Annotated in this window: 85 protein-coding genes and 1 other RNA gene (2 of these 86 running past the window's edge); 33 read left to right on the forward strand and 53 right to left on the reverse strand. The window is 46.3% G+C overall.

Annotation, left to right across the window (positions count from 1 at the left end; genetic code table 11):
• From Q4Q52_RS06545 to Q4Q52_RS06565, 5 genes are all read right to left on the reverse strand, one after another.
• A protein-coding gene (locus tag Q4Q52_RS06545; protein ID WP_311990143.1) for a M1 family metallopeptidase crosses the window boundary here: on the reverse strand, positions 1 to 307 show its beginning. The gene continues 1,565 nt to the left of window position 1, outside the view; only the first 307 of its 1,872 coding nucleotides appear in the window; it begins with the start codon at positions 305 to 307; its stop codon lies off the left edge, out of view.
• A gap of 750 nt (positions 308 to 1,057) precedes the next feature.
• Positions 1,058 to 2,029, reverse strand: coding sequence for a PstS family phosphate ABC transporter substrate-binding protein (locus Q4Q52_RS06550; protein WP_220590777.1), 972 nt, complete (start codon positions 2,027 to 2,029; stop codon positions 1,058 to 1,060).
• 227 nt (positions 2,030 to 2,256) lie between these two features.
• The gene (phoR, locus tag Q4Q52_RS06555; protein WP_311897885.1) at positions 2,257 to 3,555 is read right to left on the reverse strand and encodes a phosphate regulon sensor histidine kinase PhoR; all 1,299 of its coding nucleotides are present in this window, start codon (positions 3,553 to 3,555) and stop codon (positions 2,257 to 2,259) included.
• An 80-nt stretch (positions 3,556 to 3,635) separates the two neighbouring features.
• Positions 3,636 to 4,325, reverse strand: a complete 690-nt coding sequence (gene phoB, locus Q4Q52_RS06560) for a phosphate regulon transcriptional regulator PhoB (protein ID WP_006080904.1) — start codon at positions 4,323 to 4,325, stop codon at positions 3,636 to 3,638.
• 186 nt (positions 4,326 to 4,511) lie between these two features.
• Positions 4,512 to 5,456, reverse strand: coding sequence for a porin (locus Q4Q52_RS06565; protein WP_012088673.1), 945 nt, complete (start codon positions 5,454 to 5,456; stop codon positions 4,512 to 4,514).
• 291 nt (positions 5,457 to 5,747) lie between these two features.
• On the opposite strand from Q4Q52_RS06565, the gene rdgC reads away from it, so the two are divergent.
• Positions 5,748 to 6,662, forward strand: coding sequence for a recombination-associated protein RdgC (gene rdgC / locus Q4Q52_RS06570; protein ID WP_006085165.1), 915 nt, complete (start codon positions 5,748 to 5,750; stop codon positions 6,660 to 6,662).
• 167 nt (positions 6,663 to 6,829) lie between these two features.
• On the opposite strand, the gene Q4Q52_RS06575 is transcribed toward rdgC, so the two are convergent.
• Positions 6,830 to 8,647, reverse strand: coding sequence for a PDZ domain-containing protein (locus tag Q4Q52_RS06575; protein WP_311990144.1), 1,818 nt, complete (start codon positions 8,645 to 8,647; stop codon positions 6,830 to 6,832).
• A 134-nt stretch (positions 8,648 to 8,781) separates the two neighbouring features.
• Between Q4Q52_RS06575 and Q4Q52_RS06580 the strand changes: the two genes are divergently transcribed.
• The 5 genes from Q4Q52_RS06580 (at position 8,782) to Q4Q52_RS06600 (ending at position 15,407) form a co-directional block, all read left to right on the forward strand.
• Entirely contained in the window at positions 8,782 to 10,944 is a 2,163-nt protein-coding gene (locus Q4Q52_RS06580) for a tetratricopeptide repeat protein (protein ID WP_311990145.1), read from the forward strand.
• Positions 10,945 to 11,095: 151 nt separating this feature from the next.
• On the forward strand, positions 11,096 to 12,652 hold the full coding sequence (locus Q4Q52_RS06585; protein ID WP_311990146.1) for a diguanylate cyclase: 1,557 nt from the start codon (positions 11,096 to 11,098) through the stop codon (positions 12,650 to 12,652).
• A gap of 56 nt (positions 12,653 to 12,708) precedes the next feature.
• Positions 12,709 to 14,064 (forward strand): nucleotide 5'-monophosphate nucleosidase PpnN, encoded by a 1,356-nt coding sequence (gene ppnN / locus Q4Q52_RS06590; protein WP_300480011.1) that lies wholly within the window; start codon positions 12,709 to 12,711, stop codon positions 14,062 to 14,064.
• 21 nt (positions 14,065 to 14,085) lie between these two features.
• Complete coding sequence (gene xni / locus Q4Q52_RS06595; RefSeq protein ID WP_071939126.1) at positions 14,086 to 14,874, forward strand: flap endonuclease Xni; 789 nt, start codon at positions 14,086 to 14,088, stop codon at positions 14,872 to 14,874.
• A 110-nt stretch (positions 14,875 to 14,984) separates the two neighbouring features.
• On the forward strand, positions 14,985 to 15,407 hold the full coding sequence (locus tag Q4Q52_RS06600; RefSeq protein ID WP_311990147.1) for a DUF3192 domain-containing protein: 423 nt from the start codon (positions 14,985 to 14,987) through the stop codon (positions 15,405 to 15,407).
• A 131-nt stretch (positions 15,408 to 15,538) separates the two neighbouring features.
• Here the strand turns inward: Q4Q52_RS06600 and Q4Q52_RS06605 are convergent, their stop codons facing one another.
• The gene (locus Q4Q52_RS06605) at positions 15,539 to 18,373 is read right to left on the reverse strand and encodes a prolyl oligopeptidase family serine peptidase (protein WP_311990148.1); all 2,835 of its coding nucleotides are present in this window, start codon (positions 18,371 to 18,373) and stop codon (positions 15,539 to 15,541) included.
• 254 nt (positions 18,374 to 18,627) lie between these two features.
• Between Q4Q52_RS06605 and Q4Q52_RS06610 the strand changes: the two genes are divergently transcribed.
• A complete protein-coding gene (locus Q4Q52_RS06610) occupies positions 18,628 to 19,635 on the forward strand; it encodes an isocitrate dehydrogenase (RefSeq protein ID WP_006080893.1) in 1,008 nt (335 codons plus the stop codon).
• A 252-nt stretch (positions 19,636 to 19,887) separates the two neighbouring features.
• Here Q4Q52_RS06610 and rlmM read toward each other — a convergent pair whose 3' ends face one another.
• The 4 genes from rlmM to Q4Q52_RS06630 form a co-directional block, all read right to left on the reverse strand.
• Positions 19,888 to 20,973 carry a 23S rRNA (cytidine(2498)-2'-O)-methyltransferase RlmM gene (gene rlmM, locus Q4Q52_RS06615; RefSeq protein ID WP_006085158.1) on the reverse strand — a complete coding sequence of 362 codons (1,086 nt, stop codon included), beginning with the start codon at positions 20,971 to 20,973 and terminating at the stop codon, positions 19,888 to 19,890.
• 178 nt (positions 20,974 to 21,151) lie between these two features.
• On the reverse strand, positions 21,152 to 21,544 hold the full coding sequence (locus Q4Q52_RS06620) for a DUF423 domain-containing protein (protein ID WP_006080891.1): 393 nt from the start codon (positions 21,542 to 21,544) through the stop codon (positions 21,152 to 21,154).
• A gap of 58 nt (positions 21,545 to 21,602) precedes the next feature.
• Positions 21,603 to 22,247: an alpha/beta family hydrolase gene (locus tag Q4Q52_RS06625; protein ID WP_311904993.1), complete on the reverse strand. Its 645-nt coding sequence runs from the start codon at positions 22,245 to 22,247 to the stop codon at positions 21,603 to 21,605.
• The gene (locus tag Q4Q52_RS06630; protein ID WP_006080889.1) at positions 22,228 to 23,139 is read right to left on the reverse strand and encodes a transcriptional regulator GcvA; all 912 of its coding nucleotides are present in this window, start codon (positions 23,137 to 23,139) and stop codon (positions 22,228 to 22,230) included. Before Q4Q52_RS06630 ends, Q4Q52_RS06625 begins: the two co-directional genes overlap by 20 nt.
• Positions 23,140 to 23,350: 211 nt before the next feature.
• Here Q4Q52_RS06630 and Q4Q52_RS06635 point away from each other — a divergent pair, with 211 nt between their 5' ends.
• Positions 23,351 to 23,593 (forward strand): hypothetical protein, encoded by a 243-nt coding sequence (locus Q4Q52_RS06635; RefSeq protein WP_006080888.1) that lies wholly within the window; start codon positions 23,351 to 23,353, stop codon positions 23,591 to 23,593.
• 131 nt (positions 23,594 to 23,724) lie between these two features.
• Here Q4Q52_RS06635 and thiI read toward each other — a convergent pair whose 3' ends face one another.
• From thiI to pomA, 3 genes are all read right to left on the reverse strand, one after another.
• On the reverse strand, positions 23,725 to 25,179 hold the full coding sequence (gene thiI / locus Q4Q52_RS06640) for a tRNA uracil 4-sulfurtransferase ThiI (protein WP_311990149.1): 1,455 nt from the start codon (positions 25,177 to 25,179) through the stop codon (positions 23,725 to 23,727).
• A 158-nt stretch (positions 25,180 to 25,337) separates the two neighbouring features.
• Complete coding sequence (locus tag Q4Q52_RS06645) at positions 25,338 to 26,270, reverse strand: flagellar motor protein MotB (protein WP_311990151.1); 933 nt, start codon at positions 26,268 to 26,270, stop codon at positions 25,338 to 25,340.
• A 3-nt stretch (positions 26,271 to 26,273) separates the two neighbouring features.
• Complete coding sequence (gene pomA, locus Q4Q52_RS06650; protein ID WP_006085155.1) at positions 26,274 to 27,041, reverse strand: flagellar motor protein PomA; 768 nt, start codon at positions 27,039 to 27,041, stop codon at positions 26,274 to 26,276.
• 314 nt (positions 27,042 to 27,355) lie between these two features.
• On the opposite strand from pomA, the gene xseB reads away from it, so the two are divergent.
• From xseB to dxs, 3 genes are read left to right on the forward strand one after another with little or no spacing between them, the layout of a single operon-like run.
• Complete coding sequence (gene xseB, locus Q4Q52_RS06655; RefSeq protein ID WP_006080884.1) at positions 27,356 to 27,595, forward strand: exodeoxyribonuclease VII small subunit; 240 nt, start codon at positions 27,356 to 27,358, stop codon at positions 27,593 to 27,595.
• A 2-nt stretch (positions 27,596 to 27,597) separates the two neighbouring features.
• Positions 27,598 to 28,479: a (2E,6E)-farnesyl diphosphate synthase gene (gene ispA / locus Q4Q52_RS06660; protein ID WP_106651136.1), complete on the forward strand. Its 882-nt coding sequence runs from the start codon at positions 27,598 to 27,600 to the stop codon at positions 28,477 to 28,479.
• Positions 28,480 to 28,500: 21 nt separating this feature from the next.
• Complete coding sequence (dxs, locus tag Q4Q52_RS06665) at positions 28,501 to 30,369, forward strand: 1-deoxy-D-xylulose-5-phosphate synthase (protein ID WP_300477891.1); 1,869 nt, start codon at positions 28,501 to 28,503, stop codon at positions 30,367 to 30,369.
• Positions 30,370 to 30,529: 160 nt separating this feature from the next.
• Here dxs and grpE read toward each other — a convergent pair whose 3' ends face one another.
• The gene (gene grpE / locus Q4Q52_RS06670) at positions 30,530 to 31,150 is read right to left on the reverse strand and encodes a nucleotide exchange factor GrpE (RefSeq protein ID WP_028760692.1); all 621 of its coding nucleotides are present in this window, start codon (positions 31,148 to 31,150) and stop codon (positions 30,530 to 30,532) included.
• A 100-nt stretch (positions 31,151 to 31,250) separates the two neighbouring features.
• Between grpE and nadK the strand changes: the two genes are divergently transcribed.
• The 7 genes from nadK to Q4Q52_RS06705 all read left to right on the forward strand — a co-directional run bounded on the left by nadK (position 31,251) and on the right by Q4Q52_RS06705 (position 42,336).
• The gene (nadK, locus tag Q4Q52_RS06675) at positions 31,251 to 32,129 is read left to right on the forward strand and encodes an NAD(+) kinase (protein WP_311988535.1); all 879 of its coding nucleotides are present in this window, start codon (positions 31,251 to 31,253) and stop codon (positions 32,127 to 32,129) included.
• Between the two features lie 827 nt (positions 32,130 to 32,956).
• The gene (locus Q4Q52_RS06680; RefSeq protein WP_006085150.1) at positions 32,957 to 34,600 is read left to right on the forward strand and encodes an L-lactate permease; all 1,644 of its coding nucleotides are present in this window, start codon (positions 32,957 to 32,959) and stop codon (positions 34,598 to 34,600) included.
• Positions 34,601 to 34,664: 64 nt separating this feature from the next.
• Positions 34,665 to 37,469: an FAD-binding and (Fe-S)-binding domain-containing protein gene (locus Q4Q52_RS06685; protein ID WP_311990153.1), complete on the forward strand. Its 2,805-nt coding sequence runs from the start codon at positions 34,665 to 34,667 to the stop codon at positions 37,467 to 37,469.
• A 301-nt stretch (positions 37,470 to 37,770) separates the two neighbouring features.
• Positions 37,771 to 38,514: a (Fe-S)-binding protein gene (locus Q4Q52_RS06690; protein ID WP_006080877.1), complete on the forward strand. Its 744-nt coding sequence runs from the start codon at positions 37,771 to 37,773 to the stop codon at positions 38,512 to 38,514.
• A 10-nt stretch (positions 38,515 to 38,524) separates the two neighbouring features.
• On the forward strand, positions 38,525 to 39,919 hold the full coding sequence (locus tag Q4Q52_RS06695; protein ID WP_311990154.1) for a lactate utilization protein B: 1,395 nt from the start codon (positions 38,525 to 38,527) through the stop codon (positions 39,917 to 39,919).
• 1 nt (position 39,920) lies between these two features.
• Positions 39,921 to 40,490 carry an LUD domain-containing protein gene (locus tag Q4Q52_RS06700; protein WP_006080875.1) on the forward strand — a complete coding sequence of 190 codons (570 nt, stop codon included), beginning with the start codon at positions 39,921 to 39,923 and terminating at the stop codon, positions 40,488 to 40,490.
• A gap of 667 nt (positions 40,491 to 41,157) precedes the next feature.
• Positions 41,158 to 42,336: an AAA family ATPase gene (locus Q4Q52_RS06705; RefSeq protein WP_311990155.1), complete on the forward strand. Its 1,179-nt coding sequence runs from the start codon at positions 41,158 to 41,160 to the stop codon at positions 42,334 to 42,336.
• 238 nt (positions 42,337 to 42,574) lie between these two features.
• Here Q4Q52_RS06705 and Q4Q52_RS06710 read toward each other — a convergent pair whose 3' ends face one another.
• The 3 genes from Q4Q52_RS06710 to Q4Q52_RS06720 all read right to left on the reverse strand — a co-directional run bounded on the left by Q4Q52_RS06710 (position 42,575) and on the right by Q4Q52_RS06720 (position 46,949).
• Positions 42,575 to 43,240: a hypothetical protein gene (locus tag Q4Q52_RS06710; protein WP_311990156.1), complete on the reverse strand. Its 666-nt coding sequence runs from the start codon at positions 43,238 to 43,240 to the stop codon at positions 42,575 to 42,577.
• 335 nt (positions 43,241 to 43,575) lie between these two features.
• Positions 43,576 to 45,087, reverse strand: a complete 1,512-nt coding sequence (locus Q4Q52_RS06715; protein ID WP_311990157.1) for a hypothetical protein — start codon at positions 45,085 to 45,087, stop codon at positions 43,576 to 43,578.
• Between the two features lie 506 nt (positions 45,088 to 45,593).
• On the reverse strand, positions 45,594 to 46,949 hold the full coding sequence (locus tag Q4Q52_RS06720) for an MATE family efflux transporter (protein ID WP_063882661.1): 1,356 nt from the start codon (positions 46,947 to 46,949) through the stop codon (positions 45,594 to 45,596).
• A 399-nt stretch (positions 46,950 to 47,348) separates the two neighbouring features.
• Between Q4Q52_RS06720 and Q4Q52_RS06725 the strand changes: the two genes are divergently transcribed.
• Positions 47,349 to 48,890 (forward strand): MFS transporter, encoded by a 1,542-nt coding sequence (locus Q4Q52_RS06725; RefSeq protein WP_311990158.1) that lies wholly within the window; start codon positions 47,349 to 47,351, stop codon positions 48,888 to 48,890.
• Between the two features lie 100 nt (positions 48,891 to 48,990).
• Here Q4Q52_RS06725 and Q4Q52_RS06730 read toward each other — a convergent pair whose 3' ends face one another.
• Positions 48,991 to 49,515, reverse strand: coding sequence for a DUF3087 domain-containing protein (locus tag Q4Q52_RS06730; RefSeq protein WP_006085138.1), 525 nt, complete (start codon positions 49,513 to 49,515; stop codon positions 48,991 to 48,993).
• Between the two features lie 400 nt (positions 49,516 to 49,915).
• Here Q4Q52_RS06730 and Q4Q52_RS06735 point away from each other — a divergent pair, with 400 nt between their 5' ends.
• A complete protein-coding gene (locus tag Q4Q52_RS06735) occupies positions 49,916 to 50,677 on the forward strand; it encodes an ABC transporter substrate-binding protein (protein ID WP_259573972.1) in 762 nt (253 codons plus the stop codon).
• A 126-nt stretch (positions 50,678 to 50,803) separates the two neighbouring features.
• Here the strand turns inward: Q4Q52_RS06735 and Q4Q52_RS06740 are convergent, their stop codons facing one another.
• From Q4Q52_RS06740 to malQ, 9 genes are all read right to left on the reverse strand, one after another.
• On the reverse strand, positions 50,804 to 51,910 hold the full coding sequence (locus Q4Q52_RS06740; protein WP_311990159.1) for a GTP-binding protein: 1,107 nt from the start codon (positions 51,908 to 51,910) through the stop codon (positions 50,804 to 50,806).
• Positions 51,911 to 52,127: 217 nt separating this feature from the next.
• Positions 52,128 to 53,546, reverse strand: a complete 1,419-nt coding sequence (locus Q4Q52_RS06745) for a DEAD/DEAH box helicase (protein ID WP_311990160.1) — start codon at positions 53,544 to 53,546, stop codon at positions 52,128 to 52,130.
• 129 nt (positions 53,547 to 53,675) lie between these two features.
• Positions 53,676 to 56,723, reverse strand: a complete 3,048-nt coding sequence (locus tag Q4Q52_RS06750) for an EAL domain-containing protein (protein WP_311990161.1) — start codon at positions 56,721 to 56,723, stop codon at positions 53,676 to 53,678.
• 109 nt (positions 56,724 to 56,832) lie between these two features.
• The gene (locus Q4Q52_RS06755; protein WP_311990162.1) at positions 56,833 to 58,452 is read right to left on the reverse strand and encodes a glycogen/starch synthase; all 1,620 of its coding nucleotides are present in this window, start codon (positions 58,450 to 58,452) and stop codon (positions 56,833 to 56,835) included.
• 103 nt (positions 58,453 to 58,555) lie between these two features.
• A complete protein-coding gene (glgC, locus tag Q4Q52_RS06760; RefSeq protein ID WP_006085131.1) occupies positions 58,556 to 59,818 on the reverse strand; it encodes a glucose-1-phosphate adenylyltransferase in 1,263 nt (420 codons plus the stop codon).
• Positions 59,819 to 60,001: 183 nt separating this feature from the next.
• Entirely contained in the window at positions 60,002 to 62,533 is a 2,532-nt protein-coding gene (locus Q4Q52_RS06765) for a glycogen/starch/alpha-glucan phosphorylase (protein WP_311990163.1), read from the reverse strand.
• Between the two features lie 11 nt (positions 62,534 to 62,544).
• Positions 62,545 to 64,746 carry a glycogen debranching protein GlgX gene (glgX, locus tag Q4Q52_RS06770; RefSeq protein ID WP_311990164.1) on the reverse strand — a complete coding sequence of 734 codons (2,202 nt, stop codon included), beginning with the start codon at positions 64,744 to 64,746 and terminating at the stop codon, positions 62,545 to 62,547.
• Between the two features lies 1 nt (position 64,747).
• Positions 64,748 to 66,979, reverse strand: a complete 2,232-nt coding sequence (glgB, locus tag Q4Q52_RS06775) for a 1,4-alpha-glucan branching protein GlgB (RefSeq protein ID WP_259482074.1) — start codon at positions 66,977 to 66,979, stop codon at positions 64,748 to 64,750.
• A gap of 114 nt (positions 66,980 to 67,093) precedes the next feature.
• Positions 67,094 to 69,520, reverse strand: coding sequence for a 4-alpha-glucanotransferase (gene malQ / locus Q4Q52_RS06780; RefSeq protein WP_311990165.1), 2,427 nt, complete (start codon positions 69,518 to 69,520; stop codon positions 67,094 to 67,096).
• Positions 69,521 to 70,125: 605 nt separating this feature from the next.
• Between malQ and Q4Q52_RS06785 the strand changes: the two genes are divergently transcribed.
• Positions 70,126 to 70,755 carry a peptidylprolyl isomerase gene (locus Q4Q52_RS06785; RefSeq protein ID WP_311990166.1) on the forward strand — a complete coding sequence of 210 codons (630 nt, stop codon included), beginning with the start codon at positions 70,126 to 70,128 and terminating at the stop codon, positions 70,753 to 70,755.
• A 128-nt stretch (positions 70,756 to 70,883) separates the two neighbouring features.
• On the opposite strand, the gene Q4Q52_RS06790 is transcribed toward Q4Q52_RS06785, so the two are convergent.
• The 6 genes from Q4Q52_RS06790 to betI form a co-directional block, all read right to left on the reverse strand.
• Positions 70,884 to 71,360: a MarR family winged helix-turn-helix transcriptional regulator gene (locus tag Q4Q52_RS06790; RefSeq protein ID WP_006080852.1), complete on the reverse strand. Its 477-nt coding sequence runs from the start codon at positions 71,358 to 71,360 to the stop codon at positions 70,884 to 70,886.
• 91 nt (positions 71,361 to 71,451) lie between these two features.
• Positions 71,452 to 72,156 (reverse strand): TorF family putative porin, encoded by a 705-nt coding sequence (locus tag Q4Q52_RS06795; protein WP_311990167.1) that lies wholly within the window; start codon positions 72,154 to 72,156, stop codon positions 71,452 to 71,454.
• Positions 72,157 to 72,170: 14 nt separating this feature from the next.
• The gene (locus tag Q4Q52_RS06800; RefSeq protein ID WP_311990168.1) at positions 72,171 to 73,388 is read right to left on the reverse strand and encodes a BCCT family transporter; all 1,218 of its coding nucleotides are present in this window, start codon (positions 73,386 to 73,388) and stop codon (positions 72,171 to 72,173) included.
• A 389-nt stretch (positions 73,389 to 73,777) separates the two neighbouring features.
• Entirely contained in the window at positions 73,778 to 75,463 is a 1,686-nt protein-coding gene (gene betA / locus Q4Q52_RS06805) for a choline dehydrogenase (RefSeq protein WP_311990169.1), read from the reverse strand.
• A 9-nt stretch (positions 75,464 to 75,472) separates the two neighbouring features.
• A complete protein-coding gene (gene betB, locus Q4Q52_RS06810; RefSeq protein WP_311990170.1) occupies positions 75,473 to 76,936 on the reverse strand; it encodes a betaine-aldehyde dehydrogenase in 1,464 nt (487 codons plus the stop codon).
• Positions 76,927 to 77,532, reverse strand: coding sequence for a transcriptional regulator BetI (gene betI / locus Q4Q52_RS06815; protein ID WP_259523567.1), 606 nt, complete (start codon positions 77,530 to 77,532; stop codon positions 76,927 to 76,929). Before betI ends, betB begins: the two co-directional genes overlap by 10 nt.
• A gap of 613 nt (positions 77,533 to 78,145) precedes the next feature.
• Between betI and yiaY the strand changes: the two genes are divergently transcribed.
• The 3 genes from yiaY to Q4Q52_RS06830 all read left to right on the forward strand — a co-directional run bounded on the left by yiaY (position 78,146) and on the right by Q4Q52_RS06830 (position 80,994).
• Complete coding sequence (gene yiaY, locus Q4Q52_RS06820) at positions 78,146 to 79,294, forward strand: L-threonine dehydrogenase (protein WP_311990171.1); 1,149 nt, start codon at positions 78,146 to 78,148, stop codon at positions 79,292 to 79,294.
• Between the two features lie 838 nt (positions 79,295 to 80,132).
• On the forward strand, positions 80,133 to 80,498 hold the full coding sequence (locus Q4Q52_RS06825) for a hypothetical protein (protein WP_006080845.1): 366 nt from the start codon (positions 80,133 to 80,135) through the stop codon (positions 80,496 to 80,498).
• A 289-nt stretch (positions 80,499 to 80,787) separates the two neighbouring features.
• A complete protein-coding gene (locus Q4Q52_RS06830; RefSeq protein WP_006080844.1) occupies positions 80,788 to 80,994 on the forward strand; it encodes a hypothetical protein in 207 nt (68 codons plus the stop codon).
• 80 nt (positions 80,995 to 81,074) lie between these two features.
• Here the strand turns inward: Q4Q52_RS06830 and Q4Q52_RS06835 are convergent, their stop codons facing one another.
• The 3 genes from Q4Q52_RS06835 to aceB all read right to left on the reverse strand — a co-directional run bounded on the left by Q4Q52_RS06835 (position 81,075) and on the right by aceB (position 85,092).
• Complete coding sequence (locus Q4Q52_RS06835) at positions 81,075 to 81,443, reverse strand: acyl-CoA thioesterase (protein WP_006080843.1); 369 nt, start codon at positions 81,441 to 81,443, stop codon at positions 81,075 to 81,077.
• A gap of 533 nt (positions 81,444 to 81,976) precedes the next feature.
• Positions 81,977 to 83,302 carry an isocitrate lyase gene (aceA, locus tag Q4Q52_RS06840; protein ID WP_107404095.1) on the reverse strand — a complete coding sequence of 442 codons (1,326 nt, stop codon included), beginning with the start codon at positions 83,300 to 83,302 and terminating at the stop codon, positions 81,977 to 81,979.
• A gap of 140 nt (positions 83,303 to 83,442) precedes the next feature.
• Positions 83,443 to 85,092, reverse strand: a complete 1,650-nt coding sequence (gene aceB, locus Q4Q52_RS06845; RefSeq protein ID WP_106651162.1) for a malate synthase A — start codon at positions 85,090 to 85,092, stop codon at positions 83,443 to 83,445.
• 858 nt (positions 85,093 to 85,950) lie between these two features.
• On the opposite strand from aceB, the gene Q4Q52_RS06850 reads away from it, so the two are divergent.
• A complete protein-coding gene (locus Q4Q52_RS06850; protein WP_311990173.1) occupies positions 85,951 to 88,413 on the forward strand; it encodes a TonB-dependent receptor domain-containing protein in 2,463 nt (820 codons plus the stop codon).
• Between the two features lie 128 nt (positions 88,414 to 88,541).
• On the opposite strand, the gene Q4Q52_RS06855 is transcribed toward Q4Q52_RS06850, so the two are convergent.
• The 4 genes from Q4Q52_RS06855 to Q4Q52_RS06870 form a co-directional block, all read right to left on the reverse strand.
• A complete protein-coding gene (locus Q4Q52_RS06855; protein WP_311990174.1) occupies positions 88,542 to 90,311 on the reverse strand; it encodes a monovalent cation:proton antiporter-2 (CPA2) family protein in 1,770 nt (589 codons plus the stop codon).
• 334 nt (positions 90,312 to 90,645) lie between these two features.
• Positions 90,646 to 92,391 carry a GGDEF domain-containing protein gene (locus Q4Q52_RS06860; RefSeq protein WP_311990175.1) on the reverse strand — a complete coding sequence of 582 codons (1,746 nt, stop codon included), beginning with the start codon at positions 92,389 to 92,391 and terminating at the stop codon, positions 90,646 to 90,648.
• 48 nt (positions 92,392 to 92,439) lie between these two features.
• A complete protein-coding gene (locus Q4Q52_RS06865; protein ID WP_063882706.1) occupies positions 92,440 to 92,655 on the reverse strand; it encodes a hypothetical protein in 216 nt (71 codons plus the stop codon).
• Between the two features lie 58 nt (positions 92,656 to 92,713).
• A complete protein-coding gene (locus tag Q4Q52_RS06870) occupies positions 92,714 to 93,505 on the reverse strand; it encodes an SAM-dependent methyltransferase (protein ID WP_311890085.1) in 792 nt (263 codons plus the stop codon).
• A 417-nt stretch (positions 93,506 to 93,922) separates the two neighbouring features.
• Here Q4Q52_RS06870 and Q4Q52_RS06875 point away from each other — a divergent pair, with 417 nt between their 5' ends.
• The gene (locus Q4Q52_RS06875) at positions 93,923 to 94,414 is read left to right on the forward strand and encodes an outer membrane protein assembly factor BamE (RefSeq protein WP_300477951.1); all 492 of its coding nucleotides are present in this window, start codon (positions 93,923 to 93,925) and stop codon (positions 94,412 to 94,414) included.
• A 114-nt stretch (positions 94,415 to 94,528) separates the two neighbouring features.
• On the opposite strand, the gene Q4Q52_RS06880 is transcribed toward Q4Q52_RS06875, so the two are convergent.
• Both Q4Q52_RS06880 and Q4Q52_RS06885 read right to left on the reverse strand, forming a co-directional pair.
• A complete protein-coding gene (locus Q4Q52_RS06880; protein ID WP_259573956.1) occupies positions 94,529 to 94,861 on the reverse strand; it encodes an RnfH family protein in 333 nt (110 codons plus the stop codon).
• On the reverse strand, positions 94,851 to 95,288 hold the full coding sequence (locus tag Q4Q52_RS06885) for a type II toxin-antitoxin system RatA family toxin (RefSeq protein ID WP_028760728.1): 438 nt from the start codon (positions 95,286 to 95,288) through the stop codon (positions 94,851 to 94,853). The genes Q4Q52_RS06880 and Q4Q52_RS06885 overlap by 11 nt, the downstream gene beginning before the upstream one ends.
• A 278-nt stretch (positions 95,289 to 95,566) precedes the next feature.
• Between Q4Q52_RS06885 and smpB the strand changes: the two genes are divergently transcribed.
• Both smpB and ssrA read left to right on the forward strand, forming a co-directional pair.
• Complete coding sequence (gene smpB, locus Q4Q52_RS06890; protein WP_011790147.1) at positions 95,567 to 96,058, forward strand: SsrA-binding protein SmpB; 492 nt, start codon at positions 95,567 to 95,569, stop codon at positions 96,056 to 96,058.
• Between the two features lie 71 nt (positions 96,059 to 96,129).
• Positions 96,130 to 96,485: a transfer-messenger RNA gene (ssrA, locus tag Q4Q52_RS06895) on the forward strand.
• Positions 96,486 to 96,731: 246 nt separating this feature from the next.
• Here ssrA and Q4Q52_RS06900 read toward each other — a convergent pair.
• The 3 genes from Q4Q52_RS06900 to Q4Q52_RS06910 all read right to left on the reverse strand — a co-directional run bounded on the left by Q4Q52_RS06900 (position 96,732) and on the right by Q4Q52_RS06910 (position 101,513).
• Entirely contained in the window at positions 96,732 to 97,244 is a 513-nt protein-coding gene (locus tag Q4Q52_RS06900; protein WP_261271868.1) for a hypothetical protein, read from the reverse strand.
• Positions 97,245 to 97,356: 112 nt separating this feature from the next.
• Positions 97,357 to 98,592: a DEAD/DEAH box helicase gene (locus Q4Q52_RS06905; RefSeq protein ID WP_311990176.1), complete on the reverse strand. Its 1,236-nt coding sequence runs from the start codon at positions 98,590 to 98,592 to the stop codon at positions 97,357 to 97,359.
• 155 nt (positions 98,593 to 98,747) lie between these two features.
• On the reverse strand, positions 98,748 to 101,513 hold the full coding sequence (locus Q4Q52_RS06910; RefSeq protein ID WP_311990177.1) for an EAL domain-containing protein: 2,766 nt from the start codon (positions 101,511 to 101,513) through the stop codon (positions 98,748 to 98,750).
• A gap of 536 nt (positions 101,514 to 102,049) precedes the next feature.
• Here Q4Q52_RS06910 and Q4Q52_RS06915 point away from each other — a divergent pair.
• On the forward strand, positions 102,050 to 104,467 hold the full coding sequence (locus Q4Q52_RS06915; RefSeq protein WP_311990178.1) for an ATP-binding protein: 2,418 nt from the start codon (positions 102,050 to 102,052) through the stop codon (positions 104,465 to 104,467).
• Between the two features lie 71 nt (positions 104,468 to 104,538).
• Here Q4Q52_RS06915 and Q4Q52_RS06920 read toward each other — a convergent pair whose 3' ends face one another.
• On the reverse strand, positions 104,539 to 105,606 hold the full coding sequence (locus tag Q4Q52_RS06920) for an alkene reductase (RefSeq protein ID WP_012588232.1): 1,068 nt from the start codon (positions 105,604 to 105,606) through the stop codon (positions 104,539 to 104,541).
• 133 nt (positions 105,607 to 105,739) lie between these two features.
• Here Q4Q52_RS06920 and Q4Q52_RS06925 point away from each other — a divergent pair, with 133 nt between their 5' ends.
• Entirely contained in the window at positions 105,740 to 106,321 is a 582-nt protein-coding gene (locus Q4Q52_RS06925; RefSeq protein WP_311990179.1) for a TetR/AcrR family transcriptional regulator, read from the forward strand.
• 391 nt (positions 106,322 to 106,712) lie between these two features.
• Here Q4Q52_RS06925 and Q4Q52_RS06930 read toward each other — a convergent pair whose 3' ends face one another.
• Entirely contained in the window at positions 106,713 to 106,937 is a 225-nt protein-coding gene (locus Q4Q52_RS06930) for a TIGR02922 family protein (protein ID WP_006080825.1), read from the reverse strand.
• 333 nt (positions 106,938 to 107,270) lie between these two features.
• Positions 107,271 to 108,839 carry a methyl-accepting chemotaxis protein gene (locus tag Q4Q52_RS06935; RefSeq protein ID WP_311990180.1) on the reverse strand — a complete coding sequence of 523 codons (1,569 nt, stop codon included), beginning with the start codon at positions 108,837 to 108,839 and terminating at the stop codon, positions 107,271 to 107,273.
• A 419-nt stretch (positions 108,840 to 109,258) separates the two neighbouring features.
• On the opposite strand from Q4Q52_RS06935, the gene Q4Q52_RS06940 reads away from it, so the two are divergent.
• Entirely contained in the window at positions 109,259 to 109,981 is a 723-nt protein-coding gene (locus Q4Q52_RS06940; protein ID WP_006085103.1) for a YebC/PmpR family DNA-binding transcriptional regulator, read from the forward strand.
• Positions 109,982 to 110,044: 63 nt separating this feature from the next.
• On the opposite strand, the gene Q4Q52_RS06945 is transcribed toward Q4Q52_RS06940, so the two are convergent.
• Positions 110,045 to 111,721, reverse strand: a complete 1,677-nt coding sequence (locus tag Q4Q52_RS06945) for a carotenoid oxygenase family protein (RefSeq protein WP_311990181.1) — start codon at positions 111,719 to 111,721, stop codon at positions 110,045 to 110,047.
• A gap of 14 nt (positions 111,722 to 111,735) precedes the next feature.
• On the reverse strand, positions 111,736 to 112,230 hold the full coding sequence (locus tag Q4Q52_RS06950; RefSeq protein ID WP_311990182.1) for a DUF2141 domain-containing protein: 495 nt from the start codon (positions 112,228 to 112,230) through the stop codon (positions 111,736 to 111,738).
• A gap of 183 nt (positions 112,231 to 112,413) precedes the next feature.
• On the opposite strand from Q4Q52_RS06950, the gene Q4Q52_RS06955 reads away from it, so the two are divergent.
• Positions 112,414 to 113,577 carry a histidine kinase gene (locus tag Q4Q52_RS06955; RefSeq protein ID WP_311990183.1) on the forward strand — a complete coding sequence of 388 codons (1,164 nt, stop codon included), beginning with the start codon at positions 112,414 to 112,416 and terminating at the stop codon, positions 113,575 to 113,577.
• A 29-nt stretch (positions 113,578 to 113,606) separates the two neighbouring features.
• Positions 113,607 to 114,257 (forward strand): response regulator transcription factor, encoded by a 651-nt coding sequence (locus Q4Q52_RS06960; protein WP_311990184.1) that lies wholly within the window; start codon positions 113,607 to 113,609, stop codon positions 114,255 to 114,257.
• A gap of 93 nt (positions 114,258 to 114,350) precedes the next feature.
• On the opposite strand, the gene hpf is transcribed toward Q4Q52_RS06960, so the two are convergent.
• Both hpf and Q4Q52_RS06970 read right to left on the reverse strand, forming a co-directional pair.
• Entirely contained in the window at positions 114,351 to 114,707 is a 357-nt protein-coding gene (gene hpf, locus Q4Q52_RS06965; RefSeq protein WP_006080817.1) for a ribosome hibernation-promoting factor, HPF/YfiA family, read from the reverse strand.
• 248 nt (positions 114,708 to 114,955) lie between these two features.
• On the reverse strand, positions 114,956 to 115,343 hold the final stretch of the coding sequence (locus Q4Q52_RS06970) for a methyl-accepting chemotaxis protein (RefSeq protein WP_259482008.1). Its footprint extends 1,181 nt past the window's final position; the window shows 388 of its 1,569 coding nt (coding positions 1,182–1,569); its start codon lies off the right edge, out of view; it ends in the stop codon at positions 114,956 to 114,958.

Genomic DNA, 115,343 nt, shown 5'->3' on the forward strand with positions numbered 1-115,343 from the left:
GCTCCTCATTCGCTTCTATTAAAAAACTCACTGTATCAGTGGCATTGACGCTATCTGCAGCATTCACAGCAGTAACCGCGAGTATGGTTAGATCGCGGCTATCGAGCCAAAGCTCTGTTACATCGGGCTCAAGGTAATCTAAGGAAAGCGTCGCTTTACCGAAAAGACGCTGCGCGTCAAAATCCACCACTAAATCCAAAGAGACATGTCTCACTTGCACTTGTTCGGTATTAGCAAAAGAATGGTAATCTCGGGTTAAATCCCAAGTCGTTGCATCCGCTAACTTATTCTTAGTTGTTTGTAACACTGTCGCCTCGATATTCAAGTTCTGGGCTCTGGGTTCAGGGCTCTGGGCGCTAGCCCTCTAAGCTCTGGCTCTTAATTGTTAGGGTAAGTTTGAATGCTTAATCATGAGTTGTATGCCACGCAGCTTTGGTGCAGCGCTTCATGACTTGCCACTGTTATAACTACACAGTCATAACTTGCCACTGTCATAACTCATCACGGATTGCTAGTCGTTATTATCGACTGCACATTTGCTCAGAGGCAAATCGTAACTGAGCTTTAAGTCAGCTTATCGGCACCTTATAGGCGAGTTTTTTGTAACAGTTCATCTTTGACGGCGATCGCAGAACAGCAATCGGTTTTCTTTCGTGATGCAAGATTTGCCCGTTGCGACGGCCAACAGCGCCAATAGCGACGAGCAAACTGAAGAAACTGAGAAAAAATAGAGGCTCGCACTTCTTATAAAAACAAATGCAAAATTATTTAAAATATTTCGCACTTTCTCTGAACTAATTTAAAGATGTTGAGTCAGATATTATGAACCGAATCTTTGCAATGAGTTTCTTCGTTCATCATCATTCTCCTTTAGATGGTTTCTAGCGCGACCGTCCCAAGATTCCGATTTGGAATTTACAGCAACCTATTTAGGTTGCTTTTTTTATGTCTTTGATTTGGCATTTACCAGACAAAATGACCAAACAACACAGTTCAGATAAAACCCAAAAAACAAAAAGGACCTCCGAGGAGGTCCTTGAGTCACAAGCCGTTTAACTTACAAGCGGATACCCACTTTTTCTAAATCTTTGGCTACAACACTTTTCGGAATAGTAACATAACCATCTTTTTCAACTACTTGCTGGCCTTGCTTAGACAACACGTAACGGATAAATTCTTTTTCCATTGGTGCTAAGTCTTTATTTGGTTGCTTGTTCACGTAAACATATAGGTAACGTGATAATGGATAAGTACCGTTAGCTGCGTTTTCTGCCGTTGCTTCGATAAACTCATTACCTTTTTTAGCAATTGCCACTGCTTTAACACCAGCGGTTTTGTAGCCAATACCTGAGTAACCAATCGCGTTTAGAGATTGAGAAACTGATTGCACAACAGATGCAGAACCAGGTTGCTCGTTCACGTTAGCTTTAAAGTCACCTTTACACAGTGCGTGCTCTTTAAAGTAACCATAAGTACCTGATACAGAGTTACGACCGTAAAGTTGTACGTCTTTAGCAGACCAGTTACCGTCTAAACCCAACTCACCCCAACGTTGGATATCGCTGCTACCACATTTGTGAGTAGAAGAGAAAATACCATCAACCTGTTCAACGCTTAAACCTTTGATTGGGTTATCTTTGTGTACGAATACAGCTAAAGCATCGATAGCTACGCGAATTTCAGTTGGCTTATAACCATAATGTTTTTCAAACGCTTCGATTTCGTTAGGCTTCATCTTGCGGCTCATTGGGCCGAATTGTGAAGTGCCTTCAGTCAACGCTGGTGGCGCAGTAGAAGAACCTGCCGCTTGGATCTGAATGTTGACGTTAGGGTACATTTGTTTAAATTCTTCAGCCCAAAGTGTCATCATGTTGGCTAACGTATCTGAACCTACAGATGATAAGTTGCCTGACACGCCACTTGCTTTTTCATAGGTTGGCAGAGATTGATCAATCGATGCCATCGCAGTTGCAGAGAATACACCAGCGGCTGTTAGGGTAATCGCGCCGACAAGCTTTTTCAGTTTCATTATGTGCTCCAGTAGTAAGCTAACTAATTTGTAACTTAAGTTTCTTCAGACGCAGCCAGTATCAATCGCTACAATGACAATTCTATGTCCGTAATGTGACACTTAGATGACAATGCGTTATATCGATTTTTTCTGTCATTAATAATGAACTCAGTAGCCCTAGAAATAAAAAACAGGCCATAGTGACCTGTTTTTATTATTAATTGCGAATATTTCAATCAAGCAATTTATTTCTTACGCTCGATAAGATGCAACGGAATAACAAAGCTAAAGGTACTGCCTTTACCCAATTCACTGCTGATTTTAAGCTCACTGTGATGATGGTTAAGTGCATGCTTTACAATCGCAAGACCTAAACCACTGCCACCGGTTTGCCTTGAACGCGCACTGTCTACCCGATAAAAACGTTCAGTTAATCGACCTATGTGCTGGGGCGCAATGCCTTCGCCCGTATCCGTTACGCTAAAGATGGCTCCCGTGGCCATACTGCGCCACTGCACTGTGATTTTGCCGCCGGGTTCAGTGTAACGAATCGCATTAGAAATCAAATTAGAACAAGCGCTTCGAAGCTGCAATTCATTCCCATGGGAATCAAGCCCTGGTTCGCAATAGAAGCTCAACTCGTATCTATCTTGTGCCAGCGCTTTAGCTTCTTCCTTCAGCACCTCCATCAGTTGCGTCATGTTCACTGTATGTTCGAGGTTGATATCGGCCGCATCTTCAATCCGCGATAATATCAATAGCTGTTCGACCATGGACTGCATTCGCCGCGTCTGCTGCTGCATTAAGGCCAGCGGCTTCACGTTCATCGAATCGGGTTCCGCCATGCTTTGCATCATTTCGAGGTAACCCTGTAGCACAGTGAGCGGCGTTTTCAGCTCATGTGACACATTCGCGACAAACTCTTTACGCATGCCCTCAAGCTGACGTATACGAGTGATATCCCGCGCAATTAACAGTAGCTGCCTATCACCGTAGGCCATGATACGGATCTCAAGCAAACGCCTATCCGATACTGGCGAAGGTAACTCCAGCGGCTCTTTGTATTGTGCGGATTTAATATAAGCGGAAAAATCAGGATGGCGGATCAAGTTATCAATACGTTGGCCATTATCCTGCGGCCAAACAAAACCGAGAATAAGCTGCGCTAACTTGTTGCACCATAAAATATTATGCTCTGAATCGAGCACCACAGCTGCATCGGGTAACGCCTCTGCACCTTGGCGGAATCGCGCCAACAATGCGGCTAATTGACCAACACGTCGACGATTTTTCCCTTGAAGGCGATAAATGCCATTAAACACCCCTTCCCAACTCCCACTGCCCTGCGGCGGTGTGAGTTTCCTATCGCGCCATAACCAAAAGTTAAGCCGTGATAATTGTCGGTAATGCCAGCAAACCAGCCCTAGCATGCCGATAAAGAGTATCCAGAGAAGTTTCCCTACCAATAAACCTATTAGCGCACAAAGCAGTAGATATAAGGCTAAGCGCGTAAACAACCGGTACCCTGAATAAGAGTCAGACATAAATAAACCCAAACATCAGGCTAAATAAGAGGAGCACAAGATAGCCTAAAAGCTAACTTGTGCCTAACACTTATTCGGCACTAAATGCGTGTAGAGAAACGATAACCTGCGCCACGAACCGTTTGGATCAAGCGGTCGTGACCAGACTCTTCAACGGCTTTACGAAGGCGTCTGATATGCACGTCAACGGTTCTGTCTTCAACATACACATTGGTTCCCCACACATTGTCGAGCAGCTGTTCGCGGCTGTAGACACGTTCTGGGTGGGTCATGAAAAAGTGTAATAAACGAAATTCGGTTGGGCCCATATCTAATACAGTATCACCTACGCTCACCCTGTGGCTCACAGGATCGAGCATTAAGCCCTGCACATCAATGGTTTCTTCTAAACGAGTCGGTGCACTGCGACGCAATACGGCCTTAATACGTGCGACAAGTTCTTTAGGGGAGAAAGGTTTAGTGATGTAATCATCGGCGCCGACTTCGAGACCTTTGACTTTATCTTCCTCTTCACCGCGGGCAGTTAACATGATGATCGGAATTTGACGCGTGAACTCATCTTGCTTCAAGCGTTTCGCCAATTGAATACCACTTCCGCCAGGAAACATCCAATCCAATAAAATCAGATCGGGGTAAGGCTCCTTTAGCAGCGCAATGGCCGAATCAAAATCTTCCGCCGCAGAGGTCGTAAACCCATGCTGTTCCATTACAAAAGTCAGCATCTCGCGGATGGCTAACTCGTCTTCTACTATCAATATCCTTGCAGTCATAAGTGATTTTCTGTCAGTGAATGTCAACACGGCTATTATTAGTCATTTTTATTACAGATTTATGAATTAGCACGCCGTTTGAGCCATATAGTAGTAATATTTGTCATAATAAGTTTATATAACTGTTTGTTTATAGCAATAAAAAAGGAGGCAATATGCCTCCTTAATTGAATCTTAATACTGGATTTAGAATTTGTGTTCTAAGCCAACACCGATATATTTGTCATCATCAGTAGACGCTTCTAACGAACGATTGGTGTAGAAAGCGAAGACTTTAGTAGGTTTAGCCAGTGCATAATCAGCACCTACTGACCATGAATCACCTTTGTCTTCCATGTCTTGATATTGTGCTTTCAAAGTAACAGCATCGATATCGTAAGCGGCACTGAACAGGTAACCATTAACGCTATCGGTCGTTACAGGCAGCGCGTTTTTATAAGTTTCTTCCTGTTGTTGGTACATACCGCCTAAAGTTAAATTAGCGATTTTACCTTGAACCGATGCACGCAGGATTTCATAACCTTTCACATCTGAGTCATAAGCTATAGCAGCATAGATAGGTGATTTTTTCAGTTTAGCGTCACCGTACATAGCGGCTAAGCTGAAACCATCTTGACCCTGTTGGTCAGCATCACCTTCAGCAGCATAAGTCGCACCGAATACAAAACCGCTGATTGATGGAGATAAGTAAGTCGCAGTTTGACCTAAACGGTTGTCGCCTTTGAACAGGCTTTTTAAGTCGCCAGATAAATCGTTGAATTGGTCAACGTTACCTTGAGAGATTTTTAACAGCGTGTCGTTACGACCAACTGAGAACGAACCGAATGCGCCTTTTAGGCCAACAAATTGGTTACGAGCTTTAAAGTTGTCGCTAGTCGCAGCACCTGTATCAACTTCGTATTCAACTGTGTAGAACGCTTCCAGCGAGCTAGACAGTTCGAAATTACCCTTCACACCAAAACGAGAAGCATTACTTTGAATAGTTGTTGTAGCATCACCTTTCTCATCATTTGATTGAGCGGTGACATTCAACTTACCATAAACAGTCAGTGGCTCAGCGGCATAAGCTGAAGCCAGAGTTGCAGAAGCTAGCGCAGAAGCAAGTAGAGTTTTACAAAAAACGTTCATCATTTAATCCTTTCGACGTTATGTTCGTCTTGGTTATTGGTTTGGAACGACCGAAAGTGTGCAATGAATGTGTTTCAGTTTTATTTCAATTGTGACTGTTTAGTGCGCAAGGTAAAAAAGCTGACGCTAAGCTTGGTGCTAAACCCAGTAAAGATGGGGCCTACAGCCGAGTTAATTCTTATGTTACAGTTTAATGAATTCTGATTAGCCACTAGAAATTAGCTGTCGAACACAGGTTTACCCCGCCCAAACTATGCCGTAAACTGCCACTTTAATTTTCAATGAGCGCCTCTTATGTGGTTTAAAAATCTTACTCTTTATCGTTTCAATAAACCTTTTGCCGTCGAAACCGAAGCGCTAGAAACTGCGTTGGCCGATTTCACTTTCTCCCCGTGCTCAAGCCAAGATGTCAGTAAATTTGGTTTCTCAAATGCGTTAGGCAAAAAAGGCAGTTCTTTGGTACACAGCGCCGACAATCGCCATCTGATCTGTGTGACTAAAGAAGAGAAAATCCTCCCAGGCCAAGTCGTCAAAGAAGCCCTAGAAGAAAAAGTCGCCCTCATTGAAGATGAAGAAAATCGTAAGATGGCGAAAAAAGAAAAAGATGCGCTAAAAGATGAAATCATCACAAGTTTACTGCCACGCGCTTTCTCACGCCGCAGCCAGACTCACGCACTGATATTGCCAGAACTGGAAATGATCCTTGTCGACAGTTCAAGCGCCACTAAGGCCGAAGAGTTGTTAGCACTCCTACGCAAAGCACTCGGTAGTCTGCCAGTGATCCCATTGAGCTTTAAAGCGCCAGTCGAATCCAATTTAACCGAATGGTTAAAACTTGGCAGCGCGCCATTACCTTTTGAAATGCAAGATGAAGCTGAACTTAAATCCGAAGCGGATGAAGGTGGTATTGTGCGTTTCAAGCAGCAGGATTTAAAAGAAGACGAAGTATTAGCTCACCTCGCAACAGGCAAGCAAGTCCACAAGTTAGCACTGCATTTCGGCCAATCGATTGCACTATTATTACAATCGGATGCCAGCGTTAAACGCCTTAAATTCTCAGAAGAATTTAGAGCAGGTAACGATGAAGTCGGCACTGATGACCCTATGGCACGTTTAGATGCAGACTTTGCCTTAATGGGCAGCGAGTTAGTCGCCTTGATGCATGCGCTCGTGGCTGCACTTGGTGGACTCGAAGAAGCGCAAGTTTAAGCTGAACTAAATCTAAACTAAATTAGCGACTCACTCATATTCTTCTCGGATGAGCGAGTTGAAATAACAAAAGGCGCAACTTCTAAATGAGGGTGCGCCTTTTTTATATCTACTAAACGCCTAAGATTAAGGCATTCGGCTTAATCGCAAGTCGAATACCCTTAGCTTTAGTCATTGGTTTTAGACACTAACCCACCTTTATTATCAAACGGCCAATCAATGCCTAACCAAGCCTTGAAGAAGGCTTTTTGCTGTTTAGTCGCTTTCGCATCGCCCTTAAACACTAGCTTACCGCTTTGCTGTTCACTAAGGGTGAGCTTAACTTGCTTGATTTTATCGTTGCTGAATGATGTTACTTCAATGCTATCGCCAGCCTTAAAGTCGTTTATGCGCTTATCAAAACCTGCAGCCGTCACCTTAAGACCATTAATCGCTAATACTTCATCCCCCGCAACAATCCCCGCTTGCCATGCAGGGCCATTACGCAGCACTTGCTCTAACACTAAAGAGCCATGGACGCTGCTTAACGTCATGCCGGCAAATGCCTGGGCTTTTGAATCTTTACCATAGGACAAAACTAACCCAGCCTGCGATAACAACTCAGGGAAATCTAAACTCATCGGGCTATTCACGTTTGCCTGCCACCAAGGCGCATAATCTTTGCCGGATAAATCCTTTAGGATATGCTGCACATCACTAACCCCATAGCCCTTTGGCACACGGTGATCTTGATATAAACGGCGATGCACATCGCGGTATGAATGCTTGAGTTTCGTATCCTGCAGCAGCGAGAAATCTAACGCCAAAGAGGTTAAGTAACCCTCAGAATAAATATTCACACTGTGATTAAGCGCATAATCGCCGCCCGTACTGCTCCACTCTCCAGCACTCGCCTCGGCGACTGATTGGGTTTCACGCCCTGGAGTAAGCTGGTTTTTCTCCACGCGTTTAGCTAAGTCTTCGAGGAACTCTTTAGGCGTCATCACCCCAGCACGCAGCAGTAACTGACCTTGGAAATAACTGGTAGAGCCTTCGGCCATCCACAGTAATTCCGTCATGTTTTCATGTTGATAATCGTAGGGCACGAGTCCCGCAGGACGATAAGCCTTTACGTTCCAAGTATGGATAAACTCATGGGATGCAGTGCTAATAAAGCGCAGGTAATCCTTGCGTTCACGAAAACTAAAACGCGGCAATTGGATAACCGTAGAATTTAAATGTTCTGTCGCGCCACTGGTGCCGCTAGTGGCGTGCACCATATACACATAACGATCAAAGGGATAATCATCCCAAATCGCCTTTGCTTGACCACTTAATGCCGTTAAATCCTTAACGACTTTATCGGCGTCATAGTTACCTTCACCCCAAAATACTAACTCATAGTTTTTGCCATTAGCACTAAATTGCTTATGAGTACTCACACCGGTTTCGATAGGGGAATCAATTAACACATCGTAATTTTGTGCGATAAAAGAATGCGCTGGCGTGCCAGAAGCCATACCGGAGTAACTTTGCCACGTTTCAGGAACGTTCAATTGAACCGATACAGGCTCAGAGCGAAATTGCGGGCTATACATGAACACGCCGCTGGCATCTAAATACGCGTGGCTCGCATCAATATGGCGAACCCTTTGGCCTAATTCATTAGCATACAACTGATAACTAACCGTCACGCTGGTTGGCTGCGTGAGCGCGACTTGCCATTCACCGCTCGCCGTACGTTTCCATGGGAGTTCATGACCTTGATTGTCTTTAGCGCTAAATAAACGCACACCGTCAGCCAAAGGCAATACTTGATATTTACCCGTACGCCACACTGGCAGATTGACCGTAAAATCGCTGGTCTTCACTTCAGGAAAAGTCACATTCACTTGAGCGATATGATGCTCGGGTTTAACGAGGTCGATTTGATATTTCACCTCGGCCAATACTTGGCCAGAAAATAATGCACTTAATATCAAGATTGATAATCTGTTGGGTTTCACTCTTGCTTCCTTCTGTTATTATGCTTCTTATGATTTTTCCAAGTATAACAAGTCGATGTAGCATCCTCATTAGGCGCTAACAAAAGCTAACAAAATAAGTTCCTTGACTTAAGGAATGAGGAATCACAGTTCAAATGCAAAAACTCACGGTTATTTTATTTACTTTGTTGCTGTCACTACCTTTTAGCGTTCAAAGCCGAGATCTCGAAGCTGATGAGGTGGAGTTAAGAGAATCGCCACAGCAAATGTATGATGTGCTCAACAAATCCATTTCCTTCCCCCTTGCGTTCCAAAACCGTGACCAATTTGAGCGTGCAGCCCAAGAACAAGGCTACAGCCCAATCGAATTTGAACAGATTTTGTATCTGCTGACTCGGCTGAATATGGAGCCGAACGTGAAAACTAAGGTCGGTTTTCAAGACGCAAAAAGCTTGATTGAACTCTTATCTACTGCGGCGCAATCGCCCTACGAACTTGCTATGGTCGCCATGTTGAATGGTCGTTACCTTGGCCGTACCGAACAGAAATATCAAGAAGCGATTGGCCTATATAATGAAGCGCTCACCCGCATTAACGACAGTTATGACATCGAAGCATTGATTCTTAAGCACAATATTCATGAGCACTTAGGCGGCTTACATTTATTGATCCGCCAAGAAGTACCGGCGTTGATGCACTTCCATACATACCGCGACATTGCTTATAAGCTCAGAAACGATTACTTAATCGCGGCGGCTGAAGCAAGACTGGGGTTCTATTACAATTTTAATCAGCAGCTCACCAAATCATTGCAGCATTACAGTGAAGCGATTCGGATCTCCAATCGTTCTAATTACCCGGCGATGAAAACCAATCTGCAATTACAACTTTCTAAGGTATATCGCGATTTAAAGCAGTGGGATGAAGCCCTTAAAAATGCCCACGAAGCCGCTGCCGGTTTTAAAAAAATGGGCAATGACACCTATCTTTCAAGCTGTATGACAGTAATCGCTATGGTGTATGGCGAACAAGGGGATTGGAATAAAGCGATTGATTACTACCTTAATGCCCAGCAATTAGATGCCAAACGCGGTAACTATATTGCCCAAGGCCTTAATTTCCACAATCTTGGGCAAGCCTACTCAAATATTAATGACAATGTTAACGCCCTAAAATATTTACTGATGGCCAATCAAATATTCAAAGAAAAACAAAGCCATCACTATCAGGTTTATAACGAACTCTTAATTGGCGAAATCGCACAAACCAACCAAGATTGGCCGCTAATGATGACCCATGCCGACATCGCATTGGCATTGGCTATCGACTTAAAACTCGTCAATGAACAAAAAGCTGCCCTCACACTGATTGCCTCGGCGTCGCAAAAATTAGGGGAATTAACCAAAACCATCGATGCCCAAACCCGTATCATAGAGCTAGGTAACACCCTTGCAGAGAAAGAGAAAGACTCACCAGTGTCGACCTCAGCCCTTGCGGAGCAACAGCTCAAACTTGAGCTCAACATGGTTCAGGGAAAACTTGCCGAGACAGTGAAGGAAAGCAACAGCACCCACACGCTACTGCTCATCTGCTGCCTGATTGCCGGACTCTTACTTCTGGTGATTGCGTATATGTTGCATCATCGCCGCAAAATCTCGGCAATAAACGCCGCATTAACCCAACTGAGCCTACAGGAGCCCTTCACCCATAACTTAGGCTATGCGGCGCTATTAGCGCACTTAAGCTATAATCAAACTCAAGCGGCGACGACTGCCCTAGGGATTATCGCCTTCCCCGCCCAGCTCACGACCGATCTCGACTATGGCCAATATTTTAGTGATGCAGTAACGGCGCAACTGGCCACTCATCTAACCGATGCGCTCGCAGCACCTGTGTATGTGATACGCCAAGGGGTATTTGCAGTGCGTTTCACCCAGGCCGTTGAGCCAACGCACGTGCTCAGTCAGATACGCCAAAAACTCGACCAACAGCACATCGTCCATTATTTCCGTCTTGGTTTTGCCAACTTGCCACTGTTAGCGAAATCAGAAATCAAAATGGCCGCGAAATTAAAGTTCGAAACCGTGCAGATGGCGCTCGCCTGTGCCCGCAGTTTAGAGGGCAATAACGATTATTTTGTCGCCCTCAGAGCACTCGATTTTGTCCCTCTAAGCTTATTTGCCAATCCGTTATTTTTACACCTTGAAAAAGGCATTGAGCGCGGGTTAATCAGATTAGATACCAATGGAAATAAAGAGGATGTTCGCTGGCCTTGCTGGGAAAATAACCAAGATAGGCAATTACTGGAAAATATTTGATCAATATCAGCAATTAATCACAGAGTCATAGGTAAATCGCATTTGCACTCTACGCCCAGTGTTATAACATTAGTATCATATGAGTTAACAGCTAATCTGGACATTGGATCGTCATGTTTTTTAGCCTTGCAGAGTTAGGACAACACTCAGAATGAAGGATTCGAGCGCTACCGTTTCACAACTTGCCTTGCTGCAACAGAAACTTCATTCGGCCAAACTAGCCCTCGATGAAGTCAATGAAGACAGAAACGCAAAGTTACAGACATTACTGCAATTTATTGGTCACTTAAGCCTCGCCTGTAAAGGGCAAAATCTTGAGCTAGATAATAAACTCGCCAAACTTCGCCATAACTTAAATACGTTTGAGCGAGTCGATGAGGAGTTGCCAGAATTAGTCGATGTCGAGCGCCTGTTAAAAGGCCAATATCACCATGTGATGGTACAACTCGAAGAGAGTCGTGCGGGTTTGTCACAGGTGATCCGTCAGATCCAACGCGTTAACTCTGCACCTGAAAAACTCAAAAAAGAAGTCAATTACTTCAAACAAGATCTGGCTAAACCTTTCCACACAGTTTGGGAATATATTCCTAAAGTTAAGCAAATCATCGGCTTCTACGAAACCATATTACAGCTACAATTTAACGAATCTGAAAAACTCGATGTCTTGCCAAAACACAGGCAGCTAGCCCATGAGCTGGCGCAGATGATTTCGGAAATCGAGTTTCGTAAAGATCAGCGTGACCAAGTCTTAGTGATCAAAGAAGTGCTCTCTTCTGAGATTGAAGTAGACAGCTTGCTCGAAGCCTACCAAACCATTTTAGCGTTATTGCTTGATAACATCGCCCGCGAGAAATCGGCATCGCAAGAGTTTTTGTTTGCTCTAAACGATGCCTTAGCCGCAGTGCGTGAAGTGGTCAGTGAATCTTACAACCACAATCAACGCAGCTTCCAACTCAAGACCCAGTTAAATCGTGAGATCAACACCCGCGTCGATAACGCCGGTGAAATCATTATCGATGTCGAAGATGTCGTCGATCTTAAAGCCCAATTAACTGAGCAACTTAACTCCATTCGTTCGGCATTGGCCCGTAAAGAAGCCTTAGAGCAAAGAGAACAGGCCTTACTGCGTAAATCAATGGAAACAATGCGCAAAGAGCTTAATGAATTAAGTAACGAGGCCAATACCTACAAAGAGCGATTGTTTGAACAACAAAAACTCAACTTGCTCGATAGCTTAACTCAATTGCCTAACCGTGCCGCGTTAGAAGAGCGCATGGATTTGGAATACCGCAACTATCAACGGCATAAATCTCCACTTTGGGTGGCGGTTGCCGATATTGACCACTTCAAAACCATCAACGACAGCTTTGGCCATAGCACGGGTGATAAAACCTTGCAGGTGATTGCAATGGCATTGAAAAACTCACTACGAGATACCGAATTTGTGGCCCGTTATGGCGGCGAAGAATTTGTCCTGTTATTACCTGATGTCGCACCTGCTGATATCGCTCAACTTTTAAACAGAGTGCGCGAGAAAGTAAAAAATATTCCATTTAAATTTAAAAATCAGAGAATTACAGTTACAGTATCTATAGGGGCTGCGCAAGTTATGGGAAGTGAGCTCATACATGAGACCTTCGAACGCGCCGATGCAGCACTCTATAAAGCGAAACACGAAAGCAGAGACAGGGTTGTGATTGACGTATAATTGAGCCCCACTATACGTCTCCTCTAATCACTCCTGTCATGACGAAGGAGTGATAAATGATAGTAAAAGTCAGCCCTAAGGGCAGCATGGATCAGCTTTCGCAACTTGAAGTTGATCGCCTCAAAAAAAGTGCCAAAAGCGCACTATATCAACTGTACCGCAACTGCTCCTTAGCAGTACTTGCTGCGGGTTTAAAAACCGACAACTCTAAAGCCCTATTCGAGCAATACCATGATTTCGACATCCACGTCCTGCAGCGGGAACGCGGTGTTAAATTAGAATTGGTCAATCCCCCTGAACAAGCTTTTGTCGATGGCCAAATAATCACCGGCATTCAAGAACATCTGTTCTCAGTCTTACGCGACATCCTTTACATCAGCGACAGATACGACTCGCTCAAACACATTAATCTGACCAACGCCCACCATATCACCAATGTGGTATTTGATATTTTGCGTAACGCGCGGGCGATTGCCCCCATGAAAGACCCTAACGTCGTCGTCTGTTGGGGCGGGCACAGTATTAATGCCATCGAATACCAATATACCCGCGAGGTAGGTTATCAACTTGGCCTGAGGGAATTGGACATTTGTACTGGCTGTGGTCCTGGCGCGATGGAAGGCCCGATGAAAGGCGCGGCTATAGGTCATGCCAAACAAAGGATTAAAAATGCCCGTTATATTGGTTTAACTGAGCCGAGTATTATTGCCGCCGAGCCACCGAATCAAATCGTCAATGAACTGGTGATTTTACCCGATATTGAAAAACGCCTCGAAGCCTTCGTGCGTTTAGGTCACGGCATTATTATCTTCCCAGGTGGTGCTGGCACGGCGGAAGAGTTGCTCTATATCTTGGGTATCTTACTCAACGAAGAAAATCAAGAAACCCCTTTCCCGCTGATCCTCACAGGCCCCACGGAAAGCGCCGATTACTTCATTAAGATTGATGAGTTTATTGCCTCAACCTTGGGCCCAGAAGCTCAGAAGAAGTACCAAATCATCATAGATAATCCCACTGAAGTGGCGCGTATCATGAAGAAAAGCATGGAGCAGGTTAAAGCCTATCGCCGCTCAACGGGTGATGCTTACCAATATCAGTGGGCACTGAAGATTGAATCTGAATTCCAGTTACCTTTTGTCCCGAGCCACGAGGTGATGGCAAACTTGGATTTGCACTTCCAAACCAATAAAGCCGAGCTTGCCGCCAACCTGCGCAAAGCGTTTTCGGGTATAGTGGCGGGTAACGTCAAGTCGGAAACAATCAAGCACATAGAGCGCGATGGTCCCTTCCAATTGAAGGGCGATCCTAAACTCATGGATATGATGGATAAGCTCTTGAGTGCATTTGTGCAACAGCAGAGAATGAAGCTTCCCGGAAGCGCTTATATTCCTTGCTACCAAATAGTGAAATAGAGAGCGAAACAACGACACCCCATGAACAAGTTTTTAATCATCGATGGTCTCAACTTGGTTCGCCGCATCTACGCGGCGATCCCCGATGAAACAGATATGCAAAGCCTCACAGAGCGCGTCAGTTCGGCGTGCACTAAACTGCTGCGGGTGCATCGCCCTACCCATGTGGCTATCGTGTGGGACGGTGATGAAATCTCATGGCGTAAACAGCTTTATCCCGATTACAAAAAAGGCCGTAAACCTATGCCAGAACCACTGGCGCAGGGTTTAGTTGCGCTGCAAGACCATTTAACCGCAATGCACATTGGCTCTATTTATGCCGCCGCGGAGGCCGATGATGTGATTGCGACACTGGCGATAAAAACCGCCAAAGCGCAAGGTGAAGCCATAATTGTGTCCACCGACAAAGGTTTTAGTCAGCTTAATCATCGCCAAATCAGTCAATGGGATCACTTTAATCAGCAGTACCTCGATATTGCGGCGTTAGAACAAAAACTGGGTGTTGAGCGCAGCCAGTTTCTCGACTTGATGGCATTAGCGGGCGACAGCGGTAATAAAATTCCTGGTATTGCGGGCATAGGCCCTAAGTCGGCAGCCGAGTTATTGAAAACCTTTAGAAGCTTACCGACCTTGTTCTCCTCCTTATCTAACCTAGGCGCTAAGCAAGCGAAGAAGCTCGCTGAAGGCAAAGAGATGGCAAGGCTGAGCTATAAGCTGGCGCAGTTACAAACAGACCTGCCACTCAATATCAACTTGAAAGACTTTCGCGTGATTGACTCCCCACCTGAAAAAACCATCAATCAAGACTAAACTTCTGTTAATACAAAGTTGCAATTAACGCATTTACCTTAGCGCAACAAAAGCGTATTTTATGGACGTGCTTAAGTGACTCATTTAATGAGGTAAAGGAATAACTATAAATGAAATCAAAAGTTTCAGTAATTATTGGTAGTATTTTTGCCGCCTACGTCGCCTTTGTCGCTGTGGTTGTACTGGTTTATGAACCAACGCCAGAAGACATGAATTGGGAGGACAGACAGGCTTATAACAGCCAGAAGATAAACGATTTAACCTTAGGGCAAAATATCGGTTCAGTAAAAGAATTGCTCGGTAAGGCCGACTTTTCAGAGGCAAAAGCCGTCAAGGAAGCCAAGTTACAGGTGCTCTTTTATCGCACTCACCATGAGAAATCAGACGGTGTGACGACCAAAGAGGAATGTACCCCGCTTATTTTTGAAAATGATAAGTTGATTGCTTGGGGCCAAGATACCTATAAGCAATACCTCGATGCGGGCACAGACACTGTGCTCACTTCCGCCCACGAGACATTGAGCAGTAAATAAATACGACTGACAACTAAATAAAAACGCCACCTAATCGGTGGCGTTTTTATTTTCATAATTAACCAACTGAACGTCTTAGTGACAGCATACCTAGGTCACTCAGTGCGATAGCAATAAGCTAAACCAGTCACTTATTCATCATCAGCCTTGTACTCGACATAGGCTTCGCCTTTGCTGAGCCATTCTGGCGCGGGTTTACCCTTCAGATAATGGTCGAAATACTGCATCATGCGAATGCTGTAATCGAGCTTATTCGGGTACTTTTTCAAGTGATGCGGCTCATCCTCATATTGTAAGAACACCACATCTTTACCCGCACGGCGCATGGCCAAGTACATTTCAACACCTTGTTCCCAAGGCACCGCATCGTCCTTATCACCAAACATGATCATCAAAGGCGTTTGAATACGGTCAGCGTAAAATACTGGTGAGTTTTCAATGTACTTTTGTGGCGCGGCAAATAAACTCGCGCCAATACGGCTCTGTCCCGTTTCATACTGGAACTGACGCGCAATACCCGTACCATGGCGAATGCCACTGTAGGCGCTGGTCATGTTCGATACCGGCGCACCCGCGACCGCCGCCTTAAACATCTTAGTTTGAGTGATGGCAAACGCCGTTTGATAACCACTCCAAGAATGACCTTGCAGACCAATAGCATCGGGATCGGCAATACCCATCTCAATCAGCTTTTGCACGCCTGAGGTGAGCGCTTGCACCGAACTCGCGCCGGGGTAACCAATTTCAAAGCGAATATCAGGCAGGAACACCGCATAGCCATTGTTGATATACCAAGCAAAATTAGGTCTGTGGTTAATGTTCATCTGCGGGAAGGCGTGCAGTCTATCCGTCATAAAGCGATAGTAATAAACCAACACAGGAACGCGCTGACCCACTTGATAATTGGTCGGCTTGATCAGCACGCCATCTAATGGCTTACCATCGCCATTCGTCCAGTGAACTAACTCGGCTTTGCTCCAGTTAAACGCTTGGCGTTGCTTATCTAAATCCGTTTGCTTAAGCGCATTTTGCGGGGCGCTATAGTTAGCGGTATACAAGTCGGGGAATAAGTCGAAACGCTCCTTAGAAAACACGATAGTGTCTGCGTCTTTACTGCGTCCTAACACAATCAACTTATACTCGCCTTGCATCAGCGTTTTCACGCCCGCTGCGCCGAGCGTCGCTTGGTAGAAGCCATCGGCCTTAGTTTTATCGCTATAACCGTGGAGTAACACAGTGGCGTTATAGGCAAGCTCAGTCGGTTCATCGGGATTATCGACTAAGCCCTCAAGACGATATTGAATTTTCTGGGTGCGCCCTTTACCTGCGGTTAAGGCAAAACCCGCCTTAGATTCAGTATTAAACTGCCAGACATCGTATTTATCGTAAACCAAGAACCCAGCGTCATCTTTCAGCCAAGGGCCAAAACCGTATCCCGGCGCACTCGATGGATAGTCATGGTCTTCATCGGCAAAGCTGACCTTTAATGATCTTGTCAGGTTAGTGCGATGAGCCTCAGCAATATCATAAAGATACACATTACCTTGCTGATAATAAGCTACATACTTGCCGTTACCCGACAAACTTGGCTCGGCATCGCTCGGCTGCTGAGTCAAAAAAGGCACCTTACTGCCAGTGTTAATGTCGACCAGATAATAGTCTTGATAGAAGCCCGCCCACGTCGCCATCTTGCGATAGGGCAAATCTGAACTCGCCAACATAAAGCGCTTATGTTGTGAAATGGTCACATCTGGAACAGTTTTATCGCCAAGCTGCACCACGTTATTTGAGCCTAAATGCAATACCGCAAGGTAAGTGCGTTTTTGCTCATCCTCATATTGCTTGATTTCGTGAGGTTTAATCCGTGGGTCGTTACCATGCCACACCTTAAGCCCGCGCTGTCCAGTAACAATATCGGCATCGAACAGGTCTTTTTCTTCGGTGATTTTCTGCAAACTAAGCTGCTGGCTCACCTCTGGCACGCGGCCGAAGAACAGCCGTTCGCTATCCAATGAGAAGCTTAAACTTGTGTAGCGATTAAGTTTCCACTCAGGTGACTCAGGAGTTTTGCTGATTTTACCCGATTGCAAATCGACCAACGATAACTGATAGCTGCGACCATAGGGTAACTCGCTATCTTTGCCCTGCGTAAACGCTAGCCAACGACTATTTTTAGCCAGCGCTAACGCACCAACCTGTTGGCTAGGCGAGTCGAAGACAACGGTTTTTTGGTGGGTACGTAAATCCACTAACTGCAATTGATGCTGTTTATTGGCGATATCGTTCACCGCTAACGCAAGTCGATGGCTCGCCTTATCAAACACATAACCTGTCACTTGCTCAACATCGATGCGCTTAGTTTGACCGTCTAAACTAAGCAAAGTAAAACGGCGGCCTTGGTCAAACTTATCAACCTTTGGCTTATCGGCTTTCGCAGGAGTTTGTGTGCCGGCTTCAGCGAGTTTTTCGATGGCTTTAGGCTCAGCATCTTTTTTAGACTCTTCATCGGCCTCAAACCACATTGCCAAATGTTTACCGTCATCACTGAACACAAATTCCTTCACGCGCTCAAAGCGGGTTTGAGTGCCCGTTTGGGTATCGAGTAATACCATGTCAGATTTGAGTTTTTTCTTCGCCTTGGCGTCACTCGTTTCACGCGTGAGCAAACTCGGTTTGACCACCACAGCCACAAAGCGTCCATCGTGACTCACTAAAGGATCTGACCCACCCGCAATTTGATAACTTTGCTGCGACAGCACATTTTTCACAATGACGTGACTATCCCCGCGATCGGGCGCAGACTCGACCGCGATAACTTGGCCCTTATCTGCGATAACCGGTTTTTCAAGGGACTCAAAGTGCATGATGTCTGTGAGGGTGAGCGGTTTAGTGCTGGTTTCAGCCTGCACTGCAGGCAATATTCCAAGGGATAACAGCACCAGAGATGTGATAGGGATTAACTTCAATGTCTTCCTCTTTTATATATTTGTTAGACTAAAGTAGACTTTTTTAACCATTGGCTCTCCATCATGGTGAGAACCCAGTATTTTTACAAGTTATACCACATAAAAAATCGTGATATTGCTCACTATTTCCTGTGAAGTTTGACCAAAGATGGTTAAAATAATAGGCAGAAAAAATACCAAATTCATAGTCCTGCTATCCAGTTAACGCTGGGGCAGACAATTGCAGTAACGACGAACCGTGGAAGGACTTCTCCATGTCAAAAAGAACGATAACCGTAATTCCAGGTGATGGAATTGGCCCAAGTATTATTGATTCAGCCTTAAAAATTCTCGATAAAGCGGGCTGTGATTTTGAATATGAATTTGCCGATGCCGGCCTGACTGCACTCGAAAAGCAAGGCGAGTTACTGCCACCGCGCACCTTAGAATTAATCGAAAAAAACCGTATCACACTGAAAGGTCCACTGACGACGCCAGTAGGTGAAGGCTTTACCTCTATCAACGTGACTTTACGTAAAAAATTCGGCCTGTACGCTAACGTACGCCCAGTGATTTCTTTCAAAGGCACTCAAGCTCGTTACGAAAATATCGATATCATCACTGTGCGCGAAAACACTGAAGGCATGTATTCTGGCTATGGCCAAAAAGTGTCTGAAGATGGTTTGACGGCAGAAGCGACCAGTATCGTGACTCGCCAAGGTGCCGAGCAAATCGCCACTTTTGCCTACGAACTAGCTCGCAAAGAAAACCGTAAGAAAGTCACTATCGTGCACAAAGCCAACATCATGAAGTCAACATCAGGCCTGTTCCTGAAAGTGGCCCGTGAAGTGAGCCTACGTTACCCAGACATCAAGACTGAAGAAATGATCGTCGATGCAACGTGCATGAAGTTAGTGATGAACCCAGAAAACTTCGATGTGATCGTAACGACCAACCTGTTCGGTGACATTTTATCGGATCTATGTGCCGGTTTAGTCGGTGGTTTAGGTATGGCACCAGGCGCAAACATTGGCCGTGATGCTGCGATTTTCGAAGCCGTTCACGGTAGTGCACCGGATATCGCTGGTAAAAACCTCGCGAACCCAACCTCAGTAATTTTAGCCTCTATCCAGATGCTGGAATATTTAGGTATGGCTGACAAAGCTGAGCAAATCCGTAAAGCGGTATCTGCAGTGATCGAAGAAGGCGACCGTACCACTCGCGATTTAGGCGGCACTCACGGCACGACTGACTTCACTCAAGCGGTTCTTGAGCGTCTGTGATCTCAATGCTGAGCGCGTTTAAGGCGAGTCTATAACGCGCTTGTTCAAGCAAAAGCTTAAAAGAAGCAAGCGCTTGAAACTCAAATGAGTAAATACGAAAAAGCCCCGAAGTTTCCTTTGGGGCTTTTTGTTATCTGGCTTTTAAACCTGCATGACTTTAAAACTGCGTAGCTTTAAACTTGCGTAGTTTTTAAAGCCGCCTAACGATTAGCGTGATTGCGACAGCAAGATCAACGCAGGTTAGCACTGGAATTAATTCCACGCAGTATTAGGACGTAGCCATAAATGCACAGTCACTTCATCACGATCGTGATAAAGATGCTTACACTGCACTTTAAAATCGGTCACGCCGTTCTCTTTAAGAATGGTCTGCATGGTCTCAAGAATGGCAGTGACTTCTTTATAGCGGCTCTTCATCGGTAATTTAAGGTTGAAAATCGCTTCCTTAAACCAACCGTTAATCGCCCAAGCTTCAATCAGTTCAGCTACGCGCGCTGGTTTCTCAACCATGTCGCACACGAGCCAATAGATATTTTTGCGCTGTGGTTCGAAACGGAAACCGTCTTCACGGTAATGCTTCACTTGGCCCGTTTCCATGAGTTTCTCATCCATGGGACCATTATCGACAGCCGACACAAACATGCCGCGACGCACCAGTTGATAAGTCCAGCCACCTGGGCAAGCGCCCAAATCCACTGAGTTCATGCCACTGCGAATACGCTCTTCTTGCTCTTCCTTAGGCACGAATTGGCCAAAGGCTTCATCGAGTTTCAGGCTAGAACGACTCGGAGCATCCGCCGCCATTTTCAGACGTGGAATACCCATAAAGTGTGGCGAGCTGTTATTGCTGTAGGAATAACCCACATAGGCACGGCCGGGTCCGATAAAACACACGTGGATAATCGGACGTTTTGGATTTTCCTGCGCGAGCAAACTGCCGGATTTTTTTAAATGCTGGCGTAAAGGCACAGTGAACTTACGGCAAAAAGCCGATAGCTCTTTCGCTTCGTTAGTATCTGGCGTTTCAACCCGCACTTCACCCGCTTTGCTGACTTCACTGAGTGCCGCCACGATTGGGCTAATTCTGTCGTTTTCAGGCAAGTCGACTAATAAGTCGCTGGCAGCAAACATCTGGCGAGCGAAAATGAGCGAATCTAAAGGCAGTTGTTTCACTAACGTATCTGCGGCGTCATCTTCAAAACATTGGTACACGACATAGGCGTCGTTATTGTTGGCCTTAACAAAGCCACCCACATTGAGCTCACCGGCTCGCTGTTGGATTTCTGCAGCGCATTCTTTTTCAAAGCCTGCGCGGCAAAATAAAAATAGGTTTTTCATGGGGATCCCTGAGAAATCCAAGCCAAAGCATTGGCTGACTATCGATTTGGGCGTCAGTATACCAATTTCAATCCACAAATGCCCTATTTGCCTACTTGCGGAACTTTGAATTGCGATTGGAGAAATAAAAAAGGCTTAGGTGTGCCCTAAGCCTGGTAACTAACATTGACGTTCGAGATTAAGACTCGTGACCGTCAATCACTTTATGGCGCCATACCGCAGCGGCAAATAATAACCAGCCGAGTAAGAAACACCCACCGCCCATCGGCGTAACAGGGCCAAGCCACTTAGTGCCGAACAATGCCAGTCCGTATAACGAGCCAGAAAACAACACTATGCCTGCAATAAACAAATATGCTGACCAGTCCAATAAACGTGAGGTTAACCATTGGCCCGAAAAGGCAACCATGATTAAGGCGAAGGTATGGTAGAAATGGTATTGCACCCCAAGATTAAACACGTCAATCAAATCCGGTGGTGCGACTGCTTTTAAACCATGGGCACCAAAAGCCCCTAAGGCGACGGCTAAAAATCCGCTCACGGCGGCGAGTAACAATAGACCTTTACGCATTTAACTCTCCTGCTGGAATGGGCTTAACTCATTCAACATTCATTCGCTCAACATTAAGCTAACCAATAAAATCGCTAGATAAATCAATGGCACGTGCAAGGTTAGCGGCTTCAGTGGTGCCTGACGACTTTCTTGGGACAAAACTATGATCGCCGTCGGTTATCCAAGCCAATCCTATCTCAGCTTTCAAAGGCCAATTTGGGATCTGCTCTTTGCCACCGAACTTATCCCGCTCGCCCTGTACGACTAATACTGGGACTTGGCATTCATTCAAAGGTTCCAATCTAGGCTCGCCGCCTTTAAGTGGCACAAAGGGATAACCTAAACAAATCACCCTATCGATGCGCGAAGCTAACGCGGGATCGCAGGCTAATAACGCCGCCATACGCCCGCCCATAGATTTACCCATCAGTACGACACGCTCGACCTTAGGTTGTGAATGGGCGATATCGAGCATCTGTGTAAAACACGCGAGCAATTTAGGCGCGCGGTCCGGTGGACGCCGTTTGCCATCGACGGCATTGGCCTGCATATAGGGAAAATTAAAGCGCATCACTTGGCAGCCCTTAGCCACAAGCCCCGCCGACATGGCCTGCATAAACTCAGAGCCCATGTTAGCGCCCGCGCCGTGGGCTAATAAAATCATTGTGCTCGCAGGCTCACCCTCTAACACAAAACTTGGCTTATCCGGGCAACAACTCACTGCGCGACTCCTCAGCAAACATATCTAACATCCATTCGCGAAACGCGACGACCTTACCAAGTTCAGCGTGATTCTGCTGGCAAACCAAGTAGTAAGCATCTTTACTGACCAAGACTTCTTGGAATGGACACACGAGACGCCCCGCTTTTATATCGGGACGCGCCAGTACGCTGTAACCTAAAGCCACGCCTTGACCATGGGCCGCCGCCTGCAATACCAAGGACGAATGACTGAAAATTGGGCCTTGGTTCACATTAATATCGTTAATCCCACATTGTCTAAACCACGCCTGCCAATCATGACGATTCATATCATGTAATAGCGTGTGATATTTTAAATCGCTCGGTTTTGACAACGGCTTAGGGCCGTTGAGCAACATGGGCGAACACACAGGAATGAGCACTTCGTTTCTGAGCTTATCGGCACGTAAGCCAGGCCAATTGCCTAGACCATAATAAATGGCGACATCCACATCATCGGTTAATGAGCTCGCTTCGGTATCGACGGCTTTAATACGCACGTCGATATCGGGATTTTTCTCACTGAACTTTGCCAAACGCGGCACTAACCATTGAATTGCAAAACTGGGCGACATACTGACCGTCAGCGAACCAATCGCGCTGCGGGCGAGTAATCGGTCGGTAGCATCGGCGAGTTGAATAAAGATGTCTTTGATGTCGAGGAAGTAGCTCTGCCCTTCTTCAGTTAAAAGCAAAGAACGGTTCTTTCGGCGAAATAATTTTAATCCGAGGAAATCTTCTAATGCCTTTATTTGATGGCTCACCGCAGCCTGCGTAACAAACAATTCTTCTGCTGCGCGCGTAAAGCTCAAATGCCGCGCGGCTGCCTCAAATGCTTTAACCGCATTAAGCGGTGGTAATCGTCTGGACATAGTGATCTCAGTCTCGTTTTTTAATTAGTTTTTCTAATCCGTATTGTTACATTTAATCGTTTGTAAAGGCCAGTGATTTTGGTTAAATTTTGCGCCATTGAAACAGCGGTATCCACGAAACACTTATATCTATGAAACACCCTAGTTGGACAATCTCAAAGTTGGTGATGGGAATGTCTGACAGCGTTAATTTGTCAGCCCGGAGGCGACTATGTTTAATTTAAAATCAGCGTTTGCGTTAGCGATAATTTCAGCACTCAGCTTAAATGCCAGTGCTAATGTACTCGTTGACGAAATCGTCATCGATACTAGCGACTTACAAGCCAGTATCACTGCAGACTTAACCGCTGCAATGAATAAAATGCACCAAGAAGTGCTGCAAGAAGCCACGCTATTGATTGCCGCAGATGATGTCGCATCAAATCAGCAAGTCGTTAAGCCTAACAGCTTATAAGACAACACCAATTTAGGTTTTCACCCCGAAGACCAAAAGAAAAAGCCGCATTGATATGCGGCTTTTTTGTATTCAATCTCTATGGGCACTTCCCACTGACAAGACATGTCAGTGGGCAAGTTTGCATGGATTTATGGGCGATACACTTTGACGTTAGTGTAGCCTTGCTCGATTAAATACAATGCCTGCAATTTACTCATCACCCCACGCTCACAATACAGCAAATAGGTTTTTTGCTTATCGAGATCGGCAAATTGAGTCGCTAACTTGAAGAATGGGATACGTTTAATCTCGATGCCTTCAATTTGCAACGGTTTGCTTTCCTCTTCTTCAGGGGCGCGAATATCAATGACCACTTGGTTGGTATCAATACTGGCGACCGTTTCAGTCTCAGTAATCCGAGTATCCATTTGTTCTGCGATCTCCCTGATATCAATAGTGACAGACTGGGCGATGATTTGATCGATCAAATCTTCAGAGAACTTCTTCTCTTCCGCTTCAACTTTAGCTAATACCGCTTTAACCGTTGGCTTTTGCGAAATCACGCCGCAATATTCAGGCATCGACTTGGCAAAATCTTCGGTGCCGATTTTACGGCTCTCGTTGATAATGTCTTGTTTATCCATGGCAATCAGCGGACGTAAAATCAGCAGCTCAGTACAGCGGTCAATCACGTTTAAGTTGGTCAGCGTTTGGCTAGAGACTTGGCCTAAACTTTCACCGGTTACTAAGGCTTGAATGCCCATACGGTCGGCAATACGCGCCGCGGTGCGCATCATCATACGCTTGAGCACAACGCCCATTTGGCCATTATCGATACGCTCTAAAATCTCAGCGACCACAGGCTCAAAAGGCACAGAGATAAACTTCACCTTGTGGGATTCGCCGTAGGTTTTCCACAAATGGTAGGCCACTTGTTTAACGCCAATTTCGTGCTGCGCGCCGCCCAGATTAAAGAAGCAATAATGGGTACGCGCGCCCTTTTTGATAAACTGATAGCTTGACACACCGGAGTCAAAACCACCTGAAATCAAAGACAACACATCTTCCTGCGTCGCCATCGGGAAACCGCCTAAGCCTTCAATACGCTTAGTGACCATGTAAAGATTATCGCGGTCAATTTCAAGGTTAACGGTAATATCGGGATTCTTTAAACGCACACCTAAAGCATCGGTAAACTGATTTAAGCCGCCGCCGACGTAACGCTCCACTTCGATAGAATTAAAATCGTGATCGCCTGAGCGCTTCACTCGCACGCAGAAGGTTTTACCCGCGAGTTGGTCACGGTAAACAGGCAAGACTTGCTGATAAATATCGTCCACAGATTCAAAGCTATACTCATCCACTTGTACCACGTGGGCAATACCAGGAATACACGCCAAACGCTCACCGAAGGCTTGGGCCAATTCTGGCTTATCCTTTGGTACCATCACCATAATGCGGTCCCACTGACGTTGAACTTTAGCGTCTTCGTCGACTTTTTTTAGCACATTACGTATGTTGGTTTCGAGCATTTTGGTGAAGCGCATGCGTACAGGCTTGCTCTTCATCATGATTTCTGGGTACAGCTTTACAATAAACTTCATGGGATTTCCGCGGGCAATTTTAAAACAGCAAAATTGGTTAAAAGAGTAATCGGGGGATTATATACCCAAGCGACCTAAAAAGGGAAAAGTCTGCATTAGTCCAATAAAAAAAGCCGCAACAGAATTGCGGCTTTAGATACAGCGCGTATTGAGCTTACCTAAGGCGAATTGCCAACCTGAATTTCATCAGATTCCTTGGCTTTACCTTGCTCAATGGCAATTTCCACCCTGCGGTTACGGGCACGATTCTCCGGTGAATCGTTTGGCACTATCGGGTTATTAGACGCCATGCCCACCACTTTCATCCGTTTAGAATCAAAGCCTTTAACTTGTACTAACTCGTGGGCCACAGCCACAGCGCGTTTGCTGGATAAATCCCAGTTAGAGCTATAAAGCTCATCGCTGATTTGCATATCATCCGTGTAACCCGATACGGTAATAATCCCCGGCACATCTTTTAGCAGTTCGCCAACAGATCGCACCACAGGCTTAAATCGTGGTTGAAGGAAACCCGAACCAGAGGCAAATGCGCCCTTTTCACGGATACGGATAATAATCTGCTGACCTAATGACTCAATTTCGATCGCACCATCGATGATCTCTTTATTGAGCTCCTGCGCCATCTTCTTCACTTCTTGATTGATCTTATCCTGCGCCGCAGCCGCTTCGGCCTTAACCGCATCAGCCACTTCCTGCGCCGTTGCAGTGGCTTCGCCGCCACGCTGGGAACCACTTTGCTGCTGCACGCCGCCCGCACTGTCGTCTTCACCCGCTTGGTAATCCAATACAGGTTCCGTCATTTCATTGGTTTGCTGGTTGATAATTTCAATCGGCGTAGGATCGGGACGTCCTGGTCTAAATTCTAAGGCAATCACTGACGTCCCCTTCGGGATATCTTTGACTTCCACCTTATTTTGCACACCAAAGGCATACTTCATTGAGCCCGCGATCTGCTTAAACTTCATTACGTCCATTTCGGAAAATGACAATAACAACACGAAGAAACACATCAACAACGACATCAAGTCAGCAAAGGTCGCCAACCACATCGGTGCTCCGGCCGGTGGACAGTTGCACTTAGCCTTAGCCATGGGCTACTCTCCGTCCGTTGTATCTATTTTGCGATTTTTCTCAGCCAGATAATTTTTCAAGAAACCTTCAATCACCCGTGGGTTTTGTCCGTCTTGAATCGCCAATACCGCATCCATAATCAAGTTACGGTTCAGCATTTCTTCGCCCATCCTAAGCGTTAACTTATCCGCGATAGGAAGACAAACCATGTTAGCGACCATAGCGCCATATAAAGTCGTTAACAACGCAACCGCCATCGAGGGGCCAATGGATTTAGGATCTGACATGTTTGACAGCATGGCCACAAGACCCACCAGCGTACCTATCATGCCCATTGCCGGGCCTACGTCACCAAAAGCTCTAAAAATGCCGATCCCAGTACGATGCCGCTCTTCAGTCAGTGCAATATCCTTTTCTAAGGCAGCGCGCACCACTTCACCATCGTGACCATCAACAAGCATGTCGACGGCTTTTTGCATGAAACTGTTGGTAATTTGCGCTTCTTCTAAAGCTAAAAAACCGCCTTTACGGGCGGCATCAGCCATAGTCACGGACTGTTCAATCAAATCTTCTGGCTTATCAATCTTAAAAATAAACGCTTTAGCGGCGATTTTTACCGCACTAAAAAACTGTTTAAGATTGAACTTCATCATCACTACGAAGAAGGACCCACCGAAAACAATAAGAATCGAAGGTACATCAACGAAAATCATTAAACCGCCGCTGGTGGCCATTGCCCCTAAGATGAAACCAAAGGCACCCACAATTCCAATTACTGTTGCTAAATCCACAACGGCTCCTCACTTTTCGTAATAAACGACATAATACTCACCCTAGGTAAGCAATAACACTCAGCAGTTCCACTGAGTAAGATAATCCCAACGACACACATGCGAGCCTTGTCTATCAAGTTAAAAATTACCATACAAATGATGATACTATTGTCAGTTATCGGACACACACTAAGCAAGTTTAGCGACAATTTATATTTTCTGAAAAAATTTCAGTAACAAAGCGTGCTATTGAGCAAATATCTTTAGTCTGAATTTGACCCTTAAGCCGCCCTGATATACCTTGTGTCCGCTAAATCAAAGGAAGCATAAACGTGGCGAAGAAACCCGAAAATCTCAGTTTTGAAGAATCCCTTGGCGAACTTGAGCGCATTGTTGCCGATCTAGAACAAGGCGATATCTCCCTCGATGACGCGTTAAAACAATTTGAACGTGGCATCAATCTGGTTCGAAATAGCCAAGCAAAACTCGAACAAGCCCAACAAAAAGTGGCCATTTTACTGAAACAAGATGAAAATGCGCCCCTATCCCCCTATGCCGTTGAGGGCGAATAAGCGTGTTAGTCAGTGCCATTCAAGAATATCAACAACGGGTTGATAATCAATTAAAACAGCGTTTTAGTACGCTTGAAGATACCGCTCCCCAATTAAAAGCCGCCATGACTTACGGCGCATTATTGGGTGGCAAACGCATTCGACCTTTCCTCGTATACAGTGTCGGACGCATGTTTGGGGTCGAGCTCGAAAAATTAGATGCCTGCGCCGCAGCCATTGAATGTATCCATGCTTATTCATTGATCCACGATGATTTACCCGCCATGGATGATGATGAGCTACGCCGTGGTCAGCCCACTGTGCATATCGCCTTTGATGAAGCGACCGCCATTTTAGCGGGGGATGCACTGCAGACCTTAGCCTTTGAAATTGTCACCGAAGCGGTAGCTGGGATCAGCAGCGAGCAACATATCGCTATGGTCAGAGTATTAGCAAAAGCCTCAGGTTATCGTGGCATGTGTGGCGGCCAAGCGATAGACTTAGCCTCAACCGATAAACATATTGATCTTAAAGCATTAACTCAGCTACATAATATGAAAACTGGCGCCCTTATCAGTTGCGCCGTTGAGTTAGCATTAATCGCCGCAAACGCGCCAAAAGATCAGTATGCTGCTATGATGGATTTTGCCCGTGCGGTCGGACTCGCCTTCCAAGTACAAGACGATATCCTTGACATAGTAGCCACCACCGAAGAACTCGGTAAGCCGCAAGGCTCTGATACTGAATCGAATAAGAGTACGTTTCCACAACTACTTGGACTACAAGGTGCACAAGACACCGCCAAACAACTGATCCAAGAGGCACTATCAGCGCTGGCTAAATTGCCATACAATAGCCAGTTAATTGCAGACTTCGCCCGCTATATCATTGAGCGAAGAATATAATAAGAGTCGAAGTATCTCGCTATGAGTTTGGACATTTCTCAGTTTCCCGTGTTGGCGCAGGCCAACACCCCCAATGAACTCCGCCAGCTTCCTCAGGCACTTTTACCACAAGTAGCCGACGAACTGCGCGAGTTTCTTCTTAAGTCTGTTGGCATGTCCAGCGGACATTTTGCCTCTGGGCTCGGCACAGTGGAACTCACTGTTGCGTTGCACTATGTCTACAACACCCCTTTTGATCGGCTGATTTGGGATGTGGGCCATCAGGCTTATCCCCACAAAATTCTCACGGGTCGTCGCGACAAGATGCACACCATTCGCCAAAAAGATGGCTTGCATCCTTTCCCATGGCGTGAAGAAAGTGAATACGACACTTTCAGCGTTGGGCATTCAGGCACGTCTATCAGCGCCGCACTGGCGATGGCGATTGCCGCAGAAAAAGAGCAAGCGGGTCGTAAAGTCGTTGCCGTGATCGGTGATGGCGCCATGACTGGTGGTATGGTGTTTGAAGCCATGAACCACGCAGGCGACTTACACAATGACATGCTCGTGGTACTGAACGACAACGAAATGTCGATCTCTGAAAATGTCGGCGCCCTCAATAACCATTTAGCCCAACTGATGTCAGGCCGTTTCTACACTACGCTGCGCGAAGGCGGCAAGAAAGTATTGAAAGGCATGCCCGTCATCAAAGAAATGGCCAAACGCACTGAGGAACACCTCAAGGGCATGGTCGTTCCAGGCACGCTATTTGAGGAGTTAGGTTTCAACTATATCGGTCCTATCGACGGCCACGATGTTGATGCTCTGGTCGAGACCATGCGTAATATGCGCAATCTTAAAGGTCCACAGGTGCTGCACATCATGACGAAGAAAGGTCGTGGTTATGAACCTGCTGAAAAAGATCCTATCGGTTGGCATGCGGTACCTAAGTTTGACCCGTCGCTGTTTAAAAAGCCGGCTACCAAACCCGGTTTACCGACCTTTTCCCAAGTCTTCGGCAAATGGTTGTGCGACATCGCTGAGCAAGATGAGAAAGTATTAGCCATTACTCCTGCGATGCGCGAAGGCTCGGGTATGGTTGAGTTTTCCCAGCGTTTCCCGAAACAATATTTCGATGCGGCGATTGCCGAGCAGCATGCAGTGACTTTAGCCGCAGGTTTTGCCTGTGAAGGCTTTAAGCCTGTGGTGGCGATTTACTCGACTTTCCTGCAACGCGCCTACGATCAACTTATTCATGATGTGGCGCTACAGCAATTACCGGTATTGTTCGCTATCGATCGCGGCGGTATTGTCGGTGCCGATGGTCCAACTCACCAAGGTGCATTCGATTTAAGCTTTATGCGTTGCATCCCCAACATGGTGATCATGGCGCCGTCGGACGAAAATGAATGTCGTCAAATGCTCTACACTGGCTATTGCTATGATGCGGGTCCAAGTGCAGTGCGTTATCCAAGGGGCAGTGCTACGGGAGCGATGCAAGTCGAAGCGATGACGGCATTACCGATTGGTAAAGGCGTGATCAAACGTGTGGGCAAGCGCATTGCAATTCTCAACTTTGGCACCTTGTTAGCATCGGCGTTAACCGCTGCCGAAAGCTTAGATGCAACGGTTGTCGATATGCGCTTTGTAAAACCGCTCGATGTTGATTTAGTCAAAGAGATGGCGCAAACCCACGAAGTGCTCGTCACTGTGGAAGAAAATGCCATCATGGGCGGCGCAGGTACTGGCGTACTTGAACAGCTTCAAAAGCTGCGAATGCCCAAGGACGTGCTTCAGATTGGTTTGCCTGATGAATTTATCAAACATGGCTCCCCAGAGGAAGTCACCCATGATTTGCAACTGGATGCCGAAGGTATACTGGCGCAAATCAATGCTTATCTAGCACAATAAATGGCTCAATAGTTGGCGTAATAGTTAGAACTTACTTATCTCGGTAAAGTGCTAAGTCCTACCAATACAAATTCTGCACATATTCCGCCCATAAAAAAGGACTGCAATTGCAGTCCTTTTTTGTTGCTGTCTGTTATAACAGCGGCTGATCCAATAAAGCTTAAGCTTCGATATCTATCGTTGCGCTTTCTTGGTTAGGGCCACCCTGTGACACCATTACCATAGCAGGGCGCAGCAAGCGACTGTTCAGTTCATAACCCTTTTGCATCACCAACATCACAGTGTTCGCAGGGAACTCAGCACTTGGCTGCATGCCAATCGCTTGATGTTGATCTGGGTTAAATGACTGACCTTGTGGATCAATTTGCTTAACACCAAATTTAGCCACCGCAGTGAGTAAGCTTTTTTGAGTTAACTCAACCCCTTGATAAATCGCTTTCGTCGCTTCATCTTCTGGGTTAGTCCCCATCAATGCGCGCTCCATGTTATCAAGTACTGGCAAAAGTTCATTGGCGAACTTTTCCAAGGCAAACTTGTTCGCCTTTTCCACATCCATTGCGGCACGACGACGAATATTATCGACTTCGGCTGCGGCGCGGATGACTGAATCCTTCTGCTCTTCAACTTTCGCCAAAGCTTCAGCGAGTAACTGTTCCAGCTCTTCAATACGGAAATTGGCCTGGGTAAGCTCATCGATCAGACTTGCTTCTGCGGTAGATACTTCAGACTCTACACCCTCTTGGATCAGATCCTGTTCTGCTTTAATCGATTCGTTGCTCATTTTCACTCCAGCTAAAAATGCTTTGTTTCTGAAATACTCTGGGCATATTATGGGGATCAATTTTGACGTTTCAAGGCCTAAGGCCAGATCTAGCATAAATATGACCACAAAGTTTCATACTATCGGCCTTATCGGCAAACCTCATCACCAAGGGACCAACCAAACCTTAAAACGTCTGCATCATTGGCTGACAATGCAAGGCTTTGAAGTCTTAGTGGAAGAGCGTGTTGCTGCCGAGTTAGGGCCCAATATCGAGGCGGTCGATTTACTAGAAATTGGCGCGCGCTGCGACTTAGCCATAGTCGTCGGTGGTGACGGTAATATGCTTGGCGCAGCTAGGGTATTAGCCCGCTTCGATTTAGGCGTGATTGGCGTTAACCGCGGCAATTTAGGCTTCTTAACCGACCTGCCGCCCGATGCCTTTGAAGAAGCGCTCGCTAAGGTACTCGACGGTGAGTTCGATACCGAGCACAGATTCTTACTCGAAGCCGAAGTCTATCGCCACGGTATGCTCAAGGCGAGCAATACCGCCGTCAACGAAGCCGTACTCCATCCGGGTAAAATTGCCCACATGATTGAGTTTGAGGTCTATATTGACGATCAGTTCATGTACAGCCAGCGTGCCGACGGCATGATAGTGTCAACGCCAACCGGTTCGACGGCTTATGCCCTCTCCGCTGGCGGCGCTATCCTGACGCCTAATTTACAGGCCCTGATTTTAGTGCCTATGTTCCCGCACACTTTGTCGTGTCGCCCGATTGTCGTCGATGCCTGCAGCACGATAAAAATGGTTGTGTCACCCGAAAATGGCGAGAACCTCGAAGTCAGCTGTGATGGCCATGTGCATTTAGCCGTGTTACCGGGCGATGAAATCATAGTGCGCCGCAGCTCTGAACGTTTACGTTTAATTCATCCTAAAGGTCACAATTATTTCCACGTGCTGCGAACAAAATTAGGCTGGGGCAGCAAGTTGTTTTAAGCCTGCGCATATTTGTCCTATTTCCCATAATGGGTCCTATTTCTATAACTTACCCAATTACCCTATTAAAGAGACGTATTCCGTCTCTTTTTTATTTTGTAAATATTCCCATAAAAATGGCGGCTAAAGACGAGAAGCTCTTTTTGAGTTCGTAGAAAGAGAAGTATCCCGCTGTTCAAAAAACTGAAAGTGACTTAAATAACGGTTATTTAATTTCAAATTAAAGTAATTTTAATTAAGTGACTTACATCACAATAAAATTTCGATTTTAAAAAGCGTGATCTGCATCACTATTAAAAAACACCTATCAATCATAAATTTAATCAATATAAACAATCACTTGACAAACTTCAGTGCAGTTTCACTAATTCTACGGCGTCGCCTTACGTGATCTTAATCACACCTTAAAAATGTCTTAAAAAATCATTAAGAGTCTATTAATGAAATAAATGGATCAGTTAATTGCAATAATGACGATAAATATGAGTGATAGCTCTACTTTTAATAACCAGAAAAACAACAAACTCAATTTTATATAACCAAAGTAGATATACATCCAAGAGTCTAAGTGATCATTGTCACATATAAGAAAATCCCCTGAGAGAAGCACCCCGCAGCACTGTAAATTAGCATTTCATATAGCAGCCAAGATGATCTAGATCATATTAGTCAAGCCCACAATAGCGTCTAGTACACAACACAGAATGTCGAGACCATAACTCATTGCAGTATTAACTGCTGATTTATCGGTCTGGGAAGTCGACATGAAGGCAGATGAAAAATTCTAATATCAATAATAAGACAGACCACTTTATGAAGAGGCAAGCATGACAATACTTCAACTCCTCGCCAGCTTGACGCCTGTGCTCAGTGTAATGCTATTCCTAGTATTACTCAGAATGCCCGCATCAAAGGCTATGCCCATTTCCATGCTAGTCACTGCGCTCGCCGCTGTGTTTATTTGGCAAATGGATACCACATTACTGGCGGCATCGGTCCTCGAAGGACTGCTTTCAGCCATCACACCTTTAACCATCATTTTTGGTGCTGTGTTCCTACTGAATACCCTGAAATATTCAGGTGCGATGGACACTATCCGCGCAGGTTTCACTAACATCAGCGCCGATGCCCGTGTGCAAGTGATCATCATCTGTTGGTTATTTGGTGCCTTTATCGAAGGCAGTGCAGGCTTTGGTACACCCGCCGCGATTGGCGCACCACTGCTCGTACTGCTTGGCGTGCCACCAGTTGCCGCAGCGGTTGTTGCTTTGATTGCCGACTCAGCCTGTGTGTCCTTCGGTGCGATTGGTCTACCTGTACTCTTTGGTATGGAGCAAGGCTTAACCCAAGGCGGCGTAAGCATGGCTGCGGCGCAAATTGCTGAACATGGCGGCACCTATGCTGACTTTGCGCAGTTTATTGCAATGCACATGATCACTATCGATTTAATCACAGGTTCGTTAATTCCATTAGTGATGGTATCGATTCTGACAGGCTTCTTTGGTCGCAATAAATCCTTCAAAGAAGGCTTAGCGATTTGGAAATTTGCGATTTTTGCAGGTCTTTCATTTACCGTTCCAGCGTGGATCATCAACTATGTTGCTGGCCCAGAATTCCCATCGGTTATCGGTTCTTTAATCGGTATGGCAATGGTGATCCCAGTCGCTCGCAAAGGCTACTTACTGCCTAAAGCCGCTTGGAATGATTTTGCCGAAAATGACAACCAAGAAACCGCCAAAGTGGAAACCACGGCTAAATTTTCCCAAATCGCCGCTTGGACACCTTACATCATCATGGCTGCGCTGTTAGTGCTGTCACGTACTGTTGCACCGCTAAAAGCCTGGTTATCTGGCTTTAACATCAGCTGGACAGGCTTAATGGGCACTGAACTTAAGGCGAGCTTCGCCACCTTATATGCGCCTGGTGCCTTCTTCGTTGCCGTGTGTATCTTAGGTTTCTTCCTATTCAAAATGAAAAGCCCTGCGATTAAGCAAACGGTCGGTGTGTCATGTAAATCCATGTTACCTACCATTATTTCATTAGGTGCTTCCGTGCCTATGGTGAAAATCTTCTTAAACTCAGGTGTGAATGGTGCGGGCTTAGCCTCTATGCCTGTCGCATTAGCAGATATGTTGGCAGGTTCCATGGGCGCAGTATGGGCTTGGATGGCGCCTATCGTCGGTATTTTTGGTGCCTTCCTATCGGGTTCAGCAACCTTCTCCAACATGATGTTCTCAGGCCTACAGTACAGTGTGGCTGACAATATCGGCATGAACCACGCTCTCGTCCTTGCCCTACAAGGCATAGGTGCGAACGCGGGTAACATGATGTGTGTGATGAACGTGGTTGCGGCTGCAACGGTAGTCGGTATGGCCGGTAGAGAGTCTGAAATCATCCGTAAAACCATGCCAGTCGCCATTGGTTATGCATTACTTGCGGGCACTATTGCTACCCTTTGGGGTGGTTTCTAAGCCCATTGCAAACTAAGGTCGCTGCGGCGGCCTTGGTCATTTTTAGCGTTAAGAGAGTAGCCTTATGTCAATTAATTATGACGTTGTATATAAAGACTTAATTAAACTGCTCGGCGAGTCCGCAGTATCCAATGATCCTGTTCGCCGCTTCGCTTGGTCTACCGACGCGAGTTATTTCCGCATAGTGCCAGAAATTGTTGTTCATGCTGATAATCTCGAGCAGGCAAAACACACCCTAGCCATTGCTCGCGCTCACAAGGTCCCAGTTACCTTTCGCGCTGCTGGCACAAGTTTATCGGGCCAAGCCATTGGCGATGGTATATTGCTGATCTTAGGCCACGATGGTTTTAGAACCATAGAAGTCAGCCCAGACAGCAACAAGATCACCCTTGGCGCGGCCGTGATAGGCTCCGATGCCAACGCTGCACTTAAACCATTGAATAAAAAGATAGGCCCAGATCCAGCCACATTAACCTCGGCCATGGTCGGCGGTATTGTGTCCAACAACGCTTCAGGCATGTGCTGCGGCACGGCTCAAAACAGCTATCAAACCATAGCATCAGTCAAACTCTTGTTTGCCGATGGCACTGAATTAGACACAGGCTGCGACAAATCCAAAGCGGCCTTTACCCAATCCCATGGCGAATTATTAGACTCGTTGACTGCGTTAGCAAAACTGACCCGCAGCAATGAAGTCCTCGCCCAGCGCATTCGTAAAAAATATTCCATCAAGAACACCACAGGTTACAGCATCAACTCACTGGTAGATTTCGAAGATCCCTTCGAGTTGATTAACCACTTGATTGTCGGCGCAGAAGGCACTTTAGCCTTTGTGGAAGAAGTCACTTACCACACAGTTGATGAAGCTCAATTTAAAGCCTCCGCTATGGCAGTATTCTTTAACATGGTGGATGCCGCGAGTGCGATTCCGCCGATTATTGGTGACAGTGTTGCCGCCGCCGAATTACTCGACTGGGCATCCATCAAAGCCGTGACTGGCAAAAAAGGCATGCCAGATTGGTTGAGCACATTGCCTGAAGGCGCTGCAATTCTGCTGATTGAATCCCGCGCTAACGATGCGCAAACCTTAGAAAGCTACACCCAAGATATAATTGCCAAACTGTCACACCTTAAAACTGAACGCCCCATTACCTTCAGTAGCGATGCCAGTGTTTACAGCAAATACTGGGCAATGCGCTCAGGTTTATTCCCAATTATTGGCGGCGAACGTCCAAAGGGCAGCTCAGTTATTATCGAAGACGTGGCCTTTAACGTTGAACATTTAGCCGAAGCGGCAGCGGATTTAACCGCATTATTCAATAAACATGGCTATCCAGAAGGGGTGATTTACGGCCATGCATTAGCGGGTAACTTCCACTTTATCATCACGCCGACTTTTGCATCGCAAGCCGATATCGAACGTTTCCAAGGTTTTATGCAAGATGTCGCCGAAATGGTGATCCACAAGTACGACGGTTCAATGAAAGCCGAGCACGGCACGGGACGCGCGGTAGCGCCCTTTGTTGAAATGGAATGGGGCGCCGATGCCTACACCTTGATGAAACGCATCAAGCATATTTTCGATCCCGAAGGCATGCTCAACCCCGGCGTAATTTTGAACGATGACAGCACAGTGCATGTGAAAAACATTAAGCCCTGCCCTGTGGTCGATGATTTTGTCGATAAGTGTATCGAATGTGGATTCTGCGAAAAAACCTGTCCAACATCGGCACTTAACTTCTCGCCGCGCCAACGTATTGCCACTTTGCGTGAAATCGAGCGCTTAGAGCAGTCTGGCGATAAAGCCGCCGCAGCCGAAATGCGCGCCGCCGCTAAATACGATGTGGTTGATACCTGCGCCGCGTGTCAGCTTTGTACCATTGCGTGTCCAGTGGATAACAGCATGGGCCAACTGGTGCGTAAACTGCGCACGCCGTACATCAGTACCACTGAACAGAAAGTATTAGATTTCCAAGCCAAACATTTTGGTGTGGTTAACCAAGTGATCAGCTCAGGTTTTGACATGCTCGGCGTGATCCACAAGATCACCGGCGATGGCATCACCAGTGCGCTGATGAAAACCGGCCGCCTGATTTCGAAAGAAGTGCCGTATTGGAATCCTGATTTCCCGAAAGGCGGCAAGCTGCCAAAACCATCACCTGCAAAAGTAGGCCAAGAAACTGTGGTCTATTTCCCAGCCTGTGGCGGCAGAACTTTTGGCCCAACGCCTAAAGATCCCGATAACCGCACTTTGCCAGAAGTCGTCGTCACGCTACTGGAACGCGCGGGTTATAACGTGATTACCCCTGAGAAAACCCGCGATTTATGCTGCGGCCAAATGTGGGAGTCTAAGGGCGATTTTAAAAACGCCGATGCCAAACGCCAAGAACTTATCGATGCGGTGAGCAAGATGACCAATGGCGGCAAGCTGCCTGTGGTCGTCGATGCGCTGTCTTGTACCTACCGGACTTTGTCGGGTAATCCAAAAGTGCAGATTATCGACTTAGTAGAGTTTATGCATGACAACTTGCTAACTAAGCTCAACATCAGCAAAAAAGTCAATGTAGCACTGCACTTAGGTTGTAGCGCCCGCAAGATGAAACTTGAGCCTAAGATGCAGGCTATTGCCGATGCGTGCTCAGCCCAAGTGCTTAAACCTGCGGGAATTGACTGCTGTGGTTACGCGGGTGAAAAAGGCTTGTATAAACCAGAAATCAACGCCAGCGCACTGCGTAATATCAAAAAGCTCATTCCTGTCGAGATCAAGGAAGGCTATTACGCCAACCGTATGTGTGAGGTCGGTTTGACTCAACACAGTGGCATTTCCTATCGCCACTTGGCTTATCTGCTCGAAGAGTGCAGCCGCTAAAACACTGACTAAACGGGGCTCAAAGTAGCCCCGTTTTTCTTTAGAAGACAACTATTCTCATTTATCGGCTGGAACGCTTCAACCTGTAGTTAAATCACAAAATGAAATCACAATAAAGCAATTAAAATCATAAGCTTAAAATATTCTCATTTTTGCAAAAATCTACACGTTCATTTACTAAATTAGGGCTACTTATTCCGCAGAGATAGGCCTATATTTGATCAACTACCTTAGCATTTGTGTGGACATTGGGGTCGCACAGCAAGGCAATGTCGTTCACTAACAAGAAAGAGAAAACACAATGAAAATCGCCCTTTTCATCCCGTGTCTAGTCAATCAAATGATGCCAGAGGTTGCCATTGCCACCTTGGAATTATTAGAGAAACTCGGGCACCAAGTGATTCTACCCGCGGGTCAAACATGCTGTGGCCAGCCGATGACAAACTCAGGTTGCTTCGATGCAGCGCGCAGCACCACCCTTAAATTGCTCAACGCCTTTAAGGGAGTGGAATGCGACGCTATTGTTTGCCCTGCCGCCTCTTGCTTAGTGGCCGCCAAAGAAAACTTCCACGAGTTTGATAGCAGCCCAGAAGCACAAGCTGTGATCAACAAACTCTATGAACTGACTGAGTTTTTACACGATATCGCGCCGATCCCCGCCTTTACCAAGCCCTTCGCGCACAAAATCAGCCTGCAACTGAGTTGCCATGGTATTCGCATGTTGAACCTCGCCACTCCGAGTGAGCAAATGGGGCCAAGATTCAACAAAGTCGAAGCTGTGCTCGCCAATATTACCGGCATAGACATAGTGTATCCCGACCGCCGTGACGAATGCTGCGGCTTTGGTGGCACCTTCGCCGTCGATGAAGGCGCAGTGTCGGCTAAGATGGGCAAAGACAAGGCCCAAGCCCATGCTGCAACCGGTGCTGAATATGTGGTGGGTTTTGATCCCTCATGCCTATTGCACCTTGATGGCATGATCCGCAGACAGCAATTGCCGATTGAAATTCGCCACATAGCGCAAGTGCTGAACGCCGCGCTCTAGGAGACTCACCATGGCTTACAATCATAATCACGGGGCTCAAGGCTCACAGGTCCATGCCCATAAAGCCGATATTTTTTGCCGCGACGAAACCCGTGTCGACTGGCATTCAAAAGCCCTGTGGATGCTCAGAGAAAAACGCGACCGCGCCGCGGGTAGCATCCCAGAGTGGGAACAACTGCGTCAGTTAGGCTCAGAAATAAAGCTGCACACGCTAACCCATCTTGCTCAATATCTTGAAACCTTTGAACAAAACTGTATCGCCAACGGCATACAAGTCCATTGGGCCAAAGATGGCGCCGAGCACAATTGCATCGTCCATGACATTTTATCGCGCCATAATGTCAAAAAATTAGTGAAGTCTAAGTCAATGCTGACCGAGGAATGCCACCTCAATCCGTACTTAGAACAGCGCGGCATTGAAGTCATAGATACTGACTTAGGTGAGCGGATTATTCAGCTCGCTAAAATGCCACCATCGCATATTGTGGTGCCCGCTATCCATATGAAAAAGGAAGAAGTCGGCGACCTCTTCCATGAGAAAATCGGTACTAAAGCGGGGGGATCCGATCCCTTGTATTTAACCCGCGCCGCCCGTGCCCACCTGCGTGAACAGTTCCTTAGCGCCGATGCCGCGATGACAGGCGTGAACATGGCGATTGCCGATAAAGGCGCCGTGGTGGTTTGCACCAACGAAGGCAACGCCGACATGGGCGCTAACCTGCCTAAGCTGCAGTTGCATTCAATGGGCATCGACAAAGTGGTGCCCAATATCGATAGCGCAGCCGTCTTGCTACGCACACTGGCGCGCAACGCCACAGGCCAACCTGTTACGACTTACAGCGCCTTTTATCGTGGCCCACAGCCCGAAGGTGAGATGCACATTATTATCGTCGACAACGGCCGCACTGAGATGCTCAAGGATAAAATCCTTGCAGAATCATTGAAGTGTATCCGTTGTGGTGGTTGCCTCAATACCTGTCCTGTGTATCGTCGCTCTGGCGGTTACAGCTACAACTACACCATTCCGGGCCCAATTGGCATCGCAGTGGGCGCTAAGATTGATGACACTAACTCGATTGCTTGGGCCTGTACCTTGTGTGGCAGCTGTACCTATATCTGTCCGACTAAAGTGCCGCTCGATAAGATTATTTTCCACCACAGACGCCTTAAGGCTGAAGCTGGAAAACTCCCCTATGGCAAAAACAGTTACATGCCATTAGTGGGTAAATTTATGGCAAGCGAAACCATGCTGAACTGCTCTATGAGTGTGGCGAGAACCGCGCTGCGCATTCTACCGGGTAGTCTGTTAAAACCCTTTAGCGGTGCATGGGGTAAATACCGTGAACTGCCCGTCGCCCCGAACTCCAGCTTCGAAGCTTGGTTTAAGAAACACAGGAGCCTATAAGATGTCTAGTAAACTTGAAATTCTCAATGCGCTCAAACTGTCGGCCTTAACAAATCATCCTATGCCAAGCATAGATGTGACGCCAAGGGTCGAAAATCTCGTCGGCCAGTTCGAGACTAACCTCAACACGGTCGCGGGTACGCTGCATAAAGAAGGTGGCTTAGTCGCCCTGCAAGCCAAAGTCGATGAACATATCGCCCAAGGGTTACAGGTCATCTCCCTTGTAGAGGGTGTCACGGCAAACCGTGAAATGCCACCCACTGCCCACGAGCTCAAAAACATAGATTATGCAGTGATCCCAGGTGACATTGGCGTTGCCGAAAACGGTGCCATTTGGGTGAACAATAAGAATTTAGGCCACAGAGTCACGCCTTTTATCTGTGAAAACCTGATCTTAGCCCTGCCAGCGAATAAGATTGTGCCGACCCTACATCAGGCAGCTAAAGAAATCACGCTAGCCTCAGGTGAGTTCGGGGTGTTTATCGCGGGTCCATCAAAAACCGCCGATATCGAACAAGCCCTCGTCGTCGGTGCCCACGGCGCCTGCAGCTTGAACGTGTATTTGCTCTAGCACCGCGAATAAAAGTCGAGATGTCAAGTAACCAAGAAAATTCAAGGGTTATGGAATAATCGAAACACAAAAGCCGCCTTCCTTAGCGGCTTTCTGATTGAGACTTCGCTGAATGATATTTGAGTTGTAGGCTGATAAACCACTAACACAGCTTACCAATTAACGTTTATTGACTAACAGTTTAAAGGCTTGCCATGGCATTCACTCGCCGACTCGGTGAATAGAAACCTAGGGCCTCTAAGCTTATGAACGACAAGCTTATGAACGAGAGCCATGGTCGTTCTCATGCATCCCTGCATTGCACGACATTCAGGCGTCCTGCCTATCAGATAGCGAACGGGCAGTAAAACACGGATGTTGTGCAAGTCAATCCGTGGATGCAAGGCCGCCCCATCCAGCTCTTTGATGAACGGCGTCATCTCTGACATTTATTTGCGCACGTTAGTGAGCGCTTAAATATAAATATAAATTTAATATTAAGATGTTGATTTAAAGTGTGATATCGCTACGACCTAAGGCAATCGTTAGTGATAAGAAGGGGAGCTTTATCAAGTCGCTTTAACCTCGTGCGATAGCGCACATACTGAGGATACCTTGGTCGTATCCTCGACTCGGTTGGCTGTATTCTCGACTATGTCCATTAGGCATTTATAGTAAAGGTGAGTAAATGAACGAGGTATTACTACAAATAAAGGCACTCACCAATGGTGATCCTTTGTTGACGGCTGTCATTGTTGGAGTATTAACATTAACGTTAATTGGACTCGTAGGCTACATACTAAAAGATGTCCCCGCGAAGCTGTTAAGTGGGCTCAGTAGCCTGCTGTTTGTGCGGCTCACGATAGACGATAGCCATCAGGCGCGCACAGAGATATTCAATAAGCTGTCCTTTTTGATCAGTAATACTACCATTCCGTTTTTTTCACGCTCTATCTCTGAGGCTGTGTACTTTGACTATGGTATGAATTACGACGGGCGTGTCAGTGTTAAATCTATCGGCTACGGTATGCACCTGTTTAAATACGGTGGTTGTTTTATGTTGGCAACCCGTACTAAGGTCGATAGTACTATGGCATACGATACTATTACTGTAAGTGCACCATGGTGGGCAAAAGATAAACTACATAGTTTTTTAGAAGATACTCGTGGAGACATCTCTACTGAGCCAAAAGTTAATATTTTCGAAGAAACCGAATGGTGTCGCTATGGCATATTGAAATCATCGGGTTTTAGTGAATTAGTGCTAGATGAAGGATTTAAGCAGGAGTTGATGGGGGAAGTTGATAACTTCGCAAGTAGGGGGGAATCGGTTGTAAGTAAGCTAACCATACTGTTACATGGAAAAACGGGTACGGGTAAGACGGGTATAGCGAGAGCCTTAGCTGTTGAGTATCATCGCGATCTATACATATTGAATCTATCGACTGTAAATGATGCCACTATTCATAAGGCTATTAGAAAGGTACCGCCCGGAGCTATGTTGTTAATCGAGGACTGTGACTGTGTAAAGGCTACGGTATCACGAACTGCTGAAAGCAATGCAGATAACCCACCACTCACTTTAGGTGGCGTTCTAAACGCGTTAGACGGAATCATTCCTCTTGATGACTGCCTTGTAATAATGACCACAAATCATCCTGATAATCTTGACCCCGCGTTAATACGTAAAGGTCGTGTAGATATCAGTATTGAAGTACCACTTATTAGTGCAAAACAGGTTAATGAAGACTACTTTGAACGTTTTGGCGCAGTTCTTAATAGAACTGAGCCATTGTTAGGTTGTGAAGTCTATGAACTCCATCGCAGAGCGAACTTAAGATATGGTGTGTGTTGTAAGCCAGTGTAAACCTCTTCCTTTGTGATAGACGGGAGTGTCTTCAACACTTATCTGAGTTCTGCGAGGGCGCGGCCTCATTTTGAGGGGCGCTTAGAAAACCATATCGATCTGTGAAATTAACCTGACACAGAATTATGTACAGCCTCTACAAACCTCCTTGTTTAATGCTTAACCCAAGCATAGTCGGAGGTTAACAACTGCGCTATTCAGCGCTGGGTGTCACTGTATTCTTTTTCCATAGATAAATTTATTTATGCAAATAAAATCCAAACTTTTCAAGATATTGTCTATTACGTATTTTCATTTTTTCTATATATTCATTTGTTTTATCTTCCCCCATATCTAGACAAGATAAAAACTCAACCACATCGCCTTCTATTAATGGATATCCCCCCTTTGATTCTATTGCATTTCTAATTATATTTTCTCCAAGCAACTTATCACCAACACAGTAATGCAACAGGCCTAAATTCAACTGACTATAAACACCAGAAACTGATGATGGAAATAAACTTAACAGTTTAATAAAATCATTTTGTGTTTTTACATCATCAAAGTCTTTTACTCTTTGGGTAATATAATCAGCCACCTCATTTATCAATGTATCCTCATCTTTTTTAGGCGATAATAATTCAGAATTTACATTATATGAAATTAGTCCACTACGTCCTCCTCCAAGTTCCCATCCATCAAAAACCCAAAACGTTAGTGGTTCACTAGGGTAAGAAAAATGAATCAACGGGCAAAACCAAGTACAAACTAAAATACCTGTGCGAGCTTTGATAAGAAAAACACCTTTCAAAAGTTCGTCATCTGAGCTCTCTGAAACAAATATTTTTGCCAATTTAAACTTAGAAACAAAAAATAAACCACTTAAATTATCAGAAAGCTTGGAGTAAAAATTTTTATTCATATACGCCTCGTTAAAAGATTATTAATTACCTTGTACCAAAACAAAAATATGGCTATCCATTTTAGATCAAAAACATAATGCACTTTCACTTTGCCTACAACCTGCTCTGGCTAAAATGGCTTGAATAAGAGTGTTCAAAAGCAACGAGACTTCATTTGAGGCAAAAAACGTTCTAACTAATTAAAAATAGGTGCATTTCAGACGAGGACTGTCGCCCCATAGAGACTTATTTAACGATCGCTTTGGTAAATTGCGGATATAAAAAATGGCAGCGAAAAAGACTTGCGCTGCCATTTCGATGAAAAAAGCTCAGTCGATGTTTCTACAACAATCCGTTACATAAAGGCTTTAGTGAAGGCTTCCTTCGACTGGCGAATATAGTTACGAGCACTTTGGGCGTGTTGCTCCCATACGGCGCGATCGCTTGGGTCGGTGAAGGGGTTTTGTTCAGTGGCAATCGAACGTTCAAACTTATCGTAGAAGGTTAGCATGGCCGAGGTGATCTGGTTAAAACGCTCCTTGAATTCTTGAAATTCATCAATCTTCTCAGTGGTTTTAATCATGTACTGCACCAGTTCAGCATTGCTATTCGAAGCCAATAAAGCTTCGGCTTTGGCGCTGATATTGGCACTCGCCTCAGTAATCACAAGTGCTCGAGTCTGCTCGTCTTTACTCATCACTCGGCTGTAGTTTTCAGGCGTGCGAGCAATGCCGGCATGCTGTAAATAGCCGCGTAGATGCTTATCGAGATCCTTACGGAACGTATCTAAGTTCTTCTGCATGCTGACTAAATCATTATCTAGTGCTGTGACTTGTTGCAGCTCTTTTTCGATTTCAGACATAAAGCGTTCGGCCTGCTGATAAATTTTCAGGCCATTTTCTTCGGCAAACTTTTTATCACTACGACTCAGGTCGCTGTTGTTATAATTAGAGCGGTCGAAGGTCGCGGCCAAGAATGATTTAAAAGGTTCGGCAAAGGCGGAATAAGCACCGGCACTGACCACATTTAAGGTCGCGGTGGCTAAATCGCCAAAGGGTTTCACCATAGAACCCAAGCGTGCCTGCTGGATAGGTGATGCCACACGTTTAGTGTCGGATAGCACCGACCTAAAGGTGTTATATCCCATAGGGTTAGACATCTTGTTGCGCTCAGAGGTTGCCAACACAAAGGTGATACTGGAATAGATGGCATTCGAGTATTCGAGGTATTGTCTTTGGCTCTCAAGCTGGGCGGCGTAGTTTTTACCTAAGGTGCGGAACGACTCAGACTGCACTTCGTAATTCTTGTCAGCTTTAAGCTTATCTAAAATCCCGCCGATAATTTTCTGCTCATTTTTTTGCAGGGCCATATCGAGGCGAATTTTATCTAAGCTCAAATCATCCAGACTGATGGGGCCATTAATGGACTCAATGTCGAGGCGAATATACTGGCGGCTGGGATCGTCGATAGAGACTCTGTGTGCTAAATACTCGTTCGCACCCGGAGTGATATCGATTAAGGCAACATGCTGCCACTGGGCATCGAGCTTTAATACTGGTGAGGTTAATACATTGATTCGATACTGGGTTTGAGTATTTTGGGTTTTAACCCAAAACTCCAATAGACCCGCTTCAGAAATGGGGTACTTGCTGACTATGCTGCTATTGCCTTCGGCACATAACAGCGCACTTTCACCACTGTGGGGTTCAGCGCCTTCAAATTGACAACCCATGATCCACGACCAAGGTTGAGATAAACGATTGCCTTCAAAGTCGCTGGCAAACACTAACTCATTCTCTTTGGCACTGGCATTAACAGTGGTTAACACGCCAAGCAACAGCATAGAAATGACTGCAGTGGTGCGCATAAGGGCCTCATAAAACATAAATTACTAAAATCAACGAGCGAGTCATTCGGCTCAATACCCAGTTATATCGACGATCAACTGACCCAAATTTCAAAGCGAATCTAGCCGGTTTTCTGAGGGTTATGACCTCGAAAAAACCGCCCGCTTGAAGGCGTCATTTTTGATAGCAGATTAAACCAGCGAAATGTATCAGAGGCCATCATCCCACGCTAGCCCTAAGTCATGTTTGGCGCAGAAAGATAGTAGTTGAATGGCAATCGGGGCCATGAATCGCCCCGATACTGAAAACAATCGTGAAATTAATGGTGAAATCAATTGTAAAATCGATTATGAAACTCAGGGAAAACTAACTACTTATGTCCGCTATTCTGGTTCTGTTCTTCCCGCTTGTCTGGCCGCTTGTCTGGCCGCTTGTCTGGCCGCTTATTTTGCCTTCTTTTGCCCTCTTCCCTCATCATCAGCGCACGCAAAAAAGCAGGCACAGACAAGACTGGAACAAAACAGAGTTATTGCAGCCGCGCCTCGACTCGCTTCATGGCGTAGAACATCCATATCGTCAGAATAGTGCTACAGGTTGCGAGCGATACCCACACACCAATCACGCCAAACATCCAAGCGAAGCAGTAGATAATCGCCGCGATCAGGATAAGTTTCGCGCCGGTCAGCATAGAGGCTTGTTTCGAGCAATTAATCGCTTGGAAGAAACTCGCACCGACTAAGATTAAGCCTTCCATCGGTAAGCCCCAGAAATACCAGCGCATCCCTTCAATCGCCACGGGCGTTAGGTTCTGATTATCGCCAGCAAACAAATACACTAGCCATTCAGGGCGAGAATAAATCAGCGCTAAGCCCAAGGCTGCGGTGAGCAGCGTCATGCCAAAGGCAATATTACGTGCTTGCTTAACTCGATCGAAACGCCCAGCGCCCGCATTAAAGCTATAAATTGGCTGCGTGCCGAGGGCAATACCTTCAAAAATCAAATAGAAAAATGCTTCTGTGTAACTGACTACGCCATAGGCTGCCACGTGTAAGGGGCCGCCCACCCACAAAAAAGCTGTATTGTGTAGGGTTAACACTATCGACAAATAAAGGTTCATCAAAAAGCTGGGTAAACCCACACGGGCTATGTTCAAGCAATTGTCGAGCTTGAGCTTCATCTGCTCAAGGTCGATCCTCAGCTGAGTGCGAGGACTGAAAAAGTGCTGCAAACACAAAAGCCCAGTCACCGCCTGCGACATCATAGTCGCAATCGCTGCGCCCGCTAAACCAAAGGGGAAGACCACAATAAACAGCCAATCTAAGAAAGTGTTTAATACACCGCCCAAGATCAGCACCCAAGTCACCATAGATGGCCGACCATCATTACGCAGCAGTGTGGTGAAGGTCATTGAAATAATGGGGAAATGACACAGGGCAAAATACCAGAACAGATATTCGTTGGCGTTTTCGAGAATGTCCCCCTGCGCCCCGAGGGCGATCAAAATATCCCGCGAGAATATCCCACCCATGAGGGCAAAAATGGCTCCCGCCAATAAACACAAACTAAAGGCATTACCGAGCAATTTACGGGCCTTAGCCACATTGCCTTGACCAAGGTTTATCGACACTAATGCCGCGCTGCCCATGCCGATCATGGCGCCAATCGCATACAAAATAGCGCCGACTGGATAGGCTAACATCATCCCCGCCAGCCCAGTTTCACCCAAATAGTGGCCAACGAAGATGCCATCAATCGTCACATAGACGCCCGTCACCAACATAGAGGCAATGGTGGGTATGGTATAGCGCCAAAAAAGCTTCGCAATCGGCTCCTCGAGCAGGCTCATATCCGCAGGAGCATGATTAGATGTTATTGCTGTCATTAGCGTTTCTCACAAAAAAGGGGCAAGAGTCGTATCTATTTAGAAAAATGATCGGGTGAACAAAAATGCGACAATGGATTGTACCTAAAATCAGCCGTAACTCAAAGCAAGTTAAGTATGAAGATGTAACCACAAAGATTAATCATCACAATGACTTAAGTCTACACAGTCCAATTTCAGTCAAATGACAAACCGAGCACAGTCCAATAACAGATGTAGGCTAACTCATCATTTTTTGCTACTTTTTTGGTGTTTAAGGCCGAATTAGGTAAAGTATCAGCTCAAGCAAGCCTATTCGCGTATTTTAGCAAGATGAAATGATTAACTATAAAAATTTAAGATATTGATAATTAATGGCTTAATTAATAATAAATTCAATAACAATAATAAGGGAAGGACATGAGTCAGAATAGTCCAAATGCAGGCAACGACCTGCGCGAAGTCAAACAGCTCGGTATGTGGGCCTCCATTACTAGCTTAGGTTATGTGTTTTGGCTGGTCGGCGGGATGGAGTTAGTCGAACGTATCGCTTACTACGGCGTCAAAGCCAGTGCGGGACTGTACGCTAAAGCGCCTGAGTCTGCGGGCGGCCTTGGCATCAGCCTAAGCGACTACGGCATTATTATTTCCCTGTGGGCGATCATGCAAACCTTTGTGCCCGTGTTCACGGGTGGAATCTCAGACCGCGTCGGCTACAAAGAAACCATCTTTGGCTCCACCATCATTAAAATTTTTGGCTATCTGGTGATGGCATTCTTTCCCAGTTTTTGGGGTTTCCTTGCTGGCGCATTACTCCTTGCCATCGGCACAGGGATATTTAAACCGGGCATTCAAGGCACCTTAGTGCTGTCCACCAATCGCAATAATACCTCTATGGCTTGGGGCATTTTTTACCAAGTCGTCAACATTGGCGGTTTCCTCGGGCCGTTAGTGGCCGTACATATGCGCCAATTGTCGTGGGACAATGTGTTTTTCGCCTGCGCCGCGATTATCTCACTCAACTTCTTATTTTTACTGACCTATACAGAACCAGGCAAAGCCGAGCGACTCGCACGTAATAAACAAATCAAGTCGGGTGAAGTCAAACAAGAAGCCCTGTGGCGTGATGCTTGGCGTGAGCTGAAAAAGCCGATTGTGATTTACTACATGTTGGTATTTTCAGGCTTTTGGTTCCTGTTCAATGCCCTATTCGATGTGTTGCCTATCCATATTTCCGAATGGGTCGATACCAGCGTAATCGTCACATCCCTTTTTGGCAGCGAAGGCACCAGTAACGGCATTCTGCAATTTTGGCTTGGCCTCAATAACGAAGGCACTAAGGTGATGCCCGAAGGCATGCTCAACCTTAATGCGGGCCTGATCATGACCTGCTGCTTTATCGTCGCCGCACTGACGGCTAAATACCGTATCACTACTGCTATGTTTATGGGTTGTTTGCTGAGTATTTTGGCCTTTGTGTTTATCGGCGCCTTCCATGCGGCTTGGTTTATCGTGCTCGCAATTGCGATGTTCTCCATTGGCGAAATGATGATTAGCCCGAAGAAAAATGAGTTTATGGGCAACATAGCGCCCGAAGGTAAAAAAGCCATGTACTTGGGCTTTGTGATGTTACCCCAAGGGATCGGCTGGGGATTAGAAGGCTACTTTGGCCCTAAACTCTATGAAATTTATGCATCGAAGGAATTGTTTTCGCGGGATTTGTTGCTAGAGCGCGGCATGAACAGCACTGAGGTTAGCGCCATTCCCCAAGGTGAAGCCTTTACTACCTTGGTGAGCTACACAGGTGAAAGCGCCCAGGATCTTACCCAACTGCTGTACCACAGCCATAACATTGGCATGGCGTGGTACATCATCGCCGCCATAGGGACTATCTCAGCAGTGGGGATTTTTATCTATGGTAAGTGGTTACTCACACTGCAAAGAGCCCAGCAAGCCGCCTAAGCGGGACTCGCTAACCTCATTCGGGGTAAGGGCGATAAAGACAAGATAAGGGCTAGATAATGGCAAGGTGAGGAGCGATCCTCATCTTGCCTTGTCAGTATCAAAAAGGACGCGTCAGCAGATCAGGCGTAAATTGTTCAGGCGACAGCAATAAACCTAAGCTCTCGATTTGTGCATTCAAACGATTGAGATCTTGAGTCAGCGCCGGCAAGGTCAGCGTATTGTCATCGAGTTCATACACTTGTCTTAAACTCGTGTAATAAAACAGCAGTATAATCAAAGCATTCACATCATTTTGCGCCGCAGCGGCTTTAATCTTAATCAACTTGCGATAGATACGATTATGGAGCTGCTTTAATTGCCACACATAATAAATTTCACTAAAGAAGGGTTTATCCTTCAAGTTGTAAATCACTGCGCTACACAGACCCAGACTGAAAATCACCCCTAAGAGATTCAAATGGAAATTACCTGTAGGCTCACCCGGCACAGGCGTCGCACCAAACAGCGCAATCAACCCAGCTCCAAAAATCAGTGACAGCACGACTAAGCTAACAACTAAAATTACGATGAATAAATTCATGTTTTTACGGTACAAGGTTTTATCTATTTCCTGCAGCTTCATAACATCCCGCTCAAATAGGCCGCCTAGCGTTGGCGTATCAATCAATTAGTGGCAGAGCATACCGCAATCCCCTTTACTCGGCCTTAACTGATTTAAACGCAAAGCTAAAATACATTTCTCATCCTCACCCGCGAGCGATACAAATTGACACCTTTAGGCTTAATTAAACAGTCTGAAGGATAGGATGATGTATCAATTGAAGAACAACGGCTTAATGCCCTTGCGATTCAGCGTATGAAAAATAATCTTGCGTTTATCTCAAAACATTAAAATGTTAACGTGCGCCCCAATCAGGGTAAAATTTGCTAACCTTTACTTCAGTGAATGTCCTAACGATATCGCCGCTTTTTACAAGATACCGTGCCTTAAGTTCCCGCATTCAAACCACACAAGGAATGCCATGATACTCAGCAAAGCCTTTGCACAAGTCGTCCTTTTGGCGCTCAGCAGCCTTTGCTTGACTGCGCAGGCCAAAGACCTGCTCGCGGTGGGTGCGAGTTTCAGCCAAATTTTCGAACTACAGCCTAATGGCGAATATACCGGCTTAGGTGTCGATATTTTAAATCGCTTCGCCCAGCAGCAAAGTGTGAACATTCACTATCAAATTACCCCTTGGCGCCGCGCGATTTCTATGGTCGAACGTGGCCAAGCAGATATTCTTATTGGTCCCTACGATACCCCAGAGCGTGAAGCAAACTTGGCTTTTGCGACGAAAGCGTTTTACCGCGATAACATGGTGTTCTATGCACGTGTAGGCAATGAAATAGTATGGAATGGCGACTATGCCAGCATTAAAGGTCAACGGATTGGTAAGATGCAGGGTTGGAGTTATGGCCCGACGTTTAATGAACAAACTAAATCATTGAACATCAATGAATTTGTCGATATTAAAAGCGGGATAGAACGCCTCTCTCGGGGGGATTTAGATTTACTCGCCACAAACAGCCGTAATACCGATGCCGTGCTTGCCCAAATCAAAATCCCTAAGGCAATTACCCCAATCACGCCGATAATCGATGTCCAAGATGGTTTTATGGCATTTCCGAAACAGGCGAAATTTGATCCCTTAAGACATAGGTTTGACCGTTTTTTCGAGGACATGATCCAAAATGGCACCTTTACGACACTCGGCCAAGAATATCGTGTAACCTTACCTTACTAAGCCGGCGCGACTGATCATGCACGACTGTTCCTTCATGTACGACCGCTGCAACTTTATTAGCACCCGCCTAACATATGCTCACATGTGTAATAAAGGGCGATGGGAAAGTCAGTGAGCAGTTAATCGTTAACAAAGACAGGCGAGCAACTGCAGCTCAATCTCGTCCCAATCGACGTCATTCACTGTAATCATCTCAAGTCTGGAATCTAAGGTGTCATCGAGTTCAACCACAGTAAACTCATGATCAATCCAGTTAAATCCGGCGATGCCCTCAGAGGTGATCATCACGGCCTTTAATCTCAGCAATACTTGCCCGACGTCTGATGACTGAGTGTGGCGTTGAATAAACGCCATTAATTTATCGAAATCAAACTCTTGCCTTGGATCAAACACCCAGCCACAGCTAAAACAGCCTTCGCCTTGATTCTGCTTGCGCACTATGCCGCGTGCATCGAATTCAAGAGCGACTTCGATTGCACCTTCGGCAAAGAGGCTTAGCTCACTCAAACGCGAACCACCCGTGCGGAACAAGCTAGGAGCAGTCGTTGTAAGATTACCTAGCTTAGGGACTATGCCACCATTACTGCTCATATTGAGTGACACGCGCCTTGGTTGGTTTAAATAATCCAGTAGCGCGCTAGGTAAAGGTTGCTGGTTAGTGTGGCTCACCACAGGAATATCAGTGCGTTCGATATGGCTTAAATAGGTCTGTAACTCATAGAGTAACTTGGTATTTTCGGCATCATATAAATCTGACTTTGTCGCGATAATCACATCGGCCACTTGCAGCTGTTGGATGAAGTTTGCATGTTCGCGATAGCGAGGATCGTGGATTTTACGCGCGTCCACCAAACATAAAGTACTGCGCAGTGAAATCACATTCTGATAATGGGGCGCACTCAATACTTTAATAATTTCATTAGGATGCCCAAGCCCAGTCGGTTCTATCAGTAAGCGGTCAGGTTTCGCTTTCGCAATCAACTGATTGATCGCCACTTGCGTCGGCACGCCCGCGGCGCAGCACATACAGCCACCCGCAACCTCACGAATTTGTATGCCGTTATCGGAGGAGTTCAGTAACCCCGCATCAATGCCAATCTCACCAAACTCATTGACCAGCACAGCCCAAGTCTCATCCGCGGGTTTAGTCGCCAGCAATTGTTTAATCAGAGAGGTTTTACCTACGCCTAAAAAACCTGTGATGATATTGGTGGGAATCGCTTTGATAATCATAAGGAAACTCGCTCGAATAGAAAGCTTGGCGCTCGAGTGTAGAAGTATTGGCTTTGAAGCTCAACAAAAAGCGCATCGGTGAGGATGCGCTTTTAGAATGGCGGGGCTATTTAACCAACTAGGCAAACGTTAAACAGCAAGGCTGACAGGCGCTTGGCGCTTATTAGCCTTGATTGTTGGGCTTAGCTTATTTCAACTTAACTTATTTAGACTTAACTTATTTTGACTTATTGGTGCGAGAACCAAAACCTGACTTATTGCTCACCAAATTCGACTTAGGTTTAGTCGCATTAAACGGCTTACCTGAGCCTGACGCAGGCTTAGCACGGCTAGAGGATTTATCGCCACCTGCTTTGCTGTCCTGCGCTTTACCTTTGGCGTACTTACCCTGACGAGACTGACCAATAGTACGATCCTGCGGCGCCTTATGGCTCCACTTTCCAATCGGCTTAATCGGTGCCGCTGGCGCATCACGGTAGCGGGCAGGTAAAGGCGTGCCTTCTTCATAACCCGGTTGTACCGACACGGGCAGTTTTTGCTCAATCAAGGCTTCAATTTCAGCGAGCATTTCATCGTCTGAAGGTGACACGAACGAAATCGCGCGGCCGGTTAATCCTGCACGGCCTGTACGACCAATACGATGGATATAATCTTCGGCGAGGAAAGGTAATTCAAGGTTGATCACCATAGGCAAGGCATGAATGTCTAACCCACGTGCAGCCACATCGGTTGCCACCAGCACCCGTAATTTACTGGCTTTAAACTCTTCTAACACCCGATTACGGGCGCCTTGAGTTTTATCACCATGGAACACGCCTGCGGCTATGCCATCAAGCTTTAATTCTTGCAATAAATGCTCGGCGCTTTCTTTCGTGCTGGCAAAAACCAACACTTGACGCCAATTGTTGCGGCCAACGAGTTCTGACAACAGCTCGGCTTTGCGACGTTTATCAACGCGATACACTTCCTGCACTACTGTAGATGCCGTTGTCGTATCGGCAACATTCACCCACTGAGGTTCATTCAGCATTTTCTCGGCGAGTTGTTTCACCGCATCGCTATAGGTCGCTGAAAACAACATGGTTTGATGCTGCGGCGCAATTAAGCGTTTCACTTTTTCAATGTCGCGCACAAAGCCCATGTCCAACATGCGGTCGGCTTCGTCGATCACTAAGGTAGTGACGCTCGATAAATCTAACTGGAATTGGCCGATAATATCGAATAAACGACCTGGGGTTGCCACCAAAATATCAACGCCCTGCTCTACCCCTTTACGCTGGGGATTCATGTTGGCGCCGCCGTAAACCGCTAAGGTTTTCAGTGGCAGGAACTGGCTGTATTTCTGGATGTTTTCGCAGACTTGAATCGCGAGTTCGCGGGTTGGAGTCATCACCAACGCGCGTAAAATCGGTTTATCATTGCTGTCGCTTGTTAAAGACTCAGCCGCCAGCTTTTCAAGTACAGGCAGAGCAAAGGAAGCCGTCTTACCTGTACCCGTTTGGGCGCAGGCCATAATGTCTTTGCCTTCAAAGGCAAGCGGGATCACTTTCTCTTGCACTTGAGTGAGTTGCTGATAGCCACACTCAGTTATCGCATTCAAAATAGGAGAAGATAAACCGAGTGTTTCAAATTTCATAGGGACTCTTTAGCTAAGTAGTAAAACTTTGATGCGAGGTGATACTCAATGCCCCAACGCGGGGCCGCGGAGTCTAGCAAAATCCGCGGCGTTTTTATAGGCAATTATCATCCCGTAGTGAATATCCTCTTAGACACGGGAAACTAACGGCGGATCCTGCAGGTATTTTTGGGTAAATTCAGCGGCAGGCACAGGTCTTGAGAACAAGTAACCTTGGCCGTAGTCACAACCTGCTGCCAACAACACTTGGCGCTGCGCCTCGGTTTCGACACCTTCGGCAATCACCTTCATTCCCAATTTGTGGGCCATTACTATTATCGCCTCACAGAGAATTTGATCGTTTGAATCGGTATCAATATGGCGGGTAAAAGATTGATCGATTTTAAGATAGTCGATATCAAACTTTTTCAGATAGGCGAGTGACGAGTAGCCAGTACCAAAATCGTCCAGCGACACTTGCACGCCCGCATCGCGGTAGGCCAGTAGTTTTTCGGTCACGCCCATACTGGCATCCAATAACAAGCCTTCGGTAATTTCAACGCACACGCCCGCGCCCGTGATATTGAGATCTTGCAACAACTTCAGCCAATCATTGAGCAGCGTGCCTTCATCGCGAAATTGGATTGGGGATTTATTGACGCTGATTTGGATTTCAACCCCTAACTCATGGCGCCATGCCGCACTTTGACGCGCGGCTTGCTCAAACACCCAATTGCCAATTTCAACAATCAGCCCAGTGTCTTCCGCCACCGGAATAAACTCGGCAGGTGACACAGCGCCACGCTCTGCATGGTGCCAACGGATCAAGGCCTCGGCCTTAGTCACATCCCCCGTTGCTAAGGCAACAATCGGTTGATAATGCAGTTCAAATTCTTTATTCACGACCGCTTGACGTAAATCTTGGATCAAGCGCATGCGGTATTTAGCGTATTCCTGCATCGACGGGGTGAAATAGTTGAAGCGATTGCGGCCTTGATCTTTCGCCGCATACATAGCCTGATCTGCATGCTTAAGTAAGCCTTCAATACTAGTCGAATCATCGGGATACAAAGTGATCCCAATACTGGCGCTGATGTAAGCTGTTTCTTCCCCCAGCACATAGGGCTCGGCAATTCGCCGCAGAATATTCTCGGCAACGCGCTCAATGCCCTTATGATCGTCCATCGAACTTAACACTACAGTAAATTCATCACCGCCAAGACGCGCGACAACATCGGCATCACGCACGCAGGATTTTAAGCGGCTCGCAGTTTCTATCAACAGTAAATCGCCCATGGCATGGCCTAAGGTGTCATTCACTTCTTTAAAGAAATCTAAGTCTAAGAACAATAAGGCAAAGTGGTTGCGATTGCGGTCAGCGTTTTTCACTTCGCTGCTTAAATACTCCAATAACATGCGCCGATTGGGCAAGCCCGTCAGCGTATCGTAGTTGGCTTGCTTCCAGATAAGATGCTCATTTTGCTTCTTGTCGGTAATGTCAGAAAACAGCGCCACCCGCCGATAGGGATGGCCTTCTTTGTCATTGATGGTATTGATGGTTAACCAGATGACATATTCCTCACCATTTTTACGCCGCTGCCACATTTCCCCTTGCCATTGGCCCTTTTCACGGATCTCATTGTTCATTTTGGTGTAAAAATCACGGCCATTGAGGTCGCAATAAAGCAGCCGAATATGTTGATCCCGTACTTCAAATTCACGATAGCTGGTCATCACGCTAAAGGCGGCGTTGACGGTAATGATCACGCCCTTTTCATCGAGCACACTCATAGCTTCAGAGCTGTTATCGTAAACCAGCGCCGACAATTTCAACGACTCTTCGATAAGTTTTGCGTCGGTAATATCGGTATAGGTTCCGCACATCCGTAGGGCATTATCGTTGGCGTCGCGGCTCACCACTTTACCTGTGTCTAAAATCCAGCGCACTTTGCGATTGAGTGTATTTAGGCGATATTCCATCTTATGTTGCGCCGTTTCGCCGCGAATATGGGCCTCAATCGAGTGCAACACTTTAGGCCTATCTTCGGCGACAATCGCGTCCATCCATTGGCGACTGTTGGCGTTGAGCATATCCACATCGCAGCCGAGAATATCGGCGCTGCGGGCGTTACGTTCGATACGATCATTACGAATATCCCAATCCCATACCCCAAGATCGCTACTGCTCAGCACCAGTTCGAGTTGCTCACGACTAGCAAGTACCTCTTGGTCGGCAAAGGCTTGGGCAGTAATATCTAAATATCCAGCAATAACAAGCAACACGGCGTTATTGCCACCCCGTTTGCAGGCGACTGTCATATGGGTGTAAACCACGCTGCCGTCTTTCACGATAAAACGCTTATCCATCTCGTAATTATCGATATCGCCTTGCAGCATAAGCTCAAATTTCAGCGCATCGGTTTCTAAATCATCGGGATGGGTGATTTGCGCCCACGTCATCCGCAGCAATTCAGCCTCTGAATATTTGAGCATTTGGCATAAACGTGGATTCACCTTTATCCACTTTTGGTCAATCCCCGTTATCGCAATACCAATGTTGCCCGCGTTGAATTGGCTGCGAAATAGAAAATCGTCCTGTAGACGAATTTGTTCATCACGTTCTAACTCAAAACGCCGTGACAACAGGCGGCTCAGCAGCCAAGTCGCAATAGGGAAAATGGTGAGCACAGGTAGGGTGACTTGTTCGAGTAAGGGCATTCCTATGCCATTAGGTAAAAATACGAACCACAACAACATCACGATATGGACTGCATAGGCGAAGAGAAAGATTTCTCCACCTGAAATGTTCGCTAAATAGGATTTACGATATTGACGCCAAATCACCCCGATTAACCCGGATGACACTATCACGCCGACACCAATCCACATCCCAGCGCCACCAATACTGATGCGATATAGCGCCGTCATCACTACAGCAATAAAGGTCGGCAAACCACCGAAAAAGAGGCCTGAAATACAGAGGATAACCGAGCGAGTATCGAAAAAAACGCCCGGTTGATATATCCAAGGCGTGCTCATGATGGTGATACCAATACCACCGATGAGCATCCCAATAATGATACGCCACAGTAAGAAATACTGCCGCTGATGCTTTTTAGGGATCACGTCGTACAAAAATACCAACGCCAGCAGCAAAGCCGCATTTTGCACTAACGGAAAGAGAATACCTTTATCCATGACTCAGAGAGCGACTCCAATAAATGAGGGGGCTTGATACAATTTTAACATTCCCCTCACTAGTGTAGCAGAATCACTTAGAAATCATGCGCTAATTCCTTTTACCACATCACACTTTGCAATAGAGTTGTTGACGATATTGTTCAGCAATGGAATGCCAGTCAAAACGCTGTGCCATGGCCGCCGCACGTACCTTTGGCCATGTTGTCCCCTCGAAACAAGCAATGGCTTGCATCAACCTTTGCAAAAATGCTTCGGCTTGCTCGTCTAAGCTATTGCCGTTAAAAGCAAAGCCAGTTACGCCATCCTCAACGGTATCCTTCAATCCGCCCACACCATGCACTAAACAAGGCTGTCCGGCGCGCATCGCGAGCATTTGACTGATACCACAGGGCTCAAAGGAGCTTGGCATCAAGAAGAGATCGCCATGCTGATACAGCGCCTCGGATAACGCCTCGTTATATCCCTGCAAAAATAATAGGTTATCGTATTTAGCCCCTAAGACTTGGAAGGATTTAGCAATCGATGCGTCGCCACTGCCGAGTAAAATCAGTAGCGCCGTCGGTTTTATCTGCTTCAACGCTTTAAGTAAGGTCTCAAGCACAGATAAGCCCGTGGATAATTGATGGCGCAGCAGTAAGACTTTTTGGTCGGTCAAACGGCCCACCGAAGTGAGTAACAAGCTCGGTACTTGCTCCGCCATCGCTTGACGCCAATGGGCTTGCGTGCGCGCAAAGGCAATCATGTCCACGCCGCTCACTTGGGTTTGATGTCCCTGCCATTGCACTAACGCAATCTCAATCGCACTGAGCAGTTGTTTAAACTCAGCCCCTTGAATGCGCGCCTTTGGCTTAGGGTTTACATCGGCTGCCGATGAATATACACAGCCATTTAAAATCCCCACCACTTTGCCGTCATTAGCCTTGACCTGTAAGTCATGCTCTAACCCTTCGCCACCAAAAAATCCCGCTTCAGGTTTGGACGGCTGCAACACTTCTTTGGCGTAACTGGGTGAGACTAAATGCACTTTATCGCTCAGCACTATCCCCATGCGCATTGGGTTAACGCAGTGGGGATAACGCGGATCGGTGATCAGCTGTTTTTGCCCCTGCGTTAAAGACGCAAATAGCTCGGGAAACCAAGCCGCAAACGAGGACGAGTCTTGGCTTAGGGGACGTATCCCCTGCAGAGCCAAATTGTGGATGGAGAATACGCACTCAATCTGCTTAAGTGCGCTGAAATCAGGCACAAACGCCCTAAGCATGGCTAAGCAGCCCGCATGCCAATCATGTAAATGCAGCACAGCCGGCATTGGCACTCGACCCGTAGCTAATGCCGTGGCGACACTCGCGCAAAGGAAAGCAAACTTAGTTGCATCGTCGGCAAAAGGACGCTCGGCGCTGCCTTGGCTATAAATTTGCCCAGGAACGGATTGCCATAATGCATTTTCGAGCAGATAAATCATCGCCTCTGGCACATGGGGATGGGGCATGGAAAACAAATGCACCCGCTCCAATCGACCACCAAAGGCCACAGTTAACTCACCCAGATCTTGGGGTTGATTCGCTACCGCAGTCAAAAAGCCATAGCTTGGCATGATCACATCGGCGCACAAATCAACACCTGCCAGAGCGGCGGGTAAATCACGGATGACATCCGCCATACCGCCAACCTTGGCGCCCGCAAGGGCACCGTTTTCAGCCGCGACCATCAAAATGCGTTGTTTCAATTAATTGGATACTCCCGCTACTTCAACTGTGCAGCTTTTATTAAGCTGCCGATACCTAAGCCATTTTTACTTTAATGATCAATTTACTTTAATGATCAAAGCACTATTCATAGCCTACAGGCAAACCTAGCATGTCACGGGTCACTAAAGTTACGCCTTTTTCCGACACCCTAAAACCTTTGGCTCGGTCGTGATCATGGTTATAACCTATCACCATGCCTTCGGGAATAATGCAGCCACGGTCGAGTATGGCATTCTTGATTTTGCAATGGCGCAGCACGACCACATCGGGCAGCACGACTGAATCTTCAACCAACGAATAAGAACAGACACGTACTTCGTTAAACAATACGCTACGGCGCACTGTCGCACCCGAAATAATACAACCGCCCGAGACAATCGAGTCCAGCGCCATACCGCGTCTATCATCGTCATCAAACACAAATTTAGCGGGTGGCAATTGTTCTTGGAAGGTCCAAATTGGCCATTTTGCATCGTACAAATTCAGTGCTGGCGTGGGCGATAACAGTTCCATATTCGCTTGCCAGAAAGAGTCTAACGTCCCCACATCGCGCCAATAGGCTTGCTCGTTCGGGAAAGCGCTCTTAAAGGGATAGGCAAACACATTATGTTTTTCGATGATCGCAGGAATAATATCCTTACCAAAATCGCGATCTGAGCTTTCGTTTAAGGCATCTTTCTTGAGCTGGTCAAACAAAAACTCTGTGTTAAACACATAGTTGCCCATAGATGCTAAACACATTTCAGGATTACCCGGAGAATGCTTAGGTTGCAGCGGCTTTTCTTCAAAGCCTAAAATGCGCATCTCTTCATCGACTTCCATCACCCCAAACGAACCCGCAGCTTCGGCAATCGGCACTTCAAGGCAAGAGACTGTCATATCTGCACCCGACTCGGCATGGGCAGCTAATAACCCAGCATAATCCATGCGATACACGTGATCGCCAGACAACACCATTACGTATTTAGGCAGCTCGTGGCGAATGATATCGATATTTTGAAATACCGCATCGGCCGTGCCTTGGTACCAGTTTTCCGAATAGCGTTGTGAAGCAGGTAAAATCTCCACCGACTCGCCGAGCTCCTTCTTAAAATGACCCCAACCGCGCATCACATGGCGGATCAAAGAATGCGACTTGTACTGAGTCACAACCCCGACACGACGAATACCCGAGTTGATACAATTTGAGAGCGGGAAATCAATAATACGAAACTTACCACCGAAATACAGTGCAGGTTTAGCACGCCAATCCGTGAGTTCATGCAAGCGAGACCCGCGCCCACCAGCTAAAATCAACGCATAGGTTTCACGAGTTAAATTACTGATATAACGAACATTAGACATAGGCTCTTACTCCGAAATCGGCAAACTGATTGCCCATAAATGGCTTCTCGATACGGCAGAAACTGCCGTATTCCCCTGAGTATTTCTCACTTGCATTCCCCATTCCTTCCATTGATTGTTGCTTTCCTTTCAAATACTTATACTCAACCGCTATAACAATACTTGTAACCCAGAGCCCAGCCCTTACAGTTTCCAAATTTCATCGCGATAACCTGCGATCGTCACATCACTCGAAAAACGTCCGCTGGCGGCGGTATTGCGAATACTCATTTGCGTCCATACCTGCGGATCTTTATAGGCCCGCGCCACGGCTTCTTGCACAACTCGATAACTGTCAAAGTCGGCGGCCGTCATCCATTGATCGTCGCTGCTTTCGATGGCGGCAATAATAGGATCGAAAATCCCAGGCTCCAGCAGATTGAAATGACCACTCTTGAGTAACTTCATCACCTCAGATAACGCCGGTGAATCGTCAATAATGCTGCGTGGATGATAGTGGTTACGTACCTCTGAGACCTGCTCCGCATTGAGTCCAAACAGGAAGAAGTTCTCTGAGCCTACTTCCTCTAACATCTCGATATTGGCGCCATCCATAGTGCCAATCGTCAGTGCGCCGTTCATCATGAACTTCATATTGCCCGTGCCCGATGCTTCTTTACCCGCGGTCGAAATTTGCTCGGATAAATCCGTTCCCGGACAGATTTTTTCCATGGCGCTGACGTTGTAATTGGGTAAGAAAGCAAAACGTAGATAAGGCGTGACTAAAGGATCGGAATTGACCATATGGGCGACATTGCTGGCGAGCTTGATGATCAACTTAGCCATAAAGTAACCGGGCGCCGCTTTACCGCCGATCAACACGCAACGTGGCACCATGTTTTCGGTGTGGCCTTGTTGGATCTGATGATAGAGATGAACCACATGTAAGATATTGAGCAGCTGGCGTTTATATTCGTGAATACGCTTCACTTGCACATCAAACAACATAGATGGATCGAACTCGACGCCACATTCTTTAGTAATCATCTTAGCCAGCAAAGACTTGTTGGCTTGCTTCACATCACGCCATTTTTGGATAAATGCCGTGTCCTGTGTGAGGGCATTAAGCGCCGTTAACTGGCTTAAATCTGTCACCCACTCTTTACCTAAATGGGCGGTCAATAACTTAGCTAAGGCAGGATTACAATGGGCAAGCCAACGCCTTGGGGTCACGCCATTGGTGCGGTTATTAAACTTGTGCGGCCACAACTCATAGAAATCCTTAAACAACCCAGATTTAAGCAGTTGCGTGTGTAAACCCGCGACGCCGTTGACCGAAAAACTCGCCACAATCGCCAGATACGCCATACGCACATGGGGATGGGGGCCATCTTGAATAATCGACATACTCGCCAGTTTGCTAGCGTCCCCCGGCCAGTGGTGGGCGACTAAATCTAAGTAGCGGGCGTTGATTTCATAAATGATTTCTAAAATGCGTGGCAGCATCTGCGCCATCATGCGCACGGGCCAGCGCTCTAGTGCTTCTGGCAATAGGGTATGGTTAGTGTACGCCATGGTTTGGCTGGTGATCGCCCACGCACTGTCCCATTCCAAACCGTATTCGTCGATCAATAACCGCATCAACTCAGGTACGGCAATACTGGGGTGAGTGTCGTTCAGCTGCATCACATTTTTAGCGGCAAACTGGGTGAAATCATGACCATGACGACTCACCCAACGTTTGAGCAAATCTTGCAAACTGGCGGAGGATAAAAAGTATTGCTGACGTAATCGCAGCTCTTTGCCGTTCTCGCTCGCATCATTAGGATAGAGCACCATAGTGATCTGCTCGGCCAAGTTTTTACGGGCCACGGCTTCTGTGTAGTCGCCTTGGTTAAACTCAGCTAAATCAAAATCATCGGTCGCTTCGGCCTTCCACAATCTCAGGGTATTCACCCGTCCATTGCGATAACCGGGAACTGGCATGTCATAGGCGACGGCGAGCACATCTTGGGTTTCAACCCAAATAATGTGTCTGCGGCCCTGTTTATCGACATAGGATTCAGTGTGACCAAAAAATGGCACTGTCACGTTGTGGGTCGGCACGCGCACTTCCCACGGATTGCCTTCGCGCAGCCAACGGTCGGGACGCTCAACCTGATAACCGTCGACTATCTTCTGGGCGAACATGCCATATTCGTAACGTATGCCATAACCCGTCACGGATAAGTCTATACTGGCGCAGCTATCGAGGAAACACGCCGCCAATCGACCTAAACCGCCGTTACCTAAACCGGCATCATGTTCGGCTTCTTCTAACTCTTCCAGTGATACCGCATAGTTGCTCAAGGCATCACGGCTATCTTGCTGTAAATCTAAACTCAGCAGTGCATTACCTAGCGCCCTGCCCATCAAAAACTCAAGGGATAAATACGCCACTTGCTTGCGCTGAAAATGGCTGTCATCCACACGGGTCTGACGCCAATTGTCTAGCATCTGCTCTTTGACGCTATAGGCCAACGCTTGAAATAATTCGCAGCTCACACCTTCGCCACGGCTGAGTCCATAACGTAAATGGCGCTCAAAGGAAGCGGGTAAGGCATCGCAGGGCTCACAGGGTTCAACGGCTTTAGGCTTGGCCTGACGCTTAGCTGGCGCCTTCTTACTCGCCGCTTTTGGCGCGGATGATACGGGTTTTTCGCTGGTATTTGGGCTCAGTTCGCTTTCGTCAGTCATAGTTAATTCCTTCATTTCTTGAAAATCAAATCAGCATGAAAAAGCATGAGACTGCGATCTTGCAGCAAGTATCGCGTCGTAGAGATCTGAGCATCCAGCGGCTCAGTTTGGGTGTGGATCAGGCATTGCCACGGACTCAAGTGCTCAAAGGTCGGCGGCGTAAATGCCAAAGGATTATCGTCGGCGTTGACCATCAACAGCAGAGCTTGCTGCTTACCTTGGCCTTCTAAGTCACCCGAAAGCACTACAGATAAACTGCGGCACATAGATTCAGTCCACAGGCTCTTGGTCATTTGCTCACCTTGACGACTAAACCAATCTAAGCGAGCACCGGTATCGGCTAAAGATTCGGCCAATAACTGTTCATGAATGAAGCGTTTAGCGCATAACAACGGGAAACGTTTCCGCAGGGCGATAAGCTGCTGAGTAAAGGCTAACAGCTCAGTGTCCATGCCCTTTGCCGACCAATCGAACCAGTTCAGTTCATTGTCTTGGCAATAGGCATTATTGTTGCCTTGCTGGGTGCGGCCCGTTTCATCGCCGCTCAACAACATAGGCACACCTTGGGATAAAAATAGTGTCGTCAATAAGTTACGCTGTTGACGACCACGAAGTGCCAGAATTGCGCTATCTTCGGTTTCCCCTTCAATCCCATAATGATGACTGAAGTTTTCTTGGTGACCATCGCGATTATCTTCCCCATTCGCCAAGTTGTGGCGCTGGGTATAACTCACTAAATCTTTGAGGGTAAAACCGTCGTGGCTGGTTAAAAAGTTAAGACTGGTCGCAGGCGGACGGCCGCCATGCTCGAAGAAATCCCCCGAGCCGTGAAACCGTCTGGCAAATTCGGGCAACATGCTGTGATCGCCGCGCCAGAAACGGCGCATAGTGTCTCTATATCTGTCATTCCACTCGCTAAAGGCCACGGGAAAATTACCTAATTGATAACCGCCAGGGCCGATATCCCAAGGCTCAGCAATCAATTTCACTCGGCACAACACAGGGTCTTGTAACAATGCATCGAAGAAACCTGAGCCGGGATCAAAACCATAGGCCTCGCGACCTAGGCAGGCCGCTAAGTCGAAGCGAAATCCATCGACGCCCATGATTTCTACCCAGTAACGCAGCGAATCTAACACGAGCTGCAACATGCGTGGATGGTTGATATTTAAGGTGTTTCCGCAACCCGTATCGTTAATGTAAAAACGCTTATCATTCGGATGTAGGCGGTAATAACTGAGATTATCTATGCCACGAAAACTAAAGGTTGGCCCAAGTCGACTGCCCTCGGCGCTGTGGTTATAGACCACATCGAGGATCACTTCGATACCCGCACCGTGGAGTGCATCCACCATAGCGCGAAACTCACCAATATCGTCGGATGACAGATAACTCGGCTCGGGGGCAAAAAAGCCAATACTGTTGTAACCCCAATAATTAGTAAGCTTTTTCTCGAGCAAAAATGGTTCAGTAAAAAAGGCCTGTACTGGAAGTAACTCGACGCACGTCACCCCAAGTTCGGCCAAATAATCGATAGCAGGCTGAGTCGCCAAGCCCGCAAAGGTGGCGCGTTTATTAGGTTCAATCTCAGGATGCGCCGCCGTAAAGCCTTTAACGTGCATCTCATAAATGATGCTGCGCTCTAGGGGTTTGGGCTGAAACCTGGTCGCGACAGGCTGAATCGACTGCTTAGCGGCGATATCGATTAATGGACGAATGTCCACAACCTTACATTTTGGCACATAGGCAGCGTTATCTAACTTACTGAAAGATAAGTCTTCATCCTTGTGATTCAGCTCGTAACCATAGTTAGACTCATGGTCGCTATACTCACCGACCAGCTGGCGGGCATAGGGGTCGAGCAATAACTTATTGGGGTTAAATCTGTGGCCAAGCTGAGGCTCATAGGAGCCATAAACGCGATAGCCGTAGAGTTGCCCCGCCTTGAGCCCATGCACAAACACATGCCAGATTTGCTGGGTTTGCTCAGTTAACGCAATCCGCGCGATTTCTTGCTCGCCATTGTCGTCAAATAGGCATAACTCGACCGCTGTCGCGTTAGCTGAAAATAACGCAAAGTTGACGCCATCACCCTCGACACTCGCACCGAGCGGAAAAGGCTCACCTGCCCCCAAGGCCCATTTCTCATTTTGAGAGGGGTTATGTTTAGCGTCAGGGTTGAGCTTGATATCATCAGCCGTGGGCTTTTGCATACTAGTTCGCCTCAGCCAATCCAGTTGCAGGCCCTATCACTAGGCAACCCAAGGGCGGCACAGTGATCAGCGCGCTCTGCGCCATGCCCTGCCACGGCAGCGACTCAGCAACGACAGTGCCCGCATTACCTTGGTTACTGCCACCATAAATCTGGCTATCGCTATTCAGGTATTCGCGGTAATCCCCCGCCAAAGGCAAACCAATACGGAACCCAGTGTGCAATTGGGGCGTCATGTTGATGACAAACACTAACGGCGCATCACCCGCTAAGCCGTAACGCACAAAGGTAAAGATGCTGTCGCGGCTATTTTCACAATCTAGCCAACTAAATCCTGCCCCCTCGTAATCCTGAACCGATAAAGCAGGCATGGCTTGATATAAGTGATTGAGATCTTTAAGCCAACGTTGCACACCTTGGTGCGGTTCATAGGCCAATAAGTGCCAATCTAAACTCTGGTTATGGTTCCACTCATTTCGCTGACCAAACTCGCAGCCCATAAAGAGTAATTTCTTACCGGGATGCCCCCACATAAAACCGTAATATGCACGCAGAGTTGCAAATTTCTGCCAATCATCACCGGGAATTTTATGTAGCAACGAGCCCTTGCCATGAACCACTTCATCGTGACTCACGGACAACATAAATTGCTCGGTATAGGCGTACATCAAACTGAAGGTCAATTGATGATGGTGGAATTGGCGGTAAAGCGGATCTCGGCCTAAGTAGCTTAAGCTGTCGTTCATCCAGCCCATATTCCATTTAAAGCCAAAGCCGAGACCTTGCTGATCCGTCGGCTTAGTCACCCCCGCAAAAGCGGTAGACTCTTCGGCGATCATGCAAATGCCGGGGAAAGCTTGGTACAGGCGTTGATTCAAAATTTGTAAGAAACTAATGGCCTCAAGATTCTCCCGTCCACCATAGGCATTAGGCAGCCATTGGCCCGGCTCGCGGCTGTAATCGAGGTACAACATGGAAGACACGGCATCGAGACGCAGGCCATCGAAATGAAACTCCCGCAGCCAGTAACAGGCATTACTCAACAAGAAACTGCGCACTTCACCGCGATCATAGTTATAAATCAGGGTATCCCAATCGGGATGTGTGCCCTTGCGAGGATCTTCATGCTCATACAAACAAGTGCCATCAAAACGCACTAAGCCGTGGGGATCCTTAGGAAAATGCGCCGACACCCAATCGAGGATGATACCAATTCCCGCCTGATGGCAGGCATCCACAAAGGCTTTTAACCCATTGGCATCGCCAAATCTGTGGGTCGGTGCATAGAGACCCACAGGCTGATATCCCCACGAACCATCGAAGGGAAACTCGCTGATCGGCATCAGTTCAATGTGGGTAAAACCTTGCTCCTTCACATAGGGAATAAGCTGTTCAATCAAGTCTTGATAATCAAGATATTGCTCGCCTTGCTCTCCCTTACGACGCCACGAACCTAAGTGCACTTCGTAGGCCGACATGGGCGCTTTATGCCAAGCTGTCGCCGCTCGCTTACTCATCCAAGCGGTATCATTCCAACTGTGATGGGCTTTTGGGGGCACGATAGAAGCGTTATGGGGTGCGCATTCCATTTGAGTCGCCATAGGATCGGATTTAGTATGACGCTCACCATTTTGGTAAACCAAATCAAACTTATAGTGGGCGCCTTCAACCACATTGGGTAGAAATAGCTCCCACAAACCATTGGCAAGATGTTGGCGCATTACATGGCGAGTATCGTCCCAATGATTGAAATCCCCCACCACAGAAACCCGTTTGGCATTGGGTGCCCACACACAAAAATGCACACCTTCAACGCCTTGGGTCTGACGCCAGTTGGCGCCTAAAAACTCATAGGCGCGCTCGGCGCTGCCTTCACCAAACAGGTAAATATCGTCACTATTGAGCAGTGAATCAAACTGATAAGGGTCGACTATATCTAGCTGACACAGGGGATATTCTACCCGCAGCAAATAGAGAAACGGTTTGACACGTCGCCCCAGCGTACCGGCGAACAGTCCCTGCTCGTTGACTTTGTCCAGACTAGCTACTTTGCGGCCATCTTTAATGCTGATCACATCCACACTGAGGGCATTGCGTAAAAAACAACGTACAATTAATGCCTTACCCTCATTGGCACTGTGCATACCCAAGAGCGAAAAAACATCAGTGTATTGACCATTAAGTAGGGCGACGTCGGCGCCATCGTAAAAATAGGCATTGGCTTGAGTCATCATTTTTCTTCCGTTTATCAGTCAATTAAACTTGCAAATTGGCACTCTTTATCCGAATAGCAACCCCTAAATATTGAACCTTTAGGGATGGCATAATGTGGCACTGGATCAGCAGCATTAACTCGGTAGCTGTCTCGCCGCAGCGATATTTTGTAATCGCTGCAATATCTCTGGCGAAGCCGACACTTGCGTTAAACTCAAAGGTAAGCGCCGCTGCCAGTTAGGATATTCGAGCCAAGTGCCGGGAATGTTCACCGCATGGCGATCGGCTAATAAATCACACAGTTGCACGCTGTACAGCGCACTATTTCCGCGAGCCCCTAGGGTCATCCAAGCCGTGAGCAAGGTTTGAATATCGAGTTCGGCTATCATCACCTCGGCTAACAGACCTTGTGCGACTAACAGTGAAATAAGCTGCTGCTTTTCATGTTCACGCCCAGCCAGTGCCTCGCCCAATTGTTCGTCAGTTTCAAACAGGGATAACTGTCGACGCAGGTGTAAATCGCTGCCGCACCACCAAGCTACTAAGGTCGGCACATCGTGGTTCGCCAGCATCATCAGGCTCTGGGACTTGTATTGATCCGGTGATTTAAAGCCTTGATGGTCTTTGCAGAAATAGAACAATTCGTTGGAGTAAATGCCAGAGGTGTAGAGACGATGAATAATGTCCGGTGGCACTAGCCCTAAGTCTTCACCAATCACCACACAGCGGGCGCGTTGACTCTCAAGGCAAACGATGGCGAGCAAGGTTTCAACGGGATAATACACATAGGCACCGTGGCCGAGTTGTTTATCCAGTGGCCACCACCAGAGGCGCAGTAAGCCCATCACGTGATCGATACGCAAGGCGCCACAGCTTTCCATATTGGCGCGGATCAAGGCGATAAAATGACTGAAATTATGTTGTTTTAACTTCACCGGATCGAGGGGCGTTAAGCCCCAATTTTGCCCTTGGGGCGCAAAGGGATCGGGCGGTGCGCCGATACTGGCATGCAAACAAAACTGCTCGGCATTGGCCTGTACTTCACTGCCCTGCAGCGCTGCGCCAACGGCCAAATCACGGATTAATCCCAACCCCATGCCCACTTCTTTCGCTTTTAGCTGGCAAAGGTGTAACTGGTTTTCGGCCACAAATTGCAGGTAAAGATAGAAACCTTCCTCTTGTACAAACGCTTTTGGGCTACGTAAGTATTCCGCTTGAGCAAACTCTTGCAGCGCAGTGCCCTGCTCACGCACAAACTCATGGAATCTTTGCGCTCTGGGCGTGTCGTTTGCTAAATGGGTTTCACAAAAAACGCGATATAACTGCTCAAAGGCACGGTATTTGAGCTCACTCACCTTAGGATAATCGAGCCAATTGTCACGATTCAGTAAGGCGATGGCCTCTAGCCAAGTAGCGCTTGAAAACTCAGTCGCAAGCGTTTGGTATTCAGGAACACTTTGTAATTGAATATAAAGAGGATTGAGTCTGCGGCGATCGCACGGACTATAGGGACTAGGATGCTCTGGCGCCGCAATGTCGAGGGCATGCAAGGGATTGAGTTGAATGAAATCCGCGCCCTGCGCCGCCACCAGCGCGATCAGTTGTTCTAAATCGCCAAAGTCACCTATGCCCCATTGGCTCTCGCTGCGTAAACTATAGAGTTGAACGCTGATCCCCCAAGGTTTATGGCGCTTACCTTGGGCGACAGCAGTCAGTACGCCTTGATAAGCGGCCCGCGGTGCCACCATTAAAGTGCCAGAAAACAAAGTGCTGGTATCAGCCTCAGCCGTCACACTGCTCACTAGCGCCGAGCTTGGCGCTTGTGCACTTGTCTCTAGGGCATGTTTTAAGCTTAAAGCTATGCGATGAAAGCCCAAACCTAACACAGAGAAATCACTCGCATTTTTGTCAGCTGCATGCGCAAATGAGTCTTGGTTTTTGATTAAAGCTGGGTTGTTAGTGAACTCTTGGCTGCTCAGGAAATAAGACGCTAAATTCACCGCCTCAGTCTCGGCGGTCATTGAGTGTTCAGGGGAAGCTTGGGTCTTGGCCTCAGCTAAATCGAGGCGTGCTAATCCCAGTTGCGTAAGATCAAGGCGATAGTGGAGATAAAGCGTTTGTTCAATGCGGTAATCGCCAATCGACTTAAGCGCCGAGAACGGCACATCAAATACGATAGACTCACCCTGTTCGCATTCAATCGCCACACTCAGATCTGAAGTATAGCTTTCAGGTAAACAAAGGCTTATCCAAGGTTCATCCACAAAACACCAATGGAATTCGGGTAAAACCTGAGTCCAAGGACGGGCATCCAGCAAGTCAATTTGTGAGGCGATCAGCGCTTCAGTCAATACCGCATCGACATTAGTCAGCCCAGCATCACTCGATAACGCCTCTGTAGCAGAAGCATCAATGGCAGTCCCTGCCACAGTGTTTTTTTCCTGTAACATACAGGTCAAGATACCTTGCCTGTCTACCTCGGAAATATGGATCTCTTGGCCAAAACAATCAGTAAATTCTGCTCCAACCCCCCGCAAATACAGCAACTTTTCCAGCCCCATATTTTGTCGCCCCCGCGACCGCTCATCCATGGCTTTAGATATACAGTAACCATGCCAACCAAAAGTAACAAGAAGATGACATAAATATTTCAGGGAAATAACAAAAAACTTTTTCAAAAAATCAGTAACTTACTAGAAGCACTCAGTTAAGTTCGCGCGCAGTGACAATCGAAATAATAGACATGGAACGCACCAACTTGGGGCATGCGTTCAGCAAGAGGGCAAGCATGCTTCCCAAGGCCTTAACGAAAAGCAGTCGCGAGAGGCAGTTACAAAAGACAAGCACTAAGCAGGGAACTAAGGCATAGAAATAACATGACAGGCGTAAGACATTTATATGTCATAGCATTCGAACTAAAACCCAATGAATAAGACCCAAAACATATCGACTAGTGAGTTCGGTGCAACACTTTGTATCAATTGCACTTTATAACTTGAACAGCCTATCTCTCCTCTGTCAACATCTCATCTCGCTACAGCGTAGAAACATAATAACAACATTACATTCATGGAGCCTGATATGCCCTCGCTTATCCGCCAGAGGCTCGCTCGATGGAACGCTAAAGCAGAAACTCCCCAATGATGATTGAGAATAAGGATATGAAATGAAGAAGTTATCAGGATTACTGTTTGTCGGCTGCATAGCCTTAACCGGTTGTGAAGGAAGTACAGATGGTGATCTAACGCCGACGCCACCGACGCCCGATCCCACTCCGCCAGCCTTAGCTGCGGATGTATGTTATTTAATGAAAACCACAAAAGGCGATATCACACTCGCCATTGACTTAACGAACATGCCAATCACAGGTAAAAACTTTAAGCAGTATGTTGATAAGTCTTTCTATAACGGCACCTTATTCCATAGAACCGTTAATAACTTTATGATCCAAGGCGGCGGTTTTACCACAGGGCTCAAAAGCAAACCAGGCGATGCCCCCATCAAGAATGAAGCCGCAGTCGGTATTAGCAACAAACGTGGCACTATCTCCATGGCTCGCACGGATGACCCTAATTCTGCAACATCACAGTTCTTTATCAATGTGTTAGATAATCCACATTTGGATGCGTCTGCGAGCAATTATGGTTATGCCGTGTTTGGCAAAGTGGTTGACGGCATGGATGTGGCGGATCAGATCAGCATAGTACCAACAAAAAGTAGCGGTGGTTTCGCCAACACGCCAGTACAAGAAATTCTGATTAACTCTGTGGCTACAACAAACTGCCCTGCTGCTTAAGTATGTAAAAGATGCACAGCTAAACGACATCGAGTTAAAAGCAAAAAAGCACTGAATCTTCAGTGCTTTTTCATTTTAAAAACGAATCGATTTTAGCGTCTAATTCATTTAAACCATGAGCTAAACAATTACTCGTCGCCTTGGATCTTTCCGACCAAGAGCATAGGCGCCGCATCAATTTTATCGGCGTCCATCATAGTCGCGATACGCTCAACCGCAGAGAGCAATTGACTTTGTTCCCATTCTTCAAGATTCTGATAACGCTTAATAAAATGATCCTGTAACGGTTTAGGTGAGTCCTGTAACAGCGCTCGTCCCGCATCGCTAAGGTATAAATGCACCTTACGTTTGTCAGTCTCACTGCGCAAACGGATCACTAAACCACGGCCCTCGAGTCGATCGATAATGGTCGTCACAGTCGCAGGGCTCAGCGTGATCTCTTCCGCCACAGTTTTCGCCAATGGCGCATCCAATTGGGCGATTTTCTGCATCACCATCAATTGCGGCCCAGTTAAACCTGAGTGTTTGTTCAGCTGGCGAGAATGAATGTCGATAGCGCGTATCACTCGACGCAGCGAAATGAGCAGTTGTTCGTACTTTTCCATAATGTCCCGTCCCAGTTGTCCAGTGCACCTTACCAGAAAGCGCGACTGAACTCACCAAGAGGAGGCACTTTTATGGTAAAAGTCCCTTAGATTACAACATGAATTGACGCGATACCGACAACACCAGGCGCTCGTCACTGGTATCTAAGTTCATGCTGGTATCTTCAGCGGCAAGGCTGAAATCAAAGCCGCTCCAGCTGGTCATATAGGCAACGCGATAGTGATTAAAGGATTTACCGCCATCCCATGACCATTTGTCTTCATCGAGTGACGTCGAGCGGTCAACACTGAAGCGAATATCATGGCCTTCGGCAACGCTAATCGTATGGCCGAGCAACATAGTGTAATGTCCGCCGCCCAACCCAAAGTAGTCCCATGTGTAGGTTAACTTAGCTTCAGAGTGGCCAAGGGAAGTGTCGTAACCTAGCTTGCTATACAGCTCAGGATAGTTGTACTCATCTGAGAAGGAATCGCCGTGGTAGGTGTAATAGGCCAGTCCGACATCGAGACTCAATTGTTTATTCAACTGATAGTATTTACCCGCATAGGCATCGAGCTCCAACCAAGTGTCATCGCTGCCACCAAAGTCGACGTTCGAGGTAAAGCCGCCCACGTACCAGCCCGAATCAAAACCGTAATCCAGACTGCCTTGCAGTGCTGGGCCGTTGTCCGTTTGGCTGACACCGTTAAAAGTGTAATCCGACGTCGCCGTCACAGTGGCCGATAATCCGGCATTCGCCGCAGTCGACATCAATAATAATCCGCCGGCGACAAGATAAAAACATTTTGATTTCATTATTAATTTTTCCATTAGTTAGCTAGCTCAATTTTAGTAAAGTCGATTTTGTTCTCTTTTGGCGAGCGCTCAATGGCACGAACAGTTTGCAATTGCGTCATCATGATGTAACCAAAACAGCTAAAGATCAGGCCCAGTGCGATTGCACCAACCCATTGAATTTGAAGAAAGTCTAATTGAAAGAGTAATGTCAGACTGCAGAGCAACACTAAGTTAAAGCTGACATATTTAAGCTTGCCTAAACGCTCAATCGTCAGATTAAGATTGTCGGTATACAGGCGTACCAGTGAGTCGAGTGAGTTAATCACAAAGGTCACCCCTACAATCACCATCGCCAGATTATAGAAGCCCGAGGTATCTAACCCATTGGCGCTGTAGTAATAAAGCACGGTGAACCAGATAGCGATGGGAATAGACGGAAACACCATCATGGCCAGCAGCACTTGATAGGTTTTCATCCCGCCGACAAAGCGCGAGGTAAATTGACCAATCATAATGCTCCACGCAAACCACCAGAACAGATAAAACTCATGGTAGTCGTTGATGGGTAACACAAAATGTTGAATATTGCCGAAGTAGTCGCCCAGCATGGCAAAGGTCGTAAAGAACTCGCCCACACTTGAGTCAGCCGATAAAAATGCACTGGCCCACATCATGGCAATCAAGCCTAAAAATAACCAAGTGCTGGCTAAGCTCAAAATACGCACATAACGTATGCTAGTGCTGGAATATACCGCCGCGGCAATCACCATAAATACGATTAAATAAAAGCTACCGACTATGGTTTCGCCATCACCTAATTCGGGTAAGTACCAGGGCAAATTGCTTAATAACAAATAGGCGGTAAAGGCACAGGTACCAATAATCACGATATTATTAATGAACTTGACCAAGGGAATATCGAAGAACTTCACCCTAGGTTCAATCACACAAAAATAGAAGCAGGTTAAAAAGTAGAAACCCCAAATCAAGAAGGCCCAAAAGCCAAACTCAATCGCCAGCGGATTGGTTAAGCCGTATTCAGGACTCGCCGCCACATTGGCATAGCCGGCAAACTCGGTCAGCGGAAACATGATCAAGCCGACATCAAGGCCAGAGGTGAACAGAATCGCGATAAAGGTAAACGTACGCACAGGCGTCACACCGATACAGCGAATGTTACCCCAGCGATAAATCACAAACGCAATCGCGGCAAAAGTAAACAGTATCCCTGCGGATAATAACCAGGTCATAGGATGCACTCCGTCCCAGTCGATACTGGATATAAGTAGGCATGAGGATATGAATCCATAAAATGTAACTCCATGTTTTTATTTAATAATAAAAAACTGAATCATTTTTAAAGGCAGCGCTCTGCCCTCAAGCCTTAAATATCGCTACTTAAAAAGCGCTCTGCGATAGTTAAACCCTGATAGATGTTCAGTCGTGAAAGTGATCATTTGCACACTCACTGCGGGCTGACCGACCCTTTAGATAAAATGAATCATGACCCTTATTTTGAGTAATCAATTAATGAGTTTTGAGTCATCAATTAATGAGTCACTTAAAATTGAAGCCGCCAGTCCATCGATAAGACGGACCGAGCAGGCATGTTGTGCACTTATGGCGTTAACTTACGCCGCTAACTTGTAGCTGTACTTCTTTGTGTGGTTTGCCAAGCGTCGGCAACCACAACGGCGGAATCTGCTGGCGCTAACATCTCAGCCTCTAAAATCATATCCGCAGCGCGCTCAGCCAACATGATGGTCGGCGCGTTCAAATTGCCGTTCGGGATAGTCGGGAAAATAGAAGAATCCACTACCCGTAAATTCTGCAATCCGTGCACGCGGGTTTCAGGATCCACCACCGCCATCGCATCTGTGCCCATCTTGCATGAACAAGAAGGATGATAAGCACTCTCAACCGATTGACGCACAAAGGCATCGATTTGCGCATCGGTTTGCACTTGTGTGCCGGGTTGAATTTCCTCACCGCGATACTCATCGAATGGCGCTTGATTGATGATCTCACGGGTCAAACGCACGCAGGCCCTAAAGCCTTCAATATCATCAGGATGCTGTAAATAATTGAACTGGATCTTAGGCGGCGCTTTAGGATCTGCCGATACTAAGGTCACGGCACCACGGCTTTTAGGCTTGTTATGGCCCACATGCACCTGAAAACCATGCCCCGCAAAAGCTTCTTTACCATCGTAGCGCATAGCCGCAGGTAAAAAGTGGTACTGCAAATCTGGCCACTCGAGACCCGTTTTTGAGCGAATAAAACCACAGGATTCAAAGTGATTCGTGGCCCCTAGACCAGACTTATCTAAGATCCACCGAGCACCGATTAAGAACTTGCTGAATGGATCTAACTTGCCATTGAGTGAAATCGGTTTAAGGCATTTGAATTGGAAATAAAACTCTAAATGATCCTGTAAATTCTGACCAACACCGGGCAACTCATGTTGTAACTCGACCCCTGCATCGGCCAATACTTTGGGATCGCCAATACCTGATAATTGCAGTAAATGCGGCGAACCTATTGATCCAGCAGCTAAAATCACTTCTTTATTACAACGAATATCTTCAACTTTGCCTTTGTGCTCAATGCGAACGCCAACGGCCGCTTGTCCTTCCAATAGCACTTTATGCACTAAGGTGTGGGTCAACACAGTAAGGTTACGTCTGGCCATCGCTGGGCGTAAATAGGCATTAGCGGTAGACCAACGCACGCCTTTTTTGACCGTCATGTGCATGGGACCAAAACCTTCTTGCTGCGCCGCATTATAATCGGCGGTCGATAAATACCCCGCCGCAATGCCCGCATCCACAAAGGCTTGGTATAAGGGATTTTGCATCTGATTGCCGTTATTCACACCTAACGGCCCAGACTCGCCGCGATACTCATCGCCACCAAAGGCCCAGGTTTCTGCCTTTTTAAAATACGGCAAGCAATGGCTATAATCCCAGTTGGTCGCCCCTTGCGCCTGCCACTCATCAAAGTCTCTGGCATGACCACGGACATACACCATGCCGTTGATCGACGATGAACCGCCAAGCACTTTACCCCGAGGGCAATGCATCTTGCGATTATCTAAATGCGGCTCAGGCTGCGTCTCAAACTGCCAAGCATATTTAGGGCTGTTCATCGGAATCGATAACGCCGTCGGCATCTGAATAAAGATGCTCTTATCGCTGCCACCGGTTTCTAATAACAGTACTTCGTTTTTAGGATCCTTAGACAGACGATTAGCGAGCACACACCCTGCAGAACCGGCGCCGACTATGATGTAGTTATAATATTTTTGCTGGAGTGAATGGGTCAAAATGCCTCCTTAAAATGGGCTTTCTAAGGGCTGTAGACCCACGTAAACGGCTTTAACTTGGGTGTAATGCTTGAGTGTCTCGCTACCGTTTTCACGGCCAATACCCGACAACTTATACCCACCTACTGGCATTTCGGCTGGCGATGCACCATAGGCATTGATCCAGCAAATACCCGCTTGTAACTGATGAATAACCCGATGGGCACGGCTGATATCTTGGGTGAACACCCCAGCAGCTAGGCCCATGGCGGTATTGTTTGCCCGAGCAATCACTTCGGCTTCATCTTTAAAGGTGAGTACCGACATCACAGGGCCAAAGATTTCCTCTTGGCAGATACGCATCTCGTCGGTGCAATCGGTGAAAATGGTTGGGGCGACAAAGTAACCATTGGGAGCATTTTCAGGCGTTAACGCTGTGCCACCAGTGAGCAGAGTTGCGCCGTCATCGATACCTTGCTGAATGTAATCGAGCACTTTTTGTTGATGATCTTTGGAGATCAACGCGCCAAAGTTAGTCTCTGGCGCCATAGGATCGCCCACCACAATATTGGCTTGAGTACGGGCAAGCAGTTTTTCGATAAAGCGTGAATAAACCGATTCATGAACAAACACTCGCGTCCCATTGGTGCAGACTTCACCTTGGGTGTAGAAGTTACCGAGCATGGCACCTGAAACCGCATTGTCGATATCAGCATCGTCAAACACGATAAGCGGTGATTTTCCACCGAGTTCCATAGTGACGTCTTTTAATGAACTTGCTGCAGCGGCCATGACTTTTTTGCCAGTACCGACTTCACCAGTGAAAGACACTTTGGCAATATCCGGATGTCCCGTTAACCAAGCGCCAACCTTGCCATCGCCCATCACGACGTTAAATACGCCATCGGGCAAACCCGCTTCACTTAAGAGTTGCGCTAATTTCAGTGCGCCAAGCGGCGTTTCTTCCGAAGGTTTAAAAATCATCACATTGCCGCTGGCTAATGCAGGAGCGGCCTTCCAACAGGCGATTTGTAATGGGTAATTCCAGGCGCCAATACCAGCACAAATGCCTAAAGGCTCACGGCGGGTGTAATAAAAATCCCCACCGACTTGCTGCTGCGCGCCTTCAAGCCCTGGGGCAATATGGGCGAAAAACTCGATAGCATCTGCGCCTGTGACCACATCAACCACTGAGGCTTCTTGCCAAGGTTTACCTGTGTCGCGCACTTCGATTGCCGCGAGTTCATCATTACGAGAGCGCAATAATGCGACCGCGTTTAACAGAATACGGCTGCGTTCAGTAGCACTCATGGCAGACCAAATCGCAAAGCCTTTTTTGGCGCTCTCGATGGCCGCTTGCTGAATTTTTTCATCGGCCACTTGCACTCGGTACGCCAATTGCCCAGTGGCAGGATTGACGACGTCGAAGGTTTCGCCGCTATCGTTAGCGAGCAACTGGCCCGCAATAAAGTTGTACTGTACTTCTACTGACATGTTTTGACTCCATGCTGCTTTATCACATTGTGGATAAAGGTTTTGCATAATTTTTCGGCCTGAACAAAATCCTGCTCAGGGGTTTCACTTAAGGCGCTGCGTAACCAAAATCCATCGATCATCGCCGCCGTTTGCTCAGCAGCCATCAGGGCAAACTCTTTGGGCAACACGTGCCGAAAGGAAAAATGTAAGTTGCTGTATAAGCGGCGACTATTAATATTCTGCAAACGGGCTAACTGGGGATCGTGGACGGCCTGTGCCCAAAAACTCAGCCAAGTGTGAGTGACATTTCGTGAGCACTGTAACTCGGTAAAATTCGCTTCAACTATCATCATTAAGCGCTCTGTTGGCGCCAACACTTGTCCTTGGATTCGATTGAGCAACGCCTGCTTTAACTGCTCGAGCAAGTGGCGTAGCGTCGCTTGGATCAAGCCCTGCTTACCACTGAAATAATGACTGATGATCCCCGACGACATCCCCGCCAACTGACTAATGCTGTTGATAGTCGTGTGCTGCAATCCATGCAAGGCAACCGATGCTAATGTCGCATCGATAAGCTGCTGTCTGCGTATCAATTTCATTGCGGCTTTAGGCATAAATACTCAAGGAATAACCACTCTCTCAATACTCTGAACGACGTTAATTGAACGTTCAATTAACAATCATGATAATGATTAGTGATGTAACTATCAACCTAAAATGGCACAGTGACAAAGCTCACAAGTTAGTTATGTAAAAAAGAATTAATGTGTAAAAACAAGATAAATGTATAGATTTCTTTGACTTGCGGCCCTACCACAACCACAGCAGCACGCATAAATCAATATTAGATATCAAACTAATTAACTGGAGTTAATGCTACGAATGAGAGTATTAACGAGGTTTAACCTCTGTTAGATTTAACAATTGAGCCGTCAAATGTTAGCTAAAAAGTGGGATGAAAAGTGAGATAAAAAGACCAGTAAAAAACACACAAAAATGATGCCTCGCCACGGGCGCTATCCCCCCCAGAAAAACCATATCGTACGCCAATACTAATACCCGTCATAAAAGTCCGAAGTTTAGTTACCGAGTTCCAACTTTAGTGGGAAATTACCCCCAGATAAGCGCCGAACTCGATCGAGCTCACACTTTCACTACCTCCAAATTGGTAGCTTGATCACCAGAAAAGAACACAACTTAATCTTTACAAGCAAATAGGTGGATTTTATGGCTGCTAAATTTTTTATTCCTTCTGTCAACGTATTAGGCCAAGGCGCAGTGGATGACGCTATCGGTGACATCAAAACCTTAGGCTTTAAACACGCACTCATAGTGACAGACAAACCCTTAGTCAAAATTGGCTTAGTCGGTGAAGTGGCCGAAAAACTTGGTCAAAATGGCATTATCTCCACCATCTATGATGGCGTACAACCTAACCCAACCGTGACGAACGTCGAAGCCGGTTTAGCCCTGTTAAAAGCCAACAAGTGTGACTTTGTGATTTCACTCGGTGGCGGCTCACCCCATGATTGCGCCAAAGGTATCGCCCTTGTTGCCACCAATGGCGGCAGCATTAAGGATTACGAAGGGTTAGATCAATCCGCAAAACCACAGTTGCCATTAGTGGCTATTAATACGACGGCAGGTACTGCCAGTGAAATGACGCGCTTCTGTATCATTACCGACGAAGCCCGCCACATTAAAATGGCGATTGTCGATAAACACACTACGCCTTTGCTGTCGGTCAATGACCCTGAACTCATGCTGAAAAAGCCTGCGAGCCTCACGGCCGCAACCGGTATGGATGCACTGACTCACGCGGTTGAAGCCTATGTGTCTATTGCTGCCAACCCGATCACCGACGCCTGCGCGATCAAGGCCATGGAATTGATTCAGGCTAACTTAGTCAACGCGGTTGAAAACGGTCAAGACATCAATGCCCGTGAACAAATGGCCTACGCCCAGTTCTTAGCGGGTATGGCCTTTAACAATGCCAGCTTAGGTTATGTGCATGCGATGGCGCACCAGTTAGGCGGTTTCTACGATCTGCCCCACGGTGTGTGTAACGCCCTGCTGCTGCCCCATGTACAGGAATACAACGCCCAGGTCGTCCCTGCTCGCTTGAAAGACATTGCCAAGGCTATGGGTGTGGATGTGTCTAGCATGACCGATGAGCAAGGTGCCAGTGCGGCAATAGCGGCAATCAAAAAGCTGTCTGTTGCGGTTAAGATCCCAGAAAACCTGACCTTGTTAGGCGTAAAAGCGGAAGATATTCCAACACTTGCGGATAACGCGTTAAAAGATGCCTGTGGATTCACCAATCCAAAACAAGCGACCCATGCGGAGATCTGTCAGATCTTCACTAATGCGCTATAGTTGCGCGCTGTAATCGCCATACTTTATCAATCGCAAGTTATCGCACAGCAATCGTGCGCTAACTTGCTGGATAACGACTGATTGTCCTGCTAGTGCGTAAACACGACTTCATCCTCCAATGAATGCGTTTTGGGCTCCAATAGTGCGCAGATTATCGCTGCACTATTGGGGCCTTTTTTATACTGGTATCGACAAGGTTGCTATCTTAAAAATTGAGTAACAAAAACCAACATAAAACTCAGTGTCTATGCACCTTTGCACTGACAAAACACTCACAAATCCACATATTCAAGAAGAAAGGATCTGAACCTCAAATATTCATAGCAAAATGATATAAAAAACGTGATCTCTGTGGGTTACAGACTGTTACAGATCCGATAAGATGGCCCCAGTTCGCTTTTTCCCTGCAAAAGATGAAGCCAGCTGAGAGGCCCGTTCTAACGAATGGGCCTCTGTCCATTCTGCCTTCTGCGTTTCCTCTGCGACAACTTATGCTGCCACTTAATCGTATTACGCCCACCAAAGCCTAATTAACCTATTTACTCCGCTGCTCACTCTTTTTATCAATAAGACTTACTGACGACCAAGTTGTTGCTTTATTAATCAGTAATTCAGCAAAAGCGAAACTTCACCCAAAACTGAGATCTAGCACAAAGTTATTGGCATAAAACTCATGCTAAATAGAGACATGACAGATTAAGTAAATGGTTAATTTTCATGCAGTAACTATCCTTCTCCGTCAAAAAACATCAAGGCTAAATAGACTTAATTAATGATTGACCGAATTCAAAAACGATGCCTATGATGGCAACAATATCCTCGAACAGGTAGGTACGCTATGACTGCAATCACCCATGTATATAACTACACAGTTAGATGTCCACATTACAAAGATCCTGAACATCCCGTTACTTGGTTAAATCATATTGAAATGAACCAGTCCTGTGAAATCGCGTTAAATCGCATCACTAAGTGGCACGAGCTTTCTGGGGATAAGTCCTTCGAAACAAATAAGTTTGTGGTTCGCAAAGCCGAAAATGAAGATGCCTACTTCTCGATGCAGAGTGACAGACTCAAAAATGACGGCCATGCCTTAGTCACCTTTAAAATCTTTTTAGATGATTGCTGTGACGATGCCGCACCGGAAGAAATCATGCAGCACCTGATTGAAGACTATCAACAACGCTTAGCCAAACTCGAATAATCTTTGCAGTATTATTTAGCGACCTTAGACGCCAGTGCGCAAAACGCCACTGGCGTTTTTATTTACTGAATTCATAAAATTTAAACTCCGACGTCATTTCGCCCCATCCGCTCCACACCTCTTGCCCAAACTTGCCTAAAGACATTACGACAACGGCTTGGCAGATACTGGTGCCATAGCGTGATTCAGCTCAAGATCTGTTATATTGTCCCGAATGTTATTTGGCACTGTAGAAATGACAGGGCCCAGTAAATTGAGTTATGAACTTAAATTGAGGATTAGCATCACAATGAATAAAGCGACGCTCATTATTATTCCTTTATTACTCGCTACATCCGCCTGTGCGGATTTAAAGGACGCAGGCCGTGCCATTGGCACAACCACTAAAGATGTCACCACTGAGATAGGTCACGCGACCCGAGACACCACCAAAGCCATAGGTCATGCCTCGCGGGATGCCGTCAAATCGGTAAAAGAAGATTTAACCAAAGACTAATTACTGTGGCGCCTAGGCGTCACAGTCTGTTTTAAGTATCTTGTCTATTCAAACGTCACGCATTTCAAGCTCCGCGCCCACTAAGCCGCATTCGCCCGAATACCGTGGGGCACAGGCAATCCTTGGGCATTCACATGCACAAACACCATCTTATCTATACTCACCACTGGCGCCTGCGTCATCTTATTACGCACTTGGCAGCTTACAGTAATCGAACTGTGGCCGAGGCTCACCAGCTCCAGACCAAACTCGATCACATCACCTTGATGCGCTGGCGTCATAAAGTTGATTTCAGAAATCAGCTTAGTCACATGGCTGGTGCTCTTCATCTGGCAGGCAGCAAAAATAGCGGCCTCCTCGTCTATCCAACTGAGCAACTGACCGCCAAACAGCGTATTTGCTGGATTTAAATGTTCAGGTTTAACTAAACGGCGACTGTAATATTTCATGGCGGTGACCTCAATGTGAATGCCAACAATCAGCTTTAATACGCTATAACTTCCCACTGTATTCAGAGCATTTTTCAGGCCACAATTGATAGCCATTAAATAACAATGAGATAGCAATAAGCTGCTGTAAAATAATCCGATTACTGCACCAAGTCGTATCAGAGTTGCACCATATTAATCAGCGCAATAGTGAACCAATAAGCAAAAAAATAGCGACTCATAGAGTCGCCAAGCTAAGGCAAGCAAAAACTTACTGGGTAGGAAGTTAAGTCACAAGATTTGACTTAAAAACCCGCACAACACATGTAGGCGAACTGCACGGGGATAACAGCTGCAAAGCAGCTAAACACAGGCTTACGGGTAACACTCTTTCATTCTCGACTCGAGATTTAGGCTGCAAGGTCGGTAACTCATCACAGTCCGCCCTTGCCCTCTATTTCGAGTTTTTAACCACGCCTCACCACACATCAGCATAAGGCGTGCTAAGGAGTGATCCACAATCACAATGGATCATCCTAAGCGCTGCTTACTGCTTAAAACTGCTCTTCTTCGGTAGAACCTGTCAGTGCGGTCACTGATGAATGGCCACCTTGAATAACCGTAGTCACTTGGTCGAAATAACCTGTGCCCACTTCCTGTTGATGCGCAACGAAGGTGTAACCTTTCTTCGCAGCAGCAAACTCAACTTCTTGAACTTTTTCAACATAATGCTTCATGCCTTCGCCACGAGCATAGTCGTAAGCGAGGTCGAACATGTTGTACCACATGTTGTGAATGCCGGCTAAAGTGATGAACTGGTACTTGTAGCCCATGTCTGACAATGCTTGTTGGAAGCGCGCGATAGTGGCGTCGTCCAGATTTTTCTTCCAGTTGAACGAAGGCGAACAGTTATACGCCAACAGCTGATCTGGGTATTGAGCATGAATCGCTTCAGCAAAAATCCGCGCTTCTTCAAGATCCGGTTTAGCGGTTTCACACCAAATCAAATCTGCATACGGGGCGTAAGCTAGACCGCGAGAAATCGCTTGGTCAAGACCCGCTTTAACACGGTAGAAACCTTCATTGGTGCGCTCGCCAGTCACGAAATCACGGTCGTATGGGTCGCAATCTGAAGTTAACAAATCGGCCGCGTTAGCATCGGTACGGGCGATAACCAGTGTATCGACACCGCTCACATCCGCCGCTAAACGTGCAGCAACCAGCTTTTGTACCGCTTCTTGGGTTGGCACTAATACTTTGCCGCCCATGTGGCCACATTTCTTCACTGAAGCTAACTGATCTTCAAAGTGAACGCCGGCAGCGCCCGCGTCGATCATCGACTTCATCAGTTCGAAGGCATTTAATACGCCGCCAAAACCCGCTTCTGCGTCAGCAATAATTGGCAGGAAGTAATCAACAAATTTTTCATCTTCTGGATTAACGCCATTGCCCCATTGAATTTGGTCAGCACGACGGAAAGAGTTATTGATACGGGATACCACAGCTGGCACTGAGTTCGCTGGGTATAAAGATTGATCTGGGTACATAGTGCCGGCTAAGTTAGCATCAGCAGCCACTTGCCAACCAGAAAGGTAAATCGCTTCGATACCCGCTTTCGCCTGTTGTACCGCTTGACCGCCCGTTAACGCACCGAGCGAATTCACGTAGCCTTTTTTAGCGCCGCCATTCACCAGTTCCCATAACTTAGCCGCACCACGCTTGGCGATAGTATTCTCAGGCACGATTGAACCGCGAAGTGCAACCACTTCTTCCGCGGTGTAAGGACGACGCACGTTTTTCCAACGTGGGTTTTCTGCCCAATCTCTCTTGATTGCATCAATCTGCTCTTGACGTGAATTCTGAGTCGTTGCCTTAGTCATAGTGTCGCTCCTTTCTCTTTGATGTTGTAGCTATCATGAAACTGCCCCCCAGTTTCACTCTGCTAAATTGTTTGGTTGACGGTAGCCCCGCCACAGCTAAATCTGATTGATATAAAACGGTTCAAGCAAATGGGTTCATCCTAGGCAGTCAGCATTTCGTAACCGGGTAAGGTTAAGAAATCGACCAGCTCGTCGGAGGTGGTAATGTCTTCGAGCAATACCGCCGCTTGGGTGAATTTGCCATGGGTGAATCTGTCGCTACCCACTTCTTTTTTCACGTTCGACAGCTCTTCAACCAACATGTCTTTAAAGAGTTGCTTGGTCACGAGTTTGCCGTTTGACAGCGACTTACCATGTTGGATCCATTGCCAAATTGAGGCTCTAGAAATCTCAGCCGTAGCCGCATCTTCCATTAAGCCGTAAATAGGTACGCAACCGTTGCCGCTGATCCACGCCTCTAAATACTGCAGTGCGATACGAATGTTCAGACGCATCCCCTGTTCGGTGCGCTCACCGTCGCAGGTTTTAAGCAGTTCGCTAGCCAGGATTGGCGCATCGACATCACGGGTAATATGCAATTGATTACAGTGATCTTGGCCTATGTATTCGTTGAAAATACCCATAGCGGTATCGGCAAGACCAGGGTGTGCCACCCAAGTGCCATCGTGGCCGTTACGCGCCTCCAGTTCTTTATCTCGACGGACTCGTTGCAATACCGCTTCGTTCTGAACCGGATCTTTGGCTGGAATAAAGGCCGCCATGCCGCCCATCGCTAACGCACCGCGTTTGTGGCAGGTCTTAATCAAGAGTCTTGAATAAGCGCTTAAGAAAGGCGTATCCATAGTGACGGCTTGGCGATCCGGTAAGACTCGGTCGCTATGACGCTTTAATGTTTTGATATAGCTGAAGATGTAATCCCAGCGACCACAGTTCAGTGCGACGATATTGGAACGCAGCTCGTAGAGGATTTCGTCCATTTCGAACACGGCCGGTAACGTCTCGATCAGGCAAGTACATTTAATCGTGCCCGCTTGCAGACAAAATCTTTCCTCAACAAAAGCAAATACTTTTGCCCACCAGCGCGCTTCAATATGACTTTCTAACTTAGGAATATAAAAGTATGGGCCACTGCCCTTGGCCAAAAGTTGGCGATAGTTGTGGTAGAAATACAGTGCGAAATCAAACAGTGAGCCTGGAATCGCTTTGCCGTTAAACTGCACGTGTTTTTCTTTAAGGTGCAGACCACGAACGCGGCAAATAAGCACTGCCGGATTTGGTCCTAATTTGTAGTGCTTACCTGTGTCCGGTGCTGTGTACTCAATATCACCACGCACGGCATCACGTAGATTGATTTGACCTTCGACGACTTTTTCCCAGCTTGGTGCTAAAGAATCTTCGAAATCGGCCATAAACACTTTGGCATTGGCGTTGAGTGCGTTAATCACCATCTTACGTTCAACGGGACCTGTGATTTCTACGCGGCGGTCAAGCAAGTCATCGGGAATACCACGAATTTGCCATGCACCATCACGAATAGCGCGGGTTTCAGGCAGAAAGTCGGGTAATGAGCCTTTATCGATACGCGCTTGCTTATCTTTACGTTTAGCGAGTAAGGCGGGTACTTCGTCGGCAAATTCACGACAAAGGGATTCGAGTAAGGCGACAGCCCCTTCGGTAAATATGACTTCTTGGCCTGGAATGTCACGACCCACAATATTAAGCGTGGCGTTTGCTGTAGCTTTACCCAGTGTCGAATTCAATTGCTGTTCACTCAAAGTGTGTTCCGTCATCTTGATGCCCTCCCAAGAGGCTCCACTATCACAGGCTTAACGCTGACATATAAAGCAGTAGCATCCCCAATCACCGCTGCTTATAAACTCACCGAAAAACCATCAAATGTTTGTTTCGAACTAAAACTTACCGACAAACGTTTGTATTTGCAACAGTCCAAGATTGACAAAAACGGGCATTAACCTAAGTAAAAACCATGCTAAAATTGGTCTGACCAAGCAACAAATAACAACCTAACACAATGATATTAATTGCATTAAATATTTTAATTACATTTGGAAATTTGAATTAAATGAAACTTGTCAGACAACTTTACCAACCCCCACGCAAAGTAATTATTTACGTAATTAAATTACCAACAGTAAATATATAAATACATCATTTTTACCCTATTAGACCTAAGTAGAAAATACCCAATGTTTTGAACTAACCTAGAGGGAAGCAAGCTTAATCCATATAAATCATAATGATAACCACTGCCACCATCACCATAAATTTAAACGACCGTTTTACTTTGACGTTTACGTAAACGAAATTACGGCCGAGTGTAATACCAGCTAAGCACTAGGTTGCGTTTCCCGATCAACAAGGTGGGATGTGATGGTTAACTCAAAAAATAAATCACTTTTTTATAAAAAAAATGAAACAAATTTGAAATTACAACGGGATGGAGCGTAAAACCGCCCTTTTATGACGCTTCTCTCTTGCTAGAACCCATTACTGGTTTGCTCACAAAGATGCTTTTGCAGCATTTATTGGCAGCACTGCACATTTTGACAATAAATGCTGAAACATTTGTTGCCAACTTAAATGCAAATCATTACTATTCGCGACCTATTTATTTGGGGGAACCATTAATGAAACCATTTCGTTTGTCGCTAACTGCACTCGCCTGCCTTTCTGTTTTATCACAAACCGCACACGCCGAAGCCAACTCGACATCAGCAAATGCTGAAGCCAACGTTGAGCGCATCACGGTTTATGGCAGACAGAACTCAGTAGTGAAGAATTCAGGGCTGGCGACTAAATCCGACATGTCTCTTATGGAAACCCCAGCAGCAGTTGTGATTGTTGACCAAGAGCTGATCGAAACCCAAGGTACAGATAATCTGCAGGACTTGATCCGTAACATCAGTGGCGTGACTCAAGCGGGAAATAACTATGGCATTGGTGACAACATAGTCATCCGTGGTTTAGGCGCAAATTACACCTATGACGGTATGTATGGCGGTGCAGGCCTAGGAAATACATTCAACCCCACGCGCTCTTTAACCAACGTTGAATCCGTTGAGGTATTAAAAGGCCCAGCGACTGGACTCTATGGCATGGGAAGTGCTGGCGGCGTGATCAATCTGATTGAAAAGAAACCGCAGTTTGAGTCAAAGCATAAGTTCAGCGCCGAAATGGGCCAATGGGACACCTACTCCCTTGCTCTGGATAGCACGGGCGGCCTGAGCGATGATGTCGCCTACCGTTTAGTGGCCAAATCTGGCCGCAGTGATGGGTATCGCGATATCGGTACAGACAGAGACGAAATCTATGGCGCCTTAAAATGGGTATTAAGTGATAGCCAAGATTTAATGCTTTCAGGTGCTTACATAAAAGATGCTATTGCCGTTGATTCAATTGGTCACCCGATCCGGATTTACAATGCAGAATCTGTCGGCGGTAAGAGCGCGGGCGAGGTCACGTGGCAAGATCTGGTTAATGATCCCAACGGTAATGGTCTACAACTCACCGATGCACAGCGTCAGCAGTTAGCGGCCTCGTTGTCGGGCGCTGACGGCTTAACCCCCTATTCGTTTGGTGATGCAGGGCTGATTTCACCCATGGCGAAGGACAATGAGGGTGAAGAGTTAAGATTTAAACTGACCCATAATATCTATTTCACTGACAATTTGTTCCTCAATCAACAATTGCAGTATCGCGACTACACGTCAGGTTTCGCCCGCCAAACTGGCGCCTATAACTACGTCTATTGGAAGCGTAACATCAAGATTAAAAACGTACCTACCGACGTGATTAACGAAGAGCCTAGATCGCCTTTAGTTGAAAATGGCGTACTTTATCCTTTTGCTGCAAGACGTCAGGAATACCGTAAAGTCGATGCCGACGAGACTTCGTGGCAGTACTTTGCCGATCTACGTTATGACTTCCAAATTGGTAACATAGACAATGAATTATTGGTCAATGCCAACTATGAAGACCGTAATATTCGCTTCCAGCAATATTCTATCTACGATGCCGATCAAATCTTTAAAAACAAGAAAGGTGAAATTACTTATCAAGGCTCCCTGCCTTATATTTATGACATCCGTAATCCTAATTGGGGCACAGGTAAATTTGAGGACTATGACCCACTCAAGACCGCTAACTACGACAAAAAGGTCAGTGCTTGGGGTCTAGGATTACAACACGTGGGATATTTAGGACATGGCTTCACCACGCGTGTAGGCGTTGCCTTTAACGAGATAAAACAAAGTTATGAACACTTAGGTGTCGATGAACGCTATAGTGCAAGTCAAGCTGCTGCGACGCAGGAAGAGGACACTACGGATAACGGCATCACCTATAATCTAGGTTTAACCTATATGCCGACGGACGACTTATCTTTCTTTTTGAACCACTCTAAGGGGCGGACTGCTTACAGTATATTAGGCACTGTGACCGGCAAAAATACTGACCGTGAAGATTCAGAATCGGTAAGCAATGATCTGGGTATGCGCTTTAAAGCCTTTGATGATCAAATGCTCGCATCATTGGTGCTCTTTAAGAGCTCGCGTACCAATGTGCCCTATACGAATGAAGAATATAAAATAGGTGTATCAGGACCAGAAGTACCCGTGTATTTTTACGACGGAAGTGAAGATACCCAAGGGGTTGAACTCGATCTCAATGCCCACTTAAACGACAGCTGGCGTATCAACCTTAACGGCATGTACCAAGATGCAAGGGATAAACAAAATCCAAGTAGTTTAACCTACAATAGCCGTCAAAAAGGCGTGCCTTATGTCACTGCCAGCGCTTGGGTGACCTATGGCGCCGATTGGTTTAGCTTATCAAGCCCAATCGAATTAAGCCTTGGTGCTAAATTTGTAGATGATCGCAGCACGCACTCGAGCTCATTTGGAATTCCAGACGGTTACGTGCCTAGCTATACTGTCGTCGACTCGGCGGTGAGTTACAGCACTGATTCTTGGAAAATCCAGCTTAATATCAATAATCTATTCAATAAAGACTATTACAGTAAAGCGATGTTCTTAGGCGGTATGCCGGGTGAAGAACGCAACGTCAAACTGCAATACAGCTATAGTTTTTGAGCGCTAAATAGATTTAAGCGCTAAACTGCAGCGCGAAAGTGGATATGTTTCCAACAAAAAAGAGAGCATTTATGCTCTCTTTTGACATCTAAATCCTCAATTGAGAATGGCAAATGATACCCAGCATATTAACTGACATTCTCCCTATCACCGCGCATAAGGGATTCCAACTCTGCCTTACCCTTATTCGATAGATTGATTAACGTCGCTAAATCATTTTGATGAGCTGCGCTCGCAATCACCAGTTTCTTATCATGCTCAGCAAAGATTTTTACCCGCTCGTTGGCTTGTACCTGAGATAGACCTAAACCTTGGAGGATCTTCTCACTGGCCGACAGCGCCGAACCAAAGGTCTCACGAAAGACATCCGTCACCCCAAGGCTCATTAAACGATAAGCATGGTTACGATCCCTTGCCCGCGCGACTATGTGGATATGGGGAAAATGGGTTTTCACTTGCTGGGCGATTTCGATGGAATCCTCAACACTGTCCACGGCCAGCAATAACAAACGCGAGCGCGCGATCCCCGCCGACATCAACATGTCTAAGCGTCTGGCATCACCAAAATAGACCTCACCGCCATATTTGCGAATCACATCCACATGGCTCGCATCCTTATCCAATGCGACAAAAGGGATCCCAGAGGAGGCCAAAATACGCCCGGTTATCTGGCCTACTCGGCCAAAACCGGCAATCACCACTTCCGATTCAGTGACATTAATCGTATCTGGCAGGCGAGTGTCCACCACCTTAGCCTTAGTTGCGCGAAACAGGGTAAACAATATCGGCGTCACCGCCATAGACAAACCAATCGCCAGCACTAACACTTGCGCAATTTTATCGCCGACAATGCCAGATAATTGCGCCTGGGATAACAGCACAAAGGCAAATTCACCGCCTTCAGCAAGGATCAACCCCAACGCAATACTCGGTCGCCATTTGTGGTGCCGAATGCGGCCCAGCACCATCAGCACAAACGTTTTAATCAGCAACATCGCCATTAAAATACATAAGATAAGTAGCGGATCTGATATCAATAATTTCAAATCCATACTCATACCGACCGCCATGAAAAACAGCCCAAGCAATAAGCCTTTAAAGGGTTCGATGTCAGTTTCGAGTTGATGTCGATAACTTGAGTTTGCGAGCATAATACCCGCCAAAAATGCCCCCATACCCGCTGAGAGTCCAAGCCACTCCATTAACTCAGCGCTGCCCATCACGAGCAGTAACGCAAAGGCGGTGAGTACTTCACGCACCCCGCTGCTTGCGACTAACTTAAGGAGTTTTGGCAGTAAGTATTTGCCCACTAACACAAACCCTACTAGGGCTAGACACGTCCAGTACCAAGGCACGGCATGATGTTCAATCTGCGCCGAATTAGGCGCCAAATATGCCGTCAGCAGCAACATGGGGATAACGGCAAGATCTTGCATTAACAAGACACCAAAAGCATCACGCCCGAGTGGGGTTGTGAGCAACCTATGTTCACTCATTAACTGCACAGCAAAGGCTGTCGATGATAAAGATAGCGCGGCGCCAACCACTAAAGCTGCGTCAACAGACAAACCAAAGCCCCAAGCTAAACCACCAATCGCAGCCCATGACAACAACAATTGACCACTGCCTAAACCAAAGATAGCACTGCGAAGTTCCCATAATTTACTTGGATTTAATTCGAGTCCAAGTACAAACAACATCAGCACTACACCTAACTCGGCAAAATGCAACACAGCAGCAGGATCAGAAACTAAGGCCATGCCGCCTGGGCCTAAAATGATGCCAGCACCTAGGTAGGAAAGAATCGGGCCGGCGCCAAAACGTTTACCCAAAGGAACAAAAATAACCGCCGCCAATAAAAATAGCAGCACCGACGTGAGTAAACTCGACTGTTCCATGAAGGCTCCAACGGAAAAAGGAATGCGCAGTGTTCCATATAATAGCCCAGCCGCAGCTAGGCGAATTAGCAACTATGATATCCCATTTATTTATTAACAAGGTCAAGGCAATTCATTAAAAATGAGAAATTTTTGGTACGAAAAACACTTAAGCGTGGAGGAAATCAACTGGAGCAACAAAGCTGAGTAAAAGAGCGTTCAGAGACGCCTTAGACTGTTATCGCATTTTTGTTAGTGGCGGCAAAACGCAAAACGAGAAACAAATGAAGCAACGATAAAAACCAGTAAGGACTTTGCCAACTCAGGATGAGACTAAATGTTCACTCGACTTACATTACACAGAGGGCGATGCGATATGACGCCGTAAATCAGTTGCCTGCTTGTCACATTTTAAGATGTCAGAATAGCGTACTACGGCATTGCGGCCATTGGCCTTAGCGGCATAAAGCGCCATGTCGGCTCGGTGAAATAATGGGTCTAAAATCAGATCATCAGCCATTAAACCGCTCACGCCAAAACTCGCCGTAATGACGAACTTATGTCCTGAATGTTGGGTATCAATGGCCTCGATACGGGCTCGGCACTGCTCTGCCACTTCCATACCTTTCTCTTCATCGGCATAGGGTAATAAAATCGCAAACTCCTCACCGCCGATACGAGCAAAAACATCACCATTTCGGATATGAGATTTAAGGGAATCAACCACCTTTTTAAGCGCCCAATCGCCAGTGCCATGACCAAAAGAATCGTTGATGCGTTTAAAGAAATCTAAATCGAATAAAATGACACAAAAATCCCCGCCGCGGGCCGTGGCTTGCACAAAAAGGTTTTCTCCTAACTCTTGCCCTGCCCCGCGATTCAAAATACCTGTCAATGCATCCATTCTCGCCATACGCATAAACTTGCGCTTCTGCATCTGGCCTACCGCTAACAAAATGCCGAGGAAGAACAGTCCACCCACTAAAATAGTGATAAACATCAGCATATTGGTGTATTCGCGCTCTTTTACCGTTTGCTGGGCGATATAAAGCTCTCGCTCTTTATTGAGTAGATTGATCTCACGCGCCTGTTCATCGGCATTAAATTTAGCGGCCTGATACGCTAACGTTTTCATTTTCGCTTCATCAAACATCAGCTGATTGTAATACTGCTCTTTTTTCGAATACTCATAGGCTTGTTCAAACTGTTTATTCTCAGCATTTAAGCCAGCTAACACTTTAAAGACATTATGCTTTAACTCGGTATAACTAGGTTCATTAGGTAATGACGTAACGAACTTGGCATGCTCGACCGCATTAGCAAATTGCTTCAGTGAAAAATATGCTTCGGCTAACAAAGAATGGACACTATTAATTTCTAATTGAAAGTTAAAAGACTCGTACCCCTTTAGCGCTTTCAAAAGTAAAGCAACTGCAGAGGTGTATTCTTGCAACCTTAACTTAGACTCCCCCATTCCTTTCAATGCAATAAACGAAATCAATGGGAAACCATTAGACTCACAAAAATCGTGTGTGTTCTGGAATTCATCAAATGCCTTGTCATATATTTCAAGCTCTAATTGATAAACTGATAAATACAACTTTGCAGTACAAATATCTTTTACATTATCTGCTGCAGCAAGTGATAGTGCCTTAGCCGCGTAGATCCCGACCTCTTCTTTTATGCCCATTGCAGAGTACAAACTGGCTAAACGTAGATATGCAGCACGTTTGATATCTATATTATCAATTCGATCTATTAATCCTAGACTTTTGCTCATTACAACAAAAGCATCTTTAAAGTTCCTAAGGGCGATGTACGCCGTTGCCTCATAGCTATAGGCAGAAAATAAATAATCGCTATTTTGAACTAAATTTTCTGATTGAATTAAATTATCTAGGGCTTCTTGATATTGACCTGAATAAATAAATGAAGTCCCTTTAAATACTAATAAGCGCCCTTGTTGAAAACGCGTCATATGCTCGAAATCAGCTTCAAGTTCATGGAGCTTAGTAATAGCACTGGGTAGATCGGTATGTTGTAGTTGCTCCAGCTCTGCTAACGCCTCATCAAAATTGATAGTTGCAGCCATTAAGGGCATACAAAATATACCCGAACATAACCACAAAAAAGCGCGCAGGAGTTTCAATTACTCACCGTTACCATGGGAAATAACTAAGTAGGACTGATAATCACCATCGCCACTCAAGCTTTTCAGTTTTTCCATGTCTCCCGACATGACGGCTGCAATTTCTTCATCAGTTAACCCATGGGCACGCATAACGGCCTCAGGATCCTGTTGATACGCTTCCATCAGCTGTGCATCTTGACCCAACTGAGTAAAAAAATCCGATAATGCAGACATACTTTTCCTTATTTAAATAATGACTCCCGAACTCAGCTCAGAAGTACAGCACTCGCAATTAACCTAAGTCTTCAGGTCTAATGCCTAATTTAGTTAAAATAGCATAGTTGTATTCGAGTTTTTTTGCTGGCGGGATCAGTAAAGTACTGATCGGAGACAAGTTTGCCTCAGGCAGCTTACTCAATGGCAAATACTCAATTCTAGGGGCTTGAACTGGCAGATTAGCAGCTTCGTAGATCACCACTTGATGATCTCGCGGATACCATTGATGCAGTTGTTCAACCAAAATCTGCAGCCTGTCACTCGTAGTATGGAACTGAGTTAAGGTATGTTCACCAGCAATCGCAATTTGCCATAACAATAAATGGGTTGTCGCATCGGGCACATGATTAAAAAACATAAACTGGCTAGCTTCAAAGCTTTGATGCCCAGAGCTGCCGGGGTCGATACCTAAATCTGCCCATAAACACGCCTCGGCCGAAATCCCCGGCTCCATCTTCGCTGAAAACCCTTCTGCCCTAGCCCGCGTAATCGCCATATGGGAAACACAGGCAAAAATTCCTGGATGACCATAAAGCGCACAAACGGTTTTCTTGCCAGCCCTCACAGCCTCCAATATAGCATTAACCATTTGTTCATAGGTTTCTCGGCGATTTTTCACTTCGCCATTTTGAGCATAAAACGACTGTAAATTGATGACATTGGGATTAATGTTCTGGATCCAACACTGGGAAAAACCATCGGGCAGGAGTGAAAACACCACATCGGCATGTTCAATATAACTGCGACTCATCACACAGATTTGTCCAGCCAGCTGCAAGCCCGTGCCTACACAAACTAATGACCCCAAAGCATCTATCCCAATACTTTATTTCAAACACTGCGAACTCATAACTAAAGCCACAGTACAAGAACATAATAAAAAAATATCGGTAACTTTAATCTGATTTAAGCAAGATTACTATGTTTATCGCCACACAAACTGTTTATCGACTTACTGACTAATTGCTTGGCTTTAAAGAAAAAATCTGGCCCTCATTTCCTTTTATACAATCCTGTCAGCACGCTTAAGAGGCTAAAAACACCTCCACAGTTGCCACGTGACTTCCAGTAATAAATATCCTTAAAGATTGAGAACTAAAGCAAATATCGCGGGTCGAAAAGTCACACAATTCGATCTATGACGGCAGCAAAGCCCGATTGCCCTTGTCATGAGGGGGAATGCTTGGGTATTATGGCCGCCAGATTTTCAGAAGTAGCGCATACAATGATCAATAAAAAGCAAAGTCTTACCCTGCTGAGCGCTGTGGCGCTCTCTGTTTCGCTCAGTGCTTGTAGTGTGTTCGATTGGTTGATTTATAAGCCCGACATTCCACAGGGTAACTACATGGAACCGCAACAAGTTGAAAAGTTGCGCATTGACATGACCAAAGAACAAGCCGAATACATTCTCGGCCGTCCGGTTTTACGCGATAGTTTCGCCGACGATACTTGGTACTATGTGTATCACTACAAGAGTGGACGCGATGCCAGCATTACGCATAAAGAACTCATTTTGCACTTTACGGGTGATAAACTGACCGCAGTGAATGGTGATTATGAGCTAAGCAAAGAATTTGATACGCCACTCGAGCAAAGTAGTTTACCTACGGGGAATAAAACTGAGCTAGTGCCACAAATTCCTGCACAGCGTCCCGATGCCAAGCCCTTAGTAAAAGAAAACCAAGCAGAAGCGCAGGTTCAAAAACCAATTAAGTAATATCCTAAACTTTGCTTATGCTCTTCTCAGTCAAATGAAATACAAAAAGCGCCTAAGGGCGCTTTTTTATTGAGCAATGATGGCAAACTGATATCAGTCTTTATAGCAATCCTATTAAGCTCGTCCGCCCGTCACTTTATTCGCGCGGCCTTCATCTTTAGCTTTATCCGCACGGCGGCGACGCACATCCTTAGGATCAGCAATCAAAGGACGATAAATCTCAACCCTTTGGCCTGGTAAAATCACTTGGTCATGTTTGACCACATTACTAAACACACCCAGCTTAACCGTGTCTAAATCGATCTCAGGGAAAAAGCTCACTATGTTACTTAAACGCACCACCTCTATCGCTGACGTGCCAGGATTCACATTCACCGAAATCACTTTTTGCTGTGTAGGTAAGGCGTAAACCACATCAACTACAAACTTATCTGTCTCATTTATCACTGTAAATTACCTTAGCGCGACTCGTAAATGCCGTCACCATTGATACCATAAGATCATTAAACACTTTACCAAAGGCCATATCGGCTAACGAGCTTGAAAACTCAAAACTCAGCTCAAATTCTACCTTGCAGGCCTCTTCAGTCAGCTCAGTAAAACGCCACTGCCCCAATAAATGCTTAAAGGGTCCATTTTCCAATGTTAAATCAATACTCTTACCAGGAACCACTTGGTTGCGAGTCGTAAAGGTCTTACGGATCCCCGCTTTACTCACATCCACAGATGCCAGCATAGTTTTGCCGTCAAATTCTAAGACTTTGCCACCCACACAACCGGGTAAAAACTCTTTATACGACTCGACATCATTCACTAAGTCATACATTTGCATCGCACTAAAACGGACTAACACACTTCGAGAAATTTGCGGCATAGGACTTAGCACTCTTCACTAACGACTTCACAACGACCTAAACAAGCTCGTACGCACAAAAAGAACGCACGCAAGATAAACAACTTAGGCAAGCAATCAAAATTTGCACGGATTTTATCACGATACGTAAAAAACGCACCCCTTGTGCACTTAGGTTGATACTCAACAGCCTAATCGCGTTCAAAAAAACAGCAACAACGCGATAGAGGCTTGAAATTAGCTAAATAAAACCTTATATCAATACCAAATTGATTAACCGTGCGTATAATGGCGCCACTATGGTAAAGAAAAAATCAAGCAAAGCCGCGCCTGCGACTATCGCACGTAATAAGCGCGCAACCTTCGAATACCGTTTCGAAGAGAAAATGGAAGCTGGCCTATCCCTCATGGGATGGGAAGTTAAATCTATTCGTATGGGTAAGGTCAACTTGTCTGACTGTTACGTATTCCTGAAAAATGGCGAAGCCTTTATGCATGGCTGCACCATTATTCCCTTGAATACGGCCTCGACACACGTTGTCTGCGACCCACTACGCTTAAAAAAATTGCTACTCAGCCGTAAAGAGCTAGATAAACTAGCGGGCTTAGTTGAGCGCCAAGGCTACTCTATCATTCCTATCTCAATGTACTGGCGTAAAGGTGCATGGGTAAAAGTGGAAATTGGCCTAGGTAAAGGTAAGAAAGATCACGATAAGCGCGAAGATACTAAAGCGCGTGAATGGGAAGTTGAAAAAGCCCGTGTGATGAAAAAAGAAAAAACGCACGGATAATGAACAAACGATTGAACTTGAAGCAAATGATGCTAGGTAATCATTATGCTACGGGTTACAATCAAATTCTTGGGGGCGATTCTGGATTCGACAGGATTCACGAAACCCTGGGAGCATGCCGAGGGGCGGTTGGCCTCGTAAAAAGCCGCAAAGTTATAGTTGCAAACGACGATAACTACGCTCTAGCAGCTTAGGCTAGCTAGCCATCTGACACAGGTCTCTCAAATGGGCAGTGTATACAGATGGTCATCTTACATTTGATAGCGAGGGAACTCCGTCCGGGGGTGAACCGCGAAATAGTACCGGACTCGCCCGATGAAATCCTGTCTTTCGGAGTTTATTCGGGTTAATTAAAAGAGAGACTAAGCATGTAGTGCCTTGGATGTAGGTGTTCTGGACGCGGGTTCAAGTCCCGCCGCCTCCACCAATTTTACCAGAAGGGCTTAACCGCAAGGTTAAGCCCTTTTTGTTTGCTCTGCTCATGGAACGCAGTTTGAGATTTTATTTCCACAATTAAGCTTTGCTAGCTCGGATGGTTTGAGATTTTCTAGCTTGGGTAGTTTGAGAATGAGATATAACTCAGATCACCTGCTTGGACTTGACCATCTAAGACATACGCATTGCTGCTAACGATTGGCTCCGCCATCACTAAAACCTATGAAAACGGCAAAAATCAGTACGAGAAGAGTAATACAGCAAGTGCGATTGAAATCGAAATAGAAATTAAACCAATGATTAAATGTATATATCTAGATAGGAATTTGTTTTCAATCGCTTCTTCAGGGCAATTGATTGGAACACATAAACTGATCTTGTCACCGATTTGAGGTCCAAACCGAGTGTAAGCTTGTTCGTCATAATTAATCAGAGTTCCTCTTGTATAACGCTTTCCTTGCCAAAAATATTCTACAACCGGATTAATGAAAATTTGTTGGTACCTGAAGTGCTCATGTTCTGGGCTGTATCTGGTATTTTCATCCAGTGAAATAATAGTCCCTTCAACGATATCGTATGTTAAAAATTGATCCTCTCTAAATCTCAATATTCCACCAATCCCGATGAGACCAAGGGTCAATGAGAACCAAGAGAATAAAATATGTCCTCCTATATCCTCAAAGACAAATGCAGCGATGATCACGGAAGGAATAGACAAGATAAAAACCAAAAACAGCATCAATCGCTTCATACAACACCCAAAAAAACAATTCAAAAAGGCCGAATCCTATTAAAACGCTAACTGACGGTGAAACGATAAACATGATTAACTTTACACCGCTACACAAACTCCTATAAAAAAATTAACGCTTCTTACCGCCCAGAGCGCGCTTTTTGGCACGTTGTTTTTGGGCCGCTTTGCCGTTACGCCTTGGTTCAGTGTCCATTTTATCAAAGTCGGGTTCAAAACCGGGCAACCATTGTTGTGGTAAACGCTTGTCTAATACAACTTCGACTTCTTCCAGTAATAGGGCGTCCTCTTGGCTAAAAAGGGTGATCGCAAGCCCTGCACTGCCCGCTCGACCTGTGCGGCCGATACGATGAATATAATCCTGCGCGATAAAAGGCAGCTCAAAGTTAATCACGTATTTGAGCTCGACGATATCTAGGCCTCGGGCGGCGACATCCGTGGCCACTAGCACTTGGATCTTGCCTTGTTTAAATTCCTGTAAGACTTTCTCGCGTGCACCTTGGGACAAGTCACCGTGAAACGCCTGAGTAATAATATCGGCTTTATTGAGTTGCTGAACCAGTTTATCTACGCCTTGCTTAGTCCGACTAAAAATCAGCACTTGATGCCAGTTTTTACTGCGTACCAGATGGCTGACGAGTTCGGTTTTACGGTCGGCATCGACGGCATAAACCACTTGCTCAATTTCGGCAGCGGTCGTGTTGCGCTTGGCTACTTCAATCAACTTGGGATCGTGCAGTAAGGTTTTACTTAAGCTAAAGATGGCGGCATCTAAGGTGGCAGAAAATAATAACGTTTGTCTGTCACTCGGCACTTGCTTGAGCACGGCTTGAATTTCATCCATAAAGCCCATGTCGAGCATACGGTCGGCTTCATCAAACACAAGCACGCTCAATTGCTTAAGACTCAATGCGCCTTGCCTGAGGTGATCGAGTAAACGGCCCGGCGTAGCGATTAACACATCTATCCCTGCATTAAACACGACAACCTGCGCATCGATACTCACGCCGCCGTAGGCGATGCCGACACGGATATCGGTCCCTTTAGCGTACTTAACAAAACTCTGTTGTACCTGCACTGCCAGCTCACGTGTCGGCACTAAGACTAATGCGCGTACGGGTCTCACCGCAGTTAACTCTTGCAAAGGGCTGAGTGCCAACAAATGATGCAAGATTGGCAAGGCGAATGCTGCGGTTTTGCCTGTGCCCGTATGGGCGCCAGCCATCACATCCCGTTTCGCCAAGATGGTAGGGATCGCTTCTAGCTGGATAGGCGTTGGCGACTCATAGCCAAGGCTCGCTAAGGTATTCACTAATGTGGAGTTTAAGGATAAGACACTAAAAGACATTGCGGTTAACCACTGAAAATAATGACCAGAATTTTAGCAGACACAAACCCAAGCGACTAGCGCCATAGCGCTAGCCCTGTGGTTCTATCGGGTGAAACTAAATCAATTTCAGGATAGTTAGCCTTAACATAAGTCAGTCTCGCAATACGCCAGCATCACGATAGAAATGCGTCGAGATCTTCTGGTAGTTGCGGACGACTAAAGAGATAACCTTGGGCTTGATCGCACTGATTTTGTTGCAGAAAATCGGCTTGTTCTTTGGTTTCCACTCCTTCAGCGATAATGTCGAGCTTCAACGCATGTCCAAGCGCAATCACAGCTTTAGCAATCGCAGTATTGTTAGTGTCGAAGGGAATATCCCGCACGAAGGATTGGTCAATCTTCAGCTTATGAATAGGTAATTTTTTCAAATAATTCAGCGATGAATAACCGGTTCCAAAGTCATCGACAGATAATTCGATGCCCAAATCGCCAAGTAACTTTAAGTCACGGATAGCAAGATCGGGATTTTGCATCATCACACTTTCGGTCACTTCAAGCTCTAAGTGTTTGGCGGGCAAGCCCGTTTCAGCTAAGACACGTTTTACATCATCCACAAAGGAACTACGCTGTAACTGTTGTCCGGCCACGTTCACTGCAATGCGGCCAAAGTGTTTACCTTCACTAAGCCAACGCATGCCCTGACGACAGGCGGTTTCTAACACCCATAAACCGATCTCATGGATAAGACCAATTTTTTCAGCCACGGGTATAAATACTGCGGGTGAAATTAAACCCAGTTGAGGATCGTGCCAACGCAGCAGCGCTTCAAATCCCACGGTTTTTCGAGACACTAAGTCGAGTTTTGGCTGGTACATCAAGTACAAGGCATTTTGCTCAATCGCGCCATAGAGAGCACTTTGCAGCTTAAGATGTTCAAAAGACTGTTGCGTTAAGGACTCAGTGTAAAAAGCGTAATTATTACGGCCATCATTTTTTGCACGATACATGGCCGCATCGGCGTTACGCAGTAGAGTGTCCGCATCGGTTCCATCATTTGGATACAAAGACACGCCCATGCTCGCGGTCAAACGCAAGTGGTCGCCTGTGCTCACAATAAAAGGTTGTTCAAATACTTGGCGTAATTGATTAATGGCAACCGTGGCATCTTCGTTATTGTCGATCCCCGAAATTAACGCCACAAACTCATCGCCACCAATCCGCGATAACACATCCTGATCGCCTACTTGGCTGCGTAAACGCTTGGCAAGCTCGACCAGCATTTCATCACCTATGCTATGGCCAAAACTGTCGTTGATATGCTTAAACAAATCGACATCAATCATCACTGTCGCTAACTGCAAATTCAGCCGCTTAGCTTGCCGTACTTCTTGTTTGAGCTGCATCATAAACTTCATGCGATTAGGCAAATGCGTTAGCGGGTCAAAATACGCTAAGTGCGTGAGTTGCGCTTCATTCTCTTTTTGGGCAGAAATATCGGCAAACACAGCGACAAAATAACGCACATCACCGACTTCATCATAAATCGTACTTATGGTGATATTTTGCGGGAAAATAGTGCCGTTTTTACGCCGATTCCAAATCTCACCGTTCCACTTACCGTTAGCTAACAGGGCATTCCACAGTTTGTCGAAGAATGCTTTATCATGGCGACCCGAGCTAAAAATCCGTGGATTCTGACCTAGCAGCTCTTCCCTCACATAACCTGTGATCTCAAAAAATGCGCCATTTACGTCGGTGATATTGCCGTGTCTGTCGGTCACAACCACGCCTTCGACCGAGTTTTTAAATACATTGGTCGCCAGTGTCAGTTGTTCTTCAACCGCTTTATGCTTGGAAATATTGCGAGTCATACCGATAACGCCCACAAACTCACCTTGGGTATTTAAGGTTGGGAGTTTGAGCGTTTCTAACCAAAGATGATTTTTAGCTTCATTGCCGTCTAAACACTCAGCGACAATAATTGGCATACCAGACTCGATAGCGAGCCTATCCCCCTCTAGGAAAATATCCGCAATATCTTCACCAAAGAGTTCGACATCGGATTTACCGACAATCTCACTGCGGGGCATTTCCCATGCTTTCTCGACGCTGCGATTACAGAGTGTATAAATGCCAGCGGCATTTTTCATCCAAATATGTTCTTCAAAACTATCAATAAATGTTTGTAAATCGACCGTATCGACACACCTTGGCGTACCTCGGCTTAATGCTTCAGCCGCACTGTGTTGGCTCAATATCTCGCCTAACTGGCGTTGAATGCTATCGCTGATAAGCTTTGCAAGCTGCAGCGTTTTCGAATCTACGCCGTGCGCCTCGTTGTGATAAAAACATAAAAAGCCAAAATTTGCCCCAGATGGCCAAGCGAGGGATAAACAAATCACGCTGCCGATTGCGCTACAAGTGCGCCAATCTGAGTGCTGCCGAGTATCTATGATCAATTGCGACTGACTGACCAGCTCAGTTAACTCTGACACAGATAATGACGTAGTGATTTGATAGTGACCTAATCGAGGCAATACCGAAATCGGCTCGGTTGGGCTGACCAACTTCTCTTGGGCTAATTGGGCATCAACGGAAGTTTCAACAGCATCTGAAGGACTGGAAGTGAGTTCTGATGTCGTCGTTTTTGATGGAGTGGCTGTTGATGGAGTGGCTTTGGACTGTGTAGCGGTTGATGACGTAGTAGCTGATAATGTTGCACTAGGTAGGGTTTTCGCCGAGTGATTGCCGCTTAAATGACAGAGTATTGCCTGGATTTCACTGTCAGCCGCAGAATCTGAACTTAACATACTGCTAAGTTCACCCGCAGCATTCCATGCTATTAATGTCGCTTTACTGTTCGATATCTCGGCAACCAAGTTTACATCTTTCAACCAGTTATCAAGATCTTGCTGCGAAATAGGTACATCTATCATCATCTTGCCAACTAATACTTAGTTACTGCTCAATCGACCCACGGCAAAAAACACCATAAGACCCCAAACGCATGCTCAAATTAGCCCCAAAGGGAAAGCGTTAATCAAGCGGTAAAACATCATAAAATTTTACTTTTAACATCAATCCACTACATCTCAATTGGCGCGAGTCTTAGATCGCAAACCGTCCTCATCATAACCACCTTTTAAGGCTGGAGAGGTCAAACCATCAAGGTTAGAGGGATGTTTCTAGCCGACTCTTTCTAGACTACTTTAACGTGTCCTTACACAGTTAAGCACTGCTGACATACACTTTGCTACTTTAGCACAAAATTTTCGAGTCAGTATTGGGATAAGTTTATTGCGTAACAATTAGTTAGACTTAACCGATTAAGCCTGACCGCAGTGCTACAGCACTTTATTAGCAGCAGATAACTATCCCTAAAGGCATAAATCAGCAATAACAGAGTTTTGATTGACAAAAATGCTATCTTATTGTCTACAATGGAAATAATAAGGCTGAAAAAACAAGGATATTTATGCCCACTGACGTCGTATCAAGCCAAGCCACCCTACTCGACAGTAAACAACTGTATCGCATTTGCGAACTCGACCAATTAAGCACAGATTGCCAGTCCACAGCCGAGCTCACTCCACTTGATGATATTGTCGGCCAAGAACGTGCCCAGCAAGCGGTAGAGTTTGCGATGGGGATTAAAGAAAAGGGCTATAACATTTACGCCATCGGCCAGAACGGTCTAGGCAAACGGACCATGATGCTGCGTTATTTAAGCCGTCACGAGCCAAGCGATCACACGCTATACGACTGGTGCTACGTGGTTAATTTCGATGATACTCGCTGCCCTAAAGTCCTTAAACTCGCTGCTGGTACTGGGCTTGAATTCAAAAAAGCCGTCGAAAAGTTGATGCTTAAACTTGTCAAAGCTATGCCTTTAGCCTTTGATAATGAAATGTATTATGCCCGCACCGAAAAGCTAAAAAGCCAGTTGGCACAGAAGCAAGAAGTCGCACTCACTGAATTAACCGAAGAAGCAAAACAAAAGGGCATCAGCCTCAGCTTGACCATGCAGGGCGACTATCAAATGGTCGCGCTCAATGGAGAAGAACCCCATGACGAAGCCTCATTCGACGCCTTGACCGATACTGAGCGCAGTCAATTTGAAAGCAATATCAACGGTCTAGAAGTGAAACTGCGCGGGATTATTCGCCAAATCACAGAATGGGAAGAAGAATTTAGCGACAAGCAGCAAGAGCATGACGAGCAAGTCGCCAAAGAAGTGTTAATCCATTTTATTAAACCACTCAAAGATAAGTTCAAGCACCAACCCGAAGCGCGCACTTTCTTAACCGGTATGCAGGCGGATATCTTAGATAACCTAGATATTTTCTTAGAAGAAAGTGAAGAACAATTAGGCCTAGCTTATGCTTCCTTAGAAAAGAAAATGCCCCGCCGCTATCAAGTTAACGTTTTGGTCGGCCAAGGCACTCAAAGATTCCCCATAGTCGTTGAAGAAAGCCCGAGTTATCACAGCCTATTTGGCTATGTGGAAAACGCCACCTTCAGAGGTACAGTGTTCACCGACTTCTCGCTTATCCGTCCCGGCAGCCTGCACAAGGCGAATGGCGGCGTATTATTGATGGATGCCGTTAAAGTATTAGAGCGCCCTTACGTGTGGGACGGACTAAAGCGCGCACTGCGTTCACGCAAACTGGATTTAAGCTCACTCGAACGGGAAGTGTCTCTATCGGGAACGATTTCCTTGGCACCTGAGCCTATCCCATTAGATGTGAAAATCATTCTGTTTGGCGATCACGAAACTTATCAGCTGTTACAGCACTATGATCCTGACTTCAGTGAGTTATTCCGCGTTACCGCCGATTTTGAAGATGTGATGGACAGAACCGCAACCTCAGAGGCGCACTATGCCCGCTTTATTTCGAGCATAGTCCACGACAACAACATGCTGCACTGCGACCGTGCGGCTATAGCACGCATCATAGAATACAGCTCGCGGGAGGCCGAAGATCAGCAAAAACTGTCGCTACACTCGGCCAATATTGCCAACCTGCTGCGGGAATCAAACTACTGCGCTAAATCGGCAGGCAGTCTGCACATTTTAGTACCCCATGTTGAACAAGCACTGCGAAATCAAGAGCAAAGGGTATCACGTCTGCACGACAACATAATGCAGAGCTTTACCAACGGCACCACCTTGATCAGCACTCAAGGCAAAGTGGTTGGGCAAATCAATGCCTTATCCGTCATTTCGACCTCAGATCATCAGTTTGGTATGCCCAATCGCATCACAGCAACCACAGCCTTTGGTAAAGGTGAAGTGATGGATATCGAACACAGAGTCAAACTAGGGGGGCGAATTCACTCTAAGGGCGTGTTGATCTTAACCGCTTATTTAGCCTCAGTGTTAGGTAAAACAGCGCAAATCCCGCTCACCACTTACCTCACCTTCGAGCAATCTTACAGCGGCGTGGACGGCGATAGCGCCTCAATGGCCGAATGTTGCGCCATTATCTCGGCCATTAGCGAGCAAGCACTAAGGCAAGATATTGCCATCACAGGTTCGATGAACCAGTTTGGTGAGGCTCAGCCCATTGGCGGTGTGAATGAGAAGATTGAAGGCTTCTTTGATGTGTGCAAAATTAAAGGCCGTACGTCAGATCAAGGGGTGATTATTCCTGCTTCGAACATGGCTAACCTTATGCTACGTAAAGACATTGTCGATGCAGTGGCGCAAGGTGAGTTCCACATTTGGGCCATTACCCATGTGACTCAAGCCATGGAGTTGCTGCTTGGTAAAACCGCAGGCAGTTTGTCGCAAACGGCCACGCCTAGCCAAGGACAATATTCTCCCGAGAGCATTTTCGGCATCGCCCAGCAAAAGCTCACCGCACTTAGATCCTTAGTTAAAGCGGATTAAATCTAGGACGAGAGAGGCAAAAAAAGGGTTAGCCAATGCTAACCCTTTCTTTATTCAGCTATTAAGTGAAATTACACTAAGCTTGCTAGCATTTCGTCGCTGTAAGGTACAAGTTCAACGCCATCACGCACGCGAGCAACATAGTCAGGGTTAGCAATGAATGGACGACCGATAGCAATCAAATCGAACTTATTCGCTGCAATCGCTTCACTGGCAGTTTCAGCGCTGTAGCTTCCAACTCCCACTAAGGTTTTGCCATAGTGTGCGCGCACATAGCTTGAAGCTCTGCCGCCAAGATAGTCGAATTCCATACTGTCATCGAAAATCCCAATATGCACAAAGGCGATATCGCGTGACTCTAGTTCCGGCAAGAAGTAATCAAACACTTCGCGGTCACGGCTATCGGCCGCCATATTGAAATAAGCCCCAGGTGAAATCCGTAGACCAGTTCTGTCTTTGCCGATACGAGCCACTACAGCATCGACAACTTCAAGCGCAAAACGGGACATATTGGCTGGCGTGCCACCGTATTCATCGGTGCGGCGATTGCTGTCATGATGTAAGAAAGTATCAATTAAATAACCATTTGCACCGTGAATCTCAACGCCATCAAAGCCAGCTTCAATGGCATTTTCCGCCGCTTTGGCGTAATCACGCACTAGGCCTTGAATATCCTCGAGTGTGGCTGGTTTTGGCGTGACATAAGTTAGCTCACGCATTCTTGGCACGCTGCCTTCAATCTTCTGTGCTGATGCCGCAAGTACATCGCCACCACCGAAAAAGTGTGGATGAGCAACACGGCCCGTATGCCATAACTGCACAAAAATCTTACCGCCTTTAGCATGTACTGCATCGGTCACTTTACGCCAGCCAGCAATTTGCGCTTGAGTAAAAATACCTGGGGTATTTGGATAACCTTGGGCATCGGGACGAATAATCGTTGCCTCAGTAATGATCAAACCCGCTTCAGCACGGCGTGCATAATAGGCAACCATGTCATCGGTCGGCACTAAGTCGGCATCGGCCATACAACGGGTCAAAGGTGCCATTAAGAAACGATTGTTTAAGGTAATAGTGTCATTAAGCGAGTAGGTTTCGAACAGATTTGCCAAGGAATTTGGCGTGGTTTGTGTGGTCATTTTCTCAGTCCCATTCTTGAATATGTATTCAAGATATTATTATTTGAACGATCATTCAAGTTAATTTTTGAATGTTCGTTCAAAATTAGGTAGAATTCGGCCTAAGCGTTTCTATACAAGTGAATTAAATTCGATGCGTAATGCAGAGTTCGACCGAGAACAGGTACTTCGCGGCGCGATGGCCGCCTTCATGCACAAGGGTTACACCAAAACAAGCATGCAAGATCTAACTCAAGCCACGGGATTACATCCGGGGTCGATTTACTGCGCTTTTACCAATAAACGCGGATTACTAATCGCGGCCATTGATCAATATCAACTCGACAGAAATGCGCAGTTCAACAGCCATTTCGCTAAAAGCGAAAATGTACTAACGAACTTAAAAACTTATTTAGATCATATTGTTGCCGAATGCCTAAGTTGTGATAGCGCCCAAGCTTGTTTATTGACGAAGGCATTAAATGAAGTGGCTGAGCAAGATGTTGAGATTAGAGATATCATCAATCAGTATCTGCAATCTTGGCAGCAAGCGCTAACGCAGCAATTTATCAGCGCAGCCAAGCAAGGACTGCTAGAAGGTCATCGCAGCGACGAGCAAAGAGCCCAATATTTTATGATGGGAATTTATGGTTTAAGAACCTTCGCTCACACCCATCCAAATGCCGAAACCCTTCAACATCTTGCCGATCGATTGCTGACTGAAGTCTGCCATTAAAGGCATTTTAATCTGTTCAGTGACGAATCTCTGGGCGACAAAATCGACAGAGTGTAGATAGTCTTTAGACAATATAGTGTTTAGCGAGATGCCGCAGTATTGGTGTCCATTGCTCAGATATTGTTGAATGTCGAATTATTGGGTGTGATGCTATCGAAGGTGGTGTTATTCAAGTCGATATAAGCGTCACTATCTCCTTGAATTCAAGCCGATAAAGCGCAGTAAATACGTTCTGTACATTATTAAATAAGATTAAAAGAAGTATTGCAGAGAAAGTCGAGACGATAATTCAACAAGGCGATTATGCGTCCCAAAGGTGAGTATTTTTTGAAATATTAATCTATTGAATGTTAATTTTTTAATTATAACATTTTGAAATTATAAGCTAATTTCAACCTATATTAGCCTGAGCAAATACCCGCTCGCCCAATGAATTCAGTATCTTACATTCACCTTCAAGTACGGCAATGATCGATTTTCCCTTACGAAAACTTGCAGGTATCATCACACGCCCAGCTTCACTCACAGGCAAATTAGCTAGCACAGAATTGTGCATAATTAAGCCTACGGGCGCGTCATAATATAAAACAGTAACAGTCGCTTGATTTGCTTGCATCACATTTAACTCACATTAAGCAGCGTCTGCTGCGTTATATTTACGTAGCAAGAGAGCTCCCTGTCCTCTACATCTTAAAATATCCCCAAAGATATTTTAACCATTTTTAAATCAACTAATTAAGGTCTTATTCAAATTTTATATTTTTATTATGGCGTACAGAACTGTATCAAACTGTGCACCTTGAGCTATTTAAGCACTTCAGCAAAAAGATGCCAATCTATTTCTATTATGTTAATCAATTACCCACCACGGATCACAAGTACAACACATGACAAGGTGCGTTTTTATGCATTTTTTAGAGTAAATAACCTAAATTTGATTATCTATTATTTACTTAGCCTTAAATCCCACCCTAAATCCGCCCCAATGTTTACCATTCACAAAAATGGGCACAGACAAGTCATGCATCACTTCGCCCGTATCCCGTTTGTAGGTTTGCAGTAATACAGGCTCAGTATGAGCGCCGCAGCGGATCCCTGTCGGATCATTAAACAGGCGTTTGGTTCGATTATGCACCATATCGACTTCGACCTTGCCCGTCAGCGCTTGGCTAAAGCGTTTATTATGGGTCGGAAAATAACCTTTTTTATCAACGGCTCCCGCATAAATAATTTCGCTGTGTTTTGCCAGAATGGGTTCTTGAATCGTTGGAAAATGCTGATCGGTATAACGATCGAAAGCTGTGCTGTATTTCTGTGGCTGAGTATTGGCAATCGGTTGATATTTAGGATTAAACAAATCCGCCTCGCTAAAACTGCCACTGGCTAAACCTTGTGCCAACTTGTCACCACAGGCTTTAGCGGCCACATTGGCCAATTGCAAAACCTGTTGATCGAAGGTTTGTGTATCCCATTTAGACAGCGCTTTAAAAATGCCCTCGGTGGTCAAGGATAGAGTAAAGGCCTGCTCAGATACGCTATGACTCTGTTTACCCGTCGAATTTAACGAATCACGGATTTGAGTCACAGAGCGGCTAATGTCGTTAGTGGTGTTGTTATATTGCTTGAGCGAATCTTCCATATCACCTAACGCATGGGCCGATTGAGTCACAGAGGCCGAAATCTCAGTGAAATGCGCGTCTAACTCGCCCATAGCCGCGACCACATCGGCGGTTTGCGTTACGACCCTTTCCATCAGCCCAGAGGTTTTATCGGTTTCGCTGCGGATTTCTAATAACATCTTGCCGATATCTTGGGTCGCACCTGCGGTTTTACCCGCAAGGCTGCGTACTTCGTCTGCGACGACCGCAAAACCTCGGCCCTGCTCTCCCGCACGAGCCGCTTCGATGGCCGCATTTAACGCCAACAGATTCGTTTGTTCGGCAACGGAGTTAATCACTTCGGTGATTTTTTGGATTTCTTCGGCTCGCGACTTAAGCGCCTGTACTTGCTCGGCGGCGGTATCAATATCCGTACTCAGCGAGCGAATAGCCGTCACACCTTTTTGGGCTTGGCTACGCCCCTGCACGCTAACGCGCTCAGCCTCTTGTGCCTGACCTAAAATATCGGCGGCATTATCGCCAAGTTGAGCCGTGGTATGACTCAATTGCCCCGCGGCAACGGCAATAGCGCTGGCATGCTCGCCATTTGATTCAATGGATTTATTCAGTAAATCAATAAAATGCGACACTTCAGCCGAACCGATAGCAATTTTACTGGTTTGCACACTGATATCATGGGCGGGAAGGCTTTGATCTTTTAATGCCTTAGCATTTGCCTCATCGGTGTCGAGCTTAGCCTTAGTTGCGCGCAAACACACCCACACCACTAAGCCAGAGGTGATTGCACCCAAGATCAGCGCCTGCACAATGCTCGGAAGATGCAGCCCCGCAAGTAATAAACTCCCTAGAGTGACCAGCGTGAAACTGATAAAAATTAAAACTTTGTGCTGTATTTCCATATACTTCCCGTAACTGCGCAAGGTAAAAATGAAAGGGAAATGCTAAGAGTCGAATCATTCGCCCTCGTTCAGCTGCAATCAATTACAGCTGACTAAGAAGGGCTAACTATGATAGCGCTCAAGATTTATAGTTTTAGTCTATTTCTCTGAATAAGCTAGATAATTTATCTCGCTAGATAAACAAAGTAGCAATTAACTATCATCAACAGTCTCACGTGTGTATGGCATTAGACATTAGTATTAATCTCGTGTGATTTAGTCTTAGTCCATTATCAAGATAACCTCGCATGAAAAAGCTAACTTTGCCCTGAAATGCGTGCCCCGTCGCCTTCTCGGTAATAAATCCCACATGGACGACTGCACTTATGCCAAGAAAACTGCTAATATCGGCGCAATTTTTTTGAGCTAACGAGATCAAGATGGGCAGAGCATATCAAAACAAGAAAGAATCCATGGCGAAAACAGCCGGTCAAAAAACCCGCATTTATTCACGCTACGGTAAAGAGATTTACGTTGTCGCTAAACAAGGCGGCGTTGAGCCCGATGGAAACTTATCACTGCGTCGCTTAATTGAACGCGCTAAGAAAGACCAAGTGCCTGCGCATGTTATTGAACGCGCAATTGAAAAAGCCAAAGGCGGCGGTGGTGAAGATTACGATACCGCCCGTTACGAAGGTTTTGGTCCTGGCAACTGCATGGTCATTGTTGACTGCCTAACCGATAACGTAAAGCGTACCTTCACCGAAGTGCGTCAAGCCTTCGTGAAAAACGATGCCAAACTCGGCGGCCCAGGCACTGTTGGCCACATGTTTGATCATCAAGCCGTATTCGTGTTTGCGGGCGATGACGAAGATGCAATTTTAGAGCTGCTGATGATGGCTGACGTTGATGTGAGCGATGTAGAGCTGGAAGATGGCTTAATCACAGTTTATGCGCCGCACACTGAGTACTTTAAGGTCAAAACTGCACTGACCGAAGCAATGCCAGAAGTTAACTTCGAATTCGATAACATTACCTTCGTACCGCAGGACATGACTAAGGTTGAAGGTGAAGATGTTGCCATGTTTGAAAAGTTTATCGCCGCTTTAGAAGATTGTGATGACGTACAAAACGTCTATCACAATGCGGAAATTGAAGACTAAGCACCGCTTTCGCCTGAAATAAAACGCAGCCCTTGGCTGCGTTTTTTGTTTATAGGTCATATATTAAGCGTTAATGAAACAACCGTGAAATCCTAACGGCAATACCCTGTCCATCTGAGCCGAAGCGATGGGGCCCGCACTGATGTCACTGGCACGAAACAAAGACAAACCAGACAGTGCATTGTGGTAATCGAGCCAAGTCATCAACAAATAGGCTTCATGCTGCTCAGTGGCGGGGATATAGAGCGGCTCTTCGGCAATCTTGCCTTTGCCAAGATAAAACGCGCTATAGCTCGCGTCGCCAAGTGTATCCACACCGTGCTTGCTGCTGTCTTTTGCATTATGAATACAATACAGAGTATTACTCAGTCCTGATTCAGATTCAGATTCAGATTCGGCTTCATAGTTAAAGTTAGAACCAGAACTAGCAGCAGAATCTGATCTTGCTCCAACGCCAAATAACGGGACAAATTCCGAAGCCACGCCCGTTTTCTCTGCAAGCTTTTCGGCATTGCTCGTTTGCTGTGCAGACTCTTTGTTACTCATAGTGTGCTGCGCAAACTGGGGAAACTCCATCATCACGCCGCTGCGGTTAATTCGTGCAGAGGAAGATAATGTCCCCGCAAACTGCTTTTTGCTAGCTGCTGTTAGTGGTGCTGTGAGCGGTACTGTAATTGTCACTAACTCGGCATGGGGTGTTTTTGTTTTACGGGCGCCCGTCAGTAACCCTTTCATCCCTTGAGTTAACATCGCCGAATTAGGATAGAGGCAAAGCTGGACTGACAGTTCGCCATTCTTCTCAATGGCTTGACCAAAGTGAAACACAAATCCAGCAGGCAGCGAGTGTAACTGGCGCGCTTTAAAGTCGGCTTTGTCGATAACCAGTAATTGCGATGGCAATTCTGGGCGCCATTTAAAAGCATCGATATAGGTTTCGCCCTCTTCATACACGCAAGATGAAATATAAAACACTAGCTTATTCTCACTCTGCGCAAAGGCATGTAAATAACTCGCCTGCGGTAATTCAATCACTTCCATTCTGGCAATGCTGTCATCGGCTGCGACTTGGTAGAGGAGCAATAGTTTCTCGCCGCCGACATACCAGACGCCAAAATTCCACAATCCACCTTGTCCATCATCGAGTGGATGGGCGGAAAAGGGTAAACCCTTAAACTTGTCGCCAAAGCTTTTAACGCCGAGCGTGGTTAAGGTCTGCGCATCAAGTCGATAGGGTGAACCCGCTTCCCACAAGGCAAGCAACTCGCCGTGGCGCGGTAATAAACTGGTGTTAGCCACATTCAAGTCATCGTTATTGCGAATGGGTAAAGCATTGGGGATCACTGTGCCTGCGGTGGTGTACTTAAATGCGCCAGCGGCTTCTTCCACTTTAAACTTCTTTGTTTGGATAAACTTAGCCTGATGCTGAATTTGCCCATTAGCCACACTAAACTGCTGCACCATGCCATCGCCATCGAACCAATGCTGATATGCCTTACCTGCCCGAGACATTTTTGCAGGCCCATTTCGGTATAGATTGCCGCTCAATTGCGCTGGCCACTCGCCCGAAACCTGCATAGTGAGCGGCAGATAGTCGCCTTCCGCCCCGTTAAAACCGATAGCCCATGGCTCACGGGCGACCGCTTGTGCGTTATCCAGCGCCAGTAATTTATCCACTGAACTTGCCCAAACAGCAGTCGTCATTAGGGCGGCTGAGCCTGCTAGAAATTGACGTCTATCCATGGTGCTGCGCTCCCTTAGCGAATATGTATCGTGATTTGCGCATCGGCCTGCAAACTAAAGCTGGCGTCTTTAAAGCTCGCAGGTCCAAAACTGCCGGCGTTATTGCTAAAACCATAGCCTTCACTCGGCACTCCTAACATATTGGTATCTAAGCTGTGGTTGCCGTTTTCATCATGAAAGACCTTGACCGCATATTGACCATCGGCGAGATCGCTAAATACCAGCCTATGCTCTGTCTTAGTGACGGGCTTTATCATAGATGCGCTAGGATTGTGGCCTGCGGCGTAATCCTCGGCATTAGCGTAAAGCTCCACCATCAAGGCGCCAGTTTGTACTTGAATATTATCGATATCCACAGTCAGGGTATGTGTCTGGCTGCCTTTGGACATGGAGCCTGCCGACAAGAGCAAGCAAGCTAAGCCTGCGCCCCAAATCGCTGATAACGTCCTTTTGGTCATATTTGCTCGGCGAATCTGAGTTGTTGTCATCGTTAAGTTCACGTGTTTCATGTCTTACTCCTGTTATTTGCGCTGATAAGTAACTGCGATTGAGTTAGCTTAAAAAATCACAGGACTAAAAACAGGTGCCAAAAGTCATGAAACAAGAATTTAACAAGATGACTTTTGGCATAGTGACATCTGGCGCTGATACCTTAGAATGGTCGGCAGAATTGGATTAAGGAATCGTCATTCGTGCTAGAAAATCGATTAGCGAAAGAAGAAAACATGTTGATTGCCGCTGGAGTGCTCACTTGGGCATTAGTGGCTTGGGTTGGGATAAACCAAGCCGCATTGCATACATGGCAAGGCATGCTCAATGCCACGCTTTATGGGCTGTATTTAGTGGCATTTATACTGATCGCTACCGATAAAGTGGCGCATAACAATATGCGGTTTCGTCGCCTTGCCACACTAGCAATGCCGCTTATCGTGCTGAACTTATTACTCACGGCAAACCATGCATTGCTGCCGATCCTCTTCGTTATTTGGGCGTCACTCTTGCCTGAGTTTTTCAATCGCCGCCAAGCTATTTCACAGTTGCTGCTAGCCAACCTTGTTTATTACGCGCTGCTGCAATGGCATTGGCATGAGCAAAGCAATGTGTTCAATATTTTGATCTATCTTGGCTTTCAACTCTTTGCCTACAGCAGCAGCCAAGCAAGGCTTTCCGAGCGTAAATCACGTTTGATACAAGAACAGCTAAACCAACAGCTTATCGCCACTCGCGCCCTACTTAGCCAAGCCAGCGAACAGCAAGAAAGATTAAGGATCTCCCGCGATTTACACGATATTCTCGGCCACCAGCTCACAGCACTCTCTCTGCAATTAGAAGTACTGAGCCATAAAGCGCCCGAAGGCCTCAAACCTCAAGTTAACCAAAGTAAATCCTTAGCCAAAGAGCTACTTGAAAGTATTCGCGCCGTCGTCAGGGCTCAAAGAGTGCAAGTGGGATTGGATTTAGTCCCACCTTTAGAGGCGCTGATGACCCGCTTACCCAGCGTCACTCTCACCTGCAAGGCGATGAAACCACTGCAATCAGCCGAACTGACTCAAGCCCTGCTGTTAGTCCTGCAAGAAGGCATCAGCAACGCCGTGCGCCACGGCAAGGCGAATCAACTGCAACTGAGCATGGAAGACTCCCACTGCGCACTGGTATTGCAACTGAGCGACAACGGCGTGGGGCTAACACGGGTAGCCGCGCGAAACGCATCAGCTAAAAGCGGTACAGGACTTTATGGCACAGGGCTTAGCGGCATGCAGGAAAGACTACAGCCCTTTAATGGCAAGGTGCAGCTAAGGGCGAATGACTCGGCGCCCGGCTGCCAACTCACCCTCACCCTCCCAGCACTCGCTTAACTTTTTATTGAAAACTCTTTGGAATCGCTATGGATACGCAAAACAACATCATCAGTGTCGGCTTAGTAGAAGATCAACAATTGGTTCGCCAAGGCATCGCTAGCCTGCTCGCCATTTCCGACAACATTCGCGTGGTGTGGCAGGCCGAAGACGGCCAAGATGCACTCAGCCAACTCGCCAATAATCCTGTCGATGTGCTGCTCAGTGATATTCGCATGCCAAATCTTGATGGCATCGCCATGCTCAAACAGATACGTCAAAGTGCCAATCGCTTACCTGTCATCATGTTAACCACCTTCGACGACAGTGAGTTATTCCTCAATAGTTTGCAGGCGGGAGCCAACGGCTTTTTACTCAAGGACGTGTCACTCGATAAGTTACTGCACGCCATCGAAACCGTCGCCAAAGGCGGCTACTTGATTGAGCCTTCGGTACTCAAACAGATGAGTGAGCCTAAACCTGCACCTAGCGTTGGGGTAACTAGAAATGAATTATTGTCGGAACGGGAGCGGGAAATTCTCAGTTTTATGGCGGGCGGCTTCTCCAACAAAGAAATCGCCAATGCGGTATTTTTAGCGGAGGGCACAGTAAAGAATCATGTCTCTAACTTACTCACTAAACTCGATTGCCGAGACCGCACCCAAGCTGTACTCAAGGGCTTACAACTGGCGTTGATTTAACCCATTAGCATTCTGGAAAAAATCATAGCCAACAAAAAGGGCCAGTTAAGGCCCTTTTTGTGCTCACCTAAGGCGGTGAGTAATGATTAAAACCTAACGAAGCTCCATCTCTTGGATAATTTCATGGGCAATGGCTGGCGTTGTGCAGCTCGGGGTTTCATGTAAATCTGCTTTTAATTGACCTTTACGGTGCTTAAGTGCTGCATCTAATTTTTTCGATGCGGCCTTGATAGCTGGGTACATCACCTCATCGGTACCCGAAGCGGAAATGCGGCTGCCTTCATAATTGGTTCGAATTTCAACCTGATACTCGCCATGCTCTTTCGCAATAATGATATCCAGTGCGATCAGAGAGGGAAAATGAGTGGCGATCTTAGCAAATTTCTCGTTAACATCTTCTCTAATAGAATCAGTAACATCGACGTGGTGACCAGAAATATTTATTTTCATAGGTTGTCCCTTTTAATGTCATTACTTTTATTTTTGCTTCACTAATAGAGCTTGGGGCATGCAGGATAAAACACAAGGGGAATTGGCAAATATTTCGATCAACTCAGGTATTAGCATCTCCTAAATGTGACCGCCATCAAGAAGTTGAAAATAAAACCGCCAGAAAAATGCGATTAAGTGATTGATTTATAAACAGGCATTAATAATAAATCAATCACAAAATCCAATACGACATAAGGTAAATACGCTTAATATTTACGTTGCACGCTCTGCTGCCAAAACTGCTGGGACAGATGATGCGTCTTGGTCGATAAACGCGACACTTGATCGCCCCGCGCCGCCGCATCGAGCGTCTGCTCTAAACTCTGTTGAGCCAAATCGCTGATCACATGGATAGCACGGCTAATTTCAGCGGCCACAGAAGTCTGCTGGGTCATCGCAGCGGCATTATCATCACTTAAGGAGTTAATCCTTGATATAGATGAAAGCAACTCGCCAAAAGCAACACTGGCTTCCTGCGCTAAGCCGACCGAACGTTTAACCTGCTCTTGTCCCGCCATCATAGTCGAAGTCGCCCTTTGAGTACTTTCCCTAAAGCGGCTAACAATTAATTCGATTTGCGAGGTGGATTGGCTA

The organism is Shewanella sp. SP1S2-4 (assembly GCF_031932075.1).
GTDB classification, from domain to species: Bacteria; Pseudomonadota; Gammaproteobacteria; order Enterobacterales; family Shewanellaceae; genus Shewanella; species Shewanella baltica.

What these genes read in the sequence shown, in the direction of transcription:
- Q4Q52_RS06710 (WP_311990156.1), bottom strand. Translation starts at nt 43,240, where the DNA reads ATGAATAAAAATTTTTACTCCAAGCTTTCTGATAATTTAAGTGGTTTA.
- xni (WP_071939126.1), top strand. Translation starts at nt 14,086, where the DNA reads ATGAACAAGTTTTTAATCATCGATGGTCTCAACTTGGTTCGCCGCATC.
- Q4Q52_RS06635 (WP_006080888.1), top strand. Translation starts at nt 23,351, where the DNA reads ATGTTTAATTTAAAATCAGCGTTTGCGTTAGCGATAATTTCAGCACTC.
- Q4Q52_RS06915 (WP_311990178.1), top strand. Translation starts at nt 102,050, where the DNA reads ATGCCCACTGACGTCGTATCAAGCCAAGCCACCCTACTCGACAGTAAA.
- rdgC (WP_006085165.1), top strand. Translation starts at nt 5,748, where the DNA reads ATGTGGTTTAAAAATCTTACTCTTTATCGTTTCAATAAACCTTTTGCC.
- Q4Q52_RS06765 (WP_311990163.1), bottom strand. Translation starts at nt 62,533, where the DNA reads ATGACTGACGAAAGCGAACTGAGCCCAAATACCAGCGAAAAACCCGTA.
- Q4Q52_RS06835 (WP_006080843.1), bottom strand. Translation starts at nt 81,443, where the DNA reads ATGAAATATTACAGTCGCCGTTTAGTTAAACCTGAACATTTAAATCCA.
- Q4Q52_RS06645 (WP_311990151.1), bottom strand. Translation starts at nt 26,270, where the DNA reads ATGGCTAAGGCTAAGTGCAACTGTCCACCGGCCGGAGCACCGATGTGG.
- glgB (WP_259482074.1), bottom strand. Translation starts at nt 66,979, where the DNA reads ATGATGACTCAAGCCAATGCCTATTTTTACGATGGCGCCGACGTCGCC.
- Q4Q52_RS06690 (WP_006080877.1), top strand. Translation starts at nt 37,771, where the DNA reads ATGAAAATCGCCCTTTTCATCCCGTGTCTAGTCAATCAAATGATGCCA.
- glgX (WP_311990164.1), bottom strand. Translation starts at nt 64,746, where the DNA reads ATGCAAAAGCCCACGGCTGATGATATCAAGCTCAACCCTGACGCTAAA.
- Q4Q52_RS06960 (WP_311990184.1), top strand. Translation starts at nt 113,607, where the DNA reads ATGGATACGCAAAACAACATCATCAGTGTCGGCTTAGTAGAAGATCAA.
- Q4Q52_RS06565 (WP_012088673.1), bottom strand. Translation starts at nt 5,456, where the DNA reads ATGATGAACGTTTTTTGTAAAACTCTACTTGCTTCTGCGCTAGCTTCT.
- Q4Q52_RS06900 (WP_261271868.1), bottom strand. Translation starts at nt 97,244, where the DNA reads ATGAAGCGATTGATGCTGTTTTTGGTTTTTATCTTGTCTATTCCTTCC.
- nadK (WP_311988535.1), top strand. Translation starts at nt 31,251, where the DNA reads ATGACCACAAAGTTTCATACTATCGGCCTTATCGGCAAACCTCATCAC.
- Q4Q52_RS06905 (WP_311990176.1), bottom strand. Translation starts at nt 98,592, where the DNA reads ATGTCTTTTAGTGTCTTATCCTTAAACTCCACATTAGTGAATACCTTA.
- phoB (WP_006080904.1), bottom strand. Translation starts at nt 4,325, where the DNA reads ATGACTGCAAGGATATTGATAGTAGAAGACGAGTTAGCCATCCGCGAG.
- Q4Q52_RS06740 (WP_311990159.1), bottom strand. Translation starts at nt 51,910, where the DNA reads ATGATTATCAAAGCGATTCCCACCAATATCATCACAGGTTTTTTAGGC.
- Q4Q52_RS06630 (WP_006080889.1), bottom strand. Translation starts at nt 23,139, where the DNA reads ATGTCCAGACGATTACCACCGCTTAATGCGGTTAAAGCATTTGAGGCA.
- yiaY (WP_311990171.1), top strand. Translation starts at nt 78,146, where the DNA reads ATGGCTGCTAAATTTTTTATTCCTTCTGTCAACGTATTAGGCCAAGGC.
- Q4Q52_RS06600 (WP_311990147.1), top strand. Translation starts at nt 14,985, where the DNA reads ATGAAATCAAAAGTTTCAGTAATTATTGGTAGTATTTTTGCCGCCTAC.
- thiI (WP_311990149.1), bottom strand. Translation starts at nt 25,179, where the DNA reads ATGAAGTTTATTGTAAAGCTGTACCCAGAAATCATGATGAAGAGCAAG.
- betB (WP_311990170.1), bottom strand. Translation starts at nt 76,936, where the DNA reads ATGTCAGTAGAAGTACAGTACAACTTTATTGCGGGCCAGTTGCTCGCT.
- Q4Q52_RS06550 (WP_220590777.1), bottom strand. Translation starts at nt 2,029, where the DNA reads ATGAAACTGAAAAAGCTTGTCGGCGCGATTACCCTAACAGCCGCTGGT.
- Q4Q52_RS06940 (WP_006085103.1), top strand. Translation starts at nt 109,259, where the DNA reads ATGGGCAGAGCATATCAAAACAAGAAAGAATCCATGGCGAAAACAGCC.
- rlmM (WP_006085158.1), bottom strand. Translation starts at nt 20,973, where the DNA reads ATGAAAAACCTATTTTTATTTTGCCGCGCAGGCTTTGAAAAAGAATGC.
- Q4Q52_RS06785 (WP_311990166.1), top strand. Translation starts at nt 70,126, where the DNA reads ATGAAGAAGTTATCAGGATTACTGTTTGTCGGCTGCATAGCCTTAACC.
- Q4Q52_RS06935 (WP_311990180.1), bottom strand. Translation starts at nt 108,839, where the DNA reads ATGGAAATACAGCACAAAGTTTTAATTTTTATCAGTTTCACGCTGGTC.
- Q4Q52_RS06580 (WP_311990145.1), top strand. Translation starts at nt 8,782, where the DNA reads ATGCAAAAACTCACGGTTATTTTATTTACTTTGTTGCTGTCACTACCT.
- Q4Q52_RS06705 (WP_311990155.1), top strand. Translation starts at nt 41,158, where the DNA reads ATGAACGAGGTATTACTACAAATAAAGGCACTCACCAATGGTGATCCT.
- Q4Q52_RS06930 (WP_006080825.1), bottom strand. Translation starts at nt 106,937, where the DNA reads ATGCAAGCAAATCAAGCGACTGTTACTGTTTTATATTATGACGCGCCC.
- Q4Q52_RS06685 (WP_311990153.1), top strand. Translation starts at nt 34,665, where the DNA reads ATGTCAATTAATTATGACGTTGTATATAAAGACTTAATTAAACTGCTC.
- glgC (WP_006085131.1), bottom strand. Translation starts at nt 59,818, where the DNA reads ATGTCTAATGTTCGTTATATCAGTAATTTAACTCGTGAAACCTATGCG.
- Q4Q52_RS06715 (WP_311990157.1), bottom strand. Translation starts at nt 45,087, where the DNA reads ATGCGCACCACTGCAGTCATTTCTATGCTGTTGCTTGGCGTGTTAACC.
- Q4Q52_RS06920 (WP_012588232.1), bottom strand. Translation starts at nt 105,606, where the DNA reads ATGACCACACAAACCACGCCAAATTCCTTGGCAAATCTGTTCGAAACC.
- Q4Q52_RS06730 (WP_006085138.1), bottom strand. Translation starts at nt 49,515, where the DNA reads ATGAAGCTGCAGGAAATAGATAAAACCTTGTACCGTAAAAACATGAAT.
- Q4Q52_RS06790 (WP_006080852.1), bottom strand. Translation starts at nt 71,360, where the DNA reads ATGGAAAAGTACGAACAACTGCTCATTTCGCTGCGTCGAGTGATACGC.
- Q4Q52_RS06725 (WP_311990158.1), top strand. Translation starts at nt 47,349, where the DNA reads ATGAGTCAGAATAGTCCAAATGCAGGCAACGACCTGCGCGAAGTCAAA.
- aceB (WP_106651162.1), bottom strand. Translation starts at nt 85,092, where the DNA reads ATGACGGAACACACTTTGAGTGAACAGCAATTGAATTCGACACTGGGT.
- Q4Q52_RS06865 (WP_063882706.1), bottom strand. Translation starts at nt 92,655, where the DNA reads ATGTCTGCATTATCGGATTTTTTTACTCAGTTGGGTCAAGATGCACAG.
- Q4Q52_RS06950 (WP_311990182.1), bottom strand. Translation starts at nt 112,230, where the DNA reads ATGAAACACGTGAACTTAACGATGACAACAACTCAGATTCGCCGAGCA.
- betI (WP_259523567.1), bottom strand. Translation starts at nt 77,532, where the DNA reads ATGCCTAAAGCCGCAATGAAATTGATACGCAGACAGCAGCTTATCGAT.
- Q4Q52_RS06830 (WP_006080844.1), top strand. Translation starts at nt 80,788, where the DNA reads ATGAATAAAGCGACGCTCATTATTATTCCTTTATTACTCGCTACATCC.
- Q4Q52_RS06700 (WP_006080875.1), top strand. Translation starts at nt 39,921, where the DNA reads ATGTCTAGTAAACTTGAAATTCTCAATGCGCTCAAACTGTCGGCCTTA.
- phoR (WP_311897885.1), bottom strand. Translation starts at nt 3,555, where the DNA reads ATGTCTGACTCTTATTCAGGGTACCGGTTGTTTACGCGCTTAGCCTTA.
- Q4Q52_RS06800 (WP_311990168.1), bottom strand. Translation starts at nt 73,388, where the DNA reads ATGACCTGGTTATTATCCGCAGGGATACTGTTTACTTTTGCCGCGATT.
- hpf (WP_006080817.1), bottom strand. Translation starts at nt 114,707, where the DNA reads ATGAAAATAAATATTTCTGGTCACCACGTCGATGTTACTGATTCTATT.
- Q4Q52_RS06745 (WP_311990160.1), bottom strand. Translation starts at nt 53,546, where the DNA reads ATGAAATTTGAAACACTCGGTTTATCTTCTCCTATTTTGAATGCGATA.
- smpB (WP_011790147.1), top strand. Translation starts at nt 95,567, where the DNA reads ATGGTAAAGAAAAAATCAAGCAAAGCCGCGCCTGCGACTATCGCACGT.
- Q4Q52_RS06795 (WP_311990167.1), bottom strand. Translation starts at nt 72,156, where the DNA reads ATGAAATCAAAATGTTTTTATCTTGTCGCCGGCGGATTATTATTGATG.
- Q4Q52_RS06925 (WP_311990179.1), top strand. Translation starts at nt 105,740, where the DNA reads ATGCGTAATGCAGAGTTCGACCGAGAACAGGTACTTCGCGGCGCGATG.
- Q4Q52_RS06885 (WP_028760728.1), bottom strand. Translation starts at nt 95,288, where the DNA reads ATGCCGCAAATTTCTCGAAGTGTGTTAGTCCGTTTTAGTGCGATGCAA.
- Q4Q52_RS06850 (WP_311990173.1), top strand. Translation starts at nt 85,951, where the DNA reads ATGAAACCATTTCGTTTGTCGCTAACTGCACTCGCCTGCCTTTCTGTT.
- Q4Q52_RS06735 (WP_259573972.1), top strand. Translation starts at nt 49,916, where the DNA reads ATGATACTCAGCAAAGCCTTTGCACAAGTCGTCCTTTTGGCGCTCAGC.
- Q4Q52_RS06910 (WP_311990177.1), bottom strand. Translation starts at nt 101,513, where the DNA reads ATGATGATAGATGTACCTATTTCGCAGCAAGATCTTGATAACTGGTTG.
- Q4Q52_RS06750 (WP_311990161.1), bottom strand. Translation starts at nt 56,723, where the DNA reads ATGGATAAAGGTATTCTCTTTCCGTTAGTGCAAAATGCGGCTTTGCTG.
- ppnN (WP_300480011.1), top strand. Translation starts at nt 12,709, where the DNA reads ATGATAGTAAAAGTCAGCCCTAAGGGCAGCATGGATCAGCTTTCGCAA.
- Q4Q52_RS06585 (WP_311990146.1), top strand. Translation starts at nt 11,096, where the DNA reads ATGAAGGATTCGAGCGCTACCGTTTCACAACTTGCCTTGCTGCAACAG.
- Q4Q52_RS06860 (WP_311990175.1), bottom strand. Translation starts at nt 92,391, where the DNA reads ATGCCCTTAATGGCTGCAACTATCAATTTTGATGAGGCGTTAGCAGAG.
- aceA (WP_107404095.1), bottom strand. Translation starts at nt 83,302, where the DNA reads ATGACTAAGGCAACGACTCAGAATTCACGTCAAGAGCAGATTGATGCA.
- Q4Q52_RS06695 (WP_311990154.1), top strand. Translation starts at nt 38,525, where the DNA reads ATGGCTTACAATCATAATCACGGGGCTCAAGGCTCACAGGTCCATGCC.
- Q4Q52_RS06945 (WP_311990181.1), bottom strand. Translation starts at nt 111,721, where the DNA reads ATGGATAGACGTCAATTTCTAGCAGGCTCAGCCGCCCTAATGACGACT.
- Q4Q52_RS06855 (WP_311990174.1), bottom strand. Translation starts at nt 90,311, where the DNA reads ATGGAACAGTCGAGTTTACTCACGTCGGTGCTGCTATTTTTATTGGCG.
- malQ (WP_311990165.1), bottom strand. Translation starts at nt 69,520, where the DNA reads ATGGGGCTGGAAAAGTTGCTGTATTTGCGGGGGGTTGGAGCAGAATTT.
- dxs (WP_300477891.1), top strand. Translation starts at nt 28,501, where the DNA reads ATGAGTTTGGACATTTCTCAGTTTCCCGTGTTGGCGCAGGCCAACACC.
- Q4Q52_RS06680 (WP_006085150.1), top strand. Translation starts at nt 32,957, where the DNA reads ATGACAATACTTCAACTCCTCGCCAGCTTGACGCCTGTGCTCAGTGTA.
- Q4Q52_RS06720 (WP_063882661.1), bottom strand. Translation starts at nt 46,949, where the DNA reads ATGACAGCAATAACATCTAATCATGCTCCTGCGGATATGAGCCTGCTC.
- Q4Q52_RS06620 (WP_006080891.1), bottom strand. Translation starts at nt 21,544, where the DNA reads ATGCGTAAAGGTCTATTGTTACTCGCCGCCGTGAGCGGATTTTTAGCC.
- Q4Q52_RS06610 (WP_006080893.1), top strand. Translation starts at nt 18,628, where the DNA reads ATGTCAAAAAGAACGATAACCGTAATTCCAGGTGATGGAATTGGCCCA.
- Q4Q52_RS06825 (WP_006080845.1), top strand. Translation starts at nt 80,133, where the DNA reads ATGACTGCAATCACCCATGTATATAACTACACAGTTAGATGTCCACAT.
- Q4Q52_RS06875 (WP_300477951.1), top strand. Translation starts at nt 93,923, where the DNA reads ATGATCAATAAAAAGCAAAGTCTTACCCTGCTGAGCGCTGTGGCGCTC.
- grpE (WP_028760692.1), bottom strand. Translation starts at nt 31,150, where the DNA reads ATGAGCAACGAATCGATTAAAGCAGAACAGGATCTGATCCAAGAGGGT.